Source organism: Actinocrispum sp. NPDC049592 (assembly GCF_040675465.1).
Classification (GTDB): domain Bacteria; phylum Actinomycetota; class Actinomycetes; order Mycobacteriales; family Pseudonocardiaceae; genus Kibdelosporangium.
The window spans coordinates 230019-342131 of sequence record NZ_JBFAPA010000011.1 but is presented as its reverse complement, the minus strand read 5'-3'; the positions used below and the strand labels follow the sequence as shown (position 1 = coordinate 342131).

Annotated in this window: 107 protein-coding genes and 2 pseudogenes (2 of these 109 running past the window's edge); 57 read left to right on the top strand and 52 right to left on the bottom strand. The window is 68.5% G+C overall.

Translation table 11 applies throughout. The features are described 5' to 3' along the window. From AB0J95_RS27675 to AB0J95_RS27640, 8 genes are all read left to right on the top strand, one after another. A protein-coding gene (locus AB0J95_RS27675) for an acyl-CoA dehydrogenase family protein (RefSeq protein ID WP_364763711.1) crosses the window boundary here: on the top strand, positions 1-269 show its final stretch. 895 nt of this gene lie to the left of the window's left edge; the window shows 269 of its 1164 coding nt (coding positions 896-1164); its start codon lies beyond the left edge, outside the window; its stop codon occupies positions 267-269. Between the two features lie 112 nt (positions 270-381). Next, the gene (locus AB0J95_RS27670; RefSeq protein ID WP_364763709.1) at positions 382-1755 is read left to right on the top strand and encodes an SPFH domain-containing protein; all 1374 of its coding nucleotides are present in this window, start codon (positions 382-384) and stop codon (positions 1753-1755) included. A 118-nt stretch (positions 1756-1873) separates the two neighbouring features. Continuing rightward, entirely contained in the window at positions 1874-3202 is a 1329-nt protein-coding gene (locus AB0J95_RS27665) for an FAD-binding oxidoreductase (protein WP_364763706.1), read from the top strand. Continuing rightward, positions 3202-4434 carry a class I SAM-dependent methyltransferase gene (locus AB0J95_RS27660; RefSeq protein ID WP_364763793.1) on the top strand — a complete coding sequence of 411 codons (1233 nt, stop codon included), beginning with the start codon at positions 3202-3204 and terminating at the stop codon, positions 4432-4434. Before AB0J95_RS27665 ends, AB0J95_RS27660 begins: the two co-directional genes overlap by 1 nt. A gap of 92 nt (positions 4435-4526) precedes the next feature. After that, the gene (locus AB0J95_RS27655; RefSeq protein ID WP_364763703.1) at positions 4527-5708 is read left to right on the top strand and encodes a lipid-transfer protein; all 1182 of its coding nucleotides are present in this window, start codon (positions 4527-4529) and stop codon (positions 5706-5708) included. A gap of 4 nt (positions 5709-5712) precedes the next feature. Beyond that, positions 5713-6141, top strand: a complete 429-nt coding sequence (locus tag AB0J95_RS27650; protein ID WP_364763701.1) for an SRPBCC family protein — start codon at positions 5713-5715, stop codon at positions 6139-6141. Next, positions 6138-6977 (top strand): MaoC/PaaZ C-terminal domain-containing protein, encoded by an 840-nt coding sequence (locus AB0J95_RS27645; protein ID WP_364763699.1) that lies wholly within the window; start codon positions 6138-6140, stop codon positions 6975-6977. The genes AB0J95_RS27650 and AB0J95_RS27645 overlap by 4 nt, the downstream gene beginning before the upstream one ends. A 2-nt stretch (positions 6978-6979) precedes the next feature. Beyond that, complete coding sequence (locus AB0J95_RS27640) at positions 6980-7807, top strand: SDR family NAD(P)-dependent oxidoreductase (protein WP_364763696.1); 828 nt, start codon at positions 6980-6982, stop codon at positions 7805-7807. Here AB0J95_RS27640 and AB0J95_RS27635 read toward each other — a convergent pair. After that, complete coding sequence (locus AB0J95_RS27635; protein WP_364763694.1) at positions 7794-8435, bottom strand: TetR/AcrR family transcriptional regulator; 642 nt, start codon at positions 8433-8435, stop codon at positions 7794-7796. The genes AB0J95_RS27640 and AB0J95_RS27635 overlap by 14 nt on opposite strands. 52 nt (positions 8436-8487) lie before the next feature. On the opposite strand from AB0J95_RS27635, the gene AB0J95_RS27630 reads away from it, so the two are divergent. From AB0J95_RS27630 to AB0J95_RS27615, 4 genes are all read left to right on the top strand, one after another. Further along, complete coding sequence (locus tag AB0J95_RS27630; protein WP_364763692.1) at positions 8488-9333, top strand: SDR family oxidoreductase; 846 nt, start codon at positions 8488-8490, stop codon at positions 9331-9333. Continuing rightward, positions 9330-10880 carry a succinic semialdehyde dehydrogenase gene (locus AB0J95_RS27625; protein ID WP_364763690.1) on the top strand — a complete coding sequence of 517 codons (1551 nt, stop codon included), beginning with the start codon at positions 9330-9332 and terminating at the stop codon, positions 10878-10880. The genes AB0J95_RS27630 and AB0J95_RS27625 overlap by 4 nt, the downstream gene beginning before the upstream one ends. A gap of 64 nt (positions 10881-10944) precedes the next feature. Further along, complete coding sequence (locus tag AB0J95_RS27620) at positions 10945-11988, top strand: alpha/beta fold hydrolase (protein ID WP_364763687.1); 1044 nt, start codon at positions 10945-10947, stop codon at positions 11986-11988. Beyond that, complete coding sequence (locus tag AB0J95_RS27615) at positions 11985-12521, top strand: maleylpyruvate isomerase N-terminal domain-containing protein (protein WP_364763685.1); 537 nt, start codon at positions 11985-11987, stop codon at positions 12519-12521. The genes AB0J95_RS27620 and AB0J95_RS27615 overlap by 4 nt, the downstream gene beginning before the upstream one ends. A gap of 163 nt (positions 12522-12684) precedes the next feature. Here the strand turns inward: AB0J95_RS27615 and AB0J95_RS27610 are convergent, their stop codons facing one another. The 4 genes from AB0J95_RS27610 to AB0J95_RS27595 form a co-directional block, all read right to left on the bottom strand. Beyond that, a complete protein-coding gene (locus AB0J95_RS27610) occupies positions 12685-13887 on the bottom strand; it encodes an acyl-CoA dehydrogenase family protein (protein WP_364763682.1) in 1203 nt (400 codons plus the stop codon). Next, positions 13884-15197: an acyl-CoA dehydrogenase family protein gene (locus AB0J95_RS27605; RefSeq protein WP_364763680.1), complete on the bottom strand. Its 1314-nt coding sequence runs from the start codon at positions 15195-15197 to the stop codon at positions 13884-13886. Before AB0J95_RS27605 ends, AB0J95_RS27610 begins: the two co-directional genes overlap by 4 nt. A gap of 62 nt (positions 15198-15259) precedes the next feature. Beyond that, positions 15260-15832 (bottom strand): DUF4232 domain-containing protein, encoded by a 573-nt coding sequence (locus tag AB0J95_RS27600; RefSeq protein ID WP_364763678.1) that lies wholly within the window; start codon positions 15830-15832, stop codon positions 15260-15262. Between the two features lie 7 nt (positions 15833-15839). Next, complete coding sequence (locus tag AB0J95_RS27595) at positions 15840-16742, bottom strand: LysR family transcriptional regulator (protein WP_364763676.1); 903 nt, start codon at positions 16740-16742, stop codon at positions 15840-15842. A gap of 57 nt (positions 16743-16799) precedes the next feature. Between AB0J95_RS27595 and AB0J95_RS27590 the strand changes: the two genes are divergently transcribed. Beyond that, a complete protein-coding gene (locus AB0J95_RS27590) occupies positions 16800-17576 on the top strand; it encodes an NAD(P)-dependent oxidoreductase (RefSeq protein ID WP_364763673.1) in 777 nt (258 codons plus the stop codon). Here AB0J95_RS27590 and kstD read toward each other — a convergent pair. Next, positions 17573-19282, bottom strand: coding sequence for a 3-oxosteroid 1-dehydrogenase (gene kstD / locus AB0J95_RS27585; protein ID WP_364763670.1), 1710 nt, complete (start codon positions 19280-19282; stop codon positions 17573-17575). The two genes, AB0J95_RS27590 and kstD, sit on opposite strands and share 4 nt — an antisense overlap. A 119-nt stretch (positions 19283-19401) precedes the next feature. Next, a complete protein-coding gene (locus AB0J95_RS27580; protein ID WP_364763790.1) occupies positions 19402-20778 on the bottom strand; it encodes a wax ester/triacylglycerol synthase family O-acyltransferase in 1377 nt (458 codons plus the stop codon). Positions 20779-20900: 122 nt separating this feature from the next. On the opposite strand from AB0J95_RS27580, the gene AB0J95_RS27575 reads away from it, so the two are divergent. Both AB0J95_RS27575 and AB0J95_RS27570 read left to right on the top strand, forming a co-directional pair. Next, a complete protein-coding gene (locus tag AB0J95_RS27575) occupies positions 20901-21716 on the top strand; it encodes an oxygenase MpaB family protein (protein WP_364763667.1) in 816 nt (271 codons plus the stop codon). Then, positions 21713-22306 carry a TetR/AcrR family transcriptional regulator gene (locus AB0J95_RS27570; protein ID WP_364763664.1) on the top strand — a complete coding sequence of 198 codons (594 nt, stop codon included), beginning with the start codon at positions 21713-21715 and terminating at the stop codon, positions 22304-22306. Before AB0J95_RS27575 ends, AB0J95_RS27570 begins: the two co-directional genes overlap by 4 nt. On the opposite strand, the gene AB0J95_RS27565 is transcribed toward AB0J95_RS27570, so the two are convergent. The 3 genes from AB0J95_RS27565 to AB0J95_RS27555 form a co-directional block, all read right to left on the bottom strand. Further along, positions 22281-22721 (bottom strand): type II toxin-antitoxin system VapC family toxin, encoded by a 441-nt coding sequence (locus tag AB0J95_RS27565; protein ID WP_364763662.1) that lies wholly within the window; start codon positions 22719-22721, stop codon positions 22281-22283. The two genes, AB0J95_RS27570 and AB0J95_RS27565, sit on opposite strands and share 26 nt — an antisense overlap. After that, entirely contained in the window at positions 22711-22980 is a 270-nt protein-coding gene (locus AB0J95_RS27560) for a type II toxin-antitoxin system prevent-host-death family antitoxin (RefSeq protein ID WP_364763660.1), read from the bottom strand. Before AB0J95_RS27560 ends, AB0J95_RS27565 begins: the two co-directional genes overlap by 11 nt. An 82-nt stretch (positions 22981-23062) precedes the next feature. After that, positions 23063-24145: an alcohol dehydrogenase catalytic domain-containing protein gene (locus AB0J95_RS27555; RefSeq protein WP_364763658.1), complete on the bottom strand. Its 1083-nt coding sequence runs from the start codon at positions 24143-24145 to the stop codon at positions 23063-23065. A 73-nt stretch (positions 24146-24218) separates the two neighbouring features. Between AB0J95_RS27555 and AB0J95_RS27550 the strand changes: the two genes are divergently transcribed. Beyond that, positions 24219-25340, top strand: coding sequence for a CaiB/BaiF CoA-transferase family protein (locus AB0J95_RS27550; protein ID WP_364763655.1), 1122 nt, complete (start codon positions 24219-24221; stop codon positions 25338-25340). A 2-nt stretch (positions 25341-25342) separates the two neighbouring features. Further along, the gene (locus tag AB0J95_RS27545) at positions 25343-26371 is read left to right on the top strand and encodes an LLM class F420-dependent oxidoreductase (RefSeq protein WP_364763653.1); all 1029 of its coding nucleotides are present in this window, start codon (positions 25343-25345) and stop codon (positions 26369-26371) included. 148 nt (positions 26372-26519) lie between these two features. Here AB0J95_RS27545 and AB0J95_RS27540 read toward each other — a convergent pair whose 3' ends face one another. From AB0J95_RS27540 to AB0J95_RS27510, 7 genes are all read right to left on the bottom strand, one after another. Further along, a complete protein-coding gene (locus AB0J95_RS27540; protein ID WP_364763651.1) occupies positions 26520-27227 on the bottom strand; it encodes a trypsin-like serine protease in 708 nt (235 codons plus the stop codon). Positions 27228-27346: 119 nt separating this feature from the next. After that, entirely contained in the window at positions 27347-29971 is a 2625-nt protein-coding gene (locus AB0J95_RS27535; protein ID WP_364763649.1) for a glycoside hydrolase family 2 TIM barrel-domain containing protein, read from the bottom strand. A gap of 289 nt (positions 29972-30260) precedes the next feature. Continuing rightward, entirely contained in the window at positions 30261-32336 is a 2076-nt protein-coding gene (locus AB0J95_RS27530; protein WP_364763646.1) for a xanthine dehydrogenase family protein molybdopterin-binding subunit, read from the bottom strand. After that, entirely contained in the window at positions 32333-33310 is a 978-nt protein-coding gene (locus tag AB0J95_RS27525) for a xanthine dehydrogenase family protein subunit M (RefSeq protein WP_364763644.1), read from the bottom strand. The genes AB0J95_RS27530 and AB0J95_RS27525 overlap by 4 nt, the downstream gene beginning before the upstream one ends. Continuing rightward, positions 33307-33780: a (2Fe-2S)-binding protein gene (locus AB0J95_RS27520; RefSeq protein ID WP_364763642.1), complete on the bottom strand. Its 474-nt coding sequence runs from the start codon at positions 33778-33780 to the stop codon at positions 33307-33309. Before AB0J95_RS27520 ends, AB0J95_RS27525 begins: the two co-directional genes overlap by 4 nt. 9 nt (positions 33781-33789) lie before the next feature. Next, positions 33790-35622, bottom strand: a complete 1833-nt coding sequence (locus AB0J95_RS27515; RefSeq protein ID WP_364763639.1) for an AMP-dependent synthetase/ligase — start codon at positions 35620-35622, stop codon at positions 33790-33792. Between the two features lie 51 nt (positions 35623-35673). Further along, positions 35674-36957, bottom strand: coding sequence for a glutamine synthetase family protein (locus AB0J95_RS27510; protein WP_364763637.1), 1284 nt, complete (start codon positions 36955-36957; stop codon positions 35674-35676). 57 nt (positions 36958-37014) lie between these two features. Here AB0J95_RS27510 and AB0J95_RS27505 point away from each other — a divergent pair, with 57 nt between their 5' ends. After that, positions 37015-38421, top strand: coding sequence for an APC family permease (locus tag AB0J95_RS27505; protein WP_364763635.1), 1407 nt, complete (start codon positions 37015-37017; stop codon positions 38419-38421). After that, on the top strand, positions 38396-39487 hold the full coding sequence (locus AB0J95_RS27500) for an amidohydrolase family protein (RefSeq protein ID WP_364763632.1): 1092 nt from the start codon (positions 38396-38398) through the stop codon (positions 39485-39487). Before AB0J95_RS27505 ends, AB0J95_RS27500 begins: the two co-directional genes overlap by 26 nt. On the opposite strand, the gene AB0J95_RS27495 is transcribed toward AB0J95_RS27500, so the two are convergent. The 4 genes and pseudogenes from AB0J95_RS27495 to AB0J95_RS27480 form a co-directional block, all read right to left on the bottom strand. Further along, complete coding sequence (locus tag AB0J95_RS27495) at positions 39466-39807, bottom strand: extradiol dioxygenase (RefSeq protein WP_364763630.1); 342 nt, start codon at positions 39805-39807, stop codon at positions 39466-39468. The genes AB0J95_RS27500 and AB0J95_RS27495 overlap by 22 nt on opposite strands. 17 nt (positions 39808-39824) lie before the next feature. After that, positions 39825-39989 (bottom strand): annotated as a pseudogene (locus tag AB0J95_RS27490) (HNH endonuclease signature motif containing protein); the annotation flags it as partial. A gap of 447 nt (positions 39990-40436) precedes the next feature. Beyond that, a complete protein-coding gene (locus tag AB0J95_RS27485; protein WP_364763628.1) occupies positions 40437-41387 on the bottom strand; it encodes a 2-oxoglutarate and iron-dependent oxygenase domain-containing protein in 951 nt (316 codons plus the stop codon). Continuing rightward, the gene (locus AB0J95_RS27480; protein WP_364763626.1) at positions 41387-41857 is read right to left on the bottom strand and encodes a nucleoside deaminase; all 471 of its coding nucleotides are present in this window, start codon (positions 41855-41857) and stop codon (positions 41387-41389) included. The genes AB0J95_RS27485 and AB0J95_RS27480 overlap by 1 nt, the downstream gene beginning before the upstream one ends. A gap of 41 nt (positions 41858-41898) precedes the next feature. Between AB0J95_RS27480 and AB0J95_RS27475 the strand changes: the two genes are divergently transcribed. Continuing rightward, on the top strand, positions 41899-42453 hold the full coding sequence (locus tag AB0J95_RS27475; protein WP_364763623.1) for an AAA family ATPase: 555 nt from the start codon (positions 41899-41901) through the stop codon (positions 42451-42453). Here AB0J95_RS27475 and AB0J95_RS27470 read toward each other — a convergent pair. The 7 genes from AB0J95_RS27470 to AB0J95_RS27440 are packed head-to-tail and all read right to left on the bottom strand — an operon-like array spanning position 42389 to position 47937. Then, positions 42389-42883: a phosphoribosyltransferase gene (locus AB0J95_RS27470; protein WP_364763620.1), complete on the bottom strand. Its 495-nt coding sequence runs from the start codon at positions 42881-42883 to the stop codon at positions 42389-42391. The genes AB0J95_RS27475 and AB0J95_RS27470 overlap by 65 nt on opposite strands. Before the next feature lie 15 nt (positions 42884-42898). Beyond that, entirely contained in the window at positions 42899-43465 is a 567-nt protein-coding gene (locus tag AB0J95_RS27465; protein ID WP_364763617.1) for a cupin, read from the bottom strand. Next, positions 43462-44052, bottom strand: coding sequence for a methylthioribulose 1-phosphate dehydratase (gene mtnB, locus AB0J95_RS27460; protein WP_364763614.1), 591 nt, complete (start codon positions 44050-44052; stop codon positions 43462-43464). The genes AB0J95_RS27465 and mtnB overlap by 4 nt, the downstream gene beginning before the upstream one ends. Further along, the gene (mtnC, locus tag AB0J95_RS27455) at positions 44049-44753 is read right to left on the bottom strand and encodes an acireductone synthase (protein WP_364763611.1); all 705 of its coding nucleotides are present in this window, start codon (positions 44751-44753) and stop codon (positions 44049-44051) included. The genes mtnB and mtnC overlap by 4 nt, the downstream gene beginning before the upstream one ends. Then, the gene (locus AB0J95_RS27450; RefSeq protein WP_364763608.1) at positions 44750-45763 is read right to left on the bottom strand and encodes a s-methyl-5-thioribose-1-phosphate isomerase; all 1014 of its coding nucleotides are present in this window, start codon (positions 45761-45763) and stop codon (positions 44750-44752) included. Before AB0J95_RS27450 ends, mtnC begins: the two co-directional genes overlap by 4 nt. Beyond that, complete coding sequence (locus AB0J95_RS27445; RefSeq protein ID WP_364763605.1) at positions 45763-46875, bottom strand: acyl-CoA dehydrogenase family protein; 1113 nt, start codon at positions 46873-46875, stop codon at positions 45763-45765. The genes AB0J95_RS27450 and AB0J95_RS27445 overlap by 1 nt, the downstream gene beginning before the upstream one ends. A 21-nt stretch (positions 46876-46896) precedes the next feature. Next, the gene (locus AB0J95_RS27440) at positions 46897-47937 is read right to left on the bottom strand and encodes a BMP family ABC transporter substrate-binding protein (protein ID WP_364763602.1); all 1041 of its coding nucleotides are present in this window, start codon (positions 47935-47937) and stop codon (positions 46897-46899) included. A 114-nt stretch (positions 47938-48051) separates the two neighbouring features. On the opposite strand from AB0J95_RS27440, the gene AB0J95_RS27435 reads away from it, so the two are divergent. The 3 genes from AB0J95_RS27435 (at position 48052) to AB0J95_RS27425 (ending at position 53614) form a co-directional block, all read left to right on the top strand. After that, entirely contained in the window at positions 48052-48654 is a 603-nt protein-coding gene (locus AB0J95_RS27435) for a TetR family transcriptional regulator (protein WP_364763599.1), read from the top strand. Further along, positions 48651-50153: an FAD-dependent monooxygenase gene (locus AB0J95_RS27430; protein WP_364763596.1), complete on the top strand. Its 1503-nt coding sequence runs from the start codon at positions 48651-48653 to the stop codon at positions 50151-50153. The genes AB0J95_RS27435 and AB0J95_RS27430 overlap by 4 nt, the downstream gene beginning before the upstream one ends. Before the next feature lie 227 nt (positions 50154-50380). Then, positions 50381-53614 (top strand): S8 family serine peptidase, encoded by a 3234-nt coding sequence (locus AB0J95_RS27425; RefSeq protein WP_364763593.1) that lies wholly within the window; start codon positions 50381-50383, stop codon positions 53612-53614. Positions 53615-53646: 32 nt separating this feature from the next. Here AB0J95_RS27425 and AB0J95_RS27420 read toward each other — a convergent pair whose 3' ends face one another. Then, the gene (locus AB0J95_RS27420; protein WP_364763590.1) at positions 53647-54192 is read right to left on the bottom strand and encodes a GNAT family N-acetyltransferase; all 546 of its coding nucleotides are present in this window, start codon (positions 54190-54192) and stop codon (positions 53647-53649) included. 143 nt (positions 54193-54335) lie between these two features. On the opposite strand from AB0J95_RS27420, the gene AB0J95_RS27415 reads away from it, so the two are divergent. Beyond that, positions 54336-54596 (top strand): hypothetical protein, encoded by a 261-nt coding sequence (locus AB0J95_RS27415; protein ID WP_364763588.1) that lies wholly within the window; start codon positions 54336-54338, stop codon positions 54594-54596. A gap of 73 nt (positions 54597-54669) precedes the next feature. Here AB0J95_RS27415 and AB0J95_RS27410 read toward each other — a convergent pair whose 3' ends face one another. Further along, the gene (locus tag AB0J95_RS27410; RefSeq protein WP_364763586.1) at positions 54670-55311 is read right to left on the bottom strand and encodes a lytic polysaccharide monooxygenase; all 642 of its coding nucleotides are present in this window, start codon (positions 55309-55311) and stop codon (positions 54670-54672) included. Positions 55312-55612: 301 nt separating this feature from the next. Here AB0J95_RS27410 and AB0J95_RS27405 point away from each other — a divergent pair, with 301 nt between their 5' ends. Continuing rightward, positions 55613-57376: a glycoside hydrolase family 9 protein gene (locus tag AB0J95_RS27405; protein ID WP_364763584.1), complete on the top strand. Its 1764-nt coding sequence runs from the start codon at positions 55613-55615 to the stop codon at positions 57374-57376. On the opposite strand, the gene AB0J95_RS27400 is transcribed toward AB0J95_RS27405, so the two are convergent. Continuing rightward, complete coding sequence (locus AB0J95_RS27400) at positions 57341-58618, bottom strand: serine/threonine-protein kinase (protein WP_364763582.1); 1278 nt, start codon at positions 58616-58618, stop codon at positions 57341-57343. The two genes, AB0J95_RS27405 and AB0J95_RS27400, sit on opposite strands and share 36 nt — an antisense overlap. Positions 58619-58682: 64 nt before the next feature. Between AB0J95_RS27400 and AB0J95_RS27395 the strand changes: the two genes are divergently transcribed. Beyond that, positions 58683-59432: a hypothetical protein gene (locus AB0J95_RS27395; protein WP_364763580.1), complete on the top strand. Its 750-nt coding sequence runs from the start codon at positions 58683-58685 to the stop codon at positions 59430-59432. A 36-nt stretch (positions 59433-59468) separates the two neighbouring features. Here AB0J95_RS27395 and AB0J95_RS27390 read toward each other — a convergent pair whose 3' ends face one another. Then, on the bottom strand, positions 59469-60119 hold the full coding sequence (locus AB0J95_RS27390) for a GntR family transcriptional regulator (RefSeq protein WP_364763577.1): 651 nt from the start codon (positions 60117-60119) through the stop codon (positions 59469-59471). A gap of 61 nt (positions 60120-60180) precedes the next feature. Between AB0J95_RS27390 and AB0J95_RS27385 the strand changes: the two genes are divergently transcribed. From AB0J95_RS27385 to AB0J95_RS27370, 4 genes and pseudogenes are all read left to right on the top strand, one after another. Further along, positions 60181-61341 (top strand): acyl-CoA dehydrogenase family protein, encoded by a 1161-nt coding sequence (locus AB0J95_RS27385; RefSeq protein ID WP_364763574.1) that lies wholly within the window; start codon positions 60181-60183, stop codon positions 61339-61341. Between the two features lie 23 nt (positions 61342-61364). Further along, on the top strand, positions 61365-62594 hold the full coding sequence (locus AB0J95_RS27380; protein ID WP_364763572.1) for an aminotransferase class III-fold pyridoxal phosphate-dependent enzyme: 1230 nt from the start codon (positions 61365-61367) through the stop codon (positions 62592-62594). Positions 62595-62756: 162 nt separating this feature from the next. Then, positions 62757-62882, top strand: a pseudogene (locus tag AB0J95_RS27375) (helix-turn-helix domain-containing protein); the annotation flags it as partial. A 25-nt stretch (positions 62883-62907) separates the two neighbouring features. Continuing rightward, positions 62908-63093, top strand: a complete 186-nt coding sequence (locus AB0J95_RS27370) for a hypothetical protein (protein WP_364763799.1) — start codon at positions 62908-62910, stop codon at positions 63091-63093. A 32-nt stretch (positions 63094-63125) separates the two neighbouring features. On the opposite strand, the gene AB0J95_RS27365 is transcribed toward AB0J95_RS27370, so the two are convergent. After that, positions 63126-64049 (bottom strand): hypothetical protein, encoded by a 924-nt coding sequence (locus AB0J95_RS27365; protein ID WP_364763796.1) that lies wholly within the window; start codon positions 64047-64049, stop codon positions 63126-63128. A gap of 39 nt (positions 64050-64088) precedes the next feature. Between AB0J95_RS27365 and AB0J95_RS27360 the strand changes: the two genes are divergently transcribed. Beyond that, positions 64089-64835, top strand: a complete 747-nt coding sequence (locus AB0J95_RS27360; protein WP_364763569.1) for an endonuclease/exonuclease/phosphatase family protein — start codon at positions 64089-64091, stop codon at positions 64833-64835. Here the strand turns inward: AB0J95_RS27360 and AB0J95_RS27355 are convergent. Continuing rightward, complete coding sequence (locus AB0J95_RS27355) at positions 64807-65346, bottom strand: hypothetical protein (RefSeq protein WP_364763566.1); 540 nt, start codon at positions 65344-65346, stop codon at positions 64807-64809. The genes AB0J95_RS27360 and AB0J95_RS27355 overlap by 29 nt on opposite strands. A gap of 105 nt (positions 65347-65451) precedes the next feature. Between AB0J95_RS27355 and AB0J95_RS27350 the strand changes: the two genes are divergently transcribed. From AB0J95_RS27350 to AB0J95_RS27295, 12 genes are all read left to right on the top strand, one after another. Then, on the top strand, positions 65452-66621 hold the full coding sequence (locus AB0J95_RS27350; RefSeq protein WP_364763564.1) for a histidine kinase: 1170 nt from the start codon (positions 65452-65454) through the stop codon (positions 66619-66621). Then, the gene (locus AB0J95_RS27345) at positions 66618-67268 is read left to right on the top strand and encodes a response regulator transcription factor (protein ID WP_364763561.1); all 651 of its coding nucleotides are present in this window, start codon (positions 66618-66620) and stop codon (positions 67266-67268) included. Before AB0J95_RS27350 ends, AB0J95_RS27345 begins: the two co-directional genes overlap by 4 nt. A 181-nt stretch (positions 67269-67449) precedes the next feature. Beyond that, positions 67450-68718: a post-COAP-1 domain-containing protein gene (locus tag AB0J95_RS27340; RefSeq protein ID WP_364763558.1), complete on the top strand. Its 1269-nt coding sequence runs from the start codon at positions 67450-67452 to the stop codon at positions 68716-68718. 150 nt (positions 68719-68868) lie between these two features. After that, positions 68869-69792: an ABC transporter permease gene (locus AB0J95_RS27335; protein WP_364763555.1), complete on the top strand. Its 924-nt coding sequence runs from the start codon at positions 68869-68871 to the stop codon at positions 69790-69792. Continuing rightward, a complete protein-coding gene (locus tag AB0J95_RS27330; RefSeq protein WP_364763552.1) occupies positions 69793-70788 on the top strand; it encodes an ABC transporter permease in 996 nt (331 codons plus the stop codon). After that, positions 70785-72479: an ABC transporter substrate-binding protein gene (locus AB0J95_RS27325; protein WP_364763549.1), complete on the top strand. Its 1695-nt coding sequence runs from the start codon at positions 70785-70787 to the stop codon at positions 72477-72479. The genes AB0J95_RS27330 and AB0J95_RS27325 overlap by 4 nt, the downstream gene beginning before the upstream one ends. Continuing rightward, positions 72476-74254 carry an ABC transporter ATP-binding protein gene (locus AB0J95_RS27320; RefSeq protein WP_364763546.1) on the top strand — a complete coding sequence of 593 codons (1779 nt, stop codon included), beginning with the start codon at positions 72476-72478 and terminating at the stop codon, positions 74252-74254. Before AB0J95_RS27325 ends, AB0J95_RS27320 begins: the two co-directional genes overlap by 4 nt. A 101-nt stretch (positions 74255-74355) precedes the next feature. Further along, positions 74356-75036, top strand: a complete 681-nt coding sequence (locus AB0J95_RS27315) for a hypothetical protein (protein WP_364763544.1) — start codon at positions 74356-74358, stop codon at positions 75034-75036. Between the two features lie 50 nt (positions 75037-75086). After that, positions 75087-76475, top strand: coding sequence for a M28 family metallopeptidase (locus AB0J95_RS27310; protein WP_364763541.1), 1389 nt, complete (start codon positions 75087-75089; stop codon positions 76473-76475). A gap of 108 nt (positions 76476-76583) precedes the next feature. After that, the gene (locus AB0J95_RS27305) at positions 76584-76919 is read left to right on the top strand and encodes a VOC family protein (RefSeq protein WP_364763539.1); all 336 of its coding nucleotides are present in this window, start codon (positions 76584-76586) and stop codon (positions 76917-76919) included. A 65-nt stretch (positions 76920-76984) separates the two neighbouring features. Next, on the top strand, positions 76985-79483 hold the full coding sequence (locus AB0J95_RS27300) for a DUF3516 domain-containing protein (RefSeq protein WP_364763536.1): 2499 nt from the start codon (positions 76985-76987) through the stop codon (positions 79481-79483). 85 nt (positions 79484-79568) lie between these two features. Next, positions 79569-80162 (top strand): hypothetical protein, encoded by a 594-nt coding sequence (locus tag AB0J95_RS27295; protein WP_364763535.1) that lies wholly within the window; start codon positions 79569-79571, stop codon positions 80160-80162. Here the strand turns inward: AB0J95_RS27295 and AB0J95_RS27290 are convergent. From AB0J95_RS27290 to soxR, 4 genes are all read right to left on the bottom strand, one after another. Next, the gene (locus AB0J95_RS27290) at positions 80146-81327 is read right to left on the bottom strand and encodes a sigma-70 family RNA polymerase sigma factor (protein ID WP_364763532.1); all 1182 of its coding nucleotides are present in this window, start codon (positions 81325-81327) and stop codon (positions 80146-80148) included. The two genes, AB0J95_RS27295 and AB0J95_RS27290, sit on opposite strands and share 17 nt — an antisense overlap. Continuing rightward, the gene (locus AB0J95_RS27285; protein WP_364763529.1) at positions 81327-81662 is read right to left on the bottom strand and encodes a YciI family protein; all 336 of its coding nucleotides are present in this window, start codon (positions 81660-81662) and stop codon (positions 81327-81329) included. Before AB0J95_RS27285 ends, AB0J95_RS27290 begins: the two co-directional genes overlap by 1 nt. An 81-nt stretch (positions 81663-81743) precedes the next feature. Continuing rightward, the gene (locus AB0J95_RS27280; protein ID WP_364763526.1) at positions 81744-82715 is read right to left on the bottom strand and encodes a hypothetical protein; all 972 of its coding nucleotides are present in this window, start codon (positions 82713-82715) and stop codon (positions 81744-81746) included. 9 nt (positions 82716-82724) lie between these two features. Further along, a complete protein-coding gene (gene soxR / locus AB0J95_RS27275) occupies positions 82725-83198 on the bottom strand; it encodes a redox-sensitive transcriptional activator SoxR (protein ID WP_364763524.1) in 474 nt (157 codons plus the stop codon). Positions 83199-83276: 78 nt separating this feature from the next. Between soxR and AB0J95_RS27270 the strand changes: the two genes are divergently transcribed. Genes AB0J95_RS27270 through pcaC form a run of 3 tightly spaced genes read left to right on the top strand, consistent with a single transcriptional unit; the run spans position 83277 to position 85298 of the window. Further along, positions 83277-83927 carry an SDR family oxidoreductase gene (locus AB0J95_RS27270; protein WP_364763521.1) on the top strand — a complete coding sequence of 217 codons (651 nt, stop codon included), beginning with the start codon at positions 83277-83279 and terminating at the stop codon, positions 83925-83927. Next, a complete protein-coding gene (locus AB0J95_RS27265) occupies positions 83924-84925 on the top strand; it encodes an S-adenosylmethionine:tRNA ribosyltransferase-isomerase (RefSeq protein WP_364763518.1) in 1002 nt (333 codons plus the stop codon). The genes AB0J95_RS27270 and AB0J95_RS27265 overlap by 4 nt, the downstream gene beginning before the upstream one ends. Further along, positions 84918-85298, top strand: coding sequence for a 4-carboxymuconolactone decarboxylase (pcaC, locus tag AB0J95_RS27260; protein WP_364763516.1), 381 nt, complete (start codon positions 84918-84920; stop codon positions 85296-85298). Before AB0J95_RS27265 ends, pcaC begins: the two co-directional genes overlap by 8 nt. Here pcaC and AB0J95_RS27255 read toward each other — a convergent pair. Continuing rightward, the gene (locus AB0J95_RS27255; RefSeq protein WP_364763513.1) at positions 85286-85513 is read right to left on the bottom strand and encodes a hypothetical protein; all 228 of its coding nucleotides are present in this window, start codon (positions 85511-85513) and stop codon (positions 85286-85288) included. The genes pcaC and AB0J95_RS27255 overlap by 13 nt on opposite strands. Before the next feature lie 82 nt (positions 85514-85595). On the opposite strand from AB0J95_RS27255, the gene AB0J95_RS27250 reads away from it, so the two are divergent. Continuing rightward, a complete protein-coding gene (locus tag AB0J95_RS27250; protein ID WP_364763511.1) occupies positions 85596-86288 on the top strand; it encodes a TetR family transcriptional regulator in 693 nt (230 codons plus the stop codon). Positions 86289-86537: 249 nt separating this feature from the next. Here the strand turns inward: AB0J95_RS27250 and AB0J95_RS27245 are convergent, their stop codons facing one another. The 6 genes from AB0J95_RS27245 to AB0J95_RS27220 are packed head-to-tail and all read right to left on the bottom strand — an operon-like array spanning position 86538 to position 93045. After that, positions 86538-89165 (bottom strand): fumarate reductase/succinate dehydrogenase flavoprotein subunit, encoded by a 2628-nt coding sequence (locus AB0J95_RS27245; protein WP_364763510.1) that lies wholly within the window; start codon positions 89163-89165, stop codon positions 86538-86540. Then, complete coding sequence (locus tag AB0J95_RS27240; RefSeq protein WP_364763508.1) at positions 89162-89881, bottom strand: ABC transporter ATP-binding protein; 720 nt, start codon at positions 89879-89881, stop codon at positions 89162-89164. Before AB0J95_RS27240 ends, AB0J95_RS27245 begins: the two co-directional genes overlap by 4 nt. Beyond that, complete coding sequence (locus tag AB0J95_RS27235) at positions 89878-90711, bottom strand: ABC transporter permease (protein WP_364763506.1); 834 nt, start codon at positions 90709-90711, stop codon at positions 89878-89880. Before AB0J95_RS27235 ends, AB0J95_RS27240 begins: the two co-directional genes overlap by 4 nt. Beyond that, a complete protein-coding gene (locus AB0J95_RS27230) occupies positions 90708-92027 on the bottom strand; it encodes an ABC transporter substrate-binding protein (RefSeq protein WP_364763503.1) in 1320 nt (439 codons plus the stop codon). Before AB0J95_RS27230 ends, AB0J95_RS27235 begins: the two co-directional genes overlap by 4 nt. Beyond that, the gene (locus AB0J95_RS27225) at positions 92024-92251 is read right to left on the bottom strand and encodes a 4Fe-4S dicluster domain-containing protein (RefSeq protein ID WP_364763500.1); all 228 of its coding nucleotides are present in this window, start codon (positions 92249-92251) and stop codon (positions 92024-92026) included. Before AB0J95_RS27225 ends, AB0J95_RS27230 begins: the two co-directional genes overlap by 4 nt. Before the next feature lie 35 nt (positions 92252-92286). Next, positions 92287-93045: a GntR family transcriptional regulator gene (locus AB0J95_RS27220; RefSeq protein ID WP_364763497.1), complete on the bottom strand. Its 759-nt coding sequence runs from the start codon at positions 93043-93045 to the stop codon at positions 92287-92289. Positions 93046-93214: 169 nt separating this feature from the next. Here AB0J95_RS27220 and AB0J95_RS27215 point away from each other — a divergent pair, with 169 nt between their 5' ends. Genes AB0J95_RS27215 through AB0J95_RS27205 form a run of 3 tightly spaced genes read left to right on the top strand, consistent with a single transcriptional unit; the run spans position 93215 to position 98172 of the window. Beyond that, a complete protein-coding gene (locus AB0J95_RS27215; RefSeq protein ID WP_364763494.1) occupies positions 93215-96280 on the top strand; it encodes a UvrD-helicase domain-containing protein in 3066 nt (1021 codons plus the stop codon). Between the two features lie 9 nt (positions 96281-96289). Then, positions 96290-97207, top strand: a complete 918-nt coding sequence (locus tag AB0J95_RS27210) for an MBL fold metallo-hydrolase (RefSeq protein ID WP_364763491.1) — start codon at positions 96290-96292, stop codon at positions 97205-97207. 29 nt (positions 97208-97236) lie between these two features. Then, a complete protein-coding gene (locus tag AB0J95_RS27205) occupies positions 97237-98172 on the top strand; it encodes a hypothetical protein (RefSeq protein WP_364763488.1) in 936 nt (311 codons plus the stop codon). Here AB0J95_RS27205 and AB0J95_RS27200 read toward each other — a convergent pair. Beyond that, on the bottom strand, positions 98164-98910 hold the full coding sequence (locus AB0J95_RS27200) for a hypothetical protein (protein ID WP_364763486.1): 747 nt from the start codon (positions 98908-98910) through the stop codon (positions 98164-98166). The genes AB0J95_RS27205 and AB0J95_RS27200 overlap by 9 nt on opposite strands. A gap of 168 nt (positions 98911-99078) precedes the next feature. Here AB0J95_RS27200 and AB0J95_RS27195 point away from each other — a divergent pair, with 168 nt between their 5' ends. The 4 genes from AB0J95_RS27195 (at position 99079) to AB0J95_RS27180 (ending at position 103999) form a co-directional block, all read left to right on the top strand. Then, on the top strand, positions 99079-100035 hold the full coding sequence (locus AB0J95_RS27195; protein ID WP_364763483.1) for a LysR family transcriptional regulator: 957 nt from the start codon (positions 99079-99081) through the stop codon (positions 100033-100035). An 80-nt stretch (positions 100036-100115) separates the two neighbouring features. Further along, entirely contained in the window at positions 100116-102773 is a 2658-nt protein-coding gene (locus AB0J95_RS27190; protein WP_364763480.1) for a LuxR C-terminal-related transcriptional regulator, read from the top strand. Next, on the top strand, positions 102760-103653 hold the full coding sequence (gene rarD / locus AB0J95_RS27185; protein WP_364763477.1) for an EamA family transporter RarD: 894 nt from the start codon (positions 102760-102762) through the stop codon (positions 103651-103653). Before AB0J95_RS27190 ends, rarD begins: the two co-directional genes overlap by 14 nt. Before the next feature lie 142 nt (positions 103654-103795). Next, positions 103796-103999, top strand: a complete 204-nt coding sequence (locus AB0J95_RS27180) for a cold-shock protein (protein WP_364763474.1) — start codon at positions 103796-103798, stop codon at positions 103997-103999. A gap of 305 nt (positions 104000-104304) precedes the next feature. Here AB0J95_RS27180 and AB0J95_RS27175 read toward each other — a convergent pair whose 3' ends face one another. The 3 genes from AB0J95_RS27175 to AB0J95_RS27165 form a co-directional block, all read right to left on the bottom strand. Further along, positions 104305-105966 carry a tetratricopeptide repeat protein gene (locus tag AB0J95_RS27175; protein ID WP_364763471.1) on the bottom strand — a complete coding sequence of 554 codons (1662 nt, stop codon included), beginning with the start codon at positions 105964-105966 and terminating at the stop codon, positions 104305-104307. Beyond that, on the bottom strand, positions 105858-106514 hold the full coding sequence (locus AB0J95_RS27170; protein ID WP_364763468.1) for a helix-turn-helix domain-containing protein: 657 nt from the start codon (positions 106512-106514) through the stop codon (positions 105858-105860). Before AB0J95_RS27170 ends, AB0J95_RS27175 begins: the two co-directional genes overlap by 109 nt. A gap of 302 nt (positions 106515-106816) precedes the next feature. Next, complete coding sequence (locus tag AB0J95_RS27165) at positions 106817-106954, bottom strand: hypothetical protein (RefSeq protein WP_364763465.1); 138 nt, start codon at positions 106952-106954, stop codon at positions 106817-106819. Between the two features lie 66 nt (positions 106955-107020). Between AB0J95_RS27165 and AB0J95_RS27160 the strand changes: the two genes are divergently transcribed. Both AB0J95_RS27160 and AB0J95_RS27155 read left to right on the top strand, forming a co-directional pair. Further along, a complete protein-coding gene (locus AB0J95_RS27160) occupies positions 107021-107821 on the top strand; it encodes an FAD-dependent monooxygenase (RefSeq protein ID WP_364763463.1) in 801 nt (266 codons plus the stop codon). A 253-nt stretch (positions 107822-108074) separates the two neighbouring features. Continuing rightward, positions 108075-108557: a sigma-70 family RNA polymerase sigma factor gene (locus AB0J95_RS27155; protein ID WP_364763460.1), complete on the top strand. Its 483-nt coding sequence runs from the start codon at positions 108075-108077 to the stop codon at positions 108555-108557. Here the strand turns inward: AB0J95_RS27155 and AB0J95_RS27150 are convergent. From AB0J95_RS27150 to AB0J95_RS27140, 3 genes are read right to left on the bottom strand one after another with little or no spacing between them, the layout of a single operon-like run. Continuing rightward, entirely contained in the window at positions 108541-109773 is a 1233-nt protein-coding gene (locus tag AB0J95_RS27150; protein ID WP_364763457.1) for an MAB_1171c family putative transporter, read from the bottom strand. The two genes, AB0J95_RS27155 and AB0J95_RS27150, sit on opposite strands and share 17 nt — an antisense overlap. Beyond that, entirely contained in the window at positions 109757-110302 is a 546-nt protein-coding gene (locus AB0J95_RS27145; RefSeq protein WP_364763455.1) for a hypothetical protein, read from the bottom strand. The genes AB0J95_RS27150 and AB0J95_RS27145 overlap by 17 nt, the downstream gene beginning before the upstream one ends. Continuing rightward, entirely contained in the window at positions 110299-111000 is a 702-nt protein-coding gene (locus AB0J95_RS27140) for a hypothetical protein (RefSeq protein ID WP_364763452.1), read from the bottom strand. The genes AB0J95_RS27145 and AB0J95_RS27140 overlap by 4 nt, the downstream gene beginning before the upstream one ends. 567 nt (positions 111001-111567) lie before the next feature. Between AB0J95_RS27140 and AB0J95_RS27135 the strand changes: the two genes are divergently transcribed. After that, positions 111568-112113, top strand: partial view of a helix-turn-helix transcriptional regulator gene (locus AB0J95_RS27135; protein ID WP_364763450.1) — the 5' end (the start) only. The gene runs 678 nt beyond the window's last position; the window shows 546 of its 1224 coding nt (coding positions 1-546); the start codon lies at positions 111568-111570; the stop codon falls past the right edge of the window.

Sequence of the window (112113 nt, the reverse complement as noted above, 5' to 3'; positions counted from 1 at the left end):
GGCTGGCCTACTACGAGGCGGCCGCGCGGATGCTGCGCAACGAGCCGTTCAAGCGCCAGGCCGCGATCGCCAAGCTGGTCTCGTCGAACGCCGCCATGGACAACGCCCGCGACGCCACCCAGATCTTCGGCGGCTACGGGTTCATGAACGAGTTCGCGGTCGGCCGGTTCTACCGCGACGCCAAGATCCTCGAGATCGGTGAGGGCACGAGCGAGGTGCAGCGGATGCTGATCGCACGTGACCTGGGTCTCCACCGCCCCTGGCAGTAGGCATAAGAAAGAGTCTTTACGTCCGCCCTCGGCAGGTCTACCTTCTTGTCTGGAGGGTGTGCCGGGAAGTCTGGTCGGCGACGGTTTTTCGCTGTCTGCCGAAGGGGACCCCATGGACACACCTGAGGGTTTATGGATCGCCGGTCTCGCGGTCGTCGCCTTTCTCGTGCTGGTCGCGTTGCTGCGCGCGTTCTGGCGGGTGGCCGAGCCCAACGAGGCGCTGATCGTCTCCGGGCTGGGCGCCAAGGCCCGCCACCACCTGGAGCCCAACACCACCGGGTTCAAGATCGTCACCGGCAAGGGTGTGCTGGTCGTGCCGGGTTTCCAGGTGGCGCGCCGGCTTTCCCTGGATACCAGGGTCTCGGAGATCTCCGTGCACTGCGTGACCAAGCAGGGCATCCCGGTGTCCGTGCAGGGCGTGGTCATCTACAAGGTCGGCGACGACTACGCCTCGATCGCCAAGGCGGCGCGGCGGTTCCTCGACCAGCAGGACAACATGGACACCCGCATCCACAGCGTTTTCGCGGGCCACTTGCGGTCGATCGTCGGCGCACTCACCGTGGAGGAGCTGATCCGCGACCGGGAGCGGCTGATCGCGGAGGTGTCCCGGTCATCGGAGTCCGAGATGGTCCGGCTCGGCCTGATGGTGGACTCGTTGCAGGTGCAGGAGATCGACGACGCCACCGGGTACATCGGCAACCTCGGCAAGCCGCACGCCGCCGCGGTCGCGGCCGCCGCGCGGATCGCCGAGGCGAACCAGGACCAGCAGGCGACCGAGGCCGAACAGGCCGCCGCGATCAAGAAGGCGGCCGCCTGGCGGGCGGCCCAGATCAAGCGGGCCGAGTACCAGGCCGAGATCGACGAGGCCAAGTCGCGGTCGGCCCAGGCCGGGCCGCTGGCCGAGGCGACCGCGCGCCAGGAGGTCGTCGTGGAGGCGACCAAGACCGCGCAGCTGGAGGCCGACCTGGCCGAGCAGCGGCTGCAGTCCCAGATCCGCAAACCCGCTGACGCCAAGGCATACGAGTTGCGCGTGCTGGCCGAGGCCGACCGCGACGCGCAGGTGGCCCGCGCCGAGGCGAACGCAAGGGCCACCCGGGTGACAGGCGTCGCCGAAGCGGACGCGGTGAAGGCCAAGGGGCTCGCCCAGGCCGAGTCCGCCCGGGCCCAGGCAATGGCCGAAGCGGACGCGATCCAGGCCCGGTCGGCGGCGCTCGCGCAGAACCAGGACGCCGTCATCGCGCAACAGCTCGCCGAAAAGTGGCCGGAAATCGTCGCGGCCGCGGCTAAGTCGTTCGGCACCATCGACCACCTCGTCGTGCTCAACGGCGCCGAGGGCATCGAGGACCTGTTCGCCAAGGCGCTGTCGCTCGGCGGCACCGGCCTCGGCCTGGCGAAGACCCTGATGCAGGCGATGAACCCGGCTCCCGCACCGCTCCACAATGGACACCCTGGGGGTGTGTCCGAGGCGGTCATGGGGCAGCCCTGATGGCTCGCGCAAGGGGGGCGAGCCATCAGGGTGATCGCGGACGGGATCCGTCCGGCGGGTGGGAATCGACCGAAAATCACACTGCCGGACGGGTCTCGGACGCATAACATCGGTTGTCATGGGCAACCAACCGGCCTTGACCAGCCACGAGCGGGCCGCGGCCGCGCTGCGGGACCAGTTCGCGGCGCTCCCGCCGGGCGCGCCCGTCCGGTTGGCGAAGACCACCTCGAACCTGTTCCGGTTCCGTGAACCGGCCACCCGGACGCTGGATGTGAGTGCCTTTTCCGGGGTGCTCAGTGTGGACGCCGAGGCCCGGACCGCCGAGGTGGGCGGGATGACCACGTACGAGCAGCTGGTCGACGCGACCCTGCCGTACGGGCTGATGCCGATGGTGGTGCCGCAGCTGAAGACCATCACGCTGGGTGGCGCGGTGGCCGGCCTGGGCATCGAGTCGACATCGTTTCGCAACGGCCTGCCGCACGAGTCCGTGCTGGAGATGGAGATCCTCACCGGCGACGGCCGGATCGTGCACACCAAGCGCGGCGAGGAGCTCTACCGCGGGTTCCCGAACTCCTACGGCACGCTCGGTTACGCGCTGCTGCTGAAGATCGAGCTGGAGCCGGTCAAGCCGTTCGTCGAGCTGCGGCACGTGAAGTTCGACGACCCGATGGTGATCGCCGATCACACCGATGTGGACTTCCTGGACGGCACGGTGTTCGGGCCGGGCGACCAGTACCTCACTCTGGGTCGATTTGTCGACAAAACCCCGTACCGGCCGAGCGACTACACCGGCACCGAGATCTTCTACAAGTCCATCCCGGACCGGGAAACGGACTATCTGACCATCCGGGACTACATCTGGCGCTGGGACACCGACTGGTTCTGGTGCTCGCGTGCGTTCGGCGCGCAGATCCCGGCGGTCCGGCGGCTCTGGCCCAAGCGGTACCTGCGCTCCGACGTGTACCGCAAGATCGTCGCGTGGGACCGCCGCTACCAGCTCAGCGCCCGGATCGGCCGGCTGCGTGGTGCCGCCCCGCGGGAACCGGTGATCCAGGACGTCGAGATCCCGCTCGCCCGGCTGGCCGAGTTCCTCGAGTTCTTCCACCGCGACATCGGCATCACGCCGGTCTGGCTGTGCCCGGTCAAGCTGCGGGACAAGGAAACGTGGCCGCTGTACCCGATGGACCCGGACACGTTGTACGTCAACGTCGGTTTCTGGGCGACCGTCGCGATGAAACCGGGCGACGGACCCGGCCACCACAACCGGCTGATCGAGCAGGTCGTCACCGACCTCGGCGGCCACAAGTCGTTGTATTCGGAGTCCTTCTACTCGCGAGAGGACTTCTGGCGGCTGTACAACGGAGAGCGCTACCGCGCCCTCAAACGCGAGTTCGATCCGGACGGTCGGCTGCCCGACCTCTACGACAAGTGCGTGCGAGGAAGATGATGCTAATCGCGGAAGCAGTCCGGCAGATGGCCGGACAGGAACTGCCGATCGAGGTCGTCGCCTACGACGGCAGCCGGGCCGGCTCCACGGACGCCGGCGTGCGGGTGGAGGTGCGTTCGCCGCTCGCCCTCTCGCAGATCGCGTCGGCGCCCGGCCAGCTCGGCCTCGTGCGGGCGTACGTGACCGGTGCGCTGGAGATCGTCGGCGACATGTACACCGCCCTGGCGGCGTTGCCGGACATCTCGGTCCGCCAGATCCCGGCCGACCTGCGGATGAAGATCGCGGCGAAGCTCGCCGCCGCCCGGCTCTGGTGGCCGACCCGCCCGCCCGCCGAGGAGTCCCGGCTCAGCGGCCGCCGGCACTCGCAGCGGCGCGACGCCGAGGCGATTTCCCACCACTACGACGTGTCCAACCAGTTCTACGAGTGGGTGCTCGGCCCGTCCATGGCGTACACGTGCGCGGTGTACCAAAGCCCCGAGACCTCCCTTGAGGACGCTCAGTACGCCAAGTTCGACCTGGTCGCCCGCAAGCTCGCGCTGGAACCGGGCATGCGGCTGCTGGACGTGGGCTGCGGCTGGGGCGGCATGGTCATGCACGCCGCCAAGCACTACGGCGTGCGCGCACTCGGCGTGACCCTGTCGGCCAACCAGGCCGAGTGGGCGCAGAAGAAGATCGCGCAGGAGGGCCTGTCCGACGTCGCCGAGGTGCGCCACCTGGACTACCGCGACGTCAAGGAGGGCGGCTTCGACGCGGTCAGCTCGATCGGCCTGACCGAGCACATCGGCGACGCCAACCTGCCGAGCTACTTCCAGTTCCTCTACAGCAAGCTGCGCACCGGCGGCCGGCTGCTCAACCACTGCATCACCCGGCACGACAACCGGCAGAACGCGCGGACCGAGAGCTTCATCAACCGGTACGTCTTCCCGGACGGCGAGCTGCTCGGCCCCGGCCGGATCATCACCGAGATGAACGACACCGGGTTCGAGGTGCGGCACGAGGAGAACCTGCGCGAGCACTACGCGCTCACACTGGCCGCGTGGTGCGCGAACCTGGAGAAGCACTGGGACGAGGCGGTCCGTGAGGTCGGCCCGCAGAAGGCCCGGGTCTGGCGGCTCTACATGGCCGGCTCCCGGCTCGGCTTCGAGCGCAACGAGATCCAGCTGCACCAGGTCCTCGGCGTGAAGCTGGACGCACAGGGCCGCTCCTTCATGCCCTACCGTCCGACCTGGTAGTACGCGCTTTTCCCGGAGGGCGGCACCGCGCTGGTGCCGCCCTTTTGTTCGACCCTTGATACACATACGTGCAGGACTGTATGTTTCTGGATATGGGCAACAGGGTGTTCGTCGCCGGTGTTGGGATGACCAAGTTCGAGAAGCCGGGCAGCCGGGACTGGGACTACCCGGAGATGGCCCGGGAGGCTGGGACCAAGGCCCTCGCGGACGCCGGCGTGGGGTACGCCGACGTGCAGCAGGCGTACGTCGGGTACGTCTACGGCGAGTCGACGTCGGGGCAGCGGGCGGTCTACGAGCTCGGGCTGACCGGGATCCCGGTCGTCAACGTGAACAACAACTGCTCGACCGGGTCGACGGCGCTTTACCTCGCTGCGCAGGCCATTCGCGGTGGTCTGGTGGACTGTGTGCTGGCACTGGGGTTCGAGAAGATGCAGAAGGGCTCGCTGGCGTCCACCTACGACGACCGCGAACAGCCGTTGACGAAGCACATCGTCGCGCTGGCCGAGCTGCAGGAGTTCGCGGCTCCGGTGGCGCCGTGGATGTTCGGCGCGGCCGGGCGTGAGCACATGCGCAAGTACGGCACCACCGTCGAGCAGTTCGCCCGGATCGGCGAGAAGAACCACCGGCACTCGGCGAACAACCCGTACGCGCAGTTCCAGGACATTTACACGCTGGAGGAGATCCTGGGCGCCAAGGAGATCTACCCGCCGCTGACCCGGTTGCAGTGTTCGCCCACTTCGGACGGTTCCGGGGCGGCGGTGCTCGTGTCCGAGCGATTCCTCGAGGCACACGAGGTTTCCGGTGCCGTGGAGATCGTCGGCCAGGCGATGGTGACCGACATGGGCAACACCTTCGACGACGCCATCAGCATTGTCGGCGCCCAGATGACCGCTGAGGCAGCCCGGCAGGTCTACGTCCAGGCGGCGCTCAGTCCGTCCGATGTGGACGTCATCGAGCTGCACGACTGCTTCTCCACCAACGAACTCATCACGTACGAGGCTTTGGGGCTGTGCGGGACCGGTGAGGGCGGCAAGCTCGTGGACGCGGGCGACACCACGTACGGCGGCCGCTGGGTGGTGAACCCATCCGGTGGGTTGATCTCCAAGGGGCATCCGCTCGGCGCGACCGGGCTCGCGCAGTGCGCCGAGCTGACCTGGCAACTGCGTGGGACGGCGGGCAAACGGCAGGTTCCGGGAGCGAAAGTGGCTCTGCAGCACAACATCGGACTGGGTGGCGCGGCCGTGGTCACGGCGTACCGCCCGGCGGAAAGGTGACCTGATGGCCAACGTGAACGTCTCGGTGGAGCTGCCCGCGGGCCCGGAGCGGGTGTGGGCGCTGATGGCCGACCTGGGCCGGTTCGAGGAGTGGCTGACCATCCACCAGGGCTGGCGCAGCGAGCTGCCGTCGCCGGTCGAGGTCGGTTCGCAGCTGACCGAGATCGTGTCGGTGATGGGCATGGCCAACAAGATCGAGTGGACCGTCGAGGCCTACGACCGGCCGAAGTCGTTGCGGATCTCCGGAACCGGCATGGCCGCGGTCAAGGTGTCGTTCACGCTGTCGGTGGAACCGTTGGGGGACAACGCCCGCGCGACCATCGACGCCGAGTTCTCCGGGCAGATGGTGGTCGGGCCGATCGGCACCGCCGTGGAGCGCAACAGCCGCGCGGAGCTGGAGAAGTCGCTCGCCAAGCTGGCGACGCTGGTATGACCGGGTTCATCCCCGCCGGGATCGGGCAGTGGACCGAACCGGACACGTTCGAGGTGACCGAGGAGCGGATCGCCCAGTACGCGGCCGCGACGAACGACCCGATCCCCGCCCACCGGGACGGATCCGTTGCGCCGCCGGTGTTCGCGATCGTGCCGGTGTTCATGTCGATGATCCCGGCCTCGCTCGCGATCGCACCGGTCGAGCTGGCCATGCGGGTCGTGCACGGCATGCAGGACTTCCGGTTCCACCAGGTGATCCGCCCTGGCATGAAGCTTTTGTCACGCGCCAGACCCGTTGGCTACGAAGGCAAGGAGAACGGCACCCGGGCGGCGATCTACGTCGAGTGCCGGACCGAGGACGGCGCCCTGGTCAACGAGCAGTGGGTCACGTCGTTCTTCCGGAAGGTCGACGCCGGGCCGCTGGTCGGCTCGCTCGCGCCTTCGCACGTGTTCCCGGAGTCGTTGCGGGAACAGGCTCCGGTGGCGAAGGTCGTGTCGCATGTGGACGCCGACCAGACGTTCCGGTACTCGGCCGCGTCCGGCGACCCGATGCCGATCCACCTGGACGACGAGATCGCCCGGCTGTCCGGGCTGCCCGGGATCATCGCGCATGGCTTGTGCACCATGGCGTTCACGTCCTGGGCGGTGCTGACCGAAGTGGCCGAGGGGGACACTTCGCGCCTGCGGCGGCTGGCCGTGCGGTTCAGCCGTCCCGTGTTGCCCGGCCAGGACATCACCACCCGGATCTGGCGGTCCGGGGCGGGTTCCTACGCGTACGAGACCACGGTCGGCGACACCGTGGTGATCAAGGACGGCCTAGCGGAAGTCGAGGACTGACAATGGGAGCACTGGACGGGCGGGTCGCGGTGATCACCGGCGCGAGCCGTGGCATCGGCCGCGAGCACGCCCTGCTGTTCGCCCGCGAAGGCGCGCGCGTCGTGGTCAACGACCTCGACGGGGTGGACGATGTCGTCGCGGAGACCGGCGGAACCGGGATCGCGGCGGACATCTCGTCCTGGGAAGGCGCCGAGTCCGTTGTGCGCAAGGCGGTCGACACGTTCGGCCGGCTGGATGTCCTGGTGAACAACGCGGGCATCCTCCGGGACGCCTACATCGCGTCCACCGACGAGTCCCAATGGGACAGTGTGATCGCGGTGCACCTCAAGGGACACTTCGCGATGCTGCACCACGCCGCCGTGCACTGGAAGGAACGGTCCAAGGCGGGCGAGCAGGTCCGCGGCTCGGTGATCAACACCGCCTCGGCTTCGGGCACGATCCTGCCCAACGCCGGCCAGGCCAACTACGGCGCCGCCAAGGCCGGGATCGCCGCGATGACCCTCGTCGCAGCGCAGGAACTCGTCCGCTACGGCGTGCGCGCCAACGCGATCGCGCCTATTGCCAGAACCCGCTTGACCCTGGCCACGCCGGGCTTCGAGGCCCTGTTCGCCGAACCCGAGGACAAGGAGGCCTTCGACCCGTTCCACCCCTCGCACGTCTCACCGCTCGTGGCCTACCTCGCCACGGAAACGTGTCCGGTCAACGGAAAGGTCTTCGCGGTCCAAGGTGGAGTGATCCAGGAACTGGCCGGCTGGCACACCAAGAACACCACCGAGACCGACAAACCCTGGACCATAGAAGAAATAGCCCAGCGCCTCACCGACTGGTGAGATCCGCCGGGGCCATGGCTCGCAAGCAGGCCTTGGCGCGTTGCCAGCGGGCGTCGAGCTGGGCGTCGTCCGGGTAGGCCCAGTTGCTGATCAGCAGGCCGCGCACGGTGTCCATCGCGGTGTACGAGTAGTGCCGGAACTGGGTGGTGTCCGCTTCGTCGCCGAACACGCGCTTGCCGAACTCCACTACCATGCCACTGATCTGCGGTTCCACGTCGGCGACCTGGGCGCGCAGCTCGGGATCCGTGCGGGCGGCGAGCAGGAGTTCGGTGCTGGCCGCGAACAGCGGGCCCTGGTGGATCTCCCAGAGCAGGTCCAGGGTGTCGCCGATCGGGTCGGTCGACTCCGACAAGCGGTCCATCTCGGCGAACGCCAGCTCGGCGCGGCGCTGGGCGAGGTGCCGCACGGCCGCGGTGACCAGGTCGGTCTTGGTGGGGAAGTGGTGCACCTGGGCGCCCCGCGTGACGCCCGCGCGCTCGGCGACCCGGGTCGTCGTGGTGCCGGAATAGCCGTACTCCACCAGGCAGCCGATGGTCGCGTCGAGCAGCCGCTCGCGCATGGCCGCGCTGCGTTCCTCCTGGGTACGGCCGGTTTTCGACCGGCGTGCCGTCTGCGTGGTCACCGACATGGGACTACCTTAATCTTGCCGACAGATACGTGCAGATGTGTATGTTTATGGTATGGCACGCGAACTGCGGGACAAGGTCGTCGTGGTGACCGGGGGCGCGAGGGGGATCGGGGCCGCGACGGTCCACAAGCTCCTGGCCGAGGGTGCGAAGGTCGTGGTGGGGGATCTGGACGTGACCCCGGCACGGGACTGGAAGGCGCTGGCGTTGCCGTTGGACGTCACCGACCTGGCCGGGTTCACCAAGTTCCTGGACGAGGTCGAGGGCAGGCTGGGGCCGATCGACGTGTTGATCAACAATGCCGGGATCATGCCGCTGGGCCGGTTCGAGGACGAGGACGACGTCAAGACCGTGCACCAGCTGGAGATCAACCTGCACGCGGTCATCCACGGTACGCGTGAAGCCGTGAAACGGATGCGCCCCAGGAATACCGGCCACATCGTCAACGTGTCCTCCGCGGCGGGCAAGGCGGGTTTCCCGGGCGGTGTCACGTACTGCGCGACGAAACACGGCGTGGTGGGCCTGTCCGAGGCCGTGCGGGCCGAACTGCGTGGCTCCGGCATCGAAGTGACCTGCGTGATGCCGTCGATCGTGCGGACCGAGCTGGCCGCCGGGATCAAGGACGCGTTGGTCAAAACGGTCGCCCCGGAACAGGTCGCCGAGGCCATTGTGGCCGCCTTGAAGAAACCGCGGTTCGACGTGTTCGTGCCCAAGTCGGTGGGCGTGCTCAACCGGATCGGGCACCTGATGCCGCGGGCGGCCGGCGAATGGCTGACGCACGTGCTCAAGGGCGACCGGGTTCTCGTCGACGCGGCCAATTCCGCCGAACGGGCGAACTACGAGCAACGCGCCGCGAGCAGCGCGCCGGGCGCGGACGAGGCGTACGGTTTCAAGGCATGACGGCATCCTCGATCACCGACGCCCTCGTCGACCGGCTGACCGACCGGGTCACCGCGTCCACTTCGGACACCCTGAGTACCGTCGATGTCTTCACCGGCGGCACTTTGGCCAAGGTCCCGCACTCGTCCGTGGCGGACGTGGTCCAGGCGATCGAGGAAGCCCGTGTGGCGCAACAGGGCTGGGCGCGGGTGGACGTCGGCGAGCGGGCCCGGATCTTCGACCGGTTCCACGGGCTGATCCTCAAGCACGCCGAGGTGCTGTTCGACCTGTTGCAGGCGGAGACCGGCAAGTCCAGGCGCGACGCGTTCCTGGAGGCGTCCGCACCGTTGGTGACCATTGGGTACTACGTCCGGAAGGCGCCCGCTTTGCTGCGGCCGCAACGGCGTCAGGGCATGATGCCGTTCGCCGTCAAGACGACCGAGCAGCGCGTGCCCAAGGGTGTCATCGGGATCATCACACCATGGAACTACCCGTTCGCTTTGTCGTTCACGGACCTGGTTCCGGCGCTGATCGCGGGTAACGCCGTTGTGCTCAAGCCGGACACGCAGACCGCGCTGTCCACTTTGTACGGTGTGGACCTGTTGTACCAAGCCGGCCTGCCGCAAGGGCTGTTGAAGGTCGTACTCGGTGACGGTCCGGTGGTCGGGACCGCCTTGGTGGACAACGCCGACTATGTTGGCTTCACCGGCTCGACGCGGACCGGCCGGGAGGTCGCCGCCCGGGCCGGGCAGCGGCTGATCGGCAGTTCGCTGGAGCTGGGTGGCAAGAATCCCCTTCTGGTGCTCGCGGATGCGCACGTCGGCAGGGCCGCTGCGGGTGCTGTGCAGACATGTTTCTCCAACACCGGGCAGCTGTGCATGTCGCCCGAACGGGTGTACGTGCATACAGCGGTTTACGACGATTTCCTGGCGCGGTTCCTGGACGAGGTCAACGGGATGAAACTGACCGCTGGCTACGACTTCGGCGCGGACATGGGTTCGCTGATCTCCCAACGGCAGCTGGACACCGTTTCGAGGCATGTCGAGGACGCGCGTTCGAAAGGCGCGACCGTGCTCGCGGGCGGCCGGGCACGGCCGGATATCGGGCCGTTCTTCTACGAGCCCACCGTGCTCACCGACGTCACGCCGGACATGCTCTGCTACGCCAACGAGACGTTCGGGCCGGTCGTGTCGGTCTACCGCGTCGTCGACGACCGTGAGGCGATCGAACGGGCCAACGACACGTCGTTCGGGTTGAACGCGAGCGTGTTCGGGCGGAACCTCAAACACGCCGCTTCGGTCGCCGCTCAGCTGCGCGCTGGAACGGTCAACATCAACGACGGGCACATTGTCGGGTTCGGGAGCGCGGACGCCCCGATGGGCGGAATGAAGGACTCCGGGCTGGGCCGCCGCAACGGCGCGGAAGGCCTGCTCAAGTACACCGAGGCGCAGAACGTGTCGCTGCAGCGGATCCCGCTCACCACGCCGCCGAAGTGGCTGCCTTATACGTTGTACGCGAAGGGGCTGCAGCTGACGTTCCGGCTGTTCCGGAGGTCCGGCATCCGCTGAGCACTTTTGCGAGTTAGGCCTCACAAACGCCCTCGCGGGGCGTCTACCTGGGATGATGGGGGACATGATCGGGATAGACCTGCCCGCGGCCGCGTCGAACGTGATCGGCAAGGTGTTCCGCGGCGGCGTGGCCGACCTGCGGCCGGTGCCCCGGGTGCTGGTCGGCCACGGGCCCAACCGGTGGGTGTACCGGATGGCCGGGGACGGCTCGGGCGACCCGGTGCTGCTCGTGCCGCCGCTCGCCGCGCCCGCGTTGTGCTTCGACCTGCGGCGTGGCTGCAGCGTCGCCGAGCACTTCGTCGAGCAGGGCCGGGCGACCTACCTGGTCGACTACGGGACGGTCAGTTTCGCCGACCGCGGCCTGGGCATCGAGCACTGGATCGACGAGGTGCTGCCGCACGCGATCCGGGCGGTCAGCGCGGACGCGGGCGGGCGGCCGGTGCACATCGTGGCGTGGTGCCTGGGCGGGATCTTCTCGCTGCTCACCGCCGCGGACCAGCCTTCGCTGCCGGTCGCGTCCATCACCACCGTGGCCAGCCCGATCGACTTCACCGCGATCCCGCTGGTGGCGCCGGCCCGGCCGTTGATCGAGCTGACCGGCGGGTGGCTGCTCACCGCGCCCTACCGGGTGCTCGGCCGGGCGCCGCGGCAGATCGTGCGGTGGGCGTTCCAGCTGACCTCAGTGGACAAGTACGTGACCAAACCGGTCGCGGTGCTGACTCACCTGGACGACAAGGAGTTCCTCGCCCAGATCGAGGCGGTCGACCGGTTCATGGAGAACATGGCGGCCTACCCTGGGCGCACGTTCGGCCAGCTCTACCACCGGTTCTTCCGCGGCAACGACCTGCATGACGGCGTTGTGGACGTCGAGGGGCGGCTGATCTCGTTGGCGGACATCAGGGTCCCGGTGCTCGTCATCGCGGGCGCCACCGATGGCATAGCCCCTTCCCCAGCCGTGCAACGCCTGACACAGTTGCTGGACAGCTCGCCCGACATCCGGTTCGAGGTGTGCCCCGGCGGCCACCTCGGCGTGCTCACCGGCCGCGGCGCCCGCCACACCACCTGGAGACTCATGGACACGTTCCTCGACACCCACATCGCCGCATGACCGCGTGGCCATGGGTGCCGGACCTGATCCGGGCGGAACTGGGTGGTTACCTCGACCTGGCGATCACCATGCCGGACGAGCCAACAGCGTGTCCACCTTGGACAGTGAAGGACCTCACCGCACACCTCGTAGCGACGTTCCAGAGATTCAGCACCCTGCTGAGACAGAGCAGAGCGGGAGACTTCTCCATACCGTTCGAACCGGAGGAACTCTCCCGCTGGAACCTGGCCACTGTGGAGGAGTTCGGCGCCGACCCGTTCACCGAACTACCAGCCGCAGTGGAGACTTTCCTCGCCGAGGCGACCAACCCCATGGAGATGATGGCCCACCAACGCGGCCCCATCCCCGTCGCGCTGCAACTCCTGTTCGGCCTCAACGAACTGACCATCCACCACCACGACATCGTCCCGTACCGCCCCGAACGCCAGACCCTCGAGCCCCTGCTCGACCTCTGGCAACGCCGTTTCGCCCCCCTCCCGGACGAACCGGACCCCTGGCACAAAATCCTCCTCGCCTCCGGCCGCACCCCCTAACCCCACCCCCACCCGGTTCGATTTTGTGCGGGGTGGCGGCGCACACAAGCTCTCCGGCGGGACAGGTCGCAGACCTGTCCCCTTTGGTCTGCCCCGTGCGCCGCAGGGGTCCCCGCACAAATCGAACCACCCCAGCCAACAAGGCACCGCCCCCAAGCCGAGCCTACTTCAGCTCACCAGAGGACTTCCCGAGCAGCCTCCGCGCCACAATCAACTGCTGAATCTGTTGCGTGCCCTCAAAAATGTCCAGGATCTTCGAGTCGCGAGCCCACTTCTCCAACAGGTTGTTCTCGGAATATCCAAGGGACCCACACAACTCGACACACCGCAGCGTGATCTCAGTAGCGACCCGACCGGCCTTCGCCTTGGCCTCAGAAGCCTCAAGGGAGTTCGGCTTGGAGTTGTCGGCCATCCACGCCGCGCGGAGGGTCAGCAACTTGGCCGCCTCCCAGTCCGCCTCCGCCGCGATATAAGCAGCTGCGGCGGCGTGCTGGGAGTTCGCCGGTTTGTCGTAGTCGATTTCGATGCCCGCTTCGGTCAAGAGACGCTGGGTCTCCTCCAGTGCCGCCCAAGCCAGTCCAACGGCCATGGCGGCGACCAACGGGCGGGTGTTGTCGAAGGTCTGCATGACGCCGGCGAAACCCTTGTTGATCGAGGGGTCGCCGAGGAGGTTCTCCGCGGGGACGTGGCAGTCGGTGAACCGGATCACGGCGGTGTCGGAGGCGCGGATGCCGAGTTTGTTCTCCAAGCGCACGACTTCCATGCCCGGCGTGCCCTTTTCCACCACGAACGACTTGATCGCGGCGCGCCCGAGGGACTTGTCCAAAGTGGCCCAGACGACGACCGCGTCCGAGCGTTCCCCGGCGGTGACGAAGATCTTCTCGCCGTTGATGACGTAGTGGTCGCCGTCCTTCACCGCGGTGGTGGTGATCGCCGCGGAGTCGGAGCCGCAGTCGGGCTCGGTGATCGCCATCGACGCCCACAGCTTGCCGAACCGTGCCAGCTGGGAGTCGTTCGCGACCGACGCGATCGCCGCGTTGCCCAAACCCTGACGGGGCATGGACAACAGGAACCCGAGATCGCCCCAGCACAGCTCGATCGTGCCGAGCACCGTGGACATGTTGGCGCCATTGCGAATGCCCGGCCCGCCGGACCCGGAGGACCGCCGCACCCCGGAAGCGCCGCCGCCACCCTCGCCGGACGCGTTCACGCCGTCCAGCAGGGCCGCGAAGATGTCCAGCTCCTTCGGGTAGGTGTGCTCCGCGCGGTCGTACTTGCGGGAGTTCGGCCGGAAGATCTCCGCCGCGGCCTGGTGCGCCTGGTTGAGCAGGGCACCGAACTTCTTGGGCACCTCGAGGTTGATCACAGCAGCACCCCGCCTTCCATCACGCCGACGGCCCGCAGGTCGCGGTACCACCGTTCCACCGGATGCTCCTTGACGAACCCGTGCCCGCCGAGCAGCTGGACGCCGTCGCTGCCGATCGCCATCCCCTTGTCCGTGCACAACTTCCGCGCCAACGCCACCTCACGGGCGTACGACTTCCCTTGCTCGGCGCGGGAAGCGGCCCGGTAGGTCACGAGCCGCATGCCGTCCAGCTCAATGCCGATATCCGCGACCTTGAACGCCACACCCTGCCGATGGCTCACCGGTTCGCCGAACGCCACCCGCGAGTTGACGTAAGGAATCACGTAGTCCAGCACCGCCTGCGCGGTCCCGACGGCGAGCGCGCACCAGCCCAGCCGGGAAAGCCGCACACAGTCGGCGTAAGAAGTCTTGTCTCCCAGCAAAGCCGACCGCGGCACGGTCACGTTGTCCAGCACCAGCCGGCCCATCGCCGCGGCGCGCAGACCCATCGAAGGCTCGGCCTCGATCAACACACCCCGAGACGAGGACTCGACGATGAACAACGCCGGAGCACCGTCCAAAGCGGCCGCGACCACGAACAACTCGGCCGAGGCGGCCAACGGCACCAAGGACTTCACGCCATCCAACTTGTACCCCTCGGGAGTCCGAACCGCCCGCGTCTCCAGCGAGAACGGATCGAACAGCACCCGAGGCTCCAGAACAGCCAGCGCCGCAGCGGGAACGTTGTCCCCAACGAAGGCAGGCAGATAAGTCGCCTGCTGATCGGCGTCACCCCACAGCACCAAGGCATTCGAGACCGCCGCGGGCGCGAGACAGGCGACCGCGAGCCCCATGTCCCCGTGCGCCATGGCCTCCGCGACCAGCACACCGGACACAGTGGACCGCGCGGTCCCGACGCCACCCAGCTCCTCGGGCACGCCGATCATGGTCACGCCCAGCTCAGCGGCAGTGGCCAGCAAGGACGGCGGCGGCGTGCAGGAGGCGTCGGCCTCCGCGGCAGCCGGCCGCAGCTGCTCCGCGGCGAACTCGGCGACCGTGTCCCGGATCATCTGCTGCTCGTCGTCCGGGGTCAGGTCGAACAGGCCGCGCTCGGGGGCGGGTTCGAGGCGCGCGGGCCGGCCGAGGCGCTGGGCGGCCTGGAACGACCGGGTCGCCGCGCCGAGCGTGCGGAACCCCGTCCTCGTCGCCTGGTAGACCCCGCGCTCCAGCGGTTTGTTCAGCCCGAACCGCTGCACGAGACGCGTGCCCGCGATCCGGTTGAGTACCGCGAGCGCGATGCCCATGGCGTCCCGCCTGTGCCGATCGACCATCTCACCAACTCCTCGGTCCGTTGCTAACCTACTCTAGAGTAGGTAGCGGGCGGACGCGAGTCTCAGGCCTTCGACCAAGGCCCGACGCCGAGCTTCCCGGTGGTGCCGACGTCCAGGTGCACCGGGCTGACCAGCTGATCCGGCTCTCCGGGCAGCGGCGCGACCCGCAGCGAAGTGCCGGTGACCGACCGGCCGTCCTGCACCAGCAGCCGCCACACGAGCGTCGCGTGGGCCTTCTCACCGGGCGCCAGCGTCAACGGCTGCGGCGCGGCGTCGACCTCCGGGTCCGTGGTGATGCCGCCGGTGCCCTGGAACACCGCGACCGGCTCCGGCTGGTCCTCCGCGTTCAGCACCAGCACCACCGGGCGCCCGTTGACCTCGTATGGAGCCGCGCCACAGTTGGTCATCTCCAGGGTGAGCGCCCGCAGGCCCATCGCCGCGTCGCTGCCGCCAACCGTGATGCGCACCCCAGGCTTCGGACACGGTCCGGGCGGCGAGGTCGGCGCGGACGGCCAGACCTGGTCAGCCGTGCCCGGCAGCGGTTGTATGGACGGTGGTGGCGGTGGCTCGAAGGCGAACGGATGCACGCTGCACCCGGCCAGCAAGAACAGGAGTAACGCAACCAAGGCTCGCACACCGTGATCATTCCACGGGTTGCCGCCGCAGGATGGCGAGGAATGCCTGTGCGGCAGGCGAGAGCGTGAACCCGCTGGCCGCCGCGGTGTAGACCTGGCGCGGCGCGATGTCGTCAGGATGCAGCGGTACCAACGAGATGTCCCGCCGGACGGCCGCCACGGCCAGCGACGGGATCAACGTGATCCCCATCCCGGCGGCGACCAGGCCCTGCTTGGCCATCCAGTCACGGGCCACGAACCCGATGTGCGGCTGGAACCCGGTGCGCAGGCATGAGCTGATCAGGGTGTCCTCCGGGCGGTTGCTGCCCGCGATCCAGGTCTCCCCGACCAGGTCGGACAGTCGCACGTGCCGGGCGCCGTCGAGGCGATGACCGATGGGTACCGCCACGAACATGTGGTCATCGCACAACTTCACCAGGTCGATCCCGTCGATGTGGTGCCGCTCCGGGAAACTCACCACGGCGAGGTCGACATCCCCCGACGCCACAAGGGCGATCAGGCTCGGCGTGTAGCCCTCTCGAAGCGTGACCGAAACCTCCGGATAGGACAGCCGGAACGCGGCGATGGCCCGCGGGATCAGCGCCGCGTCGGCCGTCGCGAACCCGCCGACCCGCAACCGCCCGGTCGCCAGCTCGGCCAGGTCGGCGAGGTCCCGGCGGGCGGCGTCCAGGCGTTCCAGAACGGCCTGAGCGTGCGGAACAAGGCGTCGTCCGGGCTCGGTGAGGCGGACTCCGCGGGGCAGGCGGTCGAACAGTGCCGTCCCGGCCTCGTCCTCCAGCGCGGAGATCTGCCGCGAGATGGCCGACTGGGTGTAGCCCAGCGTCGAAGCGGCCGCGGTGAACGAACCCACCCGGGCGACCTCGACGAACACCCGGAACAGCGAGGCGGACAAGTCATGCGAGACCGGCATGACATCCATGCTAGACATTCGCTGGTCGCATCGCAGTCGCCGCAATAGCGTCGGGGCATGGACAAGAACCTCGCGTTTCTCGGGCTGGGCTCGATGGGCGACCCGATGGCCCGGCGGCTGATCCCGGCCGGGTACCGGCTGACCGTGTGGAACCGGACGCCCAAGGACTTCCCGGCCGAAGTCGCGGCCAGTCCGGCGGACGCGGTCCGGAACGCCGACGTGGTGATCACGATGCTGGCCGACCCGCCCGCCGTCCGCGAGGTCGTGACCGGCTTCGCAGCCGCGCTGCGACCGGGGACGACGGTGATCGACATGTCGAGCATCGGCCCGCAGGCGGTGCGGGAGGTCCGCGACCTGCTGCCGGACGGCGTCACCCTGATCGACGCGCCGGTGATGGGCAGCATCGATCGCGCGGCCGGCGGTGAGCTGTCCGTGCTGGCCGGCGGCGACGCCGACGAGGTCATGCCGATCCTGCGGGTGTTCGGCACGGTCACCCGCGCGGGCGCGCTCGGCGCCGGCGCGGCGCTGAAGATCGTCCTGATCAACGCCGTGATCAGCGGGGTCGCCGTGGTGGCCGAGGCGATGGCGCTCGCGGACGCTTTCGGCCTGCCCGAGGACATGGTGAAACGGGCGATGGCGGCCTCACCCTTGGCGGGCGTGGCCGGACGCGCGTTCGCGCAGGGCGTCTACTTCCCGGTCCGGCTGGCCGCCAAGGATGTCGGCCTGGCGACCGCGTCCGCCGACCTGCCACTGTCCACAGTGGTGCAGAACCTGCTGGACGCGGCCCCGTCGACCGAGGATCTTGCCGCGATTGTCAAGTACGCCAGGGGTTAGACGTCGTTGGCGGCGATGTAGCCGAAGGTCATCGCCGGGCCGATGGTCGAGCCCGCGCCCGCGTAGCTGTGGCCCATCACGGCCGCGCTGGCGTTCCCGGCCGCCCACAGGCCCGGGATCACGCTTCCGTCCGGTCGCAACGCGCGAGCCCGCGCGTCGGTGACGATCCCGCCCTTGGTGCCGAGATCGCCGGGGACGATCTTGAACGCGTAGAAGGGCGGCAGCCACAGTGAGGCGAGGCTGGAGGACGGGAAGACGCCGGGATCGGTGTAGTAGTGGTCGTAGGCGCTGTCGCCGCGGCGGAAGTCCAGATCCTTTCCGGAGAAGGCGAACCCGTTGAAGCGGTTGACAGTGGCCCGCAACGCTGCTGGGGGTACACCGATCCCGGTGGCCAAAGCCTCGACGGACGAGGCCTTGACGGCGGCACCGGAGGCGAACCAGTTGTCCGGCAAGGGAAGCAGCGGTGCGGTGTCGCGGAACAGGTAGCGGTTGCGGTAGTTCTGGTCGGTGATCATCCAGGCCGGGATGCACGGCGCGGACGGGTTCTTGTCGTACATCACGTGCACGACGTCGCTGTAGGGCGCGGCCTCGTTGACGAACCGCTGGCCGGCCTGGTTGATGATCAGGCTGCCGGGCAGGGTTCGTTCGGCCAGGCAGAACCACGGGCCTTCGGGCAGCGGGATCGCCGGGCCCCACCAGGCGTCGTCCATCAGCGCCAGGTCCGCACCCGCTCGTTGTCCCGCCCGGATCCCGTCGCCGGTGTTGGACGCCGCACCGACCGTCCACTGTGTAGTGATCGGTTGACGTTGGTACTGCACGCGCATTTCCGTGTTGTGCTCGAACCCGCCCGACCCGATGATCACGCCGCGGGTGGCCCGGAACAGGCCCTGGGGCGTCTGAACACCCACCACACGGCCGTTCTCGATCTTCAGGTCCTGCAACGGCGTGTTGAGCAGCACGGGAACACCGGCGGCCAGCAAACCGGCACGCAGGCTTCCGGCGAGCGATTGGCCCATGGTCAACGGTTTCTGGCCCGCGGCGGCCGCAGCTGCGCCGCGGGCCAGGCATTCCGCGGCCACCGCGAACCCCTTCGGGTGCACGGCAGCGAGGTTGAGCCACTTGTAGTCGGCGCCGTAGACCACCATGCCCGCGGGCACGTTCAGGTACGACGGGTTCAGCCGGGCCAGCTCGGCGCCCAAGATGTTGCCGTCCAACACCTCCGGCTCGATCGAGCGGCCGTTCGGCATCCCGCCGGGCAGTTCCGGGTAGTAGTCGCTGTAGCCGGGCATGAACCGGAACCGCAGCGGGCTGTTGGCCATGACGAACGAGATCATCGCCGGCCCGTTGGCCAGATACGCCTGCTGCCGGGCCAGGGACGATCCCGTGCCCACGACCGCCGACAGGTAGGCGGCTGCTTTCGCCGGGGTGTCAGGCACTCCGGCGGCCAGGATGACCTGGTTGTTCGGGATCCACACCGCCGCACCGGAACGCGCCAGCGAACCGCCGTAGACCGACGCCTTCTCCAGCACGACAACGCGAAGCCCGCGCTTGGCGGCGGTCAACGCGGCCGTCATCCCAGCGGCACCCGCGCCGACGACGACCACGTCGTACTCCTGGTCCGCCGAGGCGGCGGGCGGGTTGGTCAGGCCCGCGGCGAGCGCGAGACCGGCTCCGGCGAGAACATGGCGACGGGAAACCTGAGGCATGGCGCACTCCATCGGCAGTGATGGCTGGGCAGCGTCAAAGTTAGAACGCGTTTCAGCCGCGAGCAATCCGTCAAATGGCTCACTCGCTTACCAACGCCGATGGAGCGCTGGAACCTGTTTCAGGACTTGACCGCGGTCTCCAGCTCGACCAGGGACTCGTCCAGGTGGGTGAGCATGCGCTGCAGGTGCGGCACGTTGCGGCGGCAGCCGGTCAGGCCGAAGTTCAGCGCGCCCGCGTAGCTGGTGATCGTGATGTTCAGCGCCTGGCCGTCGTACGGGATCGACAGCGGGTACATGCCCTGCAGCCTGGCCCCGTTCCAGTACAACGGTTTCTGCGCGCCCGGCACGTTCGAGATGATCAGGTTGAACGGCGGCGGAGTGAGCTTCACGACCCCCGGGATCGGCGCGAACGCCAGCGGCGCCATGGTCAGCCCGGACAACGCGAGGATCTGCAACGGGCTCAGCTCGGCCAGCGAGCGCTTGGCCACCTGGGCGGACTGCTGGATCGCGGCGAACCGCTCGGCCGGGTCGGACAGGTGCGTGCCGAGGTTCACCAGGATCGCGCCGACCGAGTTGCCGCTCGCCTCGGACTTCTTCTGCTTGCCGCGCAACGATACCGGCACCATCGCGATCAGCGGCCGGTCCGGCAGCGCGTCCAGCTGCATCAGGTACCGGCGCAGCGCACCCGCGCACATCGCCAGCACGACGTCGTTCAGCGTGGCGCCGGTGACCTTGCGGATCGCCTTGATCCGGTCGAGGTCCCACTTCTGCGCGGCGAACCGGCGGGCGCCGGTGATCTGCACGTTGAAGATCGTCCGCGGCGCCTGGAACGGCAGCACCGAAGCCTGTTCGCGCAGCGCGGTGTTCGCGTTCCTCACCACCGCCGGCAGCACCCCGGCGAGGTCGGAAGTCATGTCCCGCAACGACTCCAGCAACGCCAGCGGTCCGCCGTGGCCGTTGGTCGCCGGCTTTTCGAGCGGCGGCACGGCCCAGACCGGCGGCATGTTCATCGTCGACGGGTCGGCCGACAGCGCGCGGTTGGCCAGGATGATCGAGGACACGCCGTCCATCAGCGCGTGGTGCACCTTGGAGTAGGTCGCGAACCGGTTGCCCTCCAGGCCCTCGATCAGCGAGAACTCCCACAGCGGGCGGTGCCGGTCGAGCAGCGAGCCGTGCAGCCGGGACACCAGCTCCAGCAGCTCACGCACCCGGCCGGGGCGCGGCAGCGCGGAGAACCGGACGTGGTACTCCATGTCCAGCAGGTCGTCGTGCGACCAGGACCACTGGCCGAGGCTGCTCACCGGGCGTCGCGGCCGCTGCCGGAACAGCTCCTGCACGCCTGCCTCGTCGCCGATCAGCGAGTGGTACATCTGGTTGAGGTAGTCCGGCCCGGCGCCCTCGGGCAGCTCGTACAGCTGCAGCCCGCCGACGTGCATCGGATGTTCCCGGGACTCGCCCAAAAGGAACATGGAGTCCGTTACTGGCATGACCGGTATGCGCGGCATGAGCGCCTCCTGTTCCCCTGTCTGGCCTGGAGAAACTACCACCACGGAGGGTAGCGGTGAAGATCAGGCAGTGATACAAATGATGTATCACCGTCTCGGACGGAGGTGGGTCGATGGCAGTCCTGGGACCCGGCTCGGTGGCGTGGCGGACCGCCTTGGACTGGCGGCTGCTGCTCGGTTCCGGGCGAGCCCTGCTGTTGCAGGTCGCGCACCCGACGGTCGGCGCCGGGGTGGCGCAGTACTCGAACTACCGGGCCGAACCGTGGCAGCGGCTGCAACGGACGGTCGACTCGATGATGCTCCAGACGTTCGGCGGCGAGCGCGCGGCTGCCGAGGCGCGGCGGCTGCGTGAGCTGCACCGCGGCTTCACCGGCGTCGACCACCACGGCAACCGGTACAGCGCGCTGAACCCGGACGCCTACTGGTGGGTGCACGCGACCCTGTTCGAGGGCGCGCTCGACGTGCACCGGAACTTCGGCACACCTTTGCCAGTTTCGGTGCAGCGCGAGTACTACGCGGAATGGCGGTCGCTCGGCGAGCTGCTCGGCATCAAGCCGCACCGGATGCCGGTGACGCTCGAGGGGTTCTGGGACTATTTTTCCGGCATGGTGGTCAACCACTTGGAGGACAACAAGAGCGTGCGCGACCTGCTGGACGCCCTGGGCGAGCGGCATCCGCTGCAGCCGCCGTGGTGGCCGCTGCCGTCGGCGATGTGGCGCGCGGCCGGGCCGATCGGGGCGCGGACGATGATGACGGCCACCGTGGGCACGCTGCCGCCGGTGTTCCGGGAGCGCCTCGGTCTACAGTGGACTCGCTGGGACGAGCGCAGGCTGGATGTGCTCAAGAAGGCCGTGCGGGTGGCGATGCCGATGGTTCCGGTGAGGTACCGCTACCACCCGATGGCCCTGGCCGCCCGGCTCGCTTCGTGACCGACGAGGTCGTCACCAAGATCCTGGACGCGGCCTTGGCCGTGTACGAGGAGTTCGGGCTGCGACGGTCCACAATGGACGATGTGGCCCGGCAGGCGGGTCTCGGCCGCGCGACCGTGTACCGGCGGTTCCCGCAGAAGGGCGACCTCGTCACGGCTGTGGGCTTGCGGGAGGTGTCCCGGTTCCTGGCCGGGGTGGACGCGGAGATCGGCAAGGCCGGGTCGCCGCAGGACCGGCTGGTGGAGGGGTTCGTCGCCGTGGTGCGCGGCCTGCGCCGGCACCCGCTGCTCAACCGGTTGCTGTCCAGCGAACCCGAGGCCATCCTGCCCGGCCTGACCCTGACCGGCGGCCCGATCATCGCCATGGCCCGCGACTACCTCGCCCAGAAGATCCGCGAGGACCAGCAGGCCGGTTCGCTCGGCGAGTTCGACCCGGAACCGCTGGCCGAGCTGCTCGCCCGGCTGATCCACTCCATGGTGCTCACCCCCGACGGCCGCATCCCGGCCGCGGACGAACGCGAGATGCGCACCTTCGCCCGCGCCTACCTGGTCCCGTTGCTGGACATCAAGGTTTCGTCGTCGGATGCGTGACCGGCACGACGGTGACCAGGTCCTCGAGTCCCTTGAAGTCGTCCGGGTTCGTGGTGAACAGCGGGAGCCCCTCCACCAGCGCGGTGGCGGCGATCATCAGGCCGGCCGTCCGGCGCCGCGGCCGGCGTCCGTAAGCCACGACGGCCGCGGACAACCGCCCGTAGGCCCTCGCCGCCTCGGCCTCGAACGGGATGGGGTCGAACTCGCTTTCCGCGCGCTGCAACACATCCATCCGCCGCGCGCGTTCGATGTGCTCGTCGTAGCCGGGGTGGCCGGGCCGGACCAGGTGCGGCCCGGCGGAGAGCTCGGCGAGGCTGATGGCGCTGATCGCCACCTCCCCGGGCAGCTCGGCCGGGTCGATCCACCGGCGCAGGATCAGGATGTCGGTGTCGATCAGGCCCTGGTCAGCGCTCATAGGGGTCGTCGATCCCCTGCTCCATCGCCGCGTCCTGGTCGGCCCGGAAGACCTCGATGTCGACCGCCGCGGCGACCCGCGACGACGCGGCGAACTCCGCCCGCGGGACGAACCGGCGCCGCCGGCGCAGCGGGATCAGCTCGCCGATGTGCCGCCCGTCGCGGGTGACGATGTACGAGCCCCCGTTCTCGACCGTGTCCATGATCTCCTTGGACCTGTTGCGCAGATCCCGCTGGGTGATCTCAGGCTGGACGCTCATACCCCCAGTCTCGCCGGATGTGGCACCGCGTGCTACTTGGTGCCACATCCTGCGCACGCTGTCAGCACCCTGACCCCCAGCCTCAGCTGTCGAACACGAGCAGGGAACGGGCGCCGGTGCCCGACTTCATGCGTTCGAAGGCTTCTGTCACGCCGTCGAGGCCGATTCGGTGCGAGACGAGGGGTTCGAGGTCCAGGCGGCCCAGTTCGATCTGGGTGGCGAGGAGGGGGATGTCGCGGTTGGGGTCGCCGGAGCCGTAGACGGAGACGCCGATGGTGCGGGCGAAGTGGTAGAGCTCGAGGGCGTTGAACGACACGGTGTCATCGCGGCGGCCGACGCCGACGACGGTGACGCGGCCGCCGCGGCGGGTGGATTGCCAGGCCGTGCGGATGGTGGCCGAGTGGCCGACGCATTCGAGGGCGTGGTCGGCACCGCGGCCGTCGGTGAGGCCGCGGATCTCCTTCGCGAGCTTGTCGTGGGACACCAGGAAGTGGGTGGCGCCCGCGGTGCGCGCGAGTTCTTCCTTGTCCGGGCTGATGTCCACGGCGATGATCGGGCCCGCGCCGGCCAGGTGGGCGCCGAGCAGTGCGGACAGGCCGACGCCTCCGAGGCCGATGACGACCACGGACTCACCGGGGCGCACGGCGGCGGTGTTGCGCACGGCGCCGACGCCGGTGACCACGGCGCACCCGAGCAGCGCGGCGACATCAAGCGGAACGCCAGGCGCAAGCGGTACGACAGCGTCTGTGGGCAGCACGATCTCCTCAGCGAACGCACCGACCCCAAGAGTCACGTGCAGCGGGTCCCCGCCGATCGTTCCCCGGACCGGACTCACGTTCCCCTCGACGGCTGTGCACAGCCACGGCTGCGAGTTCAGGCAGAACCAGCACCGGCGGCACGCGGGCGCCCAGTTCACCACCACCCGGTCGCCGACCTCGAGACCCGTCACGTCCGACCCCACGGCGGCGATGGTCCCGGCGGCTTCATGGCCCAGGACCAGCGGGAACGCGGGCGTGAACGTCCCGTTCGTCATGGAGAGGTCGGAGTGGCAGACCCCGGCGGCGGCGACCTTGACCCGGACGTCGTGCGGGCCGAGATCCGGCAGCTCGATGGCGGTGACCTCGATGTCCTGTCCTGCTCCGTGCACCACGGCGGCATTCACCATGGGGTGATTGTCACATCTATCCGTACAGCGTTAGGTATAAAGTCGCCGTACTGGCGAGTAGGAGGGTGTCCGCATGGGTCCACTCGCGGGACTGAGGGTCGTGGAGCTGGCCGGGATCGGGCCGGCGCCGTTCTGCGCCATGTTGCTGGCCGATCTGGGCGCCGACGTGGTCCGCGTCGACCGGCCGAACTCGTCACCCGTGGCCGGGCCGCCCTCGCGGGACCTGCTCAACCGCGGCAAACGCTCGGTCATGGTCGACCTGAAGAACGACCGCGGCGCGGAGGTCGTGCTGCGCCTCGCCGCGAAGGCCGACGTGCTGATCGAGGGCTACCGGCCGGGCGTCGCCGAACGCCTGGGCATCGGCCCCGAGCAGTGCTTCGAACGCAACCCCAGGCTCGTGTACGGCCGGATGACCGGCTGGGGCCAGGACGGCCCGCTGGCGCAGTCCGCGGGACATGACATCGCGTACATCGGCATCACCGGCGTGCTGCACGCTCTCGGGCGCGCAGGAGGGCCGCCGCAGGTGCCGTTGAACCTGGTCGGCGACTTCGGCGGCGGCGCGCTGTACCTGGCCGTGGGCATTCTCGCCGCCCTGCGGTCCGGCAAGGGGCAGGTCGTTGACGCCGCGATCGTCGACGGCGCCGCACACCTCGCCACGATGATCTTCGGGCTCGTCTCCGCCGGGGTCTGGCAGCCGACGCGTGGGGTGAACCTGCTCGACACCGGCGCCCCGTTCTACGACGTCTACGAGACCTCCGACGGCGAGTACATGGCGGTCGGGCCGCTGGAGCGCCAGTTCTACGCGGAGTTCGTGCGGCTGCTGGGGGTGCGGGACGCGCCCGGGCAGTTCGACATCCCGCACTGGCCCGAGCTGCGGAAGCGGTTCGCCGAGGCGTTCGCGACCCGCACGCGCGCCGAGTGGACGGCGGTCTTCGAGGGGACCGACGCGTGCGTCGCGCCGGTGTTGTCCCTCACCGAAGCGCCGCAGCACCCGCACATCGCCGAGCGCGGCACGTTGGTGGACAAGGACGGCATGGTCCAGCCCGCGCCCGCACCCCGGTTCTCCGCGACGCCGGCGGAGCTCACCACCCCGCCCGCTCGCCCCGGTGAGCACACCCGGAACGCCTTGGCGGACTGGGGGTTTGACGACATCGATGACCTCATGGCGCACGGCGCTGTGCGAGAGCAAGGATGACCATGAAGATCAGCACGCAGTTGATGTACGCGGGTAACCCCAAGGAACTCATCGAGCACGTCGTCGCGCTGGAGAACGCGGGCCTGGACACCGTGTGGGTGGCCGAGGCGTACGGGTTCGACTCGCCGACCCTGATGGGCTACATCGCCGCCAAGACCTCCCGCGTGCAGATCGGCTCCGCGATCCTGCCGATCTACTCGCGTACCCCCGCGCTGATCGCCCAGACCGCCGCAGGCCTCGACGCCGTCTCCGGCGGCCGCGCCATCCTCGGCCTCGGCGCCTCGGGACCGCAGGTCATCGAAGGCTGGCACGGCGTCGCCTACGACAAGCCGCTCGGCCGCACCCGCGAGGTCATCGACATCTGCCGCCGCATCTGGCGCCGCGAGGTCATCACCAACACCGGCAACTACAACATCCCGTTGCCCGAAGGCCAGGGCACCGGCCTCGGCAAGCCGCTGAAGATCCTGACCCACCCGGTCCGCCCCGAGATCCCCATCTACGTGGCCTCGCTGGGCGACAAGAACGTCCAGATGACGGCCGAGATCGCCGACGGCTGGCTGCCCACGCTGTTCATCCCGGAGAAGGCCCAGTCGGTGTGGGGCCAGTCCCTGGCCGCGGGCAAGCAAAAGCGCGACCCGGCACTGGGCGAGCTGGAGATCGTCGCGGGCGGCATGCTCGCGATCGGCGATGACGTGACCGGCCTGCGGGACGCCTCGCGGCCCTACATCGCCCTGTACGTCGGCGGAATGGGCGCCCGCGGCCGCAACTTCTACAACGACCTCGCCAAGCGGTACGGCTTCGAGGCGGAGGCGGAGAAGATCCAGGAGCTGTACCTCGCCGGCAAGAAGGACGAGGCCGCGGCCGCCGTGCCCGCCGAGTTCGCGGAGCTGACGAACCTCATCGGACCGGCCGGTTACGTGAAGGAACGCCTGCAGGCCTTCAAGGAAGCCGGCGTCACCAGCCTCAACGTCACCCCCATCGGCGAGAACCCCGTCGCCCTCATCGAACAGATCAAGGAGTGGCTCGCGTAACCACCCTACCGAGTATTTCGACTGGGGGTGGGAGGCAAACCCCGGCGGCGGTTCGATTTTGTGCGCCGCAGGGGTCCCACACAAAATCGAACCGCTCCCAGCCACAAGAGCCGCCTAAGGCATCGAGGAGCCGGAACTCCACAAAGGACTAAACTCCGGCAGTGTTCCGGATGAAGGTCCGGTTTGCCGCGACACTCGCGTAGTTCTGGATCCCCTGAGGGTTCGAGCCCGAGTTGCCAGCCGTCGAGGCCACACCGACCTGAACGCCGTTGGAAAGCTCAGGGCCGCCCGAGTCACCGTGCCAGGCGGCGCCGTTGATGCCGCGGCTCGCGATAGCCCTGCCACCAAAGGCATCCGTACTACGACCGGTCACCCGGACGTTCGCGGTCTTCAACACCGGCGAGGGTGGGCTCTGGTTCAAGGTCCGGCCCCAGCCGTAGATCTGGTTGGTCGCACCCGTTGCGGGGTCGGCACTTCCGAGGCGCATGAAGGTGGTGTTGATGCCCGCGGTGAGGTGCAGCAGGGCGATGTCGCCGTTGGGGGAGATCACCTTGCGGTCGACCGTGCCGCGCGTGCCCTGACCGAAGTTGACGTTCCCGACCAGGACATGCATCGGGGCGCTGGTGACGCAGTGCTGGGCGGTCATGACCCACTGCGCCGCGATGATGGTGCCCGAGCACTCGAAGCCGCCGAACTCGCTTCCGCCCTGGTCCCAGTAGATCTGCGCGCCCCACGGGGCCGAGCTCACCGTGCCGCCGCCGATGATGGCGGGGGCGGCGGGCTCTGCCTGAGCGGCGGGGGCGACGACACTTAACGCAGCCGCGCACACCGCGGCGGCGACGACCGATTTACGCATTTCAGTCCTTCCGACGACCATTGCAGGGAGTCGTTCGTGACTGCGAAAACTAATGGTGTCGCAAGGAGTTCGGTACCGACGAACGTCGGGCCCGGCAAAGGCCGGGCCCGGCGATTCGGTCAGAGTGTGCGTTTCGGGATGTTGATCCCGGACAGTTCGACCGCGGGGCCGGCGCCGCCGAGGTCCGCGGTCCGGTAGGTGGCCGTCAGGGTCAGGGTTTCGCCCGGCCACAACGACACGTAGTTGTCCGACCAGTCGGCTGGCAGGACTTCGGCGCCGCCGTTGCCCTTGCGGACGCTGGCCCGCAGGAAGAAGGCCAGGTTGCCGCCGTTGTTGGTGAGGGTGACGGTGGTGCGGGTGTTCTCACCCTCCACAGTGGACGACTTGGTGGCGTTGACCGAACCGGTGGGCAGGCTGGTGACGCCCTTGAGGTTCGCGTACCCGGACTGCGGCGTGAAGTACCAGTCGGAACCGCCGTAGTTCAACGTGTCGGCGGTCGTGGACAACCAGTACACGTTCCGGTCGATGACCTGACCGGACGAGTTCTTCAACAACAGCCGCGCGAAGTACGTCGACGACAACCCACTCGGCTGCGGCAGGTTGCCGACCCGCACGGAACCGTTGGCACTGGCCGTAACCGACCGGGTCTCGTTGGCCTTCTGCGTGCCATCCGCGTTGAACACGGTCACCTGCACGCTGAGTCCAGACACACTTTGCAGACCGGTGTTCACAACGGCAAGTGACTTGTCGTCGTAGGAGTACTGAACGTGCAACGGCCGCAGAGCCGTCTTGGCGCCGAAGTACGAACCCGCGGTGGCCAGGTTGTAGTCGTACAGGTGCCAGAACAGCTTGGGCCACGGGTCGTTCATCATCCAGTAGATCACGCCGGTGGCGGGTTTACCGGTATCCGAGAAGTCCCGGCCGAACGCCTCGAACTGGGCGCGGTTCGTCTCGTAGTTGGCCAGCTGCGCCTTGCGGACGAAGTCGTCCACATCGGACGGAGCGCCGTAGCGGTTGTTCAACGCCGTGCCCCAGAAGGAGAACTTGCCGAACGTGCCGCTGGGCGAGAGGTGGTACTGCGCGGTGTTGTAGTTGGTCAGCTTGTTGATGTCCGCCGTGGACAGGAACTTCTTCAGCTCGTCCATCTCCGGGATGGTCGGGCCGGGGCCGATCTCCGAGGCGAACCCGGCCGCCCCGCCGAGCTGGTCGTTGTACCAGTAGACCGGCGGCTCCCACCAGTACGGGCCGTCCATCTTCATCCCGGAGTTGCCCAGCTGCGGCGAGCTCGCGTTGGCCGCGGAGGCGATCACCGGCAGGGTCCACTCGGCCCGGTTCAACGCGTCCAGGTAGATCTTCTCCTGGGCCGCTGGCGGGGCGTTGTCGCTGCCGATCATGAACCCGATGACGCTGGGGTGGTTGCGGATCCGCTTGGCCTCGCTCTCCGCGGACTCCCCGGCAACGCGGTTCTTCTCGGCGTTGAACGAACCGTAGTTCTCCCAAGCCGAACAGCACTCCCAGCCGGTCAGGATCATGATCCCGAGCCGGTCGGCCACATCGTAGAACTCGTCGTTCTCCGGCTTGCCCTCCAGCCGGATGGTGTTCAGGTTCATCGACCGGACCAGGTTCAGCTGGTCGGTGATCTTGCGGACATCGGTGCGCAGGAACAGATCCGACGCCCAGCCGCCACCGCGGACGAGGAACGGCTTGCCGTTCACCGAGAACTGCCGCCCGCCCTTGTTCAGCGACGAGGTGACCTCGCGGATGCCGAACGACGTGCTGGCGTTGTCAGATTCCACGCCGCCAACGGATGCCGTCACCGACGCGTTGTACATCGGCTGGCCGCCCATGGTGAACGGCCACCACACGCGCGGGTTCGTCAGGTGCAGCGCGGGGGTGTTCGACGGGTTGAACGTGACCGTCTTGGTCTCCTTGGCCGCCAGCGAGACCGTCTGGCGGAAGGTGATGTTGTCGATCGTGCCCGCCACCTCGGTTGATACCGCCGCGGTGGAATCGTTGCGGGCACTCACTTTCACCGTCAGGTCGGCCGTGCTCGTGCTGGGCAGCGGCAGATCCGTGGCGACCCGCAGGTCCCGCAGCGAGACCGCGCCGCTGCTGGCCAGCTGCACGTCCCGGAACAGGCCCTGGTTGCGGTCCGGCGGCAGTTGGGTCCAGTCCACGAAGTGGATCAGCAGGTCGGCGGACGGGTTGGACGGCATCGCCTTGATCGCCACGGCGTTGGCGCCATTGCGGACCAGCGAGGTCACGTCGTACTCACGGGTGGGATAGGCGCCGATCACGGTGTCGGTGCCGGCGAGTTTGGTGCCGTTGAACCAGATCTCGCCGCGGCCGAGCACCCCACCCTTGAGTTTCAGGAAGGTGTGCGTACCCGTGGCGGGCGTGGCGGTGAACCCCTTGCGGTACCACCACGGCACTTTGAAGTCGTTTGCGTTGGCCTTCTTCAGGTTCTCGCTGAAGTTCACGTCGCCATAGCGGTTGTTGGCGACCAGGCCGGCCATCACGGTCGACCGGGCGGGAACCTGCAGCCAGCTGGAGTCGTTGAAGCCCGGCGCGGAGATCACGTCGCCGGACTGGGTCGCGGTGCTGCTGGTCTGCAGCCGCCAGTCCGGGATCGTCGTGATCTGACCTGCGGAGATCTGCAGAGGCGCAGCGTCGCTCGGATGGCTCAACGGGATGAACATGACCAAGCTCGCTGCGAGCGCCAGGCAAACACGCCGACGTCTCATGGGACGCTCCTGTGCGATACGAGGCGGCGCGGACAGTGATTGCGCCACTACTCTCGCGGTTCGCCCGGTATTTGGCAAGAGCCCTGCCGAACGCCCCCGGATGCGGACATCCGGGGGCCAGGCCGTGTTTCAGGTGTCCCGATCGCGATAGCCGGGCCGGATGCGGCCCCTGGCGCCCCCGCCGGGGCGCCCAAAGACAACCAGTATTCGCGGCGCCCCGGCGGCGACGCCAGGAACCACCCCGATCCCGGCTCTCATCGACCGGGACACCTGAAACACGACCAGTGGATCACAGCAGGTCGTGGATGCGGATAGGCAGGTCACGCACCCGGCGGCCGGTGGCGTGGAACACGGCGTTGGCGATCGCGGCCGACACGCCGGTCGCACCAAGCTCACCGATGCCTTTGGCGCCAACGGGACTGGCGATCCGGTCTGCTTCGTCGACGAACGAGACGTCGATCGAGCCGATGTCCGCGTTCACCGGGACCACGTACCCGGCGAGGTTGCGGGACAGGAACCGGCCCATCGTCGGCTCCATCACCGACTTCTCCAGCAGGGCCTGGCCGAGGCCCCAGATGATGCCGCCGCTCATCTGGCTGCGCGCGGCGAGCTGGTTGATGATCCGGCCCGCGCTGTACACCGCGACGATCCGCGGCACCCGCACGAGCCCGAGGTCCTCGTCCACCCTGACCTCGGCGAACACCGCGCCATAGGTCTGGATCGAGTAGCCACCGGACGCCTCGTCCGGCGCCCAGCGGGCCTCGGCGTCGACGAACTCCAGCCCCGCGGCGTCGACCATCGCGCCCAGCTGGTCGCCGGGCTGCGCCTGGAGCTTCTCCAGCACCTCGGTCGCGGCCGCCTGAACGGCCGAACCCAGTGCGCCGGTGGAGATCGAGCCGACCGTGCCGGAGTGCGGCGGGAACGACGAGTCGCCGTGCCGCACCTCGACATCCGCCGGGTCGACACCGAGCACCTCGCCCGCCACGAGCTGGACCATCCCGGGCAGGCCGCTGCCGATCTCCTGCATGCCGGTCTCCACAACGACATGACCGTCGCTGCCGACCCGGACCCGTGCCGAGGAAGGCATCCGGAACGCGGGCATCGTCGAAACCGCCACGCCCCAGCCGATCAGGTCGTTGCCGTCGCGCATGCCCGGCTTGCGGTCGGCCCAGCCGAACTTCGCAGCGCCCTGCCGCAGGCACTCGACCAGCGAGCGCTGCGAGAACGGCTTGCCGTCCATCGGGTTGACCGCAGGCTCGTTGCGGATCCGGAACTCCACCGGGTCGATGCCCAGCTCGTGCGCGAGCTCGTCGACCGCGGACTCGAGCGCGAACTGGCCCATGCCCTCCATCGGGGCCCGCATCGGGGTCGGCTGCGGCCGGTCGACCTCGCGGATCCGGTTGTGCACCTCGATGTTCGGGCTGTCGTAGAGCCAGGTCGACGCGGAGGTTGTGGCCTCGTAGTACTGGCCCACTCGCGCGGCCGCGTTCACACCGTAGTGCCGGACCGCGGTGAGCTTGCCGTCGTTGGTGGCGGCCAACGTGACCTCGTGCGCGGTCGCCGGCTGGTGACCACTCAACGAGAACATCTGCGCCCGCGTCATCACCAGCTTGACCGCCCGGCCCGATGCCTTGGCAGCGGCCGCGGCCAACAACAAGTGCGGCCACACATAGCCTTTCGACCCGAACCCGCCGCCGACGAACGGGCAGATCACCCGCACGTGCTCGGCCGGGACGCCGAACGCGGTCGCCACCACCGGCTGGGCCATCGCCGCGGCCTGCACGGAACTGTGCAGGACGACCTCCTCGCCCTCCCACCACGCGATGGTCGCCGAGGGCTCGATCGCGCTGTGGTGCCGGTCTGAGGTGGTGTAGGCGGCCGTGATCGTCTTGTCCGCCGCGGCCAGACCGGCCTGGTGGTCGCCTTTCACGGCGTCCAGCGGGATCCATTGCGGGCCGCCCGGGCCGATGTCCTCGGCCTGGTCGAACATCAGTGGCGTGCCGGTGTCCGCGTAGGTCGCGGTGACCAGCTGGGCCGCGTGCTGCGCCTGTTCCAGCGTTTCGGCGAGCACCAGGGCGATCGGCTGGCCGTCGTAGTGAATCTTGTCCTGCTGCAACGGGATCACCGAGTGGCCGAGCATCGGCGCCTGCATCGCGACCATCGGCACGAAGTTCGTGTGGTCGTAGGCCTCGATGACGCCCGGCGCGTCCAACGCCGCCTTGAGGTTCACCTCGACAACACGTCCAAAGGGGACGGTCGCGGGTGCGAGGGCGGCGTAGACCACGTCCGGGACCTGGGTGTCCGCGGCGTAGGTGGCCCGCCCGGTGAGCTTGGCCGGACCGTCTGGCCGGATCAGGCTGGTCATACCGCACCACCCGCCGTCATCAGGGCCCGCACGGCCGCGCGCTGGGCGAGGATCACCTTGTACTCGTTCCCCGCCAGCGGGCGGGCATCCACAAAGGACTGTTCAATGGCCCGGCCGAGCGCGGCTTTGTCGTCAATGGCAACGCCGGAAAGCGCGGCCTCGGCAGCGGTCAGCCGCCAGGGCCGGTGGGCGACCCCGCCCAGAGCCACGTGTGCCGAGGCGATCTCGTTGCCCGCCAACGAGACCGCCGCCGCGGCGGAGACAACCGCGAACTCGTAGGACACCCGCTCCCGGACCTTGAGGTAGAACGAGTTCGGCGCGATGTACGGGAGCTCGACCGCGACGATCAGCTCGTCCGGCCGCAGCTCGGTGGTCCTGGCAGGCTCGTCCCCGGGAAGCGTGTGGAACTCGGTCGCCGGGATCCGGCGCTCGCCTTCGGCGCTGCGCACCACGATCGTGGCGTCCAACGCGGCCAAGGCGACAGCCAGGTCGGAGGGGTGCGTGGCGACGCACTGCTCGCTCCAGCCGAAGATGGCCAGACCGCCTGTCTCCCCAGACAGTGCCGAGCAGCCGCTGCCCGGTTCCCTTTTGTTGCAAGGAACCGGCGTGTCCGAGCGGAAGTACGGGCAGCGGGTGCGCTGCTGCAGGTTGCCGCCGATGGTCGCCATGTTGCGCAGCTGCGGCGAAGCCGCCCGCAGCAACGACTCGGCGAGCACCGGGTAGTTGCGTCGCACCCACGGGCTCGCCTGCACCTCGCTCATCGTGGTCAGCGCGCCGATGCGCAGGACATGGGCTTCCTCGATGCCGCGCAGCGGCAACCGGGTGATGTCGACCAGCCGGTCCGGCTGCTCGATGCCCTCCTTGAGCCAGTTCACCAGCTCGGTACCGCCGGCCATCAGCTGCGTTCCGGGCTCGGCCAGTGCGGCCAGCGCCTCCTCGACGCTGTCCGCCCGGGCGTAGGTGAATGTCTTCATTGGACACTCGCCTCCGTGACCGCGGCGACGATCTGCGGGTAGGCGGCGCAGCGGCAGATGTTGCCGCTCATCCACTCCTTGATCTCCTCGGGCGACCCGGCGTGCCCCTCCTGGATGCAGGCCACGGCCGAGAGCACCTGGCCGGGCGTGCAGAAGCCGCACTGGAACGCGTCGTTGACGTGGAAGGCCCGCTGGACCGGATGCAGTTCGCCCTCGGCGGACAGTCCCTCGATCGTGGTGATCGAGGCCCCCTCGGCGGCGACCGCGAGCATCATGCAGGACAACACGCGCTTGCCGTCCAGCAGGACCGTGCACGCTCCGCACTCGCCGCGGTCGCAGCCCTTCTTGGTCCCGGTCAGCCCGAGCCGCTCACGCAGCGCGTCTACCAGGGTCGTTCGCGGATCAACGGGGAAGCTGCGGACTTCCCCGTTGACCGTGAGTGTCGTTTGCTCAGTGTGGTGGGAACTCACTCCACCACACTATGCGTACAGACCGTCGATCGCCTCCGAATAGCGGGCGGTGATCACCCGGCGGCGCAGCTTCAGGGTCGGCGTCAGCTCGCCGGTTTCCGGCGTCCAGGCCCGGTCCAGCACCTCGAACTTCTTGATCTGCTCCACTTTGGACAGAACCGAGTTCGCCTGCTCCACCGCGGCGGTCAGCTCGGCCAGCACGACCGGGTCCTTGGCCAGGTCGGACAACTCGACCGACGGCAGGCCCTTCGCCTTGGCCCACAACGGCGCCGCCTCCTCGTCCAGCACCAGCAGCGCGCTGACGAACGGCCGGCTGTCGCCGATGGCCACCGCCTGGCCGATCAGCGGGTGCGCCCGCAGCAGGCCCTCCACCTTGGTCGGCGCGATGTTCTTGCCGCCCGAGGTGATGATCAGCTCCTTCTTGCGGTCGGTGATGTAGACGAACCCGTCCTCGTCGATCCGGCCGACGTCGCCGGTGGCCAGCCAGCCGTCCTCGTCGACATCCGGCTTGATCGAGCCGTCCTCCTGCAGGTACCCCAGGAAGACGTGCGGGCCGCGGACCAGCAGCTCGTCGTCCTCGCCGAGCTTGATCTCCGCGCCGGGCAGCGGGCGGCCGACCGAGCCGGGCCGGTACGCGGTGGGCACGTTCTCGGTGACCGCGCCGGTGGTCTCGCTCAGGCCCCACACCTCGAGCACCGGAATGCCCACGCTGGCAAGGAAGTCCAGCACCGCGACCGGGATCGGCGCGGCGCCGCTGTTGCCACCGCGGTGCATCTGGTCCAGGCCGAGCATGGTTCGGATCGGGAGCAGTGCCTTTTCGTCCAGCACCGCTAGCTTGGCGGCGAGCTCCTCGGGCACGGGTTGGCCGGAACCCTTGAGCCGCCACACTTCCAGCGCGGCATCGCGAGCCGCCTGCACCCCGGCGGCCTGCTCGCCTTGCAGCGCGGCGAGACCGCCCTGCAGCGCGGCGGCCATCTTCTCCCACACCCGCGGCACCCCGAACAGGCCGAACGGCTTGACCCCGTGCAGCGCGGGCACGATCTGGGTGTGGTCGGCGACCAGAGTGGCGTGCCCGGCCTTGTAGATCACCAGGTAGATGCCCAGCATCCGCTCGGCGATGTGCGCGAACGGCAGGTACGACACCGAATGGCCGTGCATCGGCAGCGGGTGCGCCAGCTCGACCGACGCGGCCTCGGCCATGATGTTGTGGTTGGACAGCACCACGCCCTTCGGGTCGCCGGTGGTGCCCGAGGTGTAGATCATGCAGATCGGCTGCTCGAACCCGAGCGCGTCGGTGAGCTGCTCGAAGACCGCCGGGTCGGCGGCGTGCCGGGCGGCGCCCTTCTCGTGCACCTCGCGGTAGGAGACGAACCGGTCGTCACCGGCCGGGATCGCGGCCTCGTCGATGACGATGATCTTGCGCAGCGCGGGCAGCTCCGGCAGGGCGGGCAGCCAGCGGCCGAGCTGCTCGGCGCCTTCCAGCACGACGATCGGCGCGGCGCTGTGCCTGGCCACGAACGCGATCTGCTCGGTGGACAGCGTGTCGTAGGTGGTGCACGAGATCGCGCCGGTGTGCATCGCCGCCTGGTCGACCATCCAGTGCTCGGGCCGCCGGGACGACATGATGAGCATGCGGTCGCTCTGCCCGAGCCCCAGCTCGATCAGGCCGTGCGCCAGCGCGGCCACGCTCTCTCGGACCTCCGACCAGGTCAGTGTGGTCTTGTCCGGGCCCCAGTGCGAACTCAGCGCCGGTAGATCGCCGTACTCGTTCGCGTTGCGCCGCAAGAGCTTTGCGACCGTCTGTCCGTCGATCTCCCGCTGCAGGTCCTCGCCGCTGATCAAGACCGCTCCTTTGCCGCTCGCGCCCTGGACCAGCAACACTAGCTGTACTTGTCAGTAACGCCAACGGCTGCGTTCGGCAACTTCTTGCGCGGTGTTTCCCTCGAACAGTGCTATTTCACCCCGCCGGACGGTCGCTATGGCGGCGCTGAGTTGCTCGCCGAACGCGGCCAGCAGGGTCGGCTCGTTCTCGAACGCGACCAGGGACTGGTCCAGGTCGATCGGCAGCATGGGCACCCCCTCAAGCGTCACGGGGTCCACATTGATCGGTTCCGGCAGCTGCGCGCCCTCGGTGATCCCGGCGCCGCCGGCGATCAGCAGCGCGGCGACCGCCAGGTACGGGTTGGCCGAGCCGTCGAAGCACTTGACCTCCAGGTTCGGCTCGCCGGCGGTGATGAACCGCAGCCCGGCCTCCCGGTTCTCCAGGCCCCAGCACTGGTACGGACCCGCCCAGCTGGACGGCACCAGCCGCAGGTAGCTGGCCACCGAGGGCGCGCCGATCGCGAGCAGCGCAGGCAGCCGGGTGAGGATCCCGGCCATGAACGACTCGCCCTCGCCGGTCATCCCGCACGGCCCGTCGCCGCCGCCCATCAGGTTGCGGCCGTCGCGCCACACGCTCAGGTGGATGTGGCCGCCGTTGCCGACCCCACCGGCCAGCACCTTCGGCGCGAACGTGGCCCGCAGGCCGTGGTTCTGGCTGACCGCCCGGATCGTCTCGCGGACCAGCACCAGCGTGTCGGCGGCGTCCACCGGGCTCTCCGCGGCCACCGACAGCTCGTACTGCCCGGCCGCGTACTCGGGGTGGATCTGCTCGACGTGGACACCCTGCGTGGTCAGCGCCTCGATGACGTCGTGCAGGTACCCGGCCAGCTCGGCCAGCCGGACCATCCCGTACGCCGGGCCGGAGCAGGCCGGGACGAACTCGTCGCCCGCACCGCTGGACACGCACCACTCGACCTCGAACGCGGCCCGCACGCTCAGCCCCTGCTCGGCGAGCTGCTCGACGGTCCGGATGGCCAGCCCGCGGCTGTCGGTGGGGTAGACCTTGCCCTCCTGGTCGTACCGGACGCCCGGCGCCCAAGCCCATCCGGGCTGCGCCGCGAGCACCGCCAACCGGGCCAAGTCGGGCCGCAACCGTAGATCCCCGACCGGCCCGCCGCCTACGATCGAGTCGTCGAGCAGGAAGTGGTCGAAGACGGGGGAGTTGCCGATCCCGCTGGTCACGGCGTGCTTCAGGCGTTGCACCGGTACCGCTTTGACACGAGTGATGCCGCTGGTGTCGACCCAGGTCACGGCCACCGCCAGCACCCCGCGCGCGGTCAAGTTCGCGAGATCCATCGCTTCCCCTCACTCCTATGTTGGGGTCAATGATCTCCTTGTAGAGGGGAGTACGCGATGGCACAACTCCGGCGAACGCTCACCGTGTGGCAGGCGATCGGCCTGTCGGTCGCCCTGATGGCGCCGAGCATGGCGGTCAACATCAACCCGCAGTTCATGGTCCCGTCCGTGGGCCGGGCGGTGCCGTTGGCGTTCGTGCTGGCCGCGGTGGCTGTGCTGCTGGTGGCGTACGGGTTCGTGCGGTTGTGCCAGTACTTCAACCACGCGGGCTCGGTCTACGCGTTCGTCGGCGCGACTCTGGGACCGCGGACCGGAGTCGTCGCCGGGCTGGGGTTGTTGGGGACCTACACGTTGTTCGCGGTGGGGACCGCTTCGGCCGCGGGGAACTTCGGCACGGCTTTCCTGCAGGTCATCGGGGTGTGGCCGGCGCCGCCCTCGTGGGCGCCGTTCCTGCTCGCGGGGCTGGCGATGGTGCTGGGGTTGTGGCTCACGGTCGTGCCTGCCCGGCGGGGGACGAACTTCGTGCTGGTGGTCGAGGTCGTCACGGTCGCCTTGATCCTGCTGGTGAGCGTGATCGTGTTCGTGCGGCTGGTGTCCTCCGCGCGGGTCTCGTTCGAGGTGTTCACACTGTCGCCGGACGTCGGTGGGTCTTCGCTGTTCCTTGGGGTGGTGTACGCGTTCTTGTCGTTCGCCGGGTTCGAGGCGGCGGCGACCTTGGGTGAGGAGACGACGCAGCCGCGGCGGGCCATTCCGCGGGCGATCCTGGGGACGGCTTTGTTCGGTGGGGTGTTCTTCGTGGTGGTGACGGCTGTTTCGATGATGGCCTTTGGAGACCCGGCCGCGTTCGGTTCTTCTTCCGCTGTGGTGGGGGATCTGGGACGGTCCTTTGTGGGCGGTTGGGTCGGGGAGCTGATCACTTTGGGCGCGTGCGTGAGCGCCTTTGGGTGCATGCTGGCTTGTATCGTTGGGGCTTCCCGGTTGTTGTTCGCCCTGTCGCGGGATGGTTTCGGGTCGCGCGGACTTGGCGTGACTTCCGGTGCGGGGACTCCTGGGCGGGCGGCGGCTGTCGTTGCCGCTGTCGGGCTCGTGTTGATCGTGGGGTCGGCTTTGGTGTTCGGGGCCACGGTTTTCGACATGGTCGCCTGGTACGGGGCCATTGGGACGTTGATCTTGCTGGTGGCGTACCTGTTGACGACTTTGGGCGCGATCCGGCTGGTGTTCGTGCAGCGGTTGATGGACGTGCCGCGGTGGCAGGTGGTCATTCCGGTGGCGGCCATCGTGGTTCTGGGTTACACCTTGTACCGCAACGTGATTCCCTATCCGACCGAAGGACCCGCGCGGTGGCTGCCCGTGGTGGCCGGCGGGTGGCTGCTGCTTTCGGTGGTTGTCGTGCTGCTGGCTCCGGCTCTGACCCGCCGGGTCGGGGAGAGGCTCGTCGATGTTCGAGAAACTGCCGCTGATTGACCACCACTGCCACGGACTCGTCCAACGAGACCTTTCCGAAGCCTCGTTCGCTGCTTTGCTGACCGAGGCCGCGGCGCCGCTCGACGCGTTTTCTTCGCGGATCGGGCTCGCCGTGCGGCGGTGGTGTGCTCCGGTGCTGGACTTGCCTTCGCATACCTCGGTGTCTTCGTACGTTTCGCGGCGGGCCGCCTTGGGGCATGAGGAGGTGGCTGCGCGGTTTCTTGGGGCGGCTGGGTTGTCGGCTTTGTGCGTGGACACCGGGTATGTGCCGGAGCCGATCTCTTCGCCCGGATCGTTGGCGGCTTTGGCTGGCGGCCCTGCTTTTGAGATCGTGCGGCTGGAGCAGGTCGCCGAGTCGCTGCACGGTTCCGTTAGCGCTGCGGGGTTCGCCGAGGCGTTTCAGTCGCTTTTGGCGGCTCGGTGCCAGGACGCGGTGGGCGTGAAGTCCATCGCCGCCTACCGCACGGGCCTGGATCTTCCCGATGCGCGGCCTTCACACGCCGAGGTCGCGGTGGCCGCGGGCCGGTGGCTGTCCGGTCCTCGGCGGTTGGCTTCCCCTGTGTTGCAGGTTTTTCTGGTGTGGTGCGGGGTCGATCTGGGGCTTCCGGTGCAGTTCCACGCGGGTCTCGGGGACTCCGATGTGGACCTCCGGACGTGTGACCCGCTGCTGTTGACGGGGCTGATCCGCGCCATTGAACCCACCGGTGTGCCCATCATGTTGTTGCACAACTACCCGTTTCACCGCGAGGCTGGATATCTCGCACAGGTTTTCCCGCACATCTACGTGGATCTCGGGTTGGCTACGCACAACCTCGGGGACCGGGCGAGTGCCGTACTCGCGGAGGCTTTGGAGTTGGCGCCGTTCGGGAAGTTCTTGTTCTCCTCGGATGCCTTCGGGTTGGCGGAGTTCTACTACCTCTCGGCACTGTTGTTCCGCCGGGGGCTTTCACGGGTTTTCGAGGACGGCGTGACCGACGGCGCCTGGACCGCCGACGATGCCCTCCGCTTCGGCACCATGATCGGCACCGACACCGCCCAGCGCGTCTACCGGCTGGGCGTGGGGTGACGGGGTTCGTAGATCCCCAGCGGTGACCCATCCGGCAACGTGATGCTCGCCAGAATCCCCCACCCCTGGTTCTGCGGCTCGCTGACCTCCACCCCCTTCGCCCGGAGCTGCCCGACCGCCTCCTCGATGTCGGTGCACATCAGGTAGAGCTCGTGTTTGGACTCTTCTGAAGGATGGACCGCCAGTTCGGCGGGCGGCATCGCATAGATCGGCCATCCCCCACCCGCGTCGACGAAGGGGAGTTCGAGGATGTCCTGGAGGAACGCGCGCAGTTCGTCGGCCTTGGGGGAGTAGATGATTGTGTGCAGTCCGGTCAGCATGGCGTCAGCTTAGGCTGTTAAGGCCGCCGCCACCCATGTAAAACCGAACCGCGCTCTGTGCCTACTTCGGGCAACTCTTGGGCCCAGGGATGGGGTCCCTGGGTTATGCGGCGGTGGGGGCTGAGCAGGACGAGGTTGTCGATTTTGGTGGGTCCGTGGTTGCGCCAGTGGATGATGTGGTGGGCGTTGAGCTTGCCCGGAGGTGGCGGACACCGTCACGGAGGAGCAATGCGCGGCGGACGTGAACGGGGACGGTGCAGGAACTGACCCCGATGTCGAGAGGTTCGACTTGCTGCCCAGCACGGCGGGGAACACGTGGCTGTCGCAGGCGATGCGGCGGGCCTCGCGGGCGGTGAGGTAGGTGTCGGGTCCGACGAGGATACGGTCGTCGAGGTCCTTGAGCAGATCGTCATAGGAGATGGTGATGGCGACCGGAGTCCGCAGGCCGTTCTTCGTAGGCTTGGCGGGTCACTTGGCTGCCGTCCCCAGGGGCGCAACGAACGCATCAGCGGTGCGTTCAGCCTGACTGCGGGTGCGTCAGCGCACCAGACCTCGCCTTCGTATCCTCCCCTCTGGGTGGCGCTGCCCGTCCGGCGAGGACAACCCCACCTGGAACCCTGAGAACGACCTCAATGCATGGAGATGGCGTCGAGCTTCGCCCGCAGATACTCCGATGCGACGACCTCCGGGTAGGAAGTCCTCCCGACAGGTGGGGCGAGTGATGCAATGCGAGCGTCGTGATTGGTCTCGTAGAAGAAGATCAGCGAAACGAGGTCCTCATCGGGAGCCGACTCCTGAGGAGGCAGGACCCGATGACGGGTGGAGCGCCACCGATCCCCAGTCCACCGGGCCATGAGGTCCCCGATGTTCACGGTGAAGGCATCCGGATCGTAAGGAGCGTCCTCCCACACACCATCCTTTGTGTACACCTGCAGCCCACCCGCGCCTGGCTCCCGGTCCAGCACCGTCACAGTGCCGAAGTCGGTATGCGGCCCAATCCGGTACTGCCCATCAGCGGGCGCCCCAACCACAGTCATCGGCGGATACCAGTTGATGTTGAAGGTGTAGGTAGGACTCGATGTGTGGGCAGTGAAGTAGTCCAGCGGCAACGACAACGAAGCCGCGAAAATGCCCAGAAGGGTGTCCGAGAGGGCGCGCATCTGGGCCATGTATGAGGTCGCCACGGACTCCAGGTCAGCAGACGGCCATACATTGGGAGCGAACCAGAACGAGTCGATATCGGGGATGCCCACAGCGCGATCGGCACCGACCGAGTAGGACTCCTTGAGATCCGGCGGAGTTTCCAGGCCCTCGGCGTAGGCGTTGGCCTCCGCTCCGGGTGGTAGCCAGCCTCGACCGCCAACGGACACCGCGTAGCGCTGCTTTTCCGCCACTGGCAACGAAAAGAAGCTGCGCGCTGCCGCACGCACGGACGCACGCAACGAGGTGGGCACGCCGTGGCCTTTGATCAGGAGGAAGCCCGAGTCCCGCAGCGCCTGGTCAACGGCAGCCGCCAAAGCCGCCTTCTCCGCCACAGTCCCGCTGAACCACGGGCGGATGTCAACCAGTGGCACCGTCATCAGCTGCGTTCCTCTCCAATGTCCTCGAACCACAGATCCGGGTGTTCCTCGATGAACTCCGTCATCAGCTCCACACAGTCGGGGTCGTCCACAATGGTCACTTGAACCCCGTGAGCCGCCAGCCAGTCGTGACCACCCGAGAACGTTGTGGCCTCCCCGATGACAACACGAGAGATGTTGAACTGGCGCACGAGGCCGCTGCAGTACCAACAGGGCGACAATGTGGTCACCATGATGGTGTCCCGGTAGTGGGGGCGTCTTCCCGCGTTGCGGAACGCGGCGGTCTCCGCGTGCATGGAGGGGTCGTCGTCCTGGACGCGGCGGTTGTGGCCGCTGCCGAGCAGTTCGCCGTCGGGGCCGTAGAGGGCCGCGCCGATCGGGATGCCGCCCTCGGCCTTGCCGCGGATCGCCTCCTGGCGGGCCACGGTGAGCATCTGTTTCGCCTCGATCAACTCGCGGCTCGCGTGCATGCGACTACTGTCGTGGTTCGCGGGCCCGCCCGCAAGACTCTTTGTGCCCCAATGGGCAGCCCCGCTCGTCTCGGACAACATGTGCGCTGGGGAGTGGGCGGAGCTCGCGGCCGTCGAGCGGCTGCTCGACGAGCGGTCCACGAGGGCTGCTCGTCGCCGGTGAACCGGGGATCGGCAAGACCTCGGTCTGCGCGGCCGCGATGACTACGGCGAGTGACCGAGGCTACCTCGTTCTGGCGACTCGCGGGCTGTCGTTCGCCGGGCTGACCGACCTCCTCGACGAGGTCGCCGACCGCCTGCTCCTCGCGCAAGAAAAAATCCTCCTGCGGCGCAAGGCAAAGCGTGAGGCGAGAACGGCGCTCGAAGCCGCCGGATGCCCGCTCGGCGCCGCGCCATTCGCCCGGCTGGCGGCGGCTGAACTGCCCCGGGCCAGCGGCGAACTCACCAAGACCGAGCGCAAGGTCGCCGAGCTGGTCGCGACAGGCCTCACCAACCGCGAGGTAGCGAGCCGCGGCGACTGTCCGAACAGGACTAAGCCTCGAGTACGGCGTCCGGAACGTCCACCACCGGCGGCAGCGTCGACCACGGGAAGTTGATCCACTTGTCGGTGCGCCGCCACACGTACTCGCACTTGACCACCGAGGTCGGCTTCTCGTAAAGCACCGCACAGCGGACATCCGCGACATGGTCGGCGCAGAAGTCGTGCACCAGCTTGAGCGTTGCGCCGGTGTCGGCCACGTCGTCGGCAACGAGCACCTTCGCGCCGGTGAGGTCGACCACGTTCGGCACCGGCGGCAGCATCACCGGCAGGTCCAGGCGTTTGTCCACACCCGTGTAGAACTCGACGTTCATCACGTGCAGGTTCTTGACGTTCAACGCGTAGCCGAGCGCGCCCGCCGCGAACAGCCCGCCCCGCGCGATGCACAGGATCAGGTCGGGCCGAAACCCGTCCGCGGCCACCTGTTCGGCCAGCTCGCGGGACGCGCTACCGAACAACTCCCAGGTCAGGACCTCACGCTCAGCCATGGCCCCGATGCTAGATCACGCGGTCAGCTCATCGAAGGTCGGGAAGTTCCGCGCGATGGGGCTGCCGGTGAAGTTGCCCACCCAGCCGTCGTCGTCGTGGAAGAACCGCACCGCCACGTAGTCGGGCCGGCTGCCCATGTCGAACCAGTGCGTGGTGTTCGCCGGGACGCTCAGCAGATCCCCGGCGGTGCACAGGATCCCGTACACCTTTTCGTTGATGTGCAGGTAGAACACGCCCGAGCCGCGCGCGAAGAACCGGTCCTCGTCATCGTCGTGGGTGTGCTCGGCGAGGAACTTCAACCGCGCCTGGGCGGCCATCTCCGTCCACTCAGGAGTGTCCGTCGGCGTCATGTGCAACGCGTCCACGTACACATAGCCTTCCGACGAGATCACCCGGTCGACGTGCGCACGGTACGCGTCGAGCACCTCCTCGGACGACGGCTCGGCGGACACCTCCACCACCGGCCACCGCTCGAACCGCACCCCCAACTGCTTCAGCTCGCCCGCGATCTCCTCCGGATCCTCGGTCCGCGTGAGCACGGTCGCAGGGTCGGAGTCGGGCCACACCGTCAGCAGCGTCATGCCTTCAGTATGAACCGCAGCAGCCACTCCAGGCACTCCGCGCGGTGGCGGGCCTGCAGGAGGTCGTTGCCCCAGACGTAAAGGCCGTGGCGGGCAACGATCAGCGCGGGGGTGTCGTGGCGGAAACCTGCCTCGAAGGCATCGCCGAGGGTGACCATGTCCTGGCTGTTGGGGACGACGGGGATGGTCACGAGGTCATCGTGGGCGGAGCGGCCGAAGCCCTTGAGCATTTCCAGGTCCCGCAGTCCGACACCGCCGGGCCAGCGTTCGGCGGCCAGGACGGGAGCCAGCACGTGCACGTGGATCACCGCGCCCGCACCGGAAACGGCCGCGATCCGGCCGTGCAGCCCGGCCTCGGCGGACGGGACCTTGGCATCGGGACGAACCGATGCCCCCGCGGCGTCGATCTCGACGACGTCCTCGGCGGTCAGTTCGCCCTTGTCGAGGCCGCTCGCGGTGACGGCCAGCCGTAGCGGGTCGTCTTGGAGACGAAGCGACAAATTGCCCGAAGTGCCCCGCATCCACCCCATCGCGGTGTACCGGGCGGCCTCGGCGGCCAGCAGCGCACCGGCTTCGAACAGCTTCACGCGGGCTCCACGGTGATCTCGGCGAACGACTGGATCGCCAGGTGCGGCCCGAAATCCGCGTCGCCGAACGGCTCACCGGGCCGCGCGAGGCCCACGGTCTGCCAGCCGTCGGCCGCCGCCGCGTCCAGCTCGGCCGGGACGTCGGAGAAGAACACCAGCGGCCGCTCCAGCACCGAGGCGATCTTGGCGTAGGACGGCGCCTCCCGCTTCGGGCCCGCGTTCACGGTGTCGAAGTGCGCCGAGAACATGCCCGTGACGTCGCCATCCGTGGTCCGGGAGAAGGACGCGACCTGCCCGGCGACCGACCCCGACGAGAACACCGCGAGGTCCAGCCCGGCGTCGTGCCAGGACCGCAGCGCGGGCACGACATCGCCGAAGAACTCGGTCACCAGGTCCCCGTCGGCGTACCCGCGTTCCCAGACCAGCCCCTGCAACGTCTTCAGCGGCGCGATCTTCTGGTCCGCGTCCATCCAGCCGTGCAGCACGCCGACGATCTCGTCCAGCGAGGCCGAGGCGGAAAGCCCGCCCAGCGAACGGATCTGCGCGACGGCGTCGGCCACCACGGGGTCATCGGCGTGCGCGGAGATCCAGGGGCCGAGGCGCGGCCGCGCGTAGTCGTACAGCACCACGTGCACCATGCTGGTCGGGGTCAGGGTGCCCTCGATGTCCACGACGACCCAGCGCGCCTTGAGCGTGGTCACTGGTTGGCTTCTCCTTCGCGGTAGTACTCGGCGATCCGGTGCGGTTCGAACGGACCGCGGTCGGTGACGATGGTGCTGACGAACCGCGGCGGTGTCACGTCGAACGCGGGGTACAGCCCGCGGACCTTCGTACTCGCGGTGCGCTGCCCCAGGGTGTGCAGGACCTCGTCGCCGTGGCGGTACTCGATCGGCACGTCCGCGGCGCCGCGGGCGAGCTGGTCGGGGGCCTGGACCAGGGCGTGGAACGGCACGCCGAACGCGCTCGCCGCCACCGCGAGCCCGAGCGTACCGATCTTGTTGACCACGTGCCCGTCCATGGTCACCCGGTCCGCGGCCGTGACCAGGGCGTCCACCTCGCCGGACTGCATCACGGCGGCGCCCATCCCGTCGGAGATCAACGTCGTGTCCACGTTCATCTCGGCGAGCGTCTCGGCGGTCAGCCGGGCGCCCTGCAGGTACGGACGGGTCTCGGTGCAGAAGAAGCGCAAGCGTTTGCCCGAGCGTTGAGCAGCGGAAACGAGTTCGATCAGGTACAGGTCCGCCCAGCAGTGCGTCAGCACTCCGCCCTCGGCAGGCAGGAGCGAGGCCGCGTGCGAACCGAGAGCCTGGGACCGCGACCGGTACAGCGAGTCACCGGCATGGGCACCGGCCAGGGCAGAGGCCACGAGTTCTTCACCCGATCCACTGACCTGGGCTAACACCGCGGCGACGGCCTTGCGGAGGTGGTTGTTGGTGGCCCGGGCGTTGATCAGCTTGGCCCCGGCCTGCTCCAGGTGCGCGCGGGCGGCATGCGGGCGCAGGTGCGCGGCCTCACGCGCGGCGAGGACCATCGCGTAGAGCGTGGCGAAGTAGGGCCCGGACGACTGGGTGACCAGGTCCTCGATCGCCCGGGCGACCTCGTCGGGGGTGCGGCAGAGCAGCCAGCGTTGCCGGAACGGGAACTCCCGGCGGTCGAGGATCTCGACGCCGGCGTCCGTCAGGCGGACGCTGTCGGCCAGCACCGGGGTCATCAGCTGTACCCCGTGAACGGTGGGTGCTCGCCGGTGAGGAAGTACGCGCCGACCTCGCGGGCCTTGTAGGTCACCGGGTCGTGCAGGGTCAGCGTGCGGGCGTTGCGCCAGAACCGGTCGAACCCGTACTTCGAGGCGGTCGCGCGGGCGCCGACGAACTCGAAGATCTTCGACGTGGTCTCGTTGACCACCTTGGTGGCCATGACCTTGGCCGCCGAGATCGTCACCGCGGTCGAGGCCCGGCGCTCCGGCGTGAGGTCGGCGCCGTCCGCGGTGGCCGCCTTCAACGCCATCGAGGCCTTGTCCGCCAGCAGCCCCGCGGCTTCGACGGCCGCGACCAGTTCGCCGTACCCGCCAAGGATGTACGGGTCGTCAGTCGCTTTATCTACATTGGACAGGAACCAGGGCCGGGTGAGTTCGCGCGTGTAGTCGGCCGCCTCGGCCAGCGCACCCACCGCGATCCCTACGTAGACTTGGCTCAACGCGAGCTGGAACCCCAGCGCGGCAAGGGAAAGCCGGATCGAAGCCTCGTGCTGCACGCCCAGGACGTCGTCATCGTCGATGAGCACGCTGTCGAACACGATGCCGCCGCTCGCGGTCTGCCGCTGGCCGATGTTGTCCCAGTCGGACAGGTACGAGATGCCCTCGGCGCGAGCGTCCACTGTGAACGTCAGCTTCTCGTCGGTGTCCACGCGGGTCGCGGACACCACGAGCTTGTCGGCCACGCTCGCGCCGGTGGCGAACGTCTTGCGGCCGTCCACGACGAGCCCGTCATCGGTCGGGGTGAGCTGCAGGGCGGCGTCCAGCGGGTTGCTCACGCCCGCCCACAGCCACTCCGGGTTCGCGTGCATCCGTTGCAGGGCAACGTCGTTGTCGAACAGCGAGGCCCGCCAGAGGTGCAGGTAGTGGTAGCCGATCAGGTGGCCGACGGACGCGTCCGCGGCCGAGATGATCCGGGTCACCTCGTCGGCGGCCTCCCCGGCCCGCAGCAGCCCGGACGAGCGCAGCAGCTCGATCTCGGCGCCGGGGGGCTGGTTGGCCCGGTCCCGTTGCGCCGCGTCCGCACGCAGCTGTCCGGCCACATCCTCGGCCGTGCCGATCCAGTCCGTCATATGTCCCTACACCTAACTACTTCACTTCGCCGGGTCGGCGACCGCCAGCTCGCCGGTCACGATCTTCTCGCGCAGCTCACGGACCTTCGCGATCACCTCCGCCTTGCCGGCGATCGTGCACTGGGCGGTGGCCACGTCGGCCTCCAGCGCGTGCACGGAGAGCGCGTTCTCCTTGAGCCCGTATGAGCGAAGCCGACCGGGCTGGCCCGCGTCAATGGCGTCCATGGCGTCCTTGATCACCACGTCCGGGTGGCTGACCAGGGTGTCCACCACGGTGCCGCCCCCGTCCGCGCAGTCCTGTTCGAGCATGCCGAACACGCCGAACCCGCCCGCCTTGGCCGCCTGGAACACGCCCGCGTTGCCGCCGAACGCCGACGTCATCACGTGCGAAGCGCCCAGCTGGGTGGCGAGCTGGCCCGCCTTCACCGGGTCGTTGAAGGCCCGGCCGTCGGTGCCGGTGCCGATCGCGGCCTCCTGGAACGTGGTGCCGGGTTTGGCCGCCGCCGCGCCCTGGCCGAACGGCGCGGAGAACCGCTTGAGCTCGGGGATGGTGTTCACCGCGACCACCGAGCCGACCTTGCCGGTGGTGCTCAGCAGCCCGGCTTCGGCGCCGAGCAGGAACACGCCCTCCTGGTCCCGGTTCTGCGTGCAGGTCATATGCGCCGGCGGGGTGCCGCCCAGGCAGTTGCCGATGACGAGGAACTTCTGCTTGGTGTTCGACATGATCGCCGGGGCGAGCTTGTCCGCGGCCACGGTCGCGGCCACGACCACCACCGTGGCCTTCTGCTGCGCCGCCCGGCTGAGGACCGTGCCGTCGGTGCTCGGGTTGCCGGTCGTCTTCAGCTCGGTGACCTTGCCCTTCCGCTTGGCCGCGTAGGCCTTGACGGCGTCGGCGAGCTTCTTGCCGGCCGGGTCCGTGCCCGGCGGGCTGATCAGCACGATCGTCAATGGCGGCTTGGGCTTCTTCGGGTTCGGCACCGCGACCGGCGTGCCGGGGACCGCGACCGTGCAGGCGGTGAGCAGGCACGACAGCAGCGGCAGAAGTGTTCGGGTTCTCGGCATTCTCGCCCCTTGTGACGGCACCCCCGCACCTTTCCGGCAGAGCCTAGGGGATACCGCAAAACATGCGCCCCCCGCAATCTTGCGCGCCACGCACTTTTTCTCTACCGTGGGGAGGTGTCAGGGCTCCGGGAACGCAAGAAGCAGGCCACGCGGGAGGCGCTGAGCTGGGCGGCGCTCCGGCTTTCCGTCGAGCGCGGCGTGGAGAACGTGCTGGTGGAGGACATCGCGAACGACGCCGGGGTGTCGCCGCGGACGTTCAACAACTACTTCGCCAGCAAGTACGAGGCGATCACGTGGCGAGAGTTCAACCGCGCCATGCAGATCGGCGACCTGCTGCGGGCGCGACCGGAGGGGGAGTCGTTGTGGCAGGGGATCACCGAGTCGATCCTCGCCGTCTATCACGCGCAGATGCCTGAGGGAGAACGGGATCCGGCGCCCGGCTGGGTCGAGGGCGTCCGCCGGATGACCCAGAACCCGCAGGTGATCGGGGAGATGCTGCGGGGCTACCAGGCCGTGCAGAACGAGCTGGCCGCGGCGATCGGCGAGCGGCTGGGCACCGACGACGACCTGTACCCGCAGATCGTGGCGGGCGCGGTGCTCTCGGCGGTGCGCGTGGTCCAGTCCCGCTGGATCGCGGCCGATCCGCCCGTCCCGTTCGGACCGTTGCTGCGCACGGCATTGCGGAAACTCACTGAGATGCAAGGAGAAAGTCCATGATCGTGATCGCTGGGGGCGGGCCGAACGGGCTGATGCTGGCCTGTGAGCTGGCCTTGGCCGGGCAACGCCCGGTGGTGCTGGAGACGTTGCCCGAGCGGGCCACCGCGCCGAAGGCCAATGGCATGGTGGGCCAGGTGGTCCGGGTTCTCGACCACAGAGGACTGCACGAGCGGGTCGGCGGTCCGGTGCCGTTCGCGGTGCCGCGGTTCATGTTCGGCGCACTGCCGCTGGACCTGACCCGGATCGAGACCAACCCGCTGACGATTCTGCCGGTGCCGCAACGGAAGCTCGAGACGATGCTGGAGGAGCGCGCGGCCGAGCTGGACGTGGAGATCCGGCGCGGGCACGAGGTTCTCGGGTTCACGCAGGACGGTGACGGTGTCACCGTCGCGGTTCGTGTTCATGGGGGTGAGTACGAGCTGCGCGCGGACTACCTCGTGGGCGCCGATGGCGGGCGCAGCACGGTCCGCAAGGCGGCCGGGATCGAGTTCCCCGGGCTGACCAATGTGGACACCGTATCCCGCAGCGCGCACGTGTCGCTGCCGGAGTCGTCTCTTGTGGACGGTGAGCTGGACGTGCCCGGGTTCGGCCGGATCGCCTCGGCCCAGTTCACCCGGACCGAGCGGGGTGTGTTCGTCTACGCGCAGCTCGAACCCGGCCGGCCGATGGTCCACACCACCGAGTGGGGGCCGGGGCCTGGTGACGATGTCCCGATGACAGTGGCGGAACTGCGGGAGAGCGTGCGACGCGTGCTCGGCGTCGATGTGCCGATCAGCGAGCCGGACTACCCGGGGCCGAACCAGTTGCGGCGGCTCGCCAGCGGCAACACCCGGCTGGCGGACAAGTTCCGTGCGGGGCGGGTGTTTCTGGTCGGCGACGCGGCGCACGTGCACTCGGCGATGGGCGGTCCCGGGCTCAACCTCGGCATGCAGGACGCGGTGAACCTCGCCTGGAAGCTCGCCGCGACCGTGCGGGGCTGGGCGCCGGAGGGGCTGCTCGACACGTACGAGTCCGAGCGGCGTCCGCTGGCCGAACGCGTTGTCATGCAGTCGCTCTCGCAGTCGGCGTTGGTGGCGCCCGGCGGTGAGGTGACGGCGCTGCGGGAGCTGATGGGCGAGCTGCTGCAGGACCCGGCGAACATCCAGCGGCTCGCGGACCTGATGGCGGGCACCGACCTGCGGTACGAAATGCCCGGGAACCACCCGCTGGTCGGAAAGTTCCTGCCCGACATCCCGCTGACCCACGGGCGGATCGCCGACCAGCTGCGGTCGGCGCGCCCGGTCGTGCTGGATTTCGCCGATATCACAGCGGAAGTCGCGGCGGACTGGTCCGATCGGGTGGACGTGATCACTGTGGACGCGCCGAACCCACCGGCGTCGGCCGTCCTCGTCCGGCCGGACGGGTACGTCGCGTGGGCCGGTGACGACGTCCACGCCGGATTGCCCGAAGCGCTGGCAATGTGGTTTGGTACTCGGCGTTTCATGGCCGCTACGCCATAGATCGAAGTAACCGCAAGCGATCGAACGCCGACGTTCCGTAGGTGTGGTGGTAGGACGTTATCCGATCGCAACCGCCCGGGCGTCATAGTTGCGGGACCTAGGCCGAACAGGCCAATGTGGACTGCGGGAAATAGGCCAGTTGTGTGATTGAACGGGCTCTGGAAGCGATATGTGCTTCCAGAGCAGTTCTTCCCCCAGCTGGGATCTCCCCATGGAGGCTTTTCGCCGTGACCACAAGACGTTCCGCCTCGCGCTACCGCGCCGGGTGGGCCGTGCTCGCGTTGAGCACCGCCGTATTAGGGCTGGCCGTGCCAACGGCCGCAGCCCAGCCCACCACCGAGCTTGACACCCCGTCGGCAGGCAAGGATCTCGACGCCCGCGACCGTGGCCTGGTCGCCGCGGCCCAGCAGGCCGGCGCGCACGAGGTGACCATCCTGGTCGCCGCGGAGAAGGGCAAGTCCGACGCCGCCGCCAACGAGCTGCGCTCGATCGGCGCCGTCGTGCAGTCCGAGGCCAAGGATGTCGACTACATCAAGGCGACGTTGCCCCCGGACGCCGCCCGCAAGGCCGCCAAGCTCGCCTCGGTCCGCTCGATCGACGTCGACGGCCTGATCGCCCGGGACGACCCGAAGACCGACGGCGCGATGACCCCGCTGCCGCAGCCGGCGCCCGGCCCGAACACCCCGCGCGGCAACCCGTACATGCCGACCCGCGACACCGGCGCCGCCCAGTTCGGCCAGCTGTTCCCGATGTGGGACGGCAAGGGCGTGACAGTGGCCGTTGTGGACAGTGGTATCGACCTCGACCACCCCGCGCTGGCCACCACCAGCCGCGGCGAGCGCAAGATCGTCGACTGGTACGACGCCAACTCCCCGACGAGCGGCGACGGCACCTGGGTGACCATCTCGCCGGACACCCACACCGGCACGTTCACCCAGAGCGGCAAGAGCTGGACCGCGCCGGCGACTGGCGGCCCGTACAGCCTGGGCCTGTTCAGCGAGACCAATGGCGCGCAGGACCTCGGCTCGCCGGGCAGTGAGATCGGCGGCGACGTCAACCGCGACGGCGACCGCACCGACGTGTTCGGCGTCCTGCAGGACACCGTGACCAAGCAGGTGCGCGTCGACCTCGACCAGGACGGCGACTTCACCGACGAGACGCCGATGATCGACTACAAGGTCAAGCAGGACGTCGGCTTCTTCGGCAAGGACAACCCGGCCACCTCCGACCGGACCGAGCGCGTGGCCTTCGTCGTGCAGACCGACAAGCCGGGCTTCGTGGACATCGGCATCGCCGGTGCCGAGCACGGTTCGCACGTCGCCGGCATCACCGCCGGGCACGACCTGCTGGGCGGCCGGATGCAGGGTGCCGCGCCGGGCGCGAAGCTGATGTCGGTCAAGGCCTGCCTGACGACCTCCTCGTGCACCGACAGCGGCCTGACCGACGGTGTGCTCTACGCGGCGCAGAACGGCGCCGACGTCGTGAACATCTCGATCGGTGGCCTGCCGCCGCTCAACGACGGCAGCAGCGCGCGGGCGCAGATCTACAACCGGATCATCGCGCAGTACAACGTGCAGCTGTTCATCTCGGCCGGCAACAGCGGTTCCGGCGCGAACACCGTTGGCGACCCGTCGATCGCCACGGACGCGGTGAGCGTCGGTTCGTACATCACCAACGCCACCTGGCTGTCCAACTACGGCTCCAAGATCGACCAGCGCGACAACCTGCACCCGTTCTCCTCCCGCGGCCCGCGCGAGGACGGTGGTTTCAAGCCGAACATCGTGGCCCCCGGCTCGGCGATCTCCACGGTGCCGCGCTGGAACCCGGGCGCGCCCGTGCCCGGCACGTACGACCTGCCGCAGGGCTACGCGCACCTGCAGGGCACCTCGATGGCGGCCCCGCAGGCCACCGGTGCGGCCGCGCTGCTGGTGAGCGCGTACAAGGCGACCCACGGCGGCCAGCGTCCGCCGGTGGCGCAGCTGCGCACCGCGATCTACTCGTCCGCGCGGTACCTCGACAACTACGGTGCCTACGAGCAGGGCAACGGCCTGTTCGACGTGTTCGGCGCGTTCCTGCTGCTGGAGTGCGGCCCGAACACCGACACCGTGACCAGCTCGGTCGAGGTGCACACGATCTTCTCGGATCTGTTGAAGCCGCCGGGAACCGGCGTCGGCATCCACGACCGCGAAGGCGTGACCACCGGCAAGAAGTACACGCGCACCTACACGTTCACGCGGACGACGGGCTCGAACCGGCCGGTGCCGTACCGGTTGCGGTGGGTCGGTGACGACGGGACGTTCGACTCGCCGGGTTCCGTTGTGCTGCCGCTGAACCAGCCGGTCAAGGTGGACGTCAAGGTCAACCCGCGCAGCGCGGGCGTGCACTCCGCGGTGCTGGAGCTGGACAACCCGTTCACCCTTGGCACCGACTCGCAGATCATGAACACCGTGTTCGCGCCGCAGGAGTTCAACAGCTCCAACGGTTTCGCGTTCACCGCCAAGGGCAGGATCGAGCGCAACCAGTTCAAGACGTTCTTCGTCCGCGTGCCGCAGGGCGCGACCGGCCTGAAGATCGACATGACCGCTGGTGGCGCGGCCGGCAAGGGCCAGGTGCGGTTCGTCCGCGTCGACCCGCGCGGCATCCCGTTCGAGTCCCCATTGGACTCGACGGTCTGCTACAACCCTGACGCGGGCGGCGGTTGCGCCTCCGGCTCGCCGACCTCCCGGACGGTCACCAACCCGATCCCGGGTGTCTGGGAGTTCTACGTGGAGGCACGGCGCACCTCGGACGTCCTCTCGGCGCCGTTCAGCATCACCGCGTCCGTGCTCAACGCGACGATCACGCCGAACCCGGACGTGATCCCGTCGGTGCAGGTGAACACCCCGGTGTCGCGTAGCTACACGGCGACGAACTCGGCGGGCGCCTTCACCGGCAAGATCGCGGGCGGCCCGCTGAGTAGCGTGCTGTCCACCCGGCCGACCATCGCCGAGGGCCAGCAGCAGCAGGTCGTGATCAACGTCCCGGCGGGCAGCACCAGGCTGACCGCGCAGATCGGCAACACCGCAGTGGCCGGGACCGACCTCGACCTGTACCTGTTCAACTGCACCACGGGCGCCTGCGTGCTCACCGCCCAGAGCGCGGACGCGGACGCCGAAGAGGCAGTGGCGGTCAACAACCCCGCGGCCGGGCCGTGGGTGGCGTTGATCGACGGGTTCGCCATCCCCGGCGGGTCCACGGCGTTCGACTACTCCGACGCGTTCACCAACGCCGCGCTCGGTTCGGTCAACGTCAACGACGCCAACGCCCTGCGGGCCAGCGGTGCCTCGTGGACCGCTCCGGCCACAGTGACCGCGCTGTCGGTGCCGGCCGGCGGCCGCAAGCTGAGGGGTGACCTCAGCGTGCTCACCAGCGACGGCGCCGTTGTCGCCACTGGTGTCGTGCAGATCGGTTCAGTGAGCTAGTCGTGACCCACCAAAGCCCCCTCGTTTTGTTGCTACGAGGGGGCTTTGGTGTACACGACCCGTGGAACGTCACGGTCGCTGAGGAACTCACCGATCGCCTGCCACCCCGCTCTGTCGTAAAGCCTGCGCGCTGGAGCCTTGGGATGGGTGCACAACCAGGCTTTGGGCCAGCCGTCGGTGTAGACCTCCAGCAGCAGGCGGCCAATGCCGTTGCCCCGGTGGGCGTCGCCGACCATCAGCTGGACGATTTCCAGCGCGGGTGCGAGCAACTGCTGCCGCGCCTCGGCCGGGATCGCCGCTTTCAACGAGTCGTAGAACGGCGTGTCCGGGAACTCGGCCATGGCGGGCCAGCCGTACACGACACCCACCAGCCGCCCGTCCAGTTTGGCTCCCACACCGGTGATCCCCGGGTACGTGTCGAGCTGGAGCGACAGGCGGTCGGCGTACCTGGCGAGTTCCTCGGGCGTCTCCTGCCACGGCGGTTCGCTGAACGCGGGCCGGTACAGCTCGACGAGTTCGTCCATACTGTTGGCAAGGTCCTCGCTGGACAGCTTGTGCAGTTGGTATGTGACCGGCATGCAACGGTTATACGTGAGGTATACGTCCTGTGCACATGAGGTTTTTCGCGGTGTGCGTGGCTGTCGCGCTGGTCGCGGGCTGTGGCGCGCCGGCGGGGACGGGCTCCGCGCCGGTGTCTTCGACGTCGGTGGGGGTCCCTACGGTGAACAACGAAAGCCTGGTGGAGAAGGCGAAAGCTCAGGGCAAGGCGGGCGTCGGCGTGACGGTGTCCACTGTGGAGGGTAAGACCGAGGAGGTCGCCGCCGCGCTCAAGGCGCTGGGCGGTTACGTCGAGTCGAGCGACCCCAAGATCGGCTACCTGCGGGTGCGGCTGCCGGTGAACGTGGTGGCCGAGGCCAGGAAGATCCCCTCGATCACGGCCATCGACGTCGAAGGCCTGATCGACCGCGTGGAACCCAGGTAACCACGCACGAGCGCTGAGCTGGGGAGGGCCGCCGGGTCGCGGTTCCCGGCGGCCCTCCGGTCCGCGTCCGGGGTCAGAAGATGACGTCGTTGCAGAGGTAGAACGCCTCCGCGCTGTCCGGGAGCTGGCGCTGCCAGATCGTGTAGATGACGTGCCGGCCGGACTTGCCGCTGGGCAGGCGCGTGGTGATCGAGTAGATGCCGTTGGCCAGCGGCGGGTTGCTCACCTGGTTGAACTGCTCCAGGTCGGACCAGCGCAGCGGCACCAGCGGGTTGTAGCCGTCCTTGGTCACGTACTGCGTCCACACCGCGACGTGCGGGGCGGTGGCCTTGATCTGGAACGTGAAGTTCGCGCCGGAGGTCAGCTTGGTGGCCGGCCAGTCGTTGCGGGCCAGGTTCAGGCCGGTGTACTTGGCGCGCCCGGCCCCGCAGAGCTGGCCGTCGGGGATCAGCGAACGGGAGTTGCCGCCCGCGTTGGGCAGGTTGACCTCGTGCCAGTCGTAGAAGGCCTGCGTGCCGCCGGCGGCGACCGCGGCCTTGCACGCGGCGGAGGTGGGGTTCTCCGGGTTCTCGTTGAACCGGCACTGGTAGGTGCGGCTCGGCGGAACCATGGTCGAGCCGTGTGCGCTCGCCAGGCTGATGGGCAGGACAGCGGACAGGAAGACGGGGATCGCGCTGAGCAACGCGACCACGGCGGCTCTCTTGCGCTTGGACATGGACATCTCCTCGCAGGGGATGTCATGAAGTCGTCGCGCCCCGACCCATGAAATGGGAGTGTGTCCACAAGTGTGAAATGGTCTAGTCCACGATGGCTAGCACCATTCGGGCTAACCGTTTGATACCGGGACATTGACCCCGGACTGCCCGGCGACTTTACTGTTCGGAAAGTTCCCTATTCATCTCGCCGCCAGAGATGGAGCTGTGATGCTCAGACGTGCGTCTGTAGCAGTGGTTACGCTGTGTTGCACGATTGCTACGGCAACGCCCGCGCTCGCCTCCGCTGCCGGATTTGTCCGCGTGGATCAAGTCGGTTACGCGACGGGCGAGACCAAGGCCGGCTACCTGCTCGCGCCGGTGGCCGTGCAGAACCAGCGTTTCACGGTCGTGGACCAGTCCGGCCGGACTGTGTACACCGGCAAGGTGGGCGCGAACCTGGGCGGCTGGAACGACGGCTACCAGGCCGTGCACCAGCTCGACTTCAGCTCCGTCAGCAAGCCGGGCACCTACCGGATCAAGGTCTCCGGCGCGGTCACCGCCACCTCGCCGAGCTTCCGCGTGGACACCGGCGACAAGCTGTTCACGCCGATGGTCCACGCGACCACCGAGTTCTTCCAGGCCCAGCGCGACGGCCGCTCGACCATCCCGGGCCGCCTCGGCCGCGGGCCCTCGCACCTCACCGACGCCAAGGCGACCGTCTACGCGCAGCCCAAGTTCAAGGGCGACGGCGGCGACGTGCCGTCCGAGCCGCTGAAGGCGACCGGCGGCCCGGTGGACGTCGAGGGCGGCTGGGTGGACGCGGGCGACTTCGTCAAGTTCACCTCGAACACCGCGTACTCCCTGGCCGAGCTGGGCTACGTGCAGCGCATCGGCGGCAACCCGGCCCTGCTGGCCGAGTTCAAGCATGGCCTGGACTGGCTGGACAAGACCTGGGACGCGCGCACCAAGACGCTGTACGCGCAGGTCGGTATCGGTACCGGCAGCGAGGAGTTCGGCTTCGTCGGCGACCACGACGTGTGGCGGCTGGCCGAGGCCGACGACAAGTTGACCGTCAAGCCGGGCGACGAGGAGTTCTTCATCAAGTACCGCCCGGTGTTCCCGGCCGCCGAGCCCGGCGCGCCGCTCAGCCCGAACCTGGCCGGCCGGGTGGCCGCCGCGTTCGCCCTGGGCGCCCAGCTCGAGCCGAACCCGGGGAAGGCGCGCAGGTACCTGGCCGAGGCGGCCTCGGTGTTCGCCGCCGCCAAGACGACCGACGTCGGCGAGCTGGTAACGGCGTTCCCGCACGCGTACTACCCCGAGGACTCGTGGGCCGACGACATGGAGCTCGGCGCCACCCAGCTCGCGCTGGCCGCGGCCAGGCTCGGCGACCTGCGCTACTTCACCTGGGCCAAGCAGGCCACCCACTGGGCCAAGGAGTACCTGGCCAGCGACAGCAAGGACATGCTGAACCTGTACGACACCAGCGCGCTGGCCCACTCGGAGCTGGTGAAGTTGCTGCGCCGAGGGGTGATCGCGCCCGAGGTGTCGCAGCAGCAGGTGATCGGGGACCTCAAGCGCCAGCTGGACATCGGCACCACGCGGGCCGCGGCCAGCCAGTTCCGCACCGGCGTGGACGTGACCAACTTCGACGCCGCCAGCCGCAGCTTCGGCTTCGCGGCCACCGCGCGGCTCTACCGCCAGCTCACCGGGGACAAGTCGTACGACGCTTTCGGGGTGCGGCAACGGAACTTCGCGCTCGGCTCGAACGCGTGGGGCATCTCGCTGATCGTCGGCGTCGGCTCGACGTTCCCGTACTGCCCGCACCACCAGGCCGCCAACCTGGCCGGTGACCCGAACGGCGGGCGCCGGATCCTCTACGGCGCGGTGATCAACGGCCCGAACGGCGCGGACAACTTCGAGGACCTCGGCGAGATGCCGGAGGGCGCGATCCCGTGCAGCCGGTCGTTCGCGGCGTTCGACGGCCAGGGCTCGCGGTTCTTCGACGACCTGCGGTCGTGGCCGAGCTCGGAGCCTGCCATCGACTTCACGTCAACCGCTCTGCTCGCCTTCGGCCTGTCCCGATGACGGCGGGTTCTTCGGCGTCTTCGTCTTGGTCTTGGTCTTCGTCTTGGTGTTAGCGGGGTCCACCGGGTCCACCGGGTCGGTGGACCCGGTCGGATCGCCCGGGTTCCCGCTCACCGCGGGCGGGGTGGCCGGGGTGACCGTCACGGTCTCGCCCGGCTTCCCGTTCGCGACCTCCTTCTGCTGACCTTCCCGCTCGACCCGCCCGCTGCCGCTGTTCGACGGGGTGGCCGCCCCCGGCACGACCCCGCCGGTCAGCGTCGAGTCGACGGCGTGGCCCTGCTGCGGCGCGATCGAGGCGGGCGGCGGAGCGGTGTTCGCGGCGGGCGCGGCCACGAGCAGCCCGATCGCCCCGCCCATGACGCCCAGCCCGAGGATGACCGCGGCCGCGGTGCGGTTGAACCGTTTGGGCCGGGCGATGGGCACTGTGGGCACATCTGCCGACAACAGGTCCACGATCTCTGTCGCGGTTGGACGTTCACTCGGCTCGCTGCGGGTCATCGCCTCCAGCGTCTCGGCGAGACTCGCTGGTACACCAACCGGGATCCGCGGCCGGCGGCTGATCCGGGCGAGCACGGTCTCCGCGTCCAGCCCCGGATACTCCACCTCTCCCGTCAGGCACTCCAGCAACACCAGTCCCAGGCCGTAGATATCGGCAGGCGGCCCGACCGTGGTGCCCAGAACCTGTTCCGGGGACAGGTAAGCGGCGGTGCCGACGAGCCGGTCGGAGGCGGTCAGGCCGCTGCGGTCGAGCAGTTTGGCCAGCCCGAAGTCGGCGAGTTTCGGGGTACCCGAGGAATCGAGCAAAACGTTGCCGGGCTTGATGTCCCGGTGTACCACTCCGCGGGAATGCACATACGCCAACGCTTCCGCCAGCGAGATGCCCAATGATCGGACGGCGTCCACGGACATCGGCCCGTCGTCGACCTTGCGGCCCAGGTGTGGCCCGTCGATCAGCTCCAGCACCAGGAACGGCTCGCCGTGCGCGACCCCCGAGTCGAACACCTTCACCAGGCCCGGGTGGTCGAACCCGGCCAGCAGCTTGGCCTCGTCCTCGAACCGCAGGCGCCCCACCGGATCGGCGTGCGGCTGGAAGATCTTGATGGCGACCGCCCGCCCCAGCCGTTCATCCCATGCCCGGACAACTCTGGCGGTGCCGCCGCGCCCCAGCTGCGCTATCAGCCGATAGCGATCTGCGAGCACTGGCGCGGTGTGTCCGCCGGATTCCTCGTACACCTGGGTCACACTAGTGACTATGGATCTCAAATCCATAGCAGACCGGCTATACAGCCTCCGGCCGAGTGAATTCATGGCCGCGCGCACCGAGTACGTGCGCGCGGCCAAGGACGCCGGCGACAAGGAGGCGGCGGCGAAAATCGGCAAGCTGCGCAAGCCTTCGCAGGCAGCGTGGGTGCTGAACCTGTTGGCCCGCCGCGAACCCGCGGAACTGCAACGATTGGGCAACCTTGGTGCCGCGTTGCGGGACGCGCACGGCCGGTTCGACGGTGACTCCATCCGCGACCTGTCCAAGCAACGGCACCAGGTGATCCGCGCCCTGGTGGCCCAGGTGCGCGCGATGGCGCTGGGAGAAGGGCAGAAGCTCAGCGACACCGTGCTGCGGGACATCGAGGCGGTGTTCACCAAGGCGCTCGCCGATCCGGCGGTCACCGAGGTGCTGAAAGCCGGGACCCTTGCCGCCACAACGGACCTGACTGAACAGGAGGGGTGGCCGGAAACTCCCGAACCGGTGGTGGACGAGGTCGCGCAACGCCGGGAGCAGCGCGCGGAACGCCGCCGTCAGGAGCTGGGCCGGGCCCGGGCGGAGGCCCAGCACACCTCGGAAGTGCGCGACCGCGCGCAGAATGCCCTGGCCCAGGCCGAGCAGAAGGCCGAACGGGCCGCCCGGGCCGTGGCGGAGCTGGAGGCCGAGCTGGAGCGCGCGCGAAGCACCGAGAAGGAGACCGGCAGCGAGGTGCGCGAGGCGAGAACGGTCTTCCGCACGGCCGAGAAGGCAGCCGAACGGGCCCGAAGGGCACTCGAGTCCCTCGAAAACTCCTGACCACGCCTCGTGAGCGGGTTCAGCCGTGAGAACCACTCACGAGGGGTGAGCTGGGACTATGGCCCGAAGTGCGATCACCGCTCCGTCACGGTGTTCGTCCCACAATCGGATGACCTCATCCGTCTTTCGGGCACGGATCGCGGCGATGATCGCGTGGTGCTCGCGGTGCACGCGTTCGCGATTTTCCGACGAGCTGTAGTAGAGCGCTCGGTATGCATCGGTGGCATCCCAGAGCACGCGCACCAGCCGCGTCAGCCGGGGCATACCGGACGCTTCGAGCACGACGAAGTGGAACTGGCGGTTGGCCGCGGCCATGCCAACGATGTCACCGGCCAGGGCCGCCTTCTCGATGTCCGCCTCGGCCTGGACCAGGCGGTCGATGTCCTCGTCGGTGAGCGACGGGACGGCCTTGTGGGTCGCCTCGGTCTCCAGCAGCTCGCGGATCCGGTAGACCTCCAGCAGGTCGTCCAGGGACAGGTCGGCGACCTGGTACCCGCGGTGCGGCCGGTAGACGACCTGGCCCTCGCCCTCCAGCGTGCGCAGCGCCTCGCGCAGCGGCACGCGGCTCACGCCGAGGCGCTCGGCCAGCGCGTCCTGCCGGATCGGGGCGCCGGCCGCCATCTCGCCGGTGAGGATCAGCCGCCGCAGCTCGTCCAGCACGAACTCCTGTGTCGTGGGTGGGCGCATGGGTGTGAGGTTAGCATTGGAGAATTGATATTGGATCCAATCCTGGGTTAGCCTGCCTGGCATGAACCCTCTTGACCTGGTCGCCGCGGACGAGTTGTTCTCCGACGAGGAGCTCGCGATCCGGGACACGGTCCGCCGGTTCTGCGCGGACCGGATCCGCCCCAACCTGGCCACCTGGTTCGAGCAGGGCGACCTGCCGGCCCGTGAGCTGGCCGTCGAGCTGGGCGCCATCGGTGTGCTGGGGATGCACCTGCAGGGCTACGGCTGTGCGGGGACCAACGCGGTGGCGTACGGCCTGGCGTGCCACGAGCTGGAGGCCGCCGACTCGGGCGTGCGCAGCCTGGTGTCCGTGCAGGGGTCGCTGGCGATGTACGCGATCTACGCGTACGGCAGCGAGGAGCAGAAGAACGAGTGGCTGCCGCAGATGGCCGCGGGCACCAAGATCGGCTGCTTCGGGCTGACCGAGCCCGATTTCGGGTCCAACCCGGCCGGGATGCGCACCACCGCCAAGCGGGACGGCAGCGACTGGGTGCTCAACGGGTCCAAGATGTGGATCACCAACGGGTCGATCGCCGACGTCGCCATCGTGTGGGCGCGGACCGACGAGGGCATCCGCGGGTTCCTGGTGCCGACCTCTTCCCGGGGGTTCACCGCGAACACCGTGCACGGGAAGCTGTCGCTGCGGGCGTCGATCACCAGTGAGCTGGTCTTCGAGGACCTCCGGCTGCCCGCCGACGCCCTGCTGCCGCGGTCCAAGGGCCTGTCCAGCCCGCTGGCCTGCCTGAACGAGGCCCGGTTCGGCATCGTGTTCGGCGCGTTGGGCGCGGGCCGGGACTGCCTGGAGGCGGCGATCTCGTACGCGAGCACCCGCGAGGTGTTCGACAAGCCGCTGTCGGGCTACCAGCTGACCCAGGCCAAGCTCGCCGAAATGGCCCTGGAGCTGGGCAAGGGCATGCTGCTGGCGGAGCGGATCGGGCGGTTGAAGGACAACGGCACGCTCAAACCCGAGCACGTCAGCATGGGCAAGCTGAACAACGTCCGGGCGGCGCTGCAGATCGCCCGCGAGGCGCGCACAATCCTCGGTGCGAACGGGATCACCCTGGAGTACCCGGTCATGCGGCATGCGAACAACCTCGAGTCGGTGCTTACCTATGAGGGGACGAGCGAGGTGCACCTGCTCGTGATCGGGCAGGCTTTGACCGGTGTGAGCGCGTTCCGCTAGTCGTTGGTCGTTTGGAGGCTTTCGTGGGGTCGTTGTGGCATCCGTTCTCGGACATGGGTGCGGTTTCCGCGAACGGTGAGTTCGTCGTCTCGCGGGGCGAGGGCGTGTACGTGTACGACACCTCCGGGCGCCGGTACCTCGACGCCACCGCGGGTCTGTGGTTCGCCAACGTCGGGCACGGCCGCGCGGAGCTCGCGGACGCCGCCGCCGCGCAGATGCGTTCGATCGCCGCCTACTACACGTTCGGCGACGTCGCCACGCCCGCGACCATCGAGCTGGCCGACCGAATCGCGGCCATCTCACCGATGCCCGACACCAAGGTGTTCTTCACCTCCGGCGGCTCGGACTCGATCGACTCCGCGGTGAAACTGGCCCGCCGGTACTGGTTCGAACTGGGCCGGCCCGACAAGCGCATCGTCATCGGCCGCACCCGCGCCTACCACGGCACCCACATCGGCGGCACCGCGTTGTCGGGCTTGGAACCCAACCGCGCGGGCTGGGGATCGCTGATGCCCGATGTGTCTACTGTGGATGGTGGGTCGGCCAAGGCTTTGCTGCTGGAGATCGAACGTCTGGGCGCCTCGAACATCGCGGCGTTCTTCTGCGAGCCGATCATCGGCGCGGGCGGCGTCTACCCACCCGCGGACGGGTATCTCGCCGAGGTGCGGCAGATCTGCCGGGATCACTCGATCCTGTTCGTGGCCGACGAGGTCATCACGGGGTATGGCCGCATTGGTGGGGCGTGGTTCGCCAGTTCCCGGTTCGCCCTGGACCCCGACATGATCACCACCGCCAAGGGCTTGACCTCCGGGTATCTGCCCATGGGCGCGCTGCTGGTCGCGGGCGCCGTCGCCGAGCCGTTCTACGCCGGAGGAACCTGGTTCCGCCACGGCTACACCTATTCGGGCCACGCCACCTCCGCGGCGGTCGCCTCCGCCAACCTCGACATCGTCGAACGCGAAGACCTCCTGTCCGCAGCGGCCCGCCTCGAGTCCACACTGGACAAAGAACTCGCGGTCCTCGCCTCCCACCCCGCCGTTTCCGAGGTCCGCAGCGGCTTCGGCGCGGTGGCGGCAGTGCAGCTGGCCGACACCACCCAGGTGTTCCCCCTCATCGGCCACCTCCGCCACCACGGCGTGTCCACCCGCGCCGTCGGCGCTGGCGGCCTCCAGATCTCCCCGCCCTTGACGATGACCGACACCCAAGTCACCGAGCTAGTCGACGGCTTCACCGCCGCCCTCGCAGACCTCTAACCCACCACTCGCAACCCCCACCTATCCACAGCCTCGCGCAACTCCTAGGCCGCCCCTGTTTGCCTCACTAGAATGGCATCGGGGCCGCCCCCCTGGGAGCTTCAGTTCTAGGGTTCGTTGCAACACCTGAGGTGTTCGCCGCCGCCTGAGCCGGCGCGGTGGGTGATCTCGCCGCGGTATCTGTCCGAGGTGAAGCGGATCCTGATCGCGGACCGGTTACGGGACAACGCCTCTCTGCGATCGATCGCCCGCGAGCTGGACCGGCCGGTGTCCACGATCAGCCGGGAAAAGGCCCGCAACCAGCAACCCGGCGGTGCGTATCAGCCGCATGCCGCGCACACCATGGCCCTCGCGCGGCGGGCCCGGCGCCGAACACCTCGACGCCGTGGCCGCCGAACTCAACGACCGACCCCGCACAACCCTCGACTACGACACCCCAGCCCAACGCGTCACCACACTCCTGACCACCAACCAGCAGCAGTGTTGCAACGACCGCTAGAAACCACCGAGTGGCGAGGGATATTTGGTGGGCTAGGTGAGGTCGGCGTGTTCGAGGGTGGTTGCGATTTGGTTGGCTCTTTGGTGGAGGGTGGGGGCGTTGGTGGGGGTGATGTGGGCGAGGAGTTGGAGGGCCATTACCCGGAACCGGAGGAGGCCTGCGTCGCCGGCGTGCTGGATGGCGAGGGTGGCGTGGTGGACGGCGGTTTTGGTGTCGTCCAGTTTCCAGTGGCAGTAGGCGAGGCCGTGGTGGCGGCGGAACTGGGCGAACAGCGCGGGGGTGTCCGCGGGGATGGACTCGTACACGGTTTTTGCTTCGGGCAAGAGGTTCTCGGTGTGGATCAGGTGGTATGCGTGTTGGTCGGCCCAACGCGCGTAGTAGCAGTCCCGGTCCTCGCTGGGCGCCAAGGATGAGACCTGCTTGCCCACGTCGGCGAGGATCGCGGCGCGCTCGACGCCGAAGGTGAGGCGACCCGCCAGGAGGTCCGCCTCGATACGTGCCAACGGGGAAGGCGACGAAATTGCCGCAAGCCGGGCGCGTGCGGCTTCGAAGTCATTGCGGCGCAGGGCAACCGAGGCAAGTCCTAAGTGGATCCACGCCGACGCGGGCGATTCGGAGATCGGCGGGCGGTCCCAAAGCCACAACTGTGTCTCCCGCAGCGACACCGGCAGATCCGAGAACCGGCTGTGGTACTGGCCCATCCACCGCGCGGTCTCCTCCAACGGTGTAGGCAAGCCGAAGTGCCGGATCAGCCACACGCCGTACTGCCCGCCGGGCGCGTTTCCCTTGGTGCGTAACCGTCGCAGTGCACGCTCGATCGACCCGGGATCGACCGGCAGCCCCGCATCCGGCCCAGCACGCCGGATCAATGTGTGCGTCAAAGCGGTCCAGCCGCCGTGAGCGCTCACCAATAACGTGAGGTAGCGCTCCCACGAGCACCCGATGTCCGGAATCATGTCCTGTCGCCAGCCCGCCGCCGTTCCTACGGTTCCACCATGCAGTCTTTCACCGCAGTCACCTACAACGTGTTAGCCCAGGCCCATGTCCGCCCACACCGCTACCCGCTCTGCCATCCCCAGGCGCTCGACCCCGTCCGCCGCCGCGCCCTGCTGCTGACCAAAATCGACGAGCTCAACGCCGACCTCCTGTGCCTGCAGGAAGTCGAGCCGGACCTGCACCAGGACCTGTGCGAGCGCCTCGAACCAACCCATCACACGGCCTACGCCCAACGCCCAGGCCGTCCCGATGGCTACGCGGTGTTCGCACGACGTGACCTGTTCGGGTGGAAACGGCCCGAGGTCATCGACGTGGCGTTGATCGCGCACCTGACGATGAACGGCGAGCCGTTGCACGTGGCCTGCACGCACCTGAAGTGGCAGGACGAGTCGGTGCCACCGGCCAGGCACGTCGGCTACCACCAGATGCTCGAGTTGATCAAGCATCGAGACCGGACCGGCGGCACCTGGATCTTCGCGGGCGACTTCAACGCAACGTCGCAGAGCTTCGTGATCACCGCCGCCCTCGACAACGGCATGGCGGAGAGCTGCCGCAACCAACGACCCTGGGACACGGTCGCGATCAACGGCCGTACCAGGAAGCTCGACTACCTGTTGTTCTCCGAAGGACAGTTCGTCCCGATCCCGGGCCGGTTGCCGAAGCTGTTCCGCGACACCGTTCTGCCCTCGCTGACCGAACCCTCGGACCACCTGCCGGTCACCGTGAAGCTGGTTCCTTCGAGCTGAACGACCGGGACACCGGCCAGATCAGCCAGATGCCCACGACCAGACCGAGCTTGGGCATGTAACCCTGCCACAGGATCGTGGTCCGCTCCGGTGTGCTCGCCAGGAACATCAACCCCAGCATGACCGCGCACGCGATGCCGACGGCGAGCACGCACTTGCCCCATTCCCGCCATTCGTAACGCATCCGCTCGCGCCCGTCCTTCGGCGGCCGCCAGGGTGCCGGGCCGTTGGCGAACCGGTGCGCGAACCGCTGGTCCGCCCAGCGCATCATGCTGTGTCCGAATGCGACACTGAACCCGAGGTAGATCGCGGCCAGGCCGTGGGTGTTGTTGGCCACGGCTCCGTCGCGCAGGTCGAACACCGTGGCGATGAGCAGCACGACGTCGATCAACGGCACACAGACCAGCAGCACCGTGCTGACCCGCTTCCAGCGCAGCAGGTAGCGGGCGGCCAGGCCGGCGCCGAGGATCACCCAGAAGCCGATCTCGCAGGCGGCGATGACGAACAGCATGGCTCCAGCGTGCGCGAGCGCCCGGGAGAATGCGTCCGGCGAAGGTCGTCATCCCTTCGAAGGACCGGCCGGGCCAGTTGGATGTGCTGTGATGGAGGGGTGTTCGTGGTCGAGCTGGTCCACCGCTACCGGGACCGCCCGTGGTGGGACCCGGCGCTGGCCGTGGTCATGCTGGCGCTCGCGCTGCTCTACCTGACCGGCTCGTACCAGATGATCGCCGGCTGGCCGCGCTCGCCGGTGTGGATGCACCTGGTCTGCCACTTCGGGATCTGCTGCACGGTGCCGTTCCGGCGCACAGCCGCGTTCCGCGCGTTGATGGCGGGACTGGTCTTCGTCGCCGCGGATACCGCGATCGGCCTGTCCATCCCGGTCGTCATCGTGTTGATCGACCTGCTCTACAACGCCACCACCTACAGCTCGCGCCGCGCCAGCCGGGCGATCGTCGGCTCGGTCGTGTTCGTCGTCGTCGCGCTGGGGATCACGTCTGCCGTGCTCGCCGACGACGTGCGGATCGGCCTGTACATCACGTTGAACGGGTTCAGCCTGCTGATCGTGCCGGTGTGGTGGGCGCTGAACGTGCGGCAGCAGTGGGAGATCGCCGAGGCCGAACGCGAGAACTCGCGTCAGCTCAGGCGGATCGCGGAGCTGGACCGGCAGGCAGCCATCGCCTCGGAACGGTCCCGGATGGCCCGTGACCTGCACGATGTCGTCGCCGGGCACCTGTCCGCGATCGCCATCCAGTCCGAGGCGCTGCTGTCCATCGTGGACTCGAACCCGGAGCTGGTCCGGACGGTGCTGAAATCGGTGCGGGAGAACAGCATCCAGTCGCTGGAGGAGATGCGCGCGATGATCGAGGTGCTGCGCGACCAGGTCGACGACGAACGCACCGCGCCGCCGAGACTCGCCGAGCTGGGGCGACTTGTCGACTCGGCGCGTGCGGCCGGTCTGGACGTGACGGTTGACCAGTCTGATGTGGACGGACTGTCGGTGGCGGTCGACCTGGCCGCGTACCGGATCGTCCAGGAGGCGTTGACCAACGCGATGAAACACGCCGCCGGGGGCTCGGCCCGCGTGTGTCTCCAGGTCGCGCGGGGCAAGCTGGACATCGAGGTGACCAACCCCATGACGGGTGCTCCCGACCCGGGCGGCACCGGCACGGGGCTGGTCAGTATGAAGGAACGCGCGCACGCCGTGGGGGGCTCGTTCGAGGCCGGGCCGTCGGCGGACGGCTGGCGGGTGCACGCGGAGCTACCGATAGGAGGGGTTCCCCGATGATCAGGGTGCTGGTCGCGGACGATCACGCGGCGATCCGGGCCGGTCTGGTGATGATCCTCGGCGGGGCCGAGGGCATCGAGGTCGTCGGCGAGGCCGCCGATGGCGCCATGGCCGTGAAAATGGCCCGTGAGCTGCGGCCGGACGTGGTGTTGATGGACGTCCGGATGCCGGGAACCGACGGCATCGAAGCGACCCGCCGCCTGACCCAGGACGGTATCTGCGATGTGGTGGTGCTCACCACGTTCGACCTCGACGAGTACGTCCACGGCGCCCTGCGCGCGGGCGCCGCCGGATTCCTGCTGAAATCCGTCGACGCACCGCGCCTGATCGAGTCGATCCGCCTGGTCGCCGCCGGCGACGGCGTCCTCGAGCCGAGCGTCACCCGCCGCCTGATCACCGCCTTCGCCGCCACCACCCCCAAGCCCACTCGCGTACCCGACGGCCTGGACCAGCTCACCGACCGCGAACGCGAGGTCCTGGTCTGCCTCGGCGAAGGACTTTCCAACCAGGAGATCGGCCGCCGCCTGTTCATCAGCGAGACCACCGTGAAGACCCACGTCTCCCGCGTCCTGACCAAACTCGACCTCCGCTCCCGCGTCCAGGCGGCGATCCTCGCCCAGGACACCGGCCTGGTTCCGGGAAAATGATCCGGGCCGTAATTGACTGACGAAAGTAACCCGTTTGGCCGGGGTCTTAGGACCCGCGGGCTAACGCAATTTCGAGGCTCGCGATGAACGTGCACTTCGCTTAGGACAGATCAGCTACGAACAGTTCGCCTCGCCGGAGGTCACCGCTTTCTACGGCAACCATGGGTTCGACCGGAACTTCATGTACTGGGCGCCGATCGAGTCGATCGACCGGCCGAACGAGATATGGAACGGCTGCACCGGAAACGGCGGCGGCCTCTGCCAGAACATCCACGATGGTGTTTACACGATCGCCCAAGAGATTGCGTCCGGCCCGATTCATGTGAAGCGGTGGGGCGACGGTTTCATCGGCACCGCTTGTGGTAACTGGCACGGCTCCGCCAGCGGGCCGATTCCCACGATTGCCGGGACCAAGTACGAGGACCTCAACGGTGATAGCGCCCGCCAGCCCGGCGAGCCCGGCCTCGGCGGTTGGACGATCGACCTCAGCTACGGCGGCAACATCGTCGCGACAACCACCACCGGTCCCGACGGTAGCTATGCGTTCCAGCTCAACGCCAACACCATGCCGATCAACGCGGGCGCGTACACCGTCACCGAACGCCAGCAGCCCGGCTGGGTGCAGTCGCATGCGCCCGATCCGGTGAATGTCGGCTACGGCGCTGGTCCGGCTACGTTCGGCGGCAACGACTTCGGCAACTACCGGCCAGTGACCATCCAAGGTCGGAAGTTCGACGACCACGCAGTCGATGGGGCGGGCACCCTCACCAGCGGGCAGAACGTCACCGACGCCGATTTCGGAAATGTCTGCCTCGGCAAGATCGCGGTGACGGTTCCGGATGGTGTCGCGGTCCGGGTGGAGGAAGTCAGTGTGCCCGGACTTCTGCAGAACGATCCGCCCACACCCCGGACGGCCACCGGGACGGCGACGATCAACGACCTGTTGCCGGGCACTTACCGGGTCACGATGACCCTGCCGGATGGGGTTTTCACCACCGACCCCGATCTGACGTCCATCAACGGCGAGTTCGCGGTCGTCAAAACGGTCACCGTGGGCGAATGTTCCACCACTGCGGTCGCACCGGTGTTGGTCGTTTCGGCACCAGGAAAGATCACCGGCGGTATCCGGATCGCGGTGCCGGGTGGGTTCGCCACGGGTGGGTTCGAATTCATGCAGAAGAAGGAGGGACCGCGCGGCACGCTCGAGTACAACGACCACGCGAGCGGCCTGCGTATCCACACTTCGGACATCACCGGCATTTCGGTGAACGGCGCCGAGGCCTATGTCTTCGGTCACGCCCTCGTCGGCGCGACGACATATGGCTTCCGGCTGCATCTGGTCGACGCGGGTGAGCCCGGCACGAGTGACCGGTTCGAGCTGGTGCTGGCCAACGGGTACACCGCGGGGACGGACGGGCCGATCCAGGACGGCAACATCCAGGTCCACTGATCGTCACCGACCGAACCGGGTCGGGCACGGAAAGCGTGCGTTACTTACCGCCCACATGGTGAGATGTCCGGTGAGCGGGTGTGGACCTGAGACCTCCGGTGCCTAAGGTCCGTGCTCGTCACCCGAACAGCCGATTCACGGGTAGGTGCTGTGTCCGACCCCTTACCGGTCACGCCGACCGCCGCGCGCTCGTTGCCGGCGGCGCTCTGGCGCGCGATCCGGTCCGATGCGTGGACGATGGTGTGCGCGGTGATCATCGCCGTGATCGTGCTGATGGCGGTCGGCGCGGACTTGTGGGTGGCGGTCGAGGGGCAGAGTCTGACGCCGGATATCGGCAACCTCGTGAACGGCGTGCCCAAGGGCGCGCTGGGCGGGGTCAGCGGGGATCACTGGTTCGGGGTCGAGCCGCTCACCGGGATCGACATGTTCGCGCTGGTCGCGCACGGTGCGCGGGTGTCGCTGCTGGTCGGGATCGGGGCGACGGTGCTGGCCACGGTGCTGGGCGTGCTGATCGGCGTGGTCGCCGGGTATGTCGGCGGCTGGCTGGACCGGCTGGTCACCTGGTCGGCGGACGTGTTCCTCGGCTTCCCGTACCTGATCTTCATGATCGCCCTCGGCGCGGTCACCCCGCTCGGGTTCCCCCGCCAACTCCTGCTGATCCTCGTGCTCGGCGTGTTCGGCTGGCCGAGAATCGCCCGGATCGTGCGAGCACAGACGCTCTCGCTCACGAAGCGTAACTTCGTGTCCGCCTCCAAGGCGATGGGCGGCGGCACCTGGCACGTGTTCACCACGCAGCTGCTGCCCAACCTGTGGGCGCCGATCATCGTGGTGGCCAGCCTGACCATCCCGGCGCAGATCGGCAGCGAGGCGGCGTTGTCGTTCCTCGGCGTCGGCGTCCGCCCGCCCACGCCGAGCTGGGGCCGGACGATCTCCACGGCGATCGACTGGTTCGAGACCGACCCGATGTACCTGATCTTCCCCGGCCTGATGCTGTTCCTGATCACCCTGGCGTTCAACGTGGTCGGCGACAGCCTGCGGGACGAGCTGGACCCGCGGTCGAAGGGACGGCTGTAGATGCGGACCGCCAAGTTCGTGCTGACCCGCGTCGCCGGGATGATCATCGTGCTGCTGATCGTCACCTTCGTGACGTTCCTGGTTTTCTACGTGCTGCCATCGGATCCGGCGCAGCTCGCATGTGGACGCCCATGCTCGCCGGAGGCGCTGAGCCTGGCGCGCGAGTTCATGGGCTTCAACGTGCCCTGGTACCAGCAGTTCCTGGACTTCCTCGGCGGCATCTTCTCCGGGCGGACGTTCGGCACCGGGGCGACCGCGATCCATTGCACCGCACCGTGTTTCGGCTATGACTTCCAGAACAACGTGGAGGTGCTGACCGAGATCACCGACCGGATCGAGGTGAGCTTCTCGGTCGCGTTCGGTGCCGCGGTGATCTGGCTGATCTCCGGCGTCGGGCTCGGCGTGCTGTCGGCGTTGCGCCGCGGCAGGCCGATCGACCGGATCACCATGGCGGTCGCCATGGCCGGTGTGTCCATGCCCGCCTATCTGGCCGGGATGATCGGCATCACGATCTTCGCGTTCGCGTTGGATGTGGTGCCCAAGAACGGATACGTCTCGATCACCGACGATCCCGCGCAATGGGCGTGGCATTTGGTGTTGCCCTGGCTGGTGTTGGCTTTCCTGCACGCGGCGATCTACGCGCGGCTCACCCGCGGCCAGATGGTCGAGACACTCGGCGAGGACTTCATCCGCACCGCCCGCGCCAAAGGCCTCACCGAGACCAAGGTCGTCGGGAAACACGCTCTGCGCAACGTTCTGCTGCCGGTGATCACGGTGTTCGGGGTGGACCTCGGCGCCCTGCTGGCCGGCACCGTCATCACCGAACGGATCTTCGGGATGGCCGGGGTGGGCAAGTTGCTGGTCGACGCGATCGCCGGGATGAACCTCCCGGTGATGCTCGGAGTCACGCTGTTCTCCGCGCTGATCGTGACCTTCATGAACTTCGCCGTCGACTTGTTCTACGGCGCGCTCGACCCGCGGGCGCGCCTGACATGAAGGGGAGCCAAGTGAAACGCTTGATCGCCGGAGTCGCCGTCACCGCGACGCTGCTCACGGCCTGTGGCGCCAACGACACTCCGTCCGGGGGAACGGCCAACGGCGGCGGTACCGTCAAAGCCGGTGGCACGCTCTACATCCTGACCGACTCGCCGAGCCAGCAGTTCGACCCGGCCAAGAGCAGCAACCTGGTGATCACCGCGTTGAGCCTGGTGCACCGGCGGTTGACGTCCTGGAGCGTCGCCCCGGGCAAGGACACCGAGATCGTGCCGGACCTGGCCACCGACACCGGGAAGGCCTCCGACGGCGGCAAGACGTGGACGTTCACCCTCAAGGACGGCCTCAAGTTCGGCGACGGCACGCCGATCAAGTCGGCGGATGTCAAGTGGGGCCTGGAAAGGTCGTTCGCGCCCGCGTTCTCCGGCGGCCTGACCTACCACAAGGACCTGCTCTCGCCGGGCCTGGCGTACAAAGGACCGTTCGACGGCGGCAAGGAGCTCGACACGATCGAGACCCCCGACGACAAGACGATCATCTTCCACCTGGCCCGCCCGTACGGTGACTTCAACTGGGTGGCAAGCACTCCCGCGTTCGCGCCGGTGCCCAAGGGCAAGGGCGCCGAGGCCGACTACGGCAACCACCCGGTCACCTCGGGCCCGTACAACGTGCAGAGCTACGAGCGCGGCAAGGGCGCGACGCTGGTGCGCAACCCGAACTGGAGCGCCACCGAGGACACCACCCGCAAGGGCTACCCCGACAAGATCGAGTTCCAGCTCGGCCAGCAGACCGCGGTGATCGCCAAGCGGCTGATCGACGACTCCGGCAACGACCAGACCGCGTTCGGCGCCCCGTTCGTCGCGCCCGCGCAGCTGGTCCAGATCACCGGCAACCCGTCGGCCAAGTCCCGGCTGGTCACCTCGGAATCCGGTGCGCTGGCCTATCTTTCGCTGAACGTCACCCGCGGCAAGCTCGCCGATCCCAACGTGCGCAAGGCCTTCCAGTACGCCGTGGACAAGGCGGCCTACCAGGTGGCCAGCGCGGGCAGCCCGGACCTGGCCGGCGAGGTGGCCACCACGCTGATCACCCCGGGCATCAAGGGCCGGGAGAAGTTCGACCTCTACCCGGCGCCGCCCGCCGGTGACCCGGAGAAGGCCAAGCAGCTGCTGGCCCAGGCGGGCCTGCCGAACGGGCTGGACGGCCTGGTCCTGGTGACCCGCAACGAGAACAGCTACCCGGAGAAGGCCGCGGCGATCCAGGCCGGACTGGCCAGAGCGGGCATCAAGGTGACCATCAAGACCCTGGACACCGACGCCTACACCCAGGAAGTGGACACCAAGGAGAACCCGGACTACGACCTGGCGCTGTCCTCGTGGCAGCCGGACATCCCGTCGGCCAACGCGAACATCCAGCCGCTGTTCCAGTCCACCGAGATCGGCGGCGGTGGCGTCAACGAGTCCCGGCTCAACGACCCGGACATCGACAAGGGCATCATCGACGCACAGTCCTCAGTGGACCCCGCCGATGCCGCCAAGAAGTGGGTCGAGCTGGACAAGAAGCTGATGGAGAAGTCGGTCGTGGTCCCGTTGATCTACACCAGGAACTCGTTCCTGCACGGCTCCAAGCTGGGCAACTTCGTCATCGGCAAGTTCCCGGCCTATGTGGACTACCGCCAGTGGGGTGTCATCCAGTGAGTTCCGCCTCGCCAGCCGGGTCGCTGGCAGATCCGGCTGGCGAGGCCGTTCTCCTTGCCCTGCACGATGTCTCGGTGACGTTCGGCGGCACCGTCGAGGCCGTGCGATCGGTGAGCTACTCGATCTCGCCGGGTGAAGTCGTTGCCGTGGTGGGGGAATCGGGGTCCGGCAAGACCGTGACCGCGATGTCCTTGCTGGGCCTGCTTCCCGCGACCGCGACCGTCACCGGGCAGGCGCTGCTCGAAGGCCGCGACCTCTACCGGATGGCGCCCGAGGAGCTGCGGGCGGTGCGCGGCAACGACATCGCCATGGTGTTCCAGGAGCCGATGAGCGCGCTCAACCCGGTGTTCACCGTCGGCGACCAGCTCGTCGAGGCGATCCGCGTGCACCAGGATCTGTCCTCTTCGGACGCTCGCAGGCGCGCGATCGAACTGCTGGACCTGGTCGGGCTTCCCTCGCCGGAACAACGGTTCCGGGCATACCCGCACGAGCTGTCCGGCGGGCAGCTGCAGCGGATCGTGATCGCCATGGCGGTGGCCAACGATCCCAAGCTCCTGGTCGCCGACGAACCGACCACCGCGCTGGATGTCACCGTCCAGGCCGAGATCCTGGAACTGTTGCGGGACCTGCGGTCCAGGCTGGACACCGCGATCCTGTTGATCACTCACGACATGGGCGTGGTCGCCGACATCGCCGACCGGGTGGTGGTGATGTACGACGGTCAGGTGGTCGAGCAGGGCACGGTCACCGAGATCTTCGCCCGGCCGCGGGAACGGTACACCCGGCAACTGCTCGGCTCGGTCATCTCGCTTGGTTCGTCGGCCACCGAAGGACTTGAGCGGGCACTGACGTCCGATCTCGTGGTGCGCGAGAACCATCTGGCCGTCGCCGAGCATCCGGCGGCCAGTTCTGTGCCTGACGTTCCTTTCGTGTCACCGATTCTGGCTGTCGAGGACCTGTGCGTCGTCTACGGCGGACGGTTCCGGTCCATCTCGGTGCGCGCCGCTTCCCACGTGAGCGTTCACATCGAACCCGGCGAGGTGCTCGGCCTGGTCGGCGAGTCCGGGTCGGGCAAGAGCACCGTGGCCGGTGCGGTCACCGGTCTGATCACGCCGACCCGGGGGGCCGTCCACATCGCCGGGACGAACATCGCCGAGGTGCGCGGCCGGGCCGCGAAGGCGTTGCGGCGCAGGATCGGCGTGGTGTTCCAGGATCCACTGTCCTCGCTCAATCCACGCGCGACGGTCGGCGACAGCGTCGCCGAACCCATCCGCCTGCACAAGCCGACTACAAGAAGAGCGCTCCCGCCGTCTGATGTGGACGATCGAGTGGCCGCCCTGTTCACCTCCGTGAACCTGGACCCATCTTTGCGGAATCGTTACCCGCACGAGCTTTCCGGCGGCCAGCGGCAGCGCGTGTGCATCGCGCGAGCCCTCGCTCTGGGCCCTGACCTGCTCGTTGCCGATGAACCGACGAGCGCTTTGGACGTGTCTGTACAGGCGCGGATCTTGGATTTGTTCCGTTCGTTGCAGGACGAACACGGCTTCGCGTGCCTGTTCATCAGTCATGATCTCGCTGTTATAGAACAGCTCGCGAGCCGCGTCGCGGTGATGCACCGCGGCCACGTCGTCGAGCAGGGACCGACCAAAGCGGTCCTCGCCGAGCCGATTCACCCTTACACACAACGACTTCTGGCCGCGGCGCCGGTCGCCGACCCGGAGCAGCAGCGCCGCCGGCGGGAGGCCTGGCGCAAGCTCGAATGGACGCCACAGTGATCCATTGTGGAGGATCATGCTCACCGCGCATGACTCGTTGACCCTGTTGCGGCCCGACGGTACGAAACGTTCCGGAGGCAGGCAGGTGGGGAGGAGTTGTGGTGGGCAAGGTCAACTGGACCGTTGTGGCCATATCCGCTGGAGTCACTCTCGGGGCGAGCGTCGCGGTGCTGAGCACCTCCGGCAGCGACGTGCCCGAGGCGGGTGGGCAGATCATCGTCCCGCAACCGCAACCGGTGCTGGCGGGTGAGACCGCCGAGGTACCGGCGCCGGAAGTGGACGTGCCGGACCAGCCGGTTCCACCGGCACCCCCTTCGGTGATCACCGTTAACCTTCCGGTGCGGCCGTCGGGATACACCGCCACTCCGCCGATGCCGCCGCGTCCGGCGCCGCCGCCCGCTGTGCGGGTCAACGCGGCAGTGAACGTGAACCCGGGCAACCTGATCCGGAACACAACCACGACGACGAACGAGTTCGTCAACCGGATCATCGGCATGTCACCGATGCCCGGGTTCGGCTGGTTCGGCCCCACCGTCAACGTCCCGGTGCGCACGACGTTCAACACGCAGTTGTCGCGGCAGCCGCAGTCCTGGCTGTCGGCGCAGTCGTCGTTGGCTTCACAGTCGTCGCTGGTGTCGCAGCCATCGGTGTCGAGCCGGTCCTCGATGAGCCTCCCGGCGATGTCGGCGATGTCGGCCAGTTCGAGCAAGGTGAGCACCGGCGTAGGCCGGCACCGCGCGATCGACCGCGGCTGCCGCGGCGGCAGGCACCACCGCCACTAAGCCGACTTTCGGCGGTGGTCTTGACCTTTTGATGGGCGTACGCACAGCCCATGGGTACAAGACGAAACTTCTTGGCCGGATCCGTGGCCGCGGCCGCGCTTGTCGGCGTGCCCGCGGGCGCGTCCGAACTGGGCGACCGCGGTCCCGGGCAGCCGGTGCGGCCGCAGCCACCCGACGCTGAGCTGCGCGCCCTGCTGCGGGAGGTCGACCAGCGCCGGATCGAGGCGACCGTGCGCAAGCTGGCGTCGTTCGGCACCCGGCACACACTGTCGTCCCAGGACGATCCGGTGCGCGGCATCGGCGCCGCCCGGGACTGGCTGCTTGCGGAGTACACCAAGGTCGCACAGGCATCGGGTGGCCGGATGACGGTCGCGCTGCAGTCCTATGTGCAGCCGCCCACGCCGCGGATCCCGGTGGAGACCAGGATCACCAACGTGGTCGCGACCCTGCGGGGGTCGGCCACACCGGACCGGATCTACGTCGTGTCCGGGCACTACGACTCACGCGTGACCGATGTGCTGGACGCGGTGAAGGACGCGCCCGGCGCCGACGACGATGCCTCAGGTGTGGCCGTGGCTCTCGAACTGGCCCGGGTCATGGCTCGCCGCAAGCCCGCGGCGACCATCGTGTTCGCCGCGGTCGCCGGTGAGGAGCAGGGCCTGTTCGGCTCGGACTTCATGGCCAAGCAGTTCAAGGCCGCCTCGGCGGACGTGCAGGCCATGTTCACCAACGACATCGTCGGGTCCTCGCATGCGGACGACGGAACCGTTGACGCGCACACGATCCGGCTGTTCGCCGAGGGTGTGCCGACCGCCGAGACCCCGGCGGAGGCCAACACCCGGCGGTCGGTCGGCGGCGAGAACGACTCCACCTCACGACAGCTGTCGCGGTTCGCGCGGAGTGTCGCGGTGAACGACGCGACCGGGATGGACGTCCGCGTGATCTACCGCCGCGACCGGTACCTGCGCGGCGGCGACCACATCTCGTTCCTGACGCAGGGCTACCCGGCCTGCCGGTTCACCGAGCCGCACGAGGACTTCGCGCACCAGCACCAGGATGTGCGGGTCGAGAACGGCAAGCAGTTCGGCGACCTGCCGGAGTTCTGCGACTTCGCGTTCATCGCCCGCGTCGCCCGGGTCAACGGCGCCGTGCTGTGGTCGCTCGCCAACGCCCCCGGCACCCCCAAGGGCGTCAAGATCAGCACGGCGCAGCTGACCAACGACACCGATCTGCTGTGGACGCGTGGCACCGAACCGGATCTCGCGGGCTACGAGGTGGTCTGGCGCGAGACGACCGCCAACGACTGGACCCACGTGATCGACGTCGGCGACGTGGTCTCGGCGCGGATCGACCTGTCGAAGGACAACGTGTTCTTCGGCGTGCGGGCCTACAACAAGAAAGGACAGCGCAGCCCGGTTGCCTTCCCGGTGCCGTCGTGACGTTTCGTGATCCACGGGTTACGCAAAGTTCTTGGTCTTGGCTGTCGAGTTGGGCCGGTGCTCACCGTCCTTGAGGACATTCACCCACCCCCGACGAAGGAGCTGGTCATGTCCGGAGAGATCAACTGGTACGAGCTCGCGGTCGATGACACCGCCCAGGCCAAGAAGTTCTTCGGCGCCGTGTTCGGCTGGCAGACCCAGCCCATGGAGGGCATGGACTACAACCTGATCCAGGGCGGCCCGGCCGGCGCCATCGCCCCCAAGAGCGCGGACCTCCCGGCGAGCCGCGTCTACCTGTCGGTCGACGACCTGGACGCCACCCTGGCCAAGATCGCCGACCTCGGCGGCAAACCCGGCGAGACCATCCCGATCCCCGGTTTCGGCCGGATCGCCCACTGCGAGGACGACCAGGGCACCCTGTTCAGCCTGTACCAGGCGAGCTGACGGCGAGTGAACGGGCCGGTGCCAGCACCGGCCCGTTACCGCAGGTGGGCTAGATTTGAAGGGTCATGAACCTCACTGAGCGCCTGCCCGCGACCCCGGACCCCGACAGCCTCTTCGAAGCCTTCGCCGAGTGGGCGGCGGATCGGGGGCTGAGCCTCTACCCGGCGCAGGAGGAGGCGCTGATCGAGGTGGTGTCCGGGTCGAACGTGATCCTGGCGACGCCGACCGGCTCGGGTAAGAGCCTGGTGGCGGTGGGGGCGCACTTCGCGGCCCTGGCCGAGGGCAAGCGCAGCTTCTACACCGCGCCGATCAAGGCGCTGGTGTCGGAGAAGTTCTTCGACCTGTGCGAGGTGTTCGGCGCCGACCAGGTCGGGATGATGACCGGCGACTCCAGCGTGAACGGCAGCGCGCCGATCATCTGCTGCACCGCGGAGATCCTGGCGAACATCGCGTTGCGCGACGGCGCGGCCGCGGATGTCGGCCAGGTGGTCATGGACGAGTTCCACTTCTACTCGGAGCCGGACCGCGGCTGGGCGTGGCAGGTTCCGTTGCTGGAGCTGCCGAGGGCGCAGTTCGTGCTGATGTCCGCGACCCTCGGCGACGTCACGCGGTTCGAGAAGGACCTCACCCGGCGCACCGGCCGGACGACGACCACGGTCAGCTCGGCGCAGCGGCCGGTCCCGTTGTTCTACAACTACGCGTTGACGCCGTTGCACGAGACGCTCGAAGAGTTGTTGTACACCAACCAGGCGCCGATCTACGTCGTGCACTTCACGCAGGCGGCGGCGATCGAGCGGGCGCAGGCGTTGATGAGCATCAACGTGTCCACGCGCGAGGAGAAGGACGAGATCGCCCGGATGATCGGGCGGTTCCGGTTCACCTCCGGGTTCGGCAAGACGCTGTCCCGGTTGGTGCGGCACGGGATCGGCGTGCACCACGCGGGCATGCTGCCCAAGTACCGGCGGTTGGTGGAGCGCCTCGCGCAGGCCGGTCTGCTGAAGATCATCTGCGGTACGGACACGCTCGGTGTGGGCATCAATGTTCCTATCAGGACGGTTCTGTTCACCGGTCTGTCCAAATACGACGGTGTGAAGACGCGGCACCTCAAGGCTCGTGAGTTCCACCAGATCGCCGGCCGGGCCGGTCGGGCCGGGTTCGACACGGTCGGCAACGTGGTCGTGCAGGCGCCGGAGCATGACGTCGAGAACGAGCGTCTGCTCGCCAAGGCGGGGGACGATCCCAAGAAGCGCCGCAAGGTGGTGCGCAAGAAGGCGCCGGACGGCTTTGTCTCGTGGGGGAAGCCGACCTTCGAGCGGTTGGTCGCGGCCGAGCCGGAGCCGCTGACGTCGAGCTTCGCGGTGAGCCATTCCATGCTGCTCAACGTGATCGGGCGGCCGGGCGACGCGTTCAAGGCGATGCGGCACCTGCTGGAGGACAACCACGAGGACCGGGCGTCGCAGCGCAAGCTGATCCGCCGCTCGATCGCGATCTACCGTGCCCTGCTGGCCGCGGGTGTGGTCGAGAAGCTCGACACACCTGACGAGGAAGGCCGCTCGGTGCGGGTCACGGTGGACCTGCAGTTCGACTTCGCGTTGAACCAGCCGCTGTCACCGTTGGCGCTGGCCGCGATCGACCTGCTGGACAAGGAGTCGCCGAGCTACGCGCTGGACGTGCTGTCGGTGATCGAGTCCACTCTGGACAGTCCTCGTCAGGTTCTCTCGGCGCAGCAGCACAAGGCGCGCGGCGAGGCCGTGAACAAGATGAAGGCCGAGGGGATCGAGTACGACCAGCGGATGGAGCTGCTGGAGGAGGTCAAGCACCCTGAGCCGCTGGCGGAGTTGCTGCACGCGGCGTACGAGATGTACCGCCAGGGCCACCCCTGGGTCGCCGACTACCACCTCGAGCCGAAATCCGTGGCGCGCGACATGTTCGAGCGCGGAATGACGTTCGCCGAATACGTGAGCTTCTACCAGCTGGCGCGTTCGGAAGGCCTGGTCCTGCGCTACCTGGCCGATGCCTACAAGGCCGTCCGTCAGACCGTCCCCGACGAGGCGAAAACCGAGGAACTGCAGGACCTCGTCGAATGGCTGGGTGAACTGGTCCGCCAGGTCGACTCCAGCCTGATCGACGAGTGGGAGAAACTCCGCAACCCCGACGACCTCCCCGAGCAGGACCACGATGACACCCCACCGGCCGTCACCCAGAACGAGCGCGCTTTCCGCGTCCTGGTCCGCAACGCCATGTTCCGCCGCGTGGAGTTGGCCTCCCGCAGGGCTTACTACGACCTCGGCGAACTCGACGCCGCCTCCGGCTGGGACGCCGACGCCTGGCAGGAAGCCCTCTCGCCGTACTTCGCGGAACACACCGAAATCCCCACCGGCCCCAACGCCCGCGGCCCCCACCTCCTCGTGATAGAGCAGGAGGAGGAGCGCTGGCTCGTGCGCCAGATCCTCGACGACCCCGCCGGCGACCACGACTGGGCCATCACCGCCGAGGTCGACCTCGCGGCCTCCGACGAAGCCGGCACCGCGATCCTCCACATAACCTCCGTCGGCAATACCTGAACCGCCCCTCAGTACTGAGAACCAGAGAAGGTGGGGGACTGTGGAGCTCGGGGAGCTTGTGTTTCATCTCCGCAAGCGGCGGAGGATGTACGTTCTCGACGACCGGTTCTCGACGGTGGTGGCCTTTGTTGACGGCTTCAACGCGGCGCACGACGGTCAAGCCCTCGCGGGCTTTGGAGAATTGGTCGCAGACCGGGTTCTCGGCGGTCCCACCGGTCTTCACTGGGCGTATGTCATTGCCAACAGCCTGGTGCCGGACATGACCGGGATGAGGCTCGAAGAGATCCCGCCCCAGTTCAACGCGCCGCTCACCAACCGTCTGCTCGATCTGATCGACGAGTTCGTGCTGGCGTCAAGGGCGACGGGGCAGCCCATGAACCATCTGCTGGTGGGTGTGGAGGCGTGGGTTGCCCGGCATCGGGGAGCCATGGTGGAACGTGGGCTTGCGGTGGAAATTGAGCGGTCGCCGGGGGATCGCAGCAAACAGGCGGTCAGCGTGGGTATTGACGCTGGTGGGCGCGTGGGGCAGTTGGTGGTGTGGGATTCCGGCGAGGTCGAGATGACGCTGGGCGGTGTCGACTCGGATGAAGTGGCAGTCGAGGCCGGCGACGTCGAGACGGTTGCCCAGGTTGAGCAGTGGCTGCACAGGGTGTGGAACGGCGTCACGGCAGGGAGTTGAGGCGGTAGCGGAGGAAGCGGCGGTCGGCGTCCTCGGTGGCCAGCTCGAGCGCGCGGGCGTACGCGGTGCGGGCTTCGTCGAAGCGGTCCAGGCGGCGCAGGAGGTCCGCGCGGGCGGAGTGCATGAGGTGGAACTTGTCCAGGCCCGTGATGGTGTCCATCAGCCGGAGGCCTTCGGCGGGGCCGGAGGTCATCGCGACGGCCACCGCCAGGTTCAGCGAGATCACGGGGGAGGGGGTGCGGACCGCCAATTCGGTGTACAGGGCCACGATCTGGTCCCAGTCGGTGTCCGAAAAGGACTTTGCCTGGGAGTGGACCGCGGCGATCGCGGCCTGGAGTTGGTAGGGGCCTGGGGAACGTCGGGACAGAGCCAGGTCGAGCAAGGAGGTGCCCTCGGTGATCGCGGCCTGGTCCCACAGCGACCGGTCCTGGTCCTCCAGCAGGACAAGATCACCTGAAGGTGTCCGCCGGGCCGAGGAACGGGACTCCTGCAACACCATCAACGCCACCAGCCCCAGCGCCTCCGGCTCGTCGGGCATGAGCGAGGCGATGAGCTTGCCGAGCCGGATCGCCTCCGCGGCCAGCGACCGGTCAGAAGCCACATATGACTGGGTGTAAGCCAGATACACCACCGCCAGCACGGAGGACAGGCGCGAAGGCAGCTGGTGGTCCGACGGCACGGTGAAGGTGATCCGGGCGTCGCGGATCTTGCGTTTCGCCCGCACCAGCCGTTGGGCCATTGTGGACTCCGGCACCAGGAACGCCCGCGCGATCTGGAAAGCCGTGAGACCGGCCACCGCCTGCAACGTCAGCGCCACCCGCGCCTCCAGCGACAACGCCGGGTGACAGCACGTGAAGATCAGGCTCAACCGGTCGTCGCCCGCCCGCAGCAGAGCGTCGTCCGACGAGAAGAACGCGGGCACCGGCACCTCCTCCACCGAGAGACTCCGGCGGGCCCGGCGGATCCGGTCGATGGCCTTGTTTCGGGCCACGGTCAGCAGCCACGCCATCGGGTCGTCGGGCACCACCGTCCAGGACCGCAGAGCCTGGGTGCACGCGTCTTGCAGGCTGTCCTCCGCCAGCTCCATGTCGCCGCCGAGGACACGGACCAGCGCCGCCAGCATCCGGGTCCGGTGCTCGCGGAAGACCTGCTCGACGGCGTGCACTAGCCGAACTGGGCTTCCAGGACCGGCCGGATCTCGACGGTGCCCAGCTTGGCCAGCGGGCAGAGGGACGCCAGCTCGATGGCCGCGTCGAGGTCGGCGCAGTCGACCATGAAGTACCCGCCGAGCGCCTCGTGGGTCTCCGCGTACGGCCCGTCGGTGATCAGCACCTCGTCGGACCGGACCTGCACGGTGGTGGCCGTGTCGGGCAGGTGCAGCGGGTCGGCGCCGAGGAACACGCCCCGCGCCATCAGTTCCTTCACGTATTTGTTGACCTCGTTGTACGCGTCCGGCAGCTCTTCCCGGTGGCAGCCGTAGATCAACAGCATGTAGCGCATTCTCGATCCTCCCGGTTGGCGGTCGTCAGGAGAATGACGATCGGGCCGGCCCCATCTCGACACGGGGCCGGCCCGAGAAATCTACGACTTCGCGATCGCCGGCAGCCAGTCGACCACCGAACCTTCGGCGTCCTCCGCGTAGAGGGCCTCGTGCTCCAGGTCGTCGAACGCGTGCTCGTCGAACGCGGCGAACGCGCGCTTGAGCACGTCCTCCTCCAGCAGACCCGTGGTGGCCAGCTCCTCGCGGGCCCGCGACTTGAGCAGGTGCAGGGCCAGCGCCTCGGCGGCGGTCTGCGGGGGTACCCACTCCTCCTCGGTCAGCCGCTGGCCGACGATCACGGTCGCGATCAGGAACCGCTTGGCGAACCACGCCGAGTACTGGTCGGTGAACGCGGGCGGCAGCTCGTCGAGCACCAGCAGGCCCTCGTGCTGGTCCGCGGTGGTGTCCTCCTCGTCCAGCGCGGCGACGTCGTCGAACAGCTCGTCGATCACCACGACGACCGCCTCGGCCAGCGCCCCGGCCACCAGCTCGGCCTGCTCGGGGGTGACACCGTCCTCGCTGCCGAACGCGTCGGTGCCCAGCGCCTGCACCAGCTCGGCCTCGCCGACCAGCTGGTCGTGCCGCTCGGTGAGCTCCTCGTCGGTCAGCTCGATGTGCTCGACCTCGAGGTCCTCGTCCGCCTCGGCGTCCTCGGCGGGCTCGTCCTCCAGCGCCGTCTCCAGGTCCTCGTCGCTGACGGTGACCTCACACGACTGCACGGTCCAGTCCGCGAGCAGTTCGGTGCGTTCCAGCAGCTCGGTGAGCACCGCGCGGGCGGCCTCCTCGGCGAATGCCAGCGCGGGGGCCTCGACCAGCCAGTTGATCGACGCGCCACCGGCGTGCGCGGTCACCTCGTGATCGAGCGGCTCGATCTCGACGCCGTCGGGACCTTCGATGCCGGCCAGCAGGTCGAGCTGCTCGTCGAGCAGCGACACCACGCCGTGGCGGTGCAGTGCGTCCAGTTCCGGGGTGCCCGCCGGCGGGGCGACCTCGGCCTTGAGCTGGTAATCCATGCTCCGGAGTTAACCATCCTGCCCCGGCTGGGCTGCACGCAGCCGTCGCGGGAAGTAGGCGGCTCCCGGCCCCAGGGTGGCCATGCCGTCGTCCGGGTTGGAGAACGCGCAGGTCCGCAGCGAGAGGCAGCCGCAGCCGATGCACGACTCCAGCCCGTCGCGCAGTGTCTGCAGGGCGGTGATCTGCTCGTTGAGCCGCTCCTTCCAGCCGCGCGACAGCCGCGCCCAGTCGGCCTTGGTCGGCGTCCGGCCGGACGGCAGCAGCGCCAGCGACTCGGCCACCTCTTCCAAGGTCAGCCCGACATTGCGCGCGGCGCGGATGAAAGCCAAGCGCCGCAACACGTTCCGTTCGTAGCGGCGCTGGTCGCCGGACGTGCGGGTGGACGTGATCAGGCCGAGCCGGTCGTAGTAGCGGACCGCGGAGGTGGCGAACCCGCTGCGGCGGGCCACCTCGCCGACGGTGAGCAGATCGGTCGCGTGCATCGGAAGGGATCCTTGACTTGAAGTTGACTTCAACTATCAGGATGGACCCCAGGGACACCGAGAGCAAGGAGCGGACCAATGCCAGTCGGCATCATCACCGGGGCGTCCAAGGGGTTCGGCCGGGCGCTGACGCACGCCCTCGCCGAGCGCGGCTGGGACCTGTACGTCGACGCGCGCAACGCGGAAGCCTTGAAGCAGGCCGGTTTCGGCCCGAACGTGACCGTGGTGCCGGGCGACGTCACGGATCCACACCATCGAAGAGACTTGTTAGGGCGCATACATACTCTGGACCTGTTGGTGAACAACGCCAGCGCGCTCGGCCCGAGCCCGCAGCCGAAGCTGGCGGACTATCCGCTGGATGTGTTCGGCCAGGTCTACGAGGCCAACGTGCTAGCGCCGCTGGCCCTTGTGCAGCTGGCGATCCCGGCACTGTCCACAGTGGGCGGTACGGTGGTGAACGTCAGCTCCGACGCGGCCGTGGAGGCCTACGAGGGCTGGGGCGGCTACGGGTCCAGCAAGGCCGCGCTCGACCGGCTCAGTGCGGTCCTCGCGGTGGAACACCCCGGCCTGCGCATCTACGCGTTCGACCCGGGCGACATGCGGACCGACATGCACCAGGCCGCGTTCCCCGGCGAGGACATCTCCGACCGCGCCGAACCGGAGACGGTCGTTCCCGCGCTGCTGAGGCTGATCGACGAGCGGCCGCCGAGCGGGCGGTACACGAAATGATGTTGTCCGCCGTCGAACCGCCGGAGGCGCACGGCGTGCCCAGGGACGGGGTGCGCATGCTCGTGGCGCACCCCACCGGGATCTGGCACGCGCACTTCGCCGACCTGACCCGGTACCTGAACCCCGGCGACCTGATCGTGGTGAACAACTCCGCAACCCTTGCGGCCGCGGCGGATGGCCGCCGGGGCAACGACAAGGTCACCGTGCACTTCTCGACCGAGCTCGACGACGGCCGGTGGGTGGTCGAGGTCCGCCCGCCCGGCAAGGCGGCCGGATCGATCCAGGATCTCGTTGCCGGGGAACGGATAGAGCTCGACGGTGGTGAATTTCCCTGGGGTGATCTGGTACTCGAGACCCCTTACGTGCCAGGGCGTCTGTGGCGCGCGAAGGTGTCGATGAGCGTGCCGGAGTTCCTGGGCGAGCACGGCCGGCCGATCCGGTATGCGTATGTCGACCGGGAATGGCCGATCGAGGACTACCAAACGGTGTTCGCCCGCACGCCGGGCAGCGCGGAGATGCCGAGCGCGGGCCGCCCGTTCTCCACCGGACTGGTCACCTCGCTGGTGGCCGCGGGTGTGACGGTCGCCCCGATCACGTTGCACACCGGCGTTTCCTCGCTGGAGGACGGCGGCGGCCCGCTGCCGGAACGGTTCCACGTGCCGGAAGCCACCGCGCGCCTGGTGAACCTGACCAGGGCGGCGAACCGGCGGGTCGTCGCGGTCGGCACGACCGTCACCCGCGCGCTGGAATCGGTGGCAGCGGACGGAAAGGTGACCGGCGGCGCCGGGTGGACCGATCTCGTGCTCGGCCCGGACCGGCCCGCGCAGGTGGTCGGCGGCCTGATCACCGGCTGGCACGCACCCGGTGCGTCGCACCTGTTGCTGCTGCAGGCCGTTGCCGGGAAAGACCTGGTCAGCCGCGCTTACGCGGCCGCCGAGACGGCGGGGTACCTGTGGCACGAGTTCGGCGACAGTTGCCTACTGTTGCCGGATGACTGACGAGGAACGCCACGAACAGGGGATGCGGGTCCGCCGGGAGGTGCTCGGCGATGAGCACGTCGACCGTGCCATCGCCAGGACCGACGACGTGACCCGCGACTTCCAGGACTTCATCACCCGCACGGCCTGGGGGGACATCTGGAGCAGGCCGGGGCTGGCGCGGCGGGACCGCAGCCTGGTCGTCCTGGCCCTGTTGGCGGCGTTGCAGCACGAGGGCGAGCTGGCGATGCACATCCGCGCGGCCCTGCGCAACGGCGTGACCCGCGCGGAGATCCAGGAAGTCCTGCTCCAGGTCGGCGTGTACGCGGGCGTCCCGACCGCCAACCGCGCCTTCGCGGTCGCCCAGGACGTTCTCGCAGGTCAGGCCGACTGAGCGGCGACCGTGGCGGGGTGCAGGCGCAGACCGACACCGGCCCACAGGGCGCGTCGGACGGCCTCGTAGCAGGGACGGCAGGCGGGAACCTTGATCGGCCGGGTGGGCGACTGGTTCAGGGACACGCTCAGGCCGGGCTCCGCCGTGGACTGGCAGGTGCTGTGGTGGTGGCCTGCGGGGGCACAGACGCACAGACACGCGGTGGTGGGGTTCATCGCGACCTCCATTGGTGAGCGTGATGCACCACACTAATGGCACTCAGTGCCATCGCGCAAGTCGCCGTGCTAGTTTTCTGCCATGACGAGCGGGGTGCCCGATCGCAGGCGCAGGGTCCGTGAGGCGCTCACCGCGGCCGCGATCGACCTGTTCCAGGCGAAGGGCTTCGACGAGACGACGGTCGACGAGATCGCCGCGGCGGCCGGGGTCGGCAGGCGGACGTTCTTCCGGTACTTCCCGTCCAAGGAAGACGTGATCTTCCCCGACCACGAGGCGCGCCTGGTGCGGGTCGCCGAGGTGTTCGCCACCGCGTCGGCCGACGAGCCGCCGCTGTCGGTGGCCTGCCGCGCGGTGCACACCGTCCTCGAGGCATACATCGACGAGGGCGTTATCGCAGTACAGCGGTACCGCTTGACCCGCGACTTCCCACAGCTGCGCGCCCGCGAGATCGCCTCGGCGCACACCTACAACATCGCCGTCACGCGATACCTGCGCGACCGCGTGGGCGACGAACCCGAGGGCGCGCTCTGGGCCGAAGTCGCCGGCTCGGCCGTCGTCGCCGCCCACAACCACGTGCTGCGGCAGTGGCTGAAAGCGGGCGGCAAAGGCGACGCCCTGGGCAAGGCCGACCGCGCTTTCCGCTACATCCGCGAGACCCTCGGCGTCACCGCGGCCCGCGCGGACGACGGTGAGGACGTGGTCGTCGCGGTCCTCCGCCGCGGCATGCCACTCGCCAACGTCGTCCGCCGCATCGAGGACGCCCTCGAGCGTTGACACTGAGTGCCGTCTTTTCTGTCCTCGCTGTTTTTCTGTCCTCGCTTCGCTCGGACGGGGCTTGGCCGCCCGAAGCCGGTCATTTCGGCCCCGCGCCACGCGACCACCGTCGCGCTGGGACTGGTATCCAGCCGGGCTGGGCGACGGTGGGCGTGTCGCGGGGCCGAAATGACCGGCGCGGCCAAGCGGTGGTTGAGCGTTAGGGAATAGCCAACGCGGTGTTGGGCCTTGGGTGGAGTGGGCCGGGTGTTAGGTCGAAGTCAAGGCGTGTCTGGCGTAGGCGCGGACATCGGCGTCCTGGTCTTCCAGGGCTGCCTTCAGTTCCGGGGAAACCTGTTCCGCCCAGCGGGACAGGGACTGGACGGCGGCCTTTCTGACGTCCGCGTGGCTGTCGGACAGGGCGATCAGCAGGGGTTTTTCGGCGACTGTCCACTGTGCGGCGCCGAGGGCGCGGGCGGCGCCCTTGCGGACCTGCCAAGCATGATCCGTGATCGCCGCGGCGGCCAGATTGTCCAGTGGCGCAACACAATCCAGCAGCGCGGCGGCGTCGAGTGCGGCCGCGCGCACCAAGGCATCGAGATCCGTGGCCAGTTCGCCCAGTGCGACCACGCCGTCCGGGGAGCCCACCGCGCCGAGGCCCGCCGCCACCGCGACCCGGACCTCGCGGGACGAGTCGTGCCGCGCCCCCGCGAGCGCTTCTGTTGCGTCCACCGAGACAAGTCCGTGGATCGCCGCCACTCGCACCGCCGCACGCTCATCGGCCAGCGCGGCCGCGAAGATCTCCCGGTCACCCAGTCTTAGCGCCCTAAGAACCTCCAACGCGGTCGCCCGCACCTCAGGATCCGCGCCCCGCACCAGCAATGCGCGGAGTTCGGGTGTGGGCTGGATCACTTCGACCAGTTCCCGCAGGCCGTCCGCGGCGGCCACCCGGACCGTCGAATGCGGGTCGGCGAGCGCGGCGGCCAAAGCGAGGCCGAAGCCGTCGGGGGTGACCTCGGTGAGGACGGAGATCGCGGTCCGCCGGACGTCGGCGTCCACATCGGACAGGTACGGCTGGAGATCGTCCAGCGTTGGCGAGGCTTCGGTGAGCGCGAGGACCTCCAGCACGCGTGGCGACCGCGAGGCCTTGCGTTCCTGAGCCGCGATCGTGACGATGGTCGCCTGCGTGGTGATCACCTCGCCGAGGTCCTCGATGGGCGCGGTGTGATCGGGCGCGTACGGCACGGGCACGAGGTACTCGTTGATGGGGCGCTTGCGGAACTCCATCGTCCCGGTGGCGGACTTGCGCAGGTTCAGGTGGAACAGCCAGGAGTCATCGTTCTGCAGCGGATGGTCCAGGCGCTCGTGGTAGAGGCCCCAACGGCTTTCGGTACGCACCAAGGACGACCGTGCGGCCATCTCGGCGCAGTCCCGGATGAACGACACCTCGACGCACCGCATCAGCTCATGCGGCGTGCGGGCGCCCATCGCGGCGATCTCGTTCTCCATCCGGGCGAACGACTCCAGCGCGATCTCCAGCCGCGTCCCGCTCTTCGGCGGCGCCAGGTAGTCGTTGACGAACCGGCGCAGCTTGTACTCGACCTGCTGCTGCGGTGGACCGTCCGGATTGGACAGCGGGCGGAAGATCAGCTCCCGCGCCGCCTCGATCTGGTCCGCGGGCAACTCGACGTGCTCGCCCAGATGCGTGCTGGCGTGCGCGCCCGCGAGGTCGCCGAAGACGAACGCGCCGATCATGTAGTTGTGCGGCACGCAGGCCAGATCGCCCGCGGCGTAGAGACCCGGAACGGTGGTGGCCGCGTTCTCGTCGACCCACACACCGGAAGCGGAATGCCCACCGCAGAGCCCGATCTCCGAGATGTGCATCTCCACGTCGTGCGTCCGGTAGTCGTGGCCGCGTCCACTGTGGAATGTTCCTCGGGTGGGCCGTTCGGTGGTGTGCAGAATGTTCTCTAACGCTGTTAGAGTCTCGTCCGGCAGGTGGGTCAGCTTGAGGTAGACCGGCCCGCGCGAAGAGCCGATCTCCCGGGCGAACTCGGCCATCATCTGCCCGGACCAGTAGTCGCAGTCCACGAAACGGTCGCCCTCGGCGTTGACCTGGTAGCCGCCAAAGGGGTTCGCCACGTACGCGCACGCGGGACCGTTGTAGTCCTTGATCAGCGGGTTGATCTGGAAGCACTCGATCCCGGACAGCTCGGCGCCCGCGTGGTACGCCATCGAGTAGCCGTCGCCCGCGTTCGTCGGGTTCTCGTACGTGCCATAGAGGTAGCCGCTAGCGGGCAGGCCCAACCGTCCACATGCGCCGGTTGTGAGAATGACCGCACCCGCCGACACGGTCACAAGCTCGCCGGTTCGGGTGTTGAACCCAACTGCGCCAACAGCACGGCCGCCGGAAGTGAGCACGCGGACCGGCATGACCCGGTTCTCGATCTGGATGCGTTCGCGCATTTCCTTGCGCCGCAGCACCCGGTACAGCACCTTCTTGACGTCTTTGCCCTCGGGCATGGGCAGGACGTAGCTGCCGGACCGGTGCACCCGCCGCACGGCGTACTCGCCGTAGTCGTCCTTCTCGAACTTGACGCCGTAGCGTTCGAGCCGCTTGACCATGTCGTAGCCGCGGGTCGCGGTCTGGTAGATGGTTCGCTGGTTCACCACGCCGTCGTTGGCCTTGGTGATCTCGGCGACGTAGTCCTCTGGCGTCGCTTTGCCCGGGATGACAGCGTTGTTGACGCCGTCCATGCCCATCGCGAGCGCACCCGAGTGCCGGACGTGCGCCTTTTCCAGCAGCAGCACGGAAGAACCGTGCTCGGCCGCGGTGATCGCGGCCATCGTCCCGGCCGTGCCCCCGCCGATGACGAGCACATCGCAGGTCAGGTTCACTTCGCCACCCCAGAAAGGATCTCCGCACGCGCCGCTGCTGAGTCCGCGCCTTCGATACGGGCCGCAGGGGAGTCCACAATGGTCAGCAGGCGGCCATCCCGGCCGAGGACCGCGACCCGGTCGCCCAGGAACAAAGCTTCGTCCACGTCGTGCGTCACGAACACCACCGTCGTCGGATGTTGTTGCCACACCTCGACAAGCAGCCGTTGCATCGCGGTCCGGGTCTGCGCGTCCAAAGCGCCGAACGGTTCGTCAGCCAGCACAACTCGTGGAGTCCCGGCAAGCGTCCGCGCCAGTTGGACTCGTTGCCGCATGCCGCCGGACAGCTCCCGCGGCAGGCGGTGCTCGTACCCGGCCAGGCCGACCTGGGAGATCCAGGAGTCCGCACGTTCCCGGCGTTCCACTTTGGCGATCCGCCGGATGGCCAGCGGCAGCTCGACATTGCGCCGGACCGACCGCCACGGCAGCAGCCCATCGTCCTGGAACACCAAGGCGCGATCGCCGGAGGTCCCGCCGACCGGGACACCGTCGACCAGGATCCGGCCGCTCGATGGCGTCAGCAGCCCGGCGAGCGTACGGAGCAAAGTGGACTTCCCGCAGCCGGAAGGTCCCACCACGACAAGGATCTCCCCGGCGGCGATCTCCAGCGAGATGCCCTTGAGCACGCTGTCCGGGCCGTAGCCGACGTACAGCTGGTCGATGCTGAGCCTGCTCACTTCGCCTCCTCCCTTGGCAGCCACCGGGTCGCGCGCCGGCCGGCCAGTTCCACCAGGGCCGACGTCACCCAGCCCAGGATCCCGATGGTCAACATCCCGGTGAGCACGCCCGGGTAGTCGACGACCGTGTACGCCTGCCAGGTCCGGTACCCGACGCCGAACTCGCCGGAGATCATCTCCGCGGAGATGACACAGATCCACGAAACGCCCATGCCCACCGACAGTCCACTGAAGACACCCGGCAAAGCGCCTGGCAGGACAACACTCCACAGCACCCGCCACCGGCTCGCGCCCATGGTCCTGACCGCGTCCTCCCACACGGTCGGCAGCGCCCGTACGGCATGCCGCGTGCTCACCACCACCGGGAAGAACGCCGCCACGAAGGTGATGAAGATGATTCCCTGCTCGTTGCTGGGAAACAGCAGGATCGCGATCGGCACCAGGGCGATCGCCGGAATGGGCCGGACCACTTCGAGCAGTGGCTGGACCACGTCAGCGGTGGTCCGCGACCGTGCGATCGCTGTGCCGATGGCGACTCCGGCAACGGCGGCGAGGACGAACCCGGCGAGGATCCGGCGCAGGCTGTCGGCCAGATCCTGGTAGTACACCGACGTGCCGAGCTGGTACGTCAGGTCGTCGGCCACTTCCAACGGCGTCGGCAACCGGTCGAAGTTCAGCCAGAACTGGACGTCGTAGGAGGTCAGCAACTGCCAGACGACCAGCGCTGCCACGAGCGATCCAACGCGGATCAGCCAGCGGTAGCGGTGTTTCGCCGGACGGACCGCGACTGGTGGTGGCGCGGTGACTGGTGCTTCGGTGGTGGTGGTCATCGCGATCCTCGCAGTGCGTCGGAATAGCTCACGATCCGGGCGCCGGGATGCCCGCTCACGTAACGCTCGGCGCCGTCCTCGGTGGTGAACGGCAGGAACTCCTTGTCCCGCACCCAGATCGACTTGTCGGCGAACCAGCGGGTGCCGGTGTCGGTGGACGGGACGTAGGCCGCGCGGACCTTCCGGTCCCCGATCTGGCGCAACAGACACGTGGGGTTGGCGGCTGGGTGCGTCTGCGTCTCACCGACGAACCAGACCTCGCCCGCCTTCGCCGGATCGTCCACCGGGATCCCGCACACAGGATCCGTGCCGGTGATCCGCGCAGGTGGACCGGCCGGTCCGGTGCGTTGCAGCGCCGAGGGGTCCCAGAAGGCGTTGAGGTCCAGGCGTTTGATGTTGCCGATCGACGCCAGGAACGGAATGTCCTGGTCGAGCGCGTCCCTCAGCTCGGGCTTCAGGGCGGTGCCGAACGTGACCATCCCATTGGGACCGTTGTAGAGGTACACGACCTCGGGCGGCAGTCTGGTCTCCTTGGCGACCGACAGGGCCGCCTGCATGGGGTTCTGGTTCAGATAGTTGGTCGCGTCCGTCAAGGCCCGCAGAAACGCTTCCAGGACCTGGGGATGGTCGTTCGCGTACCGCTCCCGGACCACAACCCCGTGCCAGGTCGGCAGGTTCAGCGCGGCCCCGTCGTACAACAGCCGCGCCTGACCGGCGAACACGAGCTGCCCAGGCCAGGCCACGAACTGTCCCAGTGCGTCAACGCTTCCCGACTGCAGGGCCGAAGCGCCGACCGCGGGCACCTGGTTCTGGATGCGGAACCCAGTCACCCCGGCACGATCCAGCGCGTGCACAGTCGTCCCGTGCCCGGCCGAACCCACGCTCGCCGAGATCTTCTTGCCCGCCAGGTCCTTCAGGCCGTGGATCGATGATTTCGGCCCGACCACGACCATGTTCAGCGCGCCCCGCAGGTTGTACCCGGTGGCGGCGACGAGTTTGGTGTGCCCGTCGCCGAACTGCTGGTTGCGGGAGCCGTTGATCAGCATCGGGTAGTCGCCCATCGAGCCGATGTCGATCTTCCCGGCCACCATCTGCGCGGTGATCGGCGCTCCGGTCGAGTAGTCCTGCCAGACCACGCGGTACTTCGGCCCGAGCCGCTTCTCCAGATAACCCAGTGACCGCAACAAAGTTCCGGCGGTGACCGTGTTGATCGTCTTGGACTGGTAGCCGATCACGACGGTGGTCTGGTCGCTGGCGTTGCCAACTCCGCACGCTGTCAGTGCTAGCGCTAGCAACGCTGGGAATCCGCGTTTCATCGGAGCAGGTACGGCATGTTGACGGTGACCGCGCCGGTGGGGCAGCGCGCGGCGCACGGCCCGCAGTACCAGCACTCGTCCACATGCATGAACGCCTTGCCGGTCTCCGGGTTGATGGCCAGCGAGTCCAGCGGGCAGATGTCCACGCACAACCGGCAACCGGTGATGCACTGCGACTCGTCGATCGTCACGGGCACATCGGAACGGCCTTCGACCAGAGCCATAGGGGTACTCCTTGCCGTACGAATGAGTGAAGAAACTAGGCGCGCGAGACCGCGGCGCGCATCGTCAGCCGGTCGCCGCGGAACCGGATGAACTCGAGGTCGACCGGACGGCCGCATGCGAAGTGGCTCAACCGTTCGACCAGCAACAGCGCTGATCCACGTGGAACCTGCAAGATCATTGCGGAGTGCGGGTCGGCGTTGACCGCCTCCATGCCGACCTCGGCGCCGCCAAGCGCACGCTCGTGCACCTTTTCCAGCAGCCCGAAGATGTCCCGGTTGCGCAGGTCCTCGGCCAGCAGCGGCTCGCCCACGTCCATCGGCAGGTACGTCAGGTCCAGGGAAAGCGGCAGGTCGTTGAGCATGCGCAGGCGTTCGATGTAGATCACCTGGGCGCCTTCGGCCAGCCGCAGCCGGGACGCCACCACCCGGGGCGCGGTCACCGGGCCGGCCGTGCGCACCTCGTTTGTGACCGTGCCGTGCTCGTGCAGGGTCTCGGCCAGGCCCATCAGCCGGTCCAGGCCATGGGCGTACTTCCGGGCGACCACGACCGTGCCGATGCCCTGGTGGCGTTCGATCAGGCCATCGGATCGCAGCAGGTCGAGGGCCTCTCGCACGGTGTTGCGGGAGGCGCCGAACTCCTCGCCGAGCAAGCGCTCGTCCGGGAGTGGGCACGAGTCGTAGGCTCCGCGCAGGATCTGCTGGCGGATGACGTCCGCGACCTGGCGGGCCCGGTCCGCGCGCAGCCTCCGTCGCCCGGTGGTCTCACCGGGGTTGGGTGCTGTGTCGTGCGTCATGTCTTGAGCCCACCACGCTGATCAGGGACGTTGTGTTGCCGGACTGTTACGCCACCTTCGCCCACCGCTGATCAGCGCGGCCAGTGCGGTTTCGCCAGGTCCACCTGGTGAGACGGCTGGCAGGCGTGCCTTGCGCGGTGTTCACCGGTCGGCATGGCAGGATCCGTCGGTGCGTTATTACGCTGATCTCCACGTGCACTCGAAGTACAGCCGGGCCTGCAGCCGCGACTGTGACGTGCGGAACCTGGCGTGGTGGGCGCGGCGCAAGGGGATCACCGTGCTGGGCACCGGTGACTTCACGCATCCGGCCTGGGCCCAGGAGCTGCGCGAGACGCTGGAACCGGCCGAGCCGGGGCTGTTCAAGCTGCGCGACGACGTGGACGCCGAGGTGCTGCGCAAACTGCCGCCGAGCTGCCACGGCGAAGTGCGGTTCGTGCTGGAGGTCGAGATCTCGACCATCTACAAGCGCGACGACCGCACCCGCAAGGTCCACCACCTGTGCTACGTGCCGTCCTTCGAGGCCGCGGACCAGTTCACCGCCGCGCTGGCCAAGATCGGCAACCTGGGCTCGGACGGCCGCCCGATCCTCGGGCTGGACTCGCGCGACCTGCTGGAGATCACCCTGGAGTCCGGCGAGGGCTCGTACCTGGTTCCCGCGCACGTGTGGACGCCCTGGTTCGCCGTGCTGGGCTCGAAATCCGGGTTCGACGCGGTCGCCGACTGCTATGTGGACCTCGCGGACGAGATCTTCGCTGTGGAGACGGGGTTGTCCAGCGACCCGTACATGAACTGGCGAGTGTCCGGGTTGGACTCGTACACGCTGGTCTCCAACTCCGACGCGCACTCGCCGCCCATCCTTGGCCGCAACGCCACCGTTTTCGACACCGAGCTGAGCTACTTCGCCTTGCGGGACGCGTTGCGGGGCGGCGGCGGGTATGTCGGCACGGTGGACATGTTCCCCGAAGAGGGCAAGTACTTCCTGGACGGGCACCGCAAGTGCGATGTGCGGATGGAGCCCGAGGAGACCAAGCGGCACGGTCTGCTGTGCCCGACCTGCAACAAGCCACTGACTGTCGGTGTGCTGCACCGGGTCGAGGAGCTGGCCGACCGGGATGCCGGTGTGCGGCCGGCGAACGCGGGCTCGGCGTGGAGCATCGTTCCGCTGCCCGAGATCATCGGCGAGATCCTCAAGGTCGGGCCGAAGAGCAAGGCCGTCACCAAGGCGGTGGACGAGCTGGTCGGGTTGCATGGGCCGGAACTGCCGATGCTGATGGAGATCCCGCTCGAGGAGATCAAGGACGCCAAGGTGCACAAGGCGATCTCCCGGCTTCGCGCCGGACAGGTCCGCTGCGATCCCGGTTTCGATGGTGAGTACGGCGTGATCTCCTTGTTCGGCAAGGGAGAGCTGGACGCGCCCACCGACCAGGTGCCCGGCTTGTTCGACATGCCGGTCGTCGAAGAGGTCATCGTGCCGCGCCGGGTCGTCAAGACCAAGCCCACTGTGGACACTCCGGCTGCCGCGGAACCGGTTGTGGTCAAGCCTGCCGGTGCTCTGCTGGATGGCCTGGACCCCGACCAGCGCGCGGCCGCGTCCATTGTGGAGGGCCAGCTGCTGATCGTTGCCGGCCCCGGGACGGGCAAGACGCGGACGCTGACCCACCGGATCGCGCACCTGGTCAGCGATCATGACGTCGCGCCGGAAAACTGCCTGGCGATCACGTTCACCCGGCGGGCGGCCGAGGAGATGCGGGAACGGCTCGCGGCGCTGGTCGACGGCGACGTCACCGTTGCCACGTTCCACCAGTTCGGCCTGCGGATCCTGCGCGAGCAGCACGCTGTTCTGGGGCTGGCGCCGGACTTCTCGGTGGCGGACGAGTCGACGCGGCTGTCCGTGCTGCGGGAGATTCTCGGCGATGAGGCGCCGGGGCTGCGCAAGGCGCTGGAGGACATCTCGCGGGTCAAGCGGACCGTCGCGGCAGGCCTGGCGGCTTCGGCGGCCGGGGAGCTGCCGATGGGCGAGGAGATCGACGGCGACCTGATCGGGCTGGTCGAGCGCTATGACAAGGCGATGACCAGCCGGGACCTCGTCGACTTCGACGACCTGCTGGCGATGCCGGTGACGTTGCTGTCGCGGCAGATCGACCTCGTCGAGCACTACCGGGCGCGGTACAAGTGGATCTGCGTCGACGAGTACCAGGACGTCGACGAGCTACAGTACCGGCTGCTGCAGGAGCTCACGCCGCCGCACGGCAACCTGTGCGCGATCGGCGACCCGGACCAGGCCATCTACTCGTTCCGCGGCTCGGACGTCGGGTTCTTCCTGCGGTTCCAACGGGACTACCCGAACGCCCGCACGGTCCAGCTGACCCGCAACTACCGGTCGAGCCCGGTGATCGTGGCCGGTGCGGTGGCGGCCATCAAACCGTCGACCCTGGTGCCGGACCGCGACCTGCAGGCGATGCGGGAGGGCGGCCAGCGGATCGGCATCTACCCGGCCGCGTCCGAGGACGCCGAGGCGCAGTTCGTGGTGCAGACCATCGAGGAACTCCTTGGCGGGTCCTCGTTCCACTCCCGCGACTCGGGCCGGGTCTCCGGTGACGGCGTCCAAGGTGGACTGTCCTTTGACGACATCGCGGTGCTGTACCGGACGGATGCGCAGGCGCGGCCGGTGATGGAGGCGTTGTCGCGGGAAGGGCTGCCGTTTCAGAAGCGTTCGCATTCCCCGCTTTCCAAGCATGCCGGGGTGCAGGAGCTGCTGAAACATTTCGTGCCCGGGCCTGCTGAGACCATGTCTTTGTTGCGTCAGGCCGCCGCTTGCGCTGATCCTTCGTTGGGTGACGAGGTTTCGGATGCCCTCGAATTGCTGGCGCCGCTGGCTTCCAAGCGGTCACCCGAGTCCTTTGTGGCCGAACTGACACTCGGGGCCGAAGTGGACACCTGGGACCCGCGGGCGAACCGGATCTCGTTGCTGACCTTGCACGCTTCCAAGGGTTTGGAGTTCCCGGTGGTGTTCATCGTCGGCTGCGCCGCCGGGGTGCTCCCGATCCAGTGGGCCACTGAGGACGATGAGGAGCGGCGGCTGTTCTTCGTCGGCGTGTCCCGCGCGCAGACCCACCTGTACCTGAGCCACCGTGGCGAACCTTCGCCGTTCCTGCGCGCGTTGCACGACGACCGCCTGGTGGAACGTCTGGTCGGCAAGACATCGCAGCGGTCCAGGCAGCTCCGGTTGCTCTAGGTTGTCGGTATGAGCGAGCCAGGTCTGCACGAGATCGCGCCCGGGGTCCACGCGTGGATCCAGCCCGACGGCACGTGGTGGATCAACAACGCCGGTGCGATCGTCACGCCGGAGTCGACGATCCTGATCGACACCTGCGCCACCGCCCGCCGGACCACGCTGTTCCTCTCCGCGGTCCGTGCTGTCTCGGGCGACGCGCCGATCTCGTTCGCCGTGAACACCCACCTCCACGGCGACCACACCTACGGCAACATCCTGCTGCCCGCGTCGACCGCGATCGTGTCGCACCGGGCGACCCGCGACGGCCTGCTCGCCGACTTCCTGCTGAAGAACACCCCGCCGGTCTGGTCACCGACCCCCGACTGGGGCGTCACCGAGGTACGCGCGGCCACCGTCGTGCTCGACTCGTCGATGTCGCTGTTCGCCGGCTCCACCGAAGTCCAGCTCCACCACCCCGGCCACGCCGCGCACACCCAGGGCGACGTCGTGGCGTGGATTCCCTCCGCGTCGGTCCTGTTCACCGGCGACCTGATCTTCCACCAGGGCACACCCCTGGTGTTCATGGGCTCGATCCCCGGCGCGATTCGCTCGATCGAGTGGCTCCGGACCTTCCCCGCCGCGACGATCGTGCCCGGCCACGGCCCCCTCATCCGCGGCGAGGACTTCGGCGACATCCTGGACCTCCACCACCGGTACTACACGTTCATCCAGACCACCGCCGAAAACGCCCTGGCCAACGGCCGCACCCCACTCCAGGCCGCGCAGGAGGCCGACCTCGGCGAGTTCCAGCCCCTCGCCGACCCTGAGCGCATAGTCCTCAACCTCCACCGCGCCCTCGCCGAACTCCAAGCCACCGACCTCGACCTCCTCACCGCCTTCACCGACGCGATCACCTACAACGGCGGCCCCCTCCACACCCACGTGTAACTGTCGGTGTCCGCCGCTAACTTGTCCGGGTGACCGATGAGTGGAGAACCGAGCTCGGCGCCGAAGTGACTAGAACTCAGCTGAAGGCGCTGTACGGCGGTAGTGGCCAGCGCGGGATCGAGTTGCCAACGGCAACTCCGAACATCCTCGTGTTCACTGACCCCTCGGCAGGTGAGCAGCACGGATACCGCTATGACGGGTGGGATCCTGACGGCTCGGTGTACTACTACACCGGTGAAGGTCAACAGGGCGACCAGACTCTGACGTCGGGCAACAAGGCGATCTTGAACCATGAGGGCAATGGCAAGGCGCTGAGGTTGTTCAAAGCAACTGGTCGTGAGCTCAACCCGGGCGGCAAGGTGCATGCCTACTTGGGCGAGTTCGTTGTTGACGCTGAGCTGCCCTTCTACCGCGCGCCAGCGCCAGGTACTGGCGGTGGTCCCATGCGGCAGGTGCTTGTTTTCCGGCTGAAGCCGAAGGCTGAAGTGGTTCGAGTGTCGGGCGACGGTGCCCCACTTCGAAAGATTCAGCTCGTGCCGACCAGCTCGAATATCCCTTTGGAACAGTCGAACACAGATGAGTACGAGGTCTCTGCGCGGGAGGCCAACACAGCGAAGCGGCGAGAAGCTGACCTGGTGCGCCGGTACGAGGCCTGCCTCAAGTCGCAGGAGCATGTGGTGGGCCGACTACGGCTCAGGTTCGGCTCTACGTCGCTCTACACCGACCTGTTCGACCACACCGCGAACGAGCTGTACGAAGCCAAGGGCAGTGTCAGCCGAGTCATGCTGAGGTTGGCTGTTGGTCAGTTGCTCGACTACAGGCGCTACCTCGGGGAAGCGACCCCTCGACTGACCGTGCTGCTGCCGGAGCGGCCGTCTGACGACTCGCTCGACTACCTCGCCTCAGTCGACATGGACTGCGTTTATGCCACCGGCGAGTACACCTTTGAGCGACACTCAGCCTGACTCTTCGACCAGTTGGGTGAAGAGTTTCAGGGCGGCGGTGGTTTCGAGGGTGGGGCCGGGGTGGTTCCAGGCGGCGGCGCAGAGGACGCGGGCGCCGGCGGCCAGGGAGCTGAGGGGGCCGGGGTAGAGGCGGAGTTCGCCTTGGCTCACCGTCGCGATCCAGCCTTCGCACGACCAGTACCGGCTGTCGCAGTCGACGATCGGCTGGCGGCGGAAGAGGTCCCGGATGTCCGTCGCCACGAAGGTGGGGCGGAGCTGGGGTGGGGTGTGCAGGAGCTCGGTGAGGTCTGAGGTCGGTGTCAGCAGCAGGACGCTGGGGAGGCGGAGGGTTCGGGCTGCCGCGACGCACTTCAGCCTTCCCGTGATGACCAGGGGGCGGGGTGCGCGGGTGCGGTGGACCGCCGCGCGGATCAGTGGGGGGTAGGACGGTTCGCCCTCGGCACGGGTAGGCGCTGTGCCGAGGACGAACTCGTCCGACGGGCCGGGCACCAGGCCGCTGACCAGTCGCGCCGCCGCCTGCGACTGGGTGACGACCTGGCCGTGGTGAGCAGCGACGCCCAGGCCGGCCAGCAATGCGGTCACTCCCACCGGGGTGGAGGTGACGTTGTTTGTCAGGAATGCCACGCGGGTCAGTGCCCGCAGCGTTTCCCGCGCGTAGGGGATGAGCCCGCCGTCAGCGTCCAGTAATCCGTCCAGTTCGAAGAGGAAACCGTCATAAAGATCGACAAGTCTGGACATCGAGCTATTGGACTTCTGCGGTGAACCGGGACACCACTGCGACGTTACCCTTATCGCCCGGCGGCACAAGAGCCGGATTGGGAAATGAACGGGGTTTCGCATACTGTGTTCGGGGCGACCGAAGCGTCCAGTTGCGAACGCGAACGGCTTCGGAGGTGGGGCGGGGGTATGCGACTGGAGATCAGGCACCTGCGCACGGTGCTGGCGGTGGCGGAGGCGGGCTCGATCAGCCGCGCGGCGGCGATCCTGCAGGTCACCCAGCCGGGTCTGTCCTCCCAGCTGCAACGCATCGAGCGCGAGGTCGGCGGTCACCTGTTCCGCCGCGGCCGGGACGGCATCGTGGTCACCGAGCTGGGCAAGCACTTCATCGACGAGGCCCGCGAACTGGTCGAGCGGTTCGACCGGCTCGGCGCCGTCGGCGACCACCTCACCGGCCATGACCAGGAGAAAGTCATCCGGGTGGGCGGCATCGACAACCGCCTGACACCCACATTGGTGACGGTCGTGCGCGAAGTGCTCGCGGTGCCCGACGTGTCGAGCTGGATCGCCAACGAGGTCCGCCCGGTGATCGAGGCCCTCGGCACGAACAGCATTGATGTCGCCGTCCTGCACGAATTCCCGCGCTATCCCATCTATCTCGGCACCGGCATTGAACACCGGGTGCTGCTCGCCGAGCCGTTCTTCATCGGCCTGCCGGCCAACCACCCGCTTGCGACAGAAGACGAAATTGTCTTGGCCGACCTGGCCGAAGCCGAATGGGTACTGCCTCCGGACGACGAATCGGGCGGCCTGGCCAGCTTCCGGCTGGCGTGCGGCGCGGCCGGTTTCGTCCCCCAGGTACGCCACCGGGTGGCCAGCTCGGTGGCGGCCAGCCTGCTGGTCGGCAGCGGCGAGGCGGTCGGCTGCTACTTCCCGACCGCCGAACCCCGCGGTGACGTGGTCCTTCGCCCGATCGCGGGCAACCCGCACTACCGGAGGCTGCTGGTCGCCTGGCGCGGCGACTCGCTCATCGCACCGGTCGCCGACCAGGTCTACGAACGCATGCTGGCCCGCTACCTGGAGGTCATGCGGTCCTCGCCGGTATACGCCAAGTGGTGGAGTTCCCGCGAGGAGGACCAATCATAATCGCGGAGTTATGGATATTTGTTAGTACCGCCGAATGGCCGCACTGATATTCTCCATGGACGTGCCTTGCGGGGGTTGTCATGACTGAGGTTCTGGACGGAAAAAATGGCAGGCCCGAATTCAGGGCCGGAACCGGGGAATTTCGGAACCGAATAACCTGTGTCGAGGGCAGGCTCGGAACCGGAAAGACCACCCTGCTGGCCGAAATGGCCCGGCAGGCCGAGGCGGCCGGCGCGCGGGTGATGACCGCCCAGGGTTCGCTGTCCGAGGCCGACTTCCCGTTCGGCGTGGTCGACCAGCTGTTCGCCGGCAAGCTCGACGACTTCGAGCTGACCGACATGCATCGCGCGCTTCGCTACCTGTCCCGGTACCTGCGCACGCTCGCGACCAGCCAGCCGGTGTTCATCGGCGTGGACAACGTCGACAAGGCCGACGAGCCGAGCCTCCGCTGGCTGACGTTCATGCGCCGCAGGCTCGCCGACCTGCCGGTGACCATGGTGCTTACGTGCGGCCCGGTCCGCTCCAGCCTGGTGAACGAGCTGACCGGCCCGGTCGAGCGGATCACCCTGACCGGCCTGGAACCGGCCGGCTGCGCGCGCATGATCGGCCCGTCCTCCGAGGAGTACCTGCACGCCTGCTACCTCGCCACCGGCGGCAACCCGTACCTGCTGCGCGAGCTGATGGCCGCCGCCACCCCGCGCACCCCGGAAGGCATCGAACTGGCCGCGGCGGCGATCGCCGACAGCCTGGTCCCGCGGCTCGCCGGGTACGGCCCGCACCTGGTGGCGCTGGCCAAGGCCGTCGCCCTGGCCGGACCGGCCGACATCGGGCTGGCCGCCGAGGCCGCCGGGCTGGACGTCAAGGTCGCCACCTCGGCCGCGCGGCTGCTCGCCGACCTCGGCTTCGTCGGCGAGGAACCGCTGGCCATCACCTACCCGATCGCCCGGTCCGCCCTGCTGCACACCATGACCAGTCCCGAACGCGAGGCCGCGCACGCCCGCGCGGCCCGCCACTTCCACCGCCGCGGCGAGTGCGCCGGCGAGCACCTGCTGGCCAGCGGCCCGATCGGCGCGGACTGGGTGATCCAGGCCCTGCGCGAGGCCGCCCGCACCGAGCCCAGCCCGGACAGGGCCATCCGCTACCTCCGCCGGCTGCTGCAGGAACCGTTGCCGGACAACGGGATGCGCGCGGAGATCATGGCCGAGCTGGGCGCGCTGGAGAGTCACCTCGACCCGGAGGCCGCGTTCGAGTCGCTCAAACGCGCCCGCACCCAGGTCACCGACCCGGTCGACGAGGCCAAGCTGACCCTCACGCTGGCCTACGAGATCGCCGAACGCCAGGACCGCGGCCGCGCGGTGGCCGCGCTGGACCGGGGTTCCGCGTCGATCGCGGGCGTCGACCGTGACCTCAGCCATGCCCTGCAGCTGTACGCGGCCAGGCTGATCCTCGAAGAGTCCTGTGTGGACAAGGAACTGCCCGCGCGGTTCGCGTCCCTGCAGGCCGAACCGGTGATGTCCGTGCGCAACGAGCTGTTCCTGGCCGCGCTGCTGGCGTTCCGCGACTGCCTGCGCGGCGACGACCCCGAGCGCGCCGCCATGCTGACCAGGGGCGCGCCGGTGAACCTGGTGGAGGGCGCGGTCGGCGACATCATCGACCGGGCCACCTTCACCCATCTGGTGATCACGTTGATGATCGCCGACGAGCTGGACCTGGCGCTCAAGCTGTGCGACGAGGCGCACTCGCTCACCGCCGACCGCGAGGTCCCGGTGGCCGCCGCCCAGGTGCACTCGCTGCGCGCGCACATCTACCTCAGGCTCGGCCGCCTGGCCGAGGCCGAGTCCGCCGGGCTGGCCGCGCTGCGCATCTTCGACCAGCTCAAGCTCGGCCGGCAGCGGGTGGTGACGCTGGCGGTCACCGCGCTCTGCTCGACCTGGGCGGAGATGGGCGACCCGGCCCGCGGCGCCGAGCTGTTCGCGTTGCACCGGCTGGACGGGATGGTGCCGGACGCTCGCCGGTTCGACCGCGTGCTCTACCACCGCGGCATCGTCCGGTCCCGGCTCGGCGACCACGGCGGCGCCCTGCTCGACCTGATCGAGTGCGGCAAACGCCTGCAGAAACGCGGAGTTCTCAATCCCGGCGGCACGGCCTGGCGGTCGCACGCGGCCGAGGAGTACCTCGCGCTCGGCCGTCCCGCGGACGCGGCGCGCCTGGCGCAGGAGGAGGTCGCGCTGGCCCGGCGGTGGGGACGGCCCCGGGCGCTCGGCGTCGCGTTGCGCGTGGCCGGGCTGGCGGCGCAGGACAAGGCCCAGGGAGGGGAGCTGCTGGCCGAGTCGGTGCGGGTGCTCAGCGCCTCACCGGCTCGGCTGCAGCTGGCCCGCTCCCTGCTCAGCTGGGGCGCGGTGCTGCCGCCGGCCGAACGCCGCCCGGTGTTCCGGCGGGCACACGACCTGGCCAAGGCGTGTGGCGCGATCCCGATCATGACGTCGGCCGCCAACGAGTTGCGGGCCGCGGGCGGCAGGCGGTCCCGGCGCGACTCGCTGGCGCTGACCGACCAGGAACTGTGCGTGGCGTCGATGGCCGTCAAGGGGCGGACCAACCGGGAGATCGCGGCCGAGTTGTACGTCACCCAGCGCGCGGTCGAACAGCACCTCACCAAGGCGTACCGGAAGCTGGGCATCGCCGGACGCGCGGAACTGCCTGGCGCGCTGCGTGGACACTGGACGGGTGGAGAACCGTAAGGGACTGATGTACGCGGTCACCGCGTACGCGCTGTGGGGTGTGTTCCCGCTGTACTTCGCCGCGCTCGAACCGGCGGGGCCGCTGGAGGTCCTGGCGCACCGGGTGCTGTGGACCGCGGTGTTCGGCGTGCTCACGTTGCTCGCGCTGCGCCGGTTGCCCGGGCTGGGCAAGGCGTTCCGGTTCAAGCTGTTGCTGGCCGCGGTCGCGATCGCGGTGAACTGGCTGACCTATGTGTACGGTGTGCATTCCCACCAGGTGGTGGAAACGTCGCTGGGGTATTTCCTCAATCCACTTCTGACTGTCGTTCTTGGAGTGACCGTGCTCAGGGAACGCTTACGCCCCATGCAATGGATCGCGGTGGGCATCGGGCTGGCGGCGAGCGTCGTGCTCACCGTCGACTATGGACGGTTACCGTGGATCGCCATCACGCTGGCTGTCGCATTTGGAACCTACGGACTGCTGAAGAAGTCGATTCCGGTTCCGGCCCTTGAAGGCGTCACGGTCGAAACCCTCTTCATCGCTCCAGCCGCACTGGTGTACCTGCTCTGGTTCGCCGGGCCGGGCGGGACCACGTTCGGCAGCGGATCCGCCTGGCACACCGTGCTGCTGATGCTCGCCGGGCCGATCACCGGCATCCCGCTGCTGCTGTACGCGGGAGCCGCGCGCCGGCTGCCCCTGACCGTCACCGGCCTGCTGCAGTACATCACCCCGGTCCTGCAGCTGACCCTTGGCCTGACGGTGTTCGGCGAACCGATGCCGCTGCCGCGGTTGCTCGGGTTCGGGCTGGTCTGGGTGGCTCTCGCGGTGCTCAGCGTGGACGGTCTGCGCGCCGGCCGGCGCCGCCGCGGCGCCCAAACCGTGCTCCAGGCCAGTAACTGACAGTTTTCTGCCCTGGTCAGATGTACTTTTTCGATCAAATGTCCTGGCCAGCTATGCCTCGGTCGTCCTGTGATGGCAGTATGGACGGCGGTCGCGGGTTTTCGCTGTGAGGACCTGGACTGTCTTTCAGGGAGATAGTGGTATGGCGCAAGGCACCGTTAAGTGGTTCAACGGCGAGAAGGGCTTCGGGTTCATCGAGCAGGACGGCGGCGGCGCCGACGTGTTCGTGCACTACTCGGAGATCCAGGGTTCGGGCTTCCGTACGTTGGACGAGGGCCAGCGTGTTGAGTTTGAGATCGGTCAGGGCCAGAAGGGCCCGCAGGCCCAGGGCGTGCGCGCGATCTGATCAGCACTTCGTGGCATGGGCCCGCACCGCGAGGTGCGGGCCCATCCCCGTTCTAGTGCCCCGCGCCGGAAGTCCGCCGCCGCCTCGACGGCCCAGCTTCGCGGCCACATCTCGACAGCGGGGCCGCACGGCCGGAAGGCCCTGGTACAAGCCGGTACAAGCGACCTCCCGTCCGCACCGCCGTGCTGATCAACCCCGGCTGGGAACCTGGATCCGCCGAACAAAGGGGCCGGACCTCCGGCGCGAGACACCAGCCAGTTGGTTCACATGGCAACTGTCTCCGGACGGGCCACTGGCCAGTTGGTTCACATGGCAAGCTTCGCGGCCACGTCGGCCGCCCTGGGGTGACGCAGACAGTCCAAAATGTCCTTGGCGGCCAGCCAGGACCGCCGGGCCGACCCGGCGTCCTGTTCGGCCAGTTGGACATCGCCGAGGTTGTTGAGCGACAGCGCCTCGAAGTACGCCGAGCCCAGCTCCCGGAAGGCCTCGATGGCCAGCCGGTAGTTCGCCGCCGCCCGCCGGTGGTCACCCGACCGGTGGTGGATGAACCCCAGGCTGTCGCGGACGGCGGCCTGCATGTGCCGGTCGCCCGCGCGTTCGGCGATCTCCAGCGCCTGGTGGCACAGGCCCAGCGCGGCCTGGTAGTCGCCCAGGTGGGCGGTCGTCCATCCCAGACCGTTCAACGTGCTGGCCTCGCCGAGGATGTGCCTGCTCCACCGGAACAGGGCCAGCGCCTGCCGGTGGTGGGCCATCGCCCGTTCGTAGTCGGTCTTCTCCTGGTACGCCCAGGCCAAATGGCGGTGTGCCAACGCTTCCCCGGCGCGGTCGCCGAGCCGCCCGTACAGCTCGATCGCCTGCTCGGCGTGCATCTCGGTCTCGTGGTACTCGGTCAGGCTGTAGTAGACGTGCGCGAGCAGCCGGTGCGCATCCGCCTGCGCCGCTTCGTCACCCAGCTCGACCGCGGTCCGCAACGCGATCTGCTGCGTGTTGACCCAGTCCTGCCAGTGTCCGCGCAGCCTCAGGTAGCCCGCGAGCGCGCGGGGCAGCTGCCAGGCGTGCCGCGGCCAGCCGCCCTCCCCGGCGACCTGGACGCAGGCGAGCATCGCCTGGTGCTCCTCGTCGAACCACTTGATGGTCTTGGGGTAGTCGGCGAACTCGCGGGGCCGCGCACCGGCCACGGCAGCGTCCACTTCGAACCCGGCCTGGTTGCTGTACAGCCGCCGGTCGCCCGCGATCGCGCTGTGCAGGTAGTGGTCGAGCACGCGCCGCACCGCCGCTTCGCGCTCGTCCTCGGGCTCGTCGAGCTCGGCGCGTTCGGCCGCGTACACCCGCAACAGGTCGTGGCAGCCGAACCGGCCCGGGCGGTGTTCGGTCAGCAGGTGCGCGCGGACCAGCTCGGCGAGGTCCTTGCGGGCCCGGCTCAGCTCGGTCCCGGTGAGCGCGGCCGCCGCGTGCAGCCCGATGTCCGGCCCGGGGAACACACCGAGCAGCCGGAACAGCCGGGCCGCGGTCAGGCTGAGGCCCTGTGACGACCACGAGAACACCGTGCGCAGGTCGATGTCGGTCGCGCCGAGATCCAGGCCGTCGAGGCGTGCGTTCTGCAGGTCCAGCACCAGGTCCTGCAGCGGGGTCGGGAACTCCTGGTTGACCCGGGAGGCCAGGATGCTCAGCGCCAGCGGCAGGCCGGCGGAGAACTTGACCAGCTCGGCGGCCGCGTCCGGCTCGGTCTCGATGCTCTCCGCGCCGAGCCGCGAGGCCAGCAGCTGCTTGCTGTCGGCGAGGGTGAACAGGTCGAGCGTCCGGCGTTGCGCGCCTTCCACCGCGATCAGGCCGTTCAGCCGGTCGCGGCTGGTCACGATCACGCCACAGGTCGGGCTGCCGGGCAGCAGCGGGCGGACGTGTTCGGTGTCGCGGACGTTGTCGAGAACCACGAGGACCTTGCGGTGGGCGAGCAGGCTGCGGAACATCGCGCGCGCTCGTCCTCCTCCGGCGGGATCGCCTGCGGAGCCACGCCGAGGTCCTGGAGGAACCCTCGCAGCACCCTCCCGGGCTCCACCGGTGCCTGCGGACCGAACCCGCGCATCCCGGCGTACAGCTGCCCGTCGGGGTAGCGGTCCTGAATTTGTTGCGCCCAGTGCAACGCGAGTGTTGTCTTGCCCACACCCGCGGTCCCGCTGATGATCGCGATCATCATCCGGTTCGTGACGAGCATCTCGTCCAGCGCGCGCAGATCCTCGTCCCGGCCCACCAGCCTCGGGTCGTGCGCCGGCAGCTGGCGCGGCGTCGGCCGCTGCCCGGCCTTCGGGGCCGCCCGCGGCACCAGCTCGACCAGCCTGCCACCAGTACCCAGCTCGTCGTCGCAGCGCTTGGCCAGCTCGACCGACGCGGGCCGCAAGCCGTTCTCGATCTTGCTGAGATACCCCGTGTTGTAGTGCACACGGGCGGACAGCTCCCGCAGCGACCAGCCCGCCGCCTGCCGTGCCTCCCGCAGCGCGGCACCGAACCCGCTGGTCATCGCGCCCCTCCAGTTGCCTATCGGCGAGGCAACGGTCAAACCCTGCCGTTGACCGCCCCGGTCAGGTGATAGTTGAAAGCACAAGCGTGCCAACCGGCAAGGCCTTAAGGCAACGGTAGTAGTACCGGCGCTGGTCCGTACACGCATCAACCAGGACGGCGCCTCCACACCGGGACGGGTTGGCAGGTGGCCGGCGGCTGTCGGTGTCCCCAGCACCAGCCGCCAAGACGGGAAGGGCCTGCGTCAGTTTCACCCCCAAACTGACGCACGCCCTTCCCACTTTTATCTGTGGTACCGGAAGTTCAGCTCTCCCGACGGGCGTAGTCGCCGATGCCCTCGCTGATCATGTGCTGGGCCACACTCAGCCAGTGCCTGAACGCAGTGCGCTGCTCCGCTTCGGGATGAGCGCGGATGTAGGCCATCACGTCTGGTGAGGCCATGGTGCGATAGACCGTGATCAGCTGGGCGGCGGCGATGCGCTACTGATCGATTCCCTGCCCACGGGCATGATCACCTGGGGCGCCACGGTCACCGGCGTCACGCCTTTGCCTGACGGTCGCCACCGGGTGAGCCTGGCTGATGGCGCCCACCATGACGCTGACCTGGTGATCGCCTGTGACGGCATCCGCTCGCACGCCCGCTCTCTGGTCACCGGCGAACAACCCACCTACAGCGGCATCACCTTCATCCACGGCGATCTCCGCGACCCCGGACCCGGCTCGTTCGTCGCCCGCAACACCGGGGAGGGCATCCTGCATGCCCTGGGCGACAACAAGGCGATCCTGGCCCAGCGAGCAGCCGACCGGTCGGTGCGCGTCTACTTCGCCCTCCGCACCCCAGAAGACCCGGCCCGAACCCTGGGTGACCGGTTCGCCGACACCGCGGCCGTGCGGGCTCACCTGCGCGAAACCTTCGCCGGCTGGAGCCCTGACCTGCTGAGTGCCCTGGACGAGATCGACACCGACTTCGCCTACTGGCCGCTCTACGGGCTGCCCGCGCATCAGCACTGGCAGCCCCACACCGGGATCACGCTGCTGGGCGACGCGGCCCACGTCATGCCGCCCTTCGGCGGCCAGGGCGTGAACATGGCGCTGCTTGACGCCGTCGAGCTCGTCCACACCCTGTTTTCCCCGCAGTGCACAACGATCGACGAGGCCATCGTGGTGTTCGAGCAGGCCATGCTCGATCGCATGGCCGGCGCGATCCTCGACGCCGACGCCGGCGGTGAGATGCTGCTGAGCCCGGCGGGAACGGCGCCGCTGCTGGATCACTTCGCCGCCGCGGCGGCCGCGGAAGCCGGGCAGTGACGATTTCCGGTCAAGGGTCCGGCACGCTTGTCCCGCGAGCACGGCAACGTCCGGTGGCCGGGCACCGTGCCACCGACCCGGGGCCCGCATCGCCCTCCGCTCTGACAGCCTTTCGGCTGCTCAAGACCCCCAATGGGGCGAATGATCGATACAGACAGACACCGTGACGCCAGTGACTAGTCGTTCAGTTCACCCGTATGCGCTATAGGCGTACCGGCTGGACCCTTGTCCCCCAACGAAAGAACATGAGGACATGGGCACAGTGCTGTATCAGGAGATGGGCGTCTCGCTCATGCCGTACGCGTTGCGGCTGACGGGATATGACCGGCACTGGGCCGAAGACGTCGTCCAGGAGACGCTGATCCGCGCGTGGCGCAACGCAAGCAGGCTCGACCCGAGGCCACATCTGTTGCGCGCGTGGATGTGCACGGTCGCGCGGCGGGTTGTGATCGATGACCGCAGGCACCGTCAGGCGCGGCCGATGGAGGTCGAGGAGGCGCACGAGGACTTCGTCAGCGTGCCGGACCCGGCCGAGGAGACGGTGTCGGCGATGGTCGTGCACCGGGCGCTGGAAAAGCTGCCCACGCCGCAGCGGCAGGTCATTCTGGAGACCTACATGCGCGGCCGGACGGTCAACGAGGTGGCCGCGCTGCTCGGGGTGCCGCCCGGCACCGTGAAGTCCCGGATGTACCACGGGGTCCGGGCCCTGCGCCGGTCGCTCAGCGACCGGCCATGAGGAAGAACCGCCGGGGCTCGGCGGAGAACGACTCGGCCAGCGCGGCGGACACCACCGGGGAGTGGCGGAACGCCCATGCCACCGCGACCCACCACGCGTACTCACTGTCCAGGCCGGACCCGTCCCGCGGTGGGGTGTCCACCGACGGCGACGCCGAACCGCCCTGCCGTCGGGTCTGGATGGCCGCTTTCAGCTGTGCCGCCTCGATAGTGGCCAGGAGGTCGTCGCCGGACAGCCCGCGCTCGATGCCGATCCGCTCGGCCGCCGCGCGGACGTCGTCGGAGAACTTCACCGCGAGCGCCCAGCGCCACTCGCTCAGCTCCAGCAGCTGGCGGCGAACCCTGTGGTGCGGCGAGAACTTCTTGCCCTTGGCGACAAAAACCACCTCGGGGTTGACGAACCGCAACGCCCGGTGCAGCGGGCGCAACATGGTGAACACGTGCCAGCGTTCGGCGCACAGCCCGAGCTGCGGGCGCAGGCGCTCGATGCCGGGCAGCACCGCGGCGATCGCACCCGGGATGAACCCGAGCACCGACAGGCCGGACATCAGCGGCGGCACCCAGTCGACGCCCTGCCAGCCGAACCACACCGTCGCCAGCGCGAAGTACTCACCCAGCAGGTGCAGCAACGCGAACATCACACCCAGCTGCAGGCACCGGAGCACCCGTCGCAGCCACGGCACGTTCGCGATGTCGGGGTCCCGCGCGGCCCGCCCGCAGCCTCGAGTCGAGGCGGCCGTCGCGACGGTCGTCGGGATCAGGTAGACCAGGATGAACGCCGACACCGTGGGCTCGTGCGCGTACTGCGTCGTGAAGTCCAGTTCCTCGCTGCCGGGAAAGTCCGACAACAGGAACAGCACCGACATCAGCGAGATGACCGCGAAGAACGTCTTGGAGAACCGCCACACCAGCTGGCAGGCCCGCCGCGCGTTGTACCGCCAGTACGTGACCAGCGACAGCGCCCCGCAGGCGAAGCCGACCTCCATGCAGCACTCGATCAGCGTGGAGAAGCTGTTCACGCCGGTGCTGCGGTCGAACCAGGTGGCGAACGTCGGCGCGGACATCACCGCCGTGCCGGTGGCGTACGCCAGCGTGATGGTCAGCGCCCACGAACGCGGGTGCCCGCCATGCCGGTACAGCCGGAAAGCCTTGTACGCCAACGCAAACCCGCCGACGATGGCGCCGGCGAAGAACACCACGTCATATGTAGACGTCATGCGCGGCCTCGTCGGCGTGGGCGAACGAGGCCATCATCCGCCGCACGTGCTTGGGCATCGCCGGGTCGGCCTTGTCGCGCTGGTCGGTGATCACCTCGAGCAGCTCGTCCGCCAGCTCCTCGGCGTCGCGCTCCTCGCACTCCTTGAACGACGTGCGCCCCGCGACGTACCGGGCCATGTCCGGCAGCAGCCCGGGCGCCAGCCGGCGCAGGCTCTCCGACTTGGTCAGCGTCACCGGCTGGTGACCCAGCATCAGGTGGGCGAACTCGTGCAGCAGGATCTGCAGGCGGTGGTACCAGCGCGGTGAGTCGGCGCAGATGACCAGGTAGTTGCCGTTGGCCAGCAGCGCCGACACCCCGGTCAGGCGCGCATCGGGCAACGGCGCGAACCTGACCTCCACGTGTTTGCCCAGGTGACGGCCCATCAACTCGCAGACCCGGCGGGCGGCTTCCTGGTAGGTCGCCGTCCGGGACAGGTTCAGCTCACCGGCGATGCGGTTCACCATCGCGCGACGGGTGCGTCTGTTCATCTCGACTCCTGGTCCCGCCGAATGAACCAGCCCTCGTACTTGCCGGGCTCCAGCGCATCGGCGATCGCCTGGATGGTAGCCCGCCGCGTCTGCTGGGACAGTTCGGGAACCTTCCCGGCGAGCCGCGTCACGAACTCGACCACGCCGAGCTCCCGCAGTTGCACCAGGTCGGCCCTCTCGCTGTCGACCCAGCGGGCGAGCCTGTCATCAAAGAAGTACGCAGGCGGCACGTCGAAGTGTTCAGACAAGCCCAGGACATGTTTCAACCGGGGGTTGTCCGAGACACCGTTGAGCAGCTCCCGGATGTAGCTGGCGGAGATCGAGCCGAACCGGCCGTTGGAGCTGATCGCGGCCGCCACGTCCTCCGGGGACACCGTCCCCTGGGCGGTCTCGAACAGCGTACGCAGGGCATCCTGGCGCCAGCCGGGCGTTTCCCCCTCGGCCAGTTCGCGCCTGCCACCGACGAAGTAGGCCGGGTGCACGCAGAGCGCGCCCGCCAGGTCCTCGATGGCCTGTCTGGTCGGGTTGTCCTTCTGACCCTTCCTCAACTGGGCGATATAAGCGTGGCCTATATCCCCGCCCCGGTCGCGGATCGCCGCGGACAGCTCAACGTTGCTCAGGCGCCGCCGCCGGCCTGGTGGATGCCGGCAGAGGTCGTCGAGGACCGCGGCGAACAGACCCTCCCCGACACGGGTCATATTCCCCCTCCTCACTCAATCGCGCTCGCAATGTACCCGTTCGAAACACTGAGGCAAGGGTTGAACACTGTGCGTCGCAGCCCTATGCTCCGGTCGGCGTATTTCTACTCCTGTTGGGGGTGATGCACCAGATCTCCTACGTCAGTTGAAGTCATGGTGTGAGCGCCGCCGCTGGTTCAGGTTGCAGGATTTGAGCTGATAGTGAGGTATCCCGTATGCGCGCACGGCATAGGGCGCCGCGTCGGAGCTTCCGTAGGGTAGGCGCCGACGGCTCCTACCGGATGGGACTCGCGGCGCTGGGCCTCACCGGTGCGGCGATCGTGACGGTGGCGGCTGTCCTCGTGTCCGGTGAGGCGGGCGCGAACGAGACAGAAGCCAAGACAGAAAACCCGGGGCTGAGCCAGAGCCCCGCCGAAGGCAGGCCCGGCGTCCCGCAGCCGGTGGCCAGGCCGGCGACAACCTGGTATTCGGACTGGTCCTCGTGGGGATCGAGCGGGAGAAATTGCGATCCGATGGCGCTCCGGTGGTGCCCGTGAACCTCGGCCGCAAGAAGGAGCGGAGGCTGACATGAAGCAGCATCAGTTAGATGGGCTACCCGGGCCCAGTGCTCCGCAGAGCGTGGAGACCCGGCGGTCCAGCCGGTCCGGAGCACCGGTCCGGCCCGACGAGTTCTGGGATGCCGCACCGATGCGTGAGGCGTCTGCGGGACGGCACTTCGGCCAGCTGCTGCGGGAGTACCGCAGGGCGAGCAATGTCGGTCAGGCGGAAGTGGCCCAGTGGCTGGGAGTCAGCCAGGGCCAGATCAGCAGGATCGAACGGGACCGAAGTCAGGTCCATGACCTGGACAAGCTGGAGAGGTGGGCCAAGGCGCTGAAGATCCCGCAGCGCCTGCTGTGGTTCCAGCTCTCCGGGGCACGACCCGCCGAGTTCAACGGCGGTGAGGGGTCCTTCACCGCGCTTCGTACGGTGAGCAGGCCGGACGAACAGGTGGGACTGGGCATGCGGAGTCTGTTCCGGTGGCTCGGCAACGAGGTGACCGACGAGCCCGAGACGGCGACCGAGAACGTGTTCCGGGCGGCGGCGGAGTCGTACCTGCGCGGCGGCTGGTACGCC

What these genes read in the sequence shown, in the direction of transcription:
- AB0J95_RS27255 (WP_364763513.1), bottom strand. Translation starts at nt 85,513, where the DNA reads ATGAACCCCACCACCGCGTGTCTGTGCGTCTGTGCCCCCGCAGGCCAC.
- AB0J95_RS27430 (WP_364763596.1), top strand. Translation starts at nt 48,651, where the DNA reads ATGATCGTGATCGCTGGGGGCGGGCCGAACGGGCTGATGCTGGCCTGT.
- AB0J95_RS27605 (WP_364763680.1), bottom strand. Translation starts at nt 15,197, where the DNA reads ATGGTCGATCGGCACAGGCGGGACGCCATGGGCATCGCGCTCGCGGTA.
- AB0J95_RS27310 (WP_364763541.1), top strand. Translation starts at nt 75,087, where the DNA reads ATGGGTACAAGACGAAACTTCTTGGCCGGATCCGTGGCCGCGGCCGCG.
- AB0J95_RS27410 (WP_364763586.1), bottom strand. Translation starts at nt 55,311, where the DNA reads ATGTCCAAGCGCAAGAGAGCCGCCGTGGTCGCGTTGCTCAGCGCGATC.
- AB0J95_RS27175 (WP_364763471.1), bottom strand. Translation starts at nt 105,966, where the DNA reads ATGTTCCGCAGCCTGCTCGCCCACCGCAAGGTCCTCGTGGTTCTCGAC.
- pcaC (WP_364763516.1), top strand. Translation starts at nt 84,918, where the DNA reads ATGACTGACGAGGAACGCCACGAACAGGGGATGCGGGTCCGCCGGGAG.
- AB0J95_RS27510 (WP_364763637.1), bottom strand. Translation starts at nt 36,957, where the DNA reads ATGGATCTCGCGAACTTGACCGCGCGCGGGGTGCTGGCGGTGGCCGTG.
- AB0J95_RS27445 (WP_364763605.1), bottom strand. Translation starts at nt 46,875, where the DNA reads ATGACGGACTGGATCGGCACGGCCGAGGATGTGGCCGGACAGCTGCGT.
- AB0J95_RS27280 (WP_364763526.1), bottom strand. Translation starts at nt 82,715, where the DNA reads ATGGATTACCAGCTCAAGGCCGAGGTCGCCCCGCCGGCGGGCACCCCG.
- AB0J95_RS27655 (WP_364763703.1), top strand. Translation starts at nt 4,527, where the DNA reads ATGGGCAACAGGGTGTTCGTCGCCGGTGTTGGGATGACCAAGTTCGAG.
- AB0J95_RS27295 (WP_364763535.1), top strand. Translation starts at nt 79,569, where the DNA reads ATGTACGTTCTCGACGACCGGTTCTCGACGGTGGTGGCCTTTGTTGAC.
- AB0J95_RS27330 (WP_364763552.1), top strand. Translation starts at nt 69,793, where the DNA reads ATGCGGACCGCCAAGTTCGTGCTGACCCGCGTCGCCGGGATGATCATC.
- AB0J95_RS27300 (WP_364763536.1), top strand. Translation starts at nt 76,985, where the DNA reads ATGAACCTCACTGAGCGCCTGCCCGCGACCCCGGACCCCGACAGCCTC.
- AB0J95_RS27480 (WP_364763626.1), bottom strand. Translation starts at nt 41,857, where the DNA reads ATGCACGCGAGCCGCGAGTTGATCGAGGCGAAACAGATGCTCACCGTG.
- AB0J95_RS27505 (WP_364763635.1), top strand. Translation starts at nt 37,015, where the DNA reads ATGGCACAACTCCGGCGAACGCTCACCGTGTGGCAGGCGATCGGCCTG.
- AB0J95_RS27230 (WP_364763503.1), bottom strand. Translation starts at nt 92,027, where the DNA reads ATGAAACGCGGATTCCCAGCGTTGCTAGCGCTAGCACTGACAGCGTGC.
- AB0J95_RS27235 (WP_364763506.1), bottom strand. Translation starts at nt 90,711, where the DNA reads ATGACCACCACCACCGAAGCACCAGTCACCGCGCCACCACCAGTCGCG.
- AB0J95_RS27500 (WP_364763632.1), top strand. Translation starts at nt 38,396, where the DNA reads ATGTTCGAGAAACTGCCGCTGATTGACCACCACTGCCACGGACTCGTC.
- AB0J95_RS27550 (WP_364763655.1), top strand. Translation starts at nt 24,219, where the DNA reads ATGGGTCCACTCGCGGGACTGAGGGTCGTGGAGCTGGCCGGGATCGGG.
- AB0J95_RS27595 (WP_364763676.1), bottom strand. Translation starts at nt 16,742, where the DNA reads ATGCCGGTCTCGCATGACTTGTCCGCCTCGCTGTTCCGGGTGTTCGTC.
- AB0J95_RS27220 (WP_364763497.1), bottom strand. Translation starts at nt 93,045, where the DNA reads ATGACGCACGACACAGCACCCAACCCCGGTGAGACCACCGGGCGACGG.
- AB0J95_RS27225 (WP_364763500.1), bottom strand. Translation starts at nt 92,251, where the DNA reads ATGGCTCTGGTCGAAGGCCGTTCCGATGTGCCCGTGACGATCGACGAG.
- AB0J95_RS27650 (WP_364763701.1), top strand. Translation starts at nt 5,713, where the DNA reads ATGGCCAACGTGAACGTCTCGGTGGAGCTGCCCGCGGGCCCGGAGCGG.
- AB0J95_RS27465 (WP_364763617.1), bottom strand. Translation starts at nt 43,465, where the DNA reads ATGACGCTGCTGACGGTGTGGCCCGACTCCGACCCTGCGACCGTGCTC.
- AB0J95_RS27555 (WP_364763658.1), bottom strand. Translation starts at nt 24,145, where the DNA reads ATGGTGAATGCCGCCGTGGTGCACGGAGCAGGACAGGACATCGAGGTC.
- AB0J95_RS27590 (WP_364763673.1), top strand. Translation starts at nt 16,800, where the DNA reads ATGGACAAGAACCTCGCGTTTCTCGGGCTGGGCTCGATGGGCGACCCG.
- AB0J95_RS27615 (WP_364763685.1), top strand. Translation starts at nt 11,985, where the DNA reads ATGACCGCGTGGCCATGGGTGCCGGACCTGATCCGGGCGGAACTGGGT.
- AB0J95_RS27535 (WP_364763649.1), bottom strand. Translation starts at nt 29,971, where the DNA reads ATGAGACGTCGGCGTGTTTGCCTGGCGCTCGCAGCGAGCTTGGTCATG.
- AB0J95_RS27665 (WP_364763706.1), top strand. Translation starts at nt 1,874, where the DNA reads ATGGGCAACCAACCGGCCTTGACCAGCCACGAGCGGGCCGCGGCCGCG.
- AB0J95_RS27545 (WP_364763653.1), top strand. Translation starts at nt 25,343, where the DNA reads ATGAAGATCAGCACGCAGTTGATGTACGCGGGTAACCCCAAGGAACTC.
- AB0J95_RS27385 (WP_364763574.1), top strand. Translation starts at nt 60,181, where the DNA reads ATGAACCCTCTTGACCTGGTCGCCGCGGACGAGTTGTTCTCCGACGAG.
- AB0J95_RS27530 (WP_364763646.1), bottom strand. Translation starts at nt 32,336, where the DNA reads ATGACCAGCCTGATCCGGCCAGACGGTCCGGCCAAGCTCACCGGGCGG.
- AB0J95_RS27265 (WP_364763518.1), top strand. Translation starts at nt 83,924, where the DNA reads ATGATGTTGTCCGCCGTCGAACCGCCGGAGGCGCACGGCGTGCCCAGG.
- AB0J95_RS27165 (WP_364763465.1), bottom strand. Translation starts at nt 106,954, where the DNA reads ATGGCCTCACCAGACGTGATGGCCTACATCCGCGCTCATCCCGAAGCG.
- AB0J95_RS27155 (WP_364763460.1), top strand. Translation starts at nt 108,075, where the DNA reads ATGGGCACAGTGCTGTATCAGGAGATGGGCGTCTCGCTCATGCCGTAC.
- AB0J95_RS27195 (WP_364763483.1), top strand. Translation starts at nt 99,079, where the DNA reads ATGCGACTGGAGATCAGGCACCTGCGCACGGTGCTGGCGGTGGCGGAG.
- AB0J95_RS27305 (WP_364763539.1), top strand. Translation starts at nt 76,584, where the DNA reads ATGTCCGGAGAGATCAACTGGTACGAGCTCGCGGTCGATGACACCGCC.
- AB0J95_RS27540 (WP_364763651.1), bottom strand. Translation starts at nt 27,227, where the DNA reads ATGCGTAAATCGGTCGTCGCCGCCGCGGTGTGCGCGGCTGCGTTAAGT.
- AB0J95_RS27390 (WP_364763577.1), bottom strand. Translation starts at nt 60,119, where the DNA reads ATGCGCCCACCCACGACACAGGAGTTCGTGCTGGACGAGCTGCGGCGG.
- AB0J95_RS27160 (WP_364763463.1), top strand. Translation starts at nt 107,021, where the DNA reads ATGATCACCTGGGGCGCCACGGTCACCGGCGTCACGCCTTTGCCTGAC.
- AB0J95_RS27625 (WP_364763690.1), top strand. Translation starts at nt 9,330, where the DNA reads ATGACGGCATCCTCGATCACCGACGCCCTCGTCGACCGGCTGACCGAC.
- AB0J95_RS27470 (WP_364763620.1), bottom strand. Translation starts at nt 42,883, where the DNA reads ATGGCTGAGCGTGAGGTCCTGACCTGGGAGTTGTTCGGTAGCGCGTCC.
- AB0J95_RS27190 (WP_364763480.1), top strand. Translation starts at nt 100,116, where the DNA reads ATGACTGAGGTTCTGGACGGAAAAAATGGCAGGCCCGAATTCAGGGCC.
- AB0J95_RS27575 (WP_364763667.1), top strand. Translation starts at nt 20,901, where the DNA reads ATGGCAGTCCTGGGACCCGGCTCGGTGGCGTGGCGGACCGCCTTGGAC.
- AB0J95_RS27210 (WP_364763491.1), top strand. Translation starts at nt 96,290, where the DNA reads ATGAGCGAGCCAGGTCTGCACGAGATCGCGCCCGGGGTCCACGCGTGG.
- AB0J95_RS27285 (WP_364763529.1), bottom strand. Translation starts at nt 81,662, where the DNA reads ATGCGCTACATGCTGTTGATCTACGGCTGCCACCGGGAAGAGCTGCCG.
- AB0J95_RS27440 (WP_364763602.1), bottom strand. Translation starts at nt 47,937, where the DNA reads ATGCCGAGAACCCGAACACTTCTGCCGCTGCTGTCGTGCCTGCTCACC.
- AB0J95_RS27325 (WP_364763549.1), top strand. Translation starts at nt 70,785, where the DNA reads ATGAAGGGGAGCCAAGTGAAACGCTTGATCGCCGGAGTCGCCGTCACC.
- AB0J95_RS27355 (WP_364763566.1), bottom strand. Translation starts at nt 65,346, where the DNA reads ATGCTGTTCGTCATCGCCGCCTGCGAGATCGGCTTCTGGGTGATCCTC.
- AB0J95_RS27420 (WP_364763590.1), bottom strand. Translation starts at nt 54,192, where the DNA reads ATGCCGGTCACATACCAACTGCACAAGCTGTCCAGCGAGGACCTTGCC.
- soxR (WP_364763524.1), bottom strand. Translation starts at nt 83,198, where the DNA reads ATGCACGCGACCGATCTGCTCACCGTCGGCGAGGTGGCCCGCCGCAGC.
- AB0J95_RS27640 (WP_364763696.1), top strand. Translation starts at nt 6,980, where the DNA reads ATGGGAGCACTGGACGGGCGGGTCGCGGTGATCACCGGCGCGAGCCGT.
- AB0J95_RS27140 (WP_364763452.1), bottom strand. Translation starts at nt 111,000, where the DNA reads ATGACCCGTGTCGGGGAGGGTCTGTTCGCCGCGGTCCTCGACGACCTC.
- AB0J95_RS27340 (WP_364763558.1), top strand. Translation starts at nt 67,450, where the DNA reads ATGTACTGGGCGCCGATCGAGTCGATCGACCGGCCGAACGAGATATGG.
- AB0J95_RS27250 (WP_364763511.1), top strand. Translation starts at nt 85,596, where the DNA reads ATGACGAGCGGGGTGCCCGATCGCAGGCGCAGGGTCCGTGAGGCGCTC.
- AB0J95_RS27485 (WP_364763628.1), bottom strand. Translation starts at nt 41,387, where the DNA reads ATGACGGTGCCACTGGTTGACATCCGCCCGTGGTTCAGCGGGACTGTG.
- AB0J95_RS27565 (WP_364763662.1), bottom strand. Translation starts at nt 22,721, where the DNA reads ATGAGCGCTGACCAGGGCCTGATCGACACCGACATCCTGATCCTGCGC.
- AB0J95_RS27170 (WP_364763468.1), bottom strand. Translation starts at nt 106,514, where the DNA reads ATGACCAGCGGGTTCGGTGCCGCGCTGCGGGAGGCACGGCAGGCGGCG.
- AB0J95_RS27645 (WP_364763699.1), top strand. Translation starts at nt 6,138, where the DNA reads ATGACCGGGTTCATCCCCGCCGGGATCGGGCAGTGGACCGAACCGGAC.
- AB0J95_RS27345 (WP_364763561.1), top strand. Translation starts at nt 66,618, where the DNA reads ATGATCAGGGTGCTGGTCGCGGACGATCACGCGGCGATCCGGGCCGGT.
- AB0J95_RS27670 (WP_364763709.1), top strand. Translation starts at nt 382, where the DNA reads ATGGACACACCTGAGGGTTTATGGATCGCCGGTCTCGCGGTCGTCGCC.
- AB0J95_RS27365 (WP_364763796.1), bottom strand. Translation starts at nt 64,049, where the DNA reads ATGATTCCGGACATCGGGTGCTCGTGGGAGCGCTACCTCACGTTATTG.
- AB0J95_RS27270 (WP_364763521.1), top strand. Translation starts at nt 83,277, where the DNA reads ATGCCAGTCGGCATCATCACCGGGGCGTCCAAGGGGTTCGGCCGGGCG.
- AB0J95_RS27525 (WP_364763644.1), bottom strand. Translation starts at nt 33,310, where the DNA reads ATGAAGACATTCACCTACGCCCGGGCGGACAGCGTCGAGGAGGCGCTG.
- AB0J95_RS27635 (WP_364763694.1), bottom strand. Translation starts at nt 8,435, where the DNA reads ATGTCGGTGACCACGCAGACGGCACGCCGGTCGAAAACCGGCCGTACC.
- kstD (WP_364763670.1), bottom strand. Translation starts at nt 19,282, where the DNA reads ATGCCTCAGGTTTCCCGTCGCCATGTTCTCGCCGGAGCCGGTCTCGCG.
- AB0J95_RS27660 (WP_364763793.1), top strand. Translation starts at nt 3,202, where the DNA reads ATGCTAATCGCGGAAGCAGTCCGGCAGATGGCCGGACAGGAACTGCCG.
- AB0J95_RS27395 (WP_364763580.1), top strand. Translation starts at nt 58,683, where the DNA reads ATGGCCGCGCGCACCGAGTACGTGCGCGCGGCCAAGGACGCCGGCGAC.
- AB0J95_RS27180 (WP_364763474.1), top strand. Translation starts at nt 103,796, where the DNA reads ATGGCGCAAGGCACCGTTAAGTGGTTCAACGGCGAGAAGGGCTTCGGG.
- AB0J95_RS27360 (WP_364763569.1), top strand. Translation starts at nt 64,089, where the DNA reads ATGCAGTCTTTCACCGCAGTCACCTACAACGTGTTAGCCCAGGCCCAT.
- AB0J95_RS27560 (WP_364763660.1), bottom strand. Translation starts at nt 22,980, where the DNA reads ATGAGCGTCCAGCCTGAGATCACCCAGCGGGATCTGCGCAACAGGTCC.
- AB0J95_RS27495 (WP_364763630.1), bottom strand. Translation starts at nt 39,807, where the DNA reads ATGCTGACCGGACTGCACACAATCATCTACTCCCCCAAGGCCGACGAA.
- AB0J95_RS27145 (WP_364763455.1), bottom strand. Translation starts at nt 110,302, where the DNA reads ATGAACAGACGCACCCGTCGCGCGATGGTGAACCGCATCGCCGGTGAG.
- AB0J95_RS27630 (WP_364763692.1), top strand. Translation starts at nt 8,488, where the DNA reads ATGGCACGCGAACTGCGGGACAAGGTCGTCGTGGTGACCGGGGGCGCG.
- AB0J95_RS27150 (WP_364763457.1), bottom strand. Translation starts at nt 109,773, where the DNA reads ATGACGTCTACATATGACGTGGTGTTCTTCGCCGGCGCCATCGTCGGC.
- AB0J95_RS27200 (WP_364763486.1), bottom strand. Translation starts at nt 98,910, where the DNA reads ATGTCCAGACTTGTCGATCTTTATGACGGTTTCCTCTTCGAACTGGAC.
- AB0J95_RS27450 (WP_364763608.1), bottom strand. Translation starts at nt 45,763, where the DNA reads ATGACCCCGGTGCTGGCCGACAGCGTCCGCCTGACGGACGCCGGCGTC.
- AB0J95_RS27620 (WP_364763687.1), top strand. Translation starts at nt 10,945, where the DNA reads ATGATCGGGATAGACCTGCCCGCGGCCGCGTCGAACGTGATCGGCAAG.